Below are 115,343 nucleotides of genomic sequence, written 5' to 3'. Positions count from 1 at the left end.
GACCGAGAAGCGCCTGGTCGAGGCCGGCGTCTTCGAGGGCTGAGCCCTCTCCCTGCGCAACACCCAACCGCCCGTCGGGACATCCCGACGGGCGGTTTCGCGTCTCCACCCCACCCCGCCGCACCCGGCCCGGTTGATCCTGGCGGTGAGTTCGCTCTCCGAAACCCGCGTCAGCCTCATGACCGGCAGATGCGGGGCGCAGGCCGCGGGGATCTTTCCACCGCCAGGGTTGGCGTGGTGTCATGGCGGGTAGCCGGTGTTACCACCGGGTACGCCGGTGGGCGGATCCGGGCGGCCCGGGGAGGCGGCGATGCCGGAGCAGTCGCAGGTACGCCTGGCCGACGGAGTGCGCCTGCACGTCGAGGCGTCCGGCCCCGCCGACGCCGAGGTCACCATGATCCTGCTGCACGGCTGGACGCTGGACGCGCGGAGCTGGCACCGGCAACTCAGCGCGCTGAGCGAGACGGTCGGCACCGCGGTGCGACTGGTCGCGTACGACGCGCGGGGTCACGGACGCTCCAGCTGCATGCCACTGCGTACGGCCACCCTGGCCCAGCTCGGCGACGATCTCGCCGCAGTGATCGACGCGCTGGCCCCGACGGGCCGGATCATCCTGGTCGGGCACTCCCTGGGCGGAATGACGATCATGGAGTACGCGCACCGGCATCCCGAGCACTTCGCGGCACGTACGGCCGGCCTCGCCTTCGTCTCGACCACCGCCGAGGGGCATACGCACACCGCCTACGGGCTCTCCTCCCGCATCACCCGGCTGATCCGGCTCGCCGAGACCACCGGCGCCGGCGTGCTGGCCCGCTGCGGGTCGTGGCGGCCGCCGCTGGCGCTGCTACGCGCACTGCGCCCGAGCATCCGGTGGCTGCTCTTCGGCGACCGGTGCGACCCGGCCGACATCCGGCTGGTCACGTCGTCGGTGGCCCGCGCCTCGCTCCGCTCGATCGGCGGCTTCCGCGCCTCGATCGGGACGCAGCACCGCCTGGCGACCCTCGCCGAGCTGGCCCACCTACCGGCCGCCGCCCTCGTCGGCGACCAGGATCGGCTCACCCCGCCACCGTGCGCCGAGTCGATCGCCGCCGCGCTGCCGACCGCCGAGTTGACGGTCTGTCCCGGCGCTGGGCACATGCTCATGATGGAACGCCCCGACGAGGTGAACTCGGCCCTGCTCGGAGTGCTCCATCAGGTGCTCGGCCGGCCGCTGTCCGCCGGTCCGCTCACGCCGGCTTCACCGGCCTGACGAGGCGCTACGCCGTACCTGGCGAAGCGGTACCACCGGCCGGGGCCGTACTCTCGTTCGGTTGGCCCGGCGTGCGGCCCGCGGCGTACCGCGGTGCCCGCAGCCGGTGAGGGATCAGGAGCACGCGTGACCGACCAGACCACCCTGGAGCAGGAGATCGCCGTCGAGCAGCGGCATCTCGACCGGGTGTACTCCCGACTCGCCGAGCTGCGGCAGTCGGCGGTCCGCGCCGAACGGGACGGCTACCGGCTCGCCCGGGTCGGGAACTTCGGCGCGCTGGTCGAGCGGGACGCCATGGTCTTCCACGCGGCACAGCGGCGGCACACCCTGGACGCCGAGCACGAGGGGCTGGTCTTCGGCCGGCTCGACCTGCGCGACCGCCAGGTGCTGCACATCGGCCGGCTCGGCATCCGGGACGAGAACGCGATCAGTCTCGTGGTCGACTGGCGGGCGCCGGCCGCCGCCGCGTTCTACCAGGCGACTCCGGCCCAGCCGCTCGGCGTGGTACGCCGCCGGACCATCCAGTCGAGCCGGGAGCGGATCGTACGGATCGAGGACGACCTGCTCGACCCGGGTGCCGCTCCGCCGGACATGGCGGTGGTCGGCGACGGCGCGTTGCTCGCCACGCTCTCCCGCGCGACCGGGCGGGGCATGCGGGACATCGTGGCGACGATCCAGCGGGAACAGGACGAGGCGATCCGCTCCCCCGGCTCGGGCGTCACGATCGTCTCGGGCGGTCCCGGCACCGGCAAGACGGCCGTCGCCCTGCACCGGGCGGCGTACCTGCTCTACTCCGACCGCAGCCGGTACGCCGGCGGCGGCATCCTGGTGGTCGGCCCATCCTCGGTCTTCGTCGAGTACATCGCCTCGGTGCTGCCCTCCCTCGGCGAGGAGACCGCCACGCTGCACTCGCTGGGCACGTTGTTCCCGGGGATGAGCGCGACCCGGACCGACGCGCCCGAGGTCGCCGCGGTGAAGGGCTCCCTGCGTATGCGCCGGGTGCTGGAGCGCGCGGTCCGGGACGCGGTGCCGGACGGTCCGACGGAACTGCGCCTGCTCTACCGGGGCGAGCTGCTGCGGCTGGACCGGCGGGACCTGGACGGGATCCGGGATCGCGCGCTGCCGCGGGGCGCCCGCCGCAACGAGGTACGCCGAGCCGGCTTCGACGGCGTCTTCGCGGCGCTCTGGGCCCAGGCGCGCCGGTTGAACATCAGCCGGTTGCCGGAGCAGCGGGCCTTCGAGGACGAGATCGCCGACCGGCCGGAGTTCCGGGAGTTCCTCAAGGCGTGGTGGCCGAGGCTGCACCCCCGGCACGTGCTGGGTTGGCTGACGCGCCCCGAGCGGCTGCGCCGGTACGCGGGCGGCATCCTCTCCGGAGCGGAGATCCGGCTGCTGACGAGTGCGTACCGGACGCTGGACGGCGAGGGGCTGACGATCGCCGACATCGCGCTCCTCGACGAGCTCGACGCGCTGCTCGGCAAGCCGGTGCAGGCGGCTCGGCCGAAGCGGGATCCGTTCCAGCTGGCGGGTGGGGTACGCGAGCTGAGCACGTACGCGGATCGGCAACGGGCCGCCCGGGCGGCGGCCCGGGAGCGCCCGGCCGACTACCGGGAGTACGCGCACGTGGTGGTGGACGAGGCGCAGGACGTGTCGCCGATGCAGTGGCGGATGATCGGCCGCCGTGGCCGTCTGGCGTCCTGGACGGTGGTCGGCGATCCGGCGCAGACGGCGTGGACCGGTGATCCGGCGGAGTTGACGCGCGCCCGGGACCAGGCGCTGGGCCGGCGCCGCCGGCAGAACTTCACCCTCACCACCAACTACCGCAACTCCTCCGAGATCTTCGCGGTGGCGGCGGCCGAGATCCGCCGGCTCGACCCGGACCTGTCGCTGCCCACCGCGGTCCGTTCCACCGGGATCGATCCGGTCGAACTGGCGGTACCGCGGGCGGAGCTGGAGAGCGCGACCATGGCAGCCGCCGACGCCCTGCTGGGTGAGGTGGAGGGGACGGTCGGAGTGATCACGCCGGTGCCTCGCCGGGACGAGGTGGCGAGCTGGCTCGGCGCGCTGGGCGGGTCCCGTCTGCAGGTGGTGACCAGCCTGGAGGCGAAGGGTATGGAGTACGACGGGGTGGTGCTGGTCGCGCCGAGCGAGATCCGCGCGGATCCCGGCTCGGGCGTCCGGACGCTCTACGTGGCGCTCTCCCGGGCCACCCAGCGGCTCGCCACGATCGACCCGACCGACTGAGCGGTCCCCCGGCGGCCCCGCCTCGGCCTCCGGCGCGGCCGACAGTTGCACACATTGCGATGTGAGCATATGTTTGACCGGTCCGGACCGTCGGCGGAGGGTGGTCTCGTGGGCGCAGGTCATGGCCACGACGAGTCGGTGGTGAACGCCGCGCAGCACCACCGCGGCCGACTCTGGGCGGCGTTCGCCCTGCTCGCGGTCCTGATGCTGGTCGAGGCGGTCGCCGCCTTCCGGACCGGCTCGCTCGCCCTGCTGTCCGACGCCGGGCACATGTTCACCGACGTGCTCGGCATCGGCATGGCCCTCGCGGCGATCACCGCCACCCGGCGGGCCGGTCACGACCCGCAGCGCACCTTCGGCCTCTACCGTCTCGAGGTGCTCGCCGCGCTGGCGAACGCCGTACTGCTCTCCGGGGTCGCGGTCTACGTGCTGGTCGAGGCGGTCGGCCGGTTCGGCGACCCGCCGGAGGTGCTCGCCGGCCCGATGCTGGCGGTGGCCGTGCTGGGCCTGCTGGCCAACGTGGCCGCCTTCGCACTGCTGCGACCCGGGGCCCGGGAGAGCATCAACCTCCAGGGTGCCTACCTCGAGGTGCTCGGCGACCTGCTCGGCTCGCTCGGGGTGATCGCGGCGGCGCTGCTCATCACGTTCACCGGCTGGTGGTGGACGGACCCGTTGGTGGCGGTGGCGATCGGCGTGTTCATCCTGCCGCGCACCTGGCGGCTCGGGCGGGCCGCGGTCCGCATCCTGGTCCAGGCCGCCCCGGAACACCTTCAGGTGACCGCGGTGCACGACCGGCTGGCCGCGGTGCCCGGCGTGGCCGGCGTACACGACCTGCACGTATGGACGCTCACCTCGGGCATGGAGGTGGCTTCGGCGCACCTCACCATGGCGCCCGGCGCGGAGGTCGGCACCGTGCTCGCGGCGGCGCGGGAGGCGCTGCACGAGGACTTCCACATCGAGCACGCGACGTTGCAGATCGAGCCCGGTGCGGCCCCTGGCGCCTGCGGGGCCGTCGAGTGGTGATGTGAACAGGCGGGGTCTTTGAGCCGGATGGTGCGGTTGTGCCGCATTTTTCGGTTAGCTCGACGGCACAGGGAGTCACATCGGCTGCAGCAGCCCCACCGGCACCGGTAGGCTCGGTCCCGGTCTCCGCCAGGAGGCGCCCACCAGCGCCGGCGGCGACCGCCGCCTAATCGCCGACGTTCGGCGAACCGGGGAACCACGTTCCTGGGGTGCATCCGCGCGAGCGGTAGGGATCTTCCGTCCCGAACCCGTCAGCTAACCCGGTCGGCGGCTGACGGAAGGACATGTGCATGCCAGCAGTGGCACCCGTACGACGACGCGCCGCCCGGATGGCGGCCCTGATCGCCGCGACGCTCGCCCTCGCCCTCGTGGCCACCCCCGGCACCGGCACCGCGGCCACTCCCCCGGCGGCTCTGCCCGCCGCGGCCCCCAGCACCGACACCGAGGGCGGCACCCCCGCCCTGCGCGCCCAGTTGGAGGCGGCCAGCAAGGGCTGGCTCGACGCGAAGGCCGCCCTGGCACGCTCCGTGACACGGCAGCAGCAGCTCACCGACCGGCTCAAGAAGACCGACGCCGAGCTGGCGGAGCGCAGCGGCAAGGTCGGCGAGATCGCCGGGGTCGCCTACCGCACCGGCCGGCTCGGCACGGTCTCGGCACTGCTCAGCAGCAGCAGCCCGGAGGGCTTCATGGACCGCGCCGCCGCCCTGGAGGCCGTCGCCTCCAAGGAGGACCGGGCGCTGCGTGACCTGACGGCGACCCGGGACGAGGCGAACCGGACCCGCGCCGCGCTGGACGGTGAGATCAAGGAGCAGCGCAAGCAGGTCGCCGTGATGGCGAAGCGCAAGCAACAGGCCGAGCGAGCCCTCGAGGTGGCCAACGCGAACGCGGTCAACTCCTCCGCCGGCGGGTCCAACCGGGGCACCTCCACCGCGAACGCCGACCCGGCGCCGCGCAACCCGGACGGCTCCTGGCCCAAGGAGTCGTGCAGCGTCAACGACCCGACACCGGCGAGCGGCTGCATCACCCCGCGCGCGCTGCACGCGCTCAAGCAGGCCAAGGCGGCCGGCTTCACCCGCTACGTCTCGTGCCATCGCAACGGCGGATCCGGCGAGCATCCCAAGGGGCGGGCATGCGACTTCGCCGCCCAGAAGAACGGCTTCGGCGGTGACGCCACGGGCGGCGACAAGACGTACGGCAACAACCTGGCCGCGTACTTCATCCGCAACTCCGACCGGCTCGCGGTGCTCTACGTGATCTGGTACCGGCAGATCTGGCTGCCCAGCAGCGGATGGAAGTCGTACAGCGGGGCGGGCGGAGACCCGTCCAGCGACCACACCAACCACGTGCACCTCTCGGTGTACTGACGCCGCGCGGGCGGGTGGTCGCAGCGGCCACCCGCACCGCCCGGATACGTCGCGGGACGTAGCCACGATGTCGCCGGTCGGCGGACGATCCGGCCGGCCGGCACGGGCAGCATCGAGGACATGACCCGAACACCGCCGACCGTGCGTAAGGCTCTGCTCACGCTGCACCTGGTCACCTCGCTGGGCTGGCTCGGCGCGGACCTCGTACTGCTCGCGTTGGGCGTGGCGGTGCTGCGCGGCGCCGACGCGGACGTGGTCTATCCGGCCGCCGCGCTGATCGGCACGACGCTCTTCGCGCCGCTGGCCGTCGCCGTGTGGGTGGTCGGTGTGACCAGCGCCCTGCTGACCCCGTGGAAGCTGTTCCGCTACCGCTGGGTGCTGGCGAAACTGCTGATCACCACGGTGATGGTCGGGCTCGTGCTGTTCCTGCTCACGCCGAGCCTGCGCGCCGCCGGCGACCTCGGGGCTGCGCTGCCGGCGCGGGACCGGGCCGACCTGGTGATCGCGCCCGCCGTGTCGACCAGCTTGATGATCATCGCGACGGTGCTCTCCACGTACAAGCCGTGGGGGCGGATGCGGCCGGCCGGACCGGGCGCGCGGCGCGGGCGCCCGGCGGTGGCCGGGCGCGCGGGTGCCTGACCGCCGGCCGCTGTCGCGGCGCCGGTCAGGACGCGGCGGGTGGGCTCTCCCGGTGGCGTTCGAGCTCGGAGACGAGCCGGTTGGCCAGTGCCAGGTGCGCCGCGCGGGCCTGCCGGAAGGCGTACGCGAACAGCGGCGCCGGCGCGGCGAGGGTGATCTCGACGTCGATGCGCACCAGCCCGTCCGCCTCGGCGCACAGCAGGGTGTGATTGCGCACCATGGTCGCCGGCCACTGCCGAGCCACGGTCAAGATCTCGTCGTCCGCTCGGACCAGCACGTCGGCGCGGTACGTCACCGGGAACCGCAGCGACCCGGCGGCCAGCCGGTCGGTGATGGCGTAACTGGCCCTGGCGCCCGCTCGGGGCGGCAGGCGGCGGACCCGGACGACCAACGGGTGCAGCGCGCCCTGCCGGCCCAGGTCGCCGAGCAGCGCGGCGGCGTCGGCCAGGGCGCAGCGCGCCTGCACGGTGTAACTGAAGGAATCGCGCCTGAGCACACCGTCTCCCGCCGTCGCCGGTCGCCCGATCCTCGCCCACCGGAGACGGGGTGGCAACGGCTGAGCGGGCCGCGGAGCGCATGCCGTGGTTTGGGGTACCTGTCGCATGACGGGCGGCGCGGGCCGCGGGAGCCGGAACCAGGGCCGGGGCGACGCGTGCACGGGCATGCGTCCGCCCACTCCCCTGCCTACGGGTGACCGTGGACCTCACGGGCCTCGACGAGGCTCGCGCCGACCCGGACGAGAGGTGAGCGCGGCTCAGGCGCCGGGAAGCACCTCGGGCGTGGCGGTGCCGGCGTAGTAGGGCTCGGGAGCGCCGAACAGGCCGAGCAGGCCGGTCACCCAGAGCTGCCGGTGCACGAACCGGCTCGGCTCGGTGACGGCGAGCTTGACGCCGCTCACCTCGGCGGTCTGGAAGCCGGCCACCATTGCGCTGATGCCGACGGAGTCGATGAAGGTGACGAGGCGCATGTTGAGCTCGATGCGCGCCGGACGGCCCTTGGCCAGCACCTCGGCGATCGCCTCGCGCACCTCGTACGCGGTGTCTACGTCGATCTCGCCCCGTGGGGCGATCTCCACAACACCACCGGGAAGAACCGACTTCACGATCGACAGGCTCACGCGAGCACCTCCACCCGCCCGTCCCCCGGGCGTCTCATCAGTACGCGGGCCGCGACCGAGAGTATTCCTCCGATGGCCTCGGTCGCCACCCCCGGGGGATGAGCAATTCGCGGATCAGGGCACATTTCGTCACCCTTGTCCGGATTTTTCTCTTCGTCTGTTCGTTCAACGACCCGTCGCGGACCGACGCATCGCCGCCCAGGGTAACCGGTTAAGGCCAGCCGGGCCGAAACGACGCGGCCCGGGCCGGCTCCCGCACGTCATGATCGGGCATCGATCGGTCCCGCGCGAGCCCGATTCGCGCTTGCCTCTGCGGCCTAGCATCAGCCGGGAGTCCACCACAGAGGGGATGATCAATGATCAAGAGACTGGCCGCGCTGGCCGGCGTCGGTGCCCTGCTCGCCCTCGTACTGGCCTGCGGCTTCGGCGGTGGCGACGACGATGACGATGACGACGACTTCGCTCGTGGTGTCGCCGTGGTCCTGGCACGCTGACCGCGACAGCTCCTTCTCCCACCTGCCGGCCGCCCGACCGCGGCCGGCAGTTCGCCGTATTGGGCCGGGCACCGGGACGAGCCGGTGGATGGCCCGGGTGGGCGGTTCGCTGGGTTTGGGGTGCCGATGGCCGGGGCACTGCCGGGTAGGCCAATCGTGACGCGCCGGTCCGGACGGCCGATGCCGACCCGGCCGCCGCGGCCGGCACTCCGAGGAGGTAACCCGATGTTCGGAACGAACCTGCTGGACCGCCGCAGCAGACCCGAGCGGATCGCGGACCACGCATGGCAACACCTGGTCTCCACGGTCAACGCCGCCGGGGACACCGTCCGAGGCCCCGCCCGCTCCGCCCAGCGCGGCGGTCACCGCCTCGGCGACGGGGCGGGTGACCTGGTCGGCAACGCCGCCGACGAGGCCCGCCGCCGAGCCACCTTCGCGTTCGACGCGCTCGCCGGTCGCCGGCCGGCGCTGCCCTGGACCCTGCTGATCGGCGTGGCGCTGGTCGGTGCCGCGATCGGCTGGGCTGCCGGCACCGCCGCACGGGCTGCCGGTGGTCGCGAGGACCGCGCGGTCGACGACATCGACTTCGTGGACGTGGACCGTCCCAACTCCCCGGTCGACCTGGACACCTGACCCGAGCGGCCGCGACACCGACCGCGGATCCACCTCGGACGACCGATTCGCCGTCTCGCTGATGTCAGGGTGTCCGGCGTTCGACGACACCCCGACGTCAGCGAGGTCGAGCCGGTCCCGTCAGATCGCGTTGATCCGGTCCGGGGCACGTTCGGCGCGAGCCAGGGCGCGCAGCACGGCCGGCTGGCCGTGTCGGCGTACCGCCAGCCGGGCGAGCAGCGACAGCACCGGCTCGACGGCGTCGGCGGGCAGTTCCGGGGTGGCTACGCCGACGCTGACCGCCAGGTCGTCCGAGTGCACGGCCAACTCCATGAGCCGGGTGGTCAGGAAATCGTCCAGGGTGAGCGACCAGGGCCCCCGAGCCAGGTGCACCACGCGCTCCGCCGGCTCCCTGGTCAACGCCGCGGTGAGCCGTTCCACCGCCTCGGCCGTACGCGCGACCAACGCGTCCGGCCCCTCCTGCGCGAGGCCCTCCCCCACCCGGCGGATCCCCACGTTCACGTCGTCGTCGACGCTCGCGCCGAGCCAACTCCCCCGCGCGTAGTGCTCGAGCAGTTCGATCGGATCGCCCGGCGGGACCGGCTCGGCCAGCATCGTCTCGACCTGGAAGACCTGCGAGGCGAGGTGCCCCGCGAGGCCGGCGACACCGAACTCGGCGAGCGCACTCGGTCGTTCCCAGCGCTCGGCGACCGCCGGGTCGTCCAGCAGCCGCACCGCCGAGCGAGCAGCCGTGAGATAGGCCGTCCTGATCGAAGCCATGTCGTACCTCCCCTGTTCGGAACCACGGGGAGCCTAGACCGCACCGGCCACCACCAAGATCGTCGACGGCCATCACCCGGGTCGGGCGAGGGTGCTTCACCCGGACCGGCGGCAGCATCGCCTCCAGGCGGGCGTGCGTGCGGGAGCCGCCCGACGCGATGAGGAGGACGGAGCGAATGGCCACCGAGACCGTCACCCATACCGACCAGGAGATCCAGTCCGACGTCCTCGACGAGCTGACCTGGGAGCCGCGGGTCCGGCCACACGAGATCGGCGTGATCGTGTCCGAGGGCGTGGTCACACTCACCGGACGGGTCGACAGCTACGCGAAGAAGTGGGCCGCCGAGCGGGCGGCGCACCGGGTGCCCCGGGTCCGCGCGGTCGCGAACGACCTCACCGTGCAACTGCCCGGCGGGGCGGAGCGCGCCGATCCGGAGATCGCCGGGGCGGTCGGCCATGCCCTGGAATGGGACGCGTTCGTACCGATCGAGCAGTTGCAGGTGACCGTCTCGGACGGCTGGGTGACCCTGCACGGCGAGGTGGAGTGGGAGTACCAGCGCCGAGCCGCCGAACGGGCGGTCGGCCGGCTCACCGGCGTACGCGGGGTGAGCAGCGGAATCACCGTCCGCCCGGCGGTGCGCCCGGACGGTCACGAGCTGGCCGAGCGGATCGTCGATGCCCTCGCCCGCAGCCGCGCGACGGAGTCCGAGCACGTCACGGTACGGGTGCACGGCGACACCGTGCTGCTGGCCGGTCTGGTCCACTCGATGCCGGAACGTGCCGAGGTGGAGCGGGTGGCCTGGTCCGCGCCGGGTATCCGGGAAGTGCAGAACCACATCGCCGTCGCCCCGGTGCTGCGCTGAACCACCCGGGCCGGGTGAGCCGCGCTCACCCGGCCGGGGGCGAGCGTGGGAGCCATGACTGATCCGAACGGGCTGATCGGACCTGGGCGGCCGGCGCCCGACTTCACCCTGCCGGCCACCCCGGACGGGCGGCGCACCGGTCTTCGCGAGTTCCGCGACCGACCGGTGGTGCTCGCCTTCTACCCGGCCGACTGGAGTCCGGTCTGCGGCGACCAGATGGCGCTCTACCAGTCCGCCATGCCGGAGTTCGAGAGCTACCGGGCGGCGCTGCTCGGCATCTCCGTGGACAGCTTCTGGTCACACCGCGCGTTCGCGGAGAACCAGGGCATCGAGTTCCCACTGCTGGCCGACTTCGAGCCGAAGGGCGCAGTGGCCCGCTCGTACGGCGCGTACACCCGCGGCGGCGAGGCCGCCCGGGCGCTCGTGGTGATCGACCCCGACGGTGTGGTCGCCTGGCGCCAGCTCTACCCGCAGGAGGTCAACCCGGGTGCCGACGGCATCCTCGACGCGCTGGAGCGAATGCGGGTCGGCGGGGAGGTGAGGGTCGGATGACCACCCCGTTGCAGGTGACCGCCCGGCTCCGCACGCCGGTCAGCGGAGCCGACCACGTCCGGGGGGCGGCCGACGCCCCGGTGACCGTCGTCGAGTACGGCGACTTCCAGTGCCAGTACTGCGGCGCCGCGTACCCGAACCTGACCGAACTGCTCCGGCAGCGGGAGGGCACGGTACGGCTGGTCTACCGCTACTTCCCGATCGCCAACGTGCACCCCTACGCCGAGAGCGCCGCCGAGGCGGCCGAAGCGGCCGGCGTCCGCGGCCGGTTCTGGGAGATGCACGACTGGCTCTACGAGCACCAGGACCAGCTCGACCCGGTGCACCTCTCACTCGGCGTCGAGCAGCTCGGCATGCCGCCGGACGACATCGGCGCCGAGGTGGAACGGCACGCGCACGCCGACCGGGTGCGCCGGGACTTCGTGGGCGGGATCCGCAGCGGGGTGAACGGCACCCCGACGCTGTTCGTCAACGACGTCCGCCACGACGGCGGGTACGCCCTGCCGGACCTGCTCGCCGCCGTCGACGCCGCGGCCGACACTTGACCGCTCAGATCAGCCGCAGCTCACGCGCCCGCCGGACCGCCTCACGCCGGCGGGTCGCGTCGAGTTTGCGGTAGATGTTGCGCACGTGGGTCTTCACCGTGTTGACCGAGAGTGACAGCTCGCTGGCGATCTCCACGTTGGACAGGATGCTCTGCAGGTAACGCAGGATGGTCAGCTCCCGCTCGGTGAGCGGCTCGTCCAGCGTCGAGCCGGGCTCGACCGGCCCCCGCTCGGCCGGCTCGTCCGCACCCCGCACCAGGTCACTGACCATCGACCAGTGGGCGGTGCCGGTGTCCAGGTGCGCCGCGAGCAGGTCCCGCGCGGCCGGGTCGGCTCGGGTGAACACCCTTCGAACGCCCTCCGGGCCGGCGAGATCGAGCACCTGCTCCAGCAGCCGGCCGGCTCGGCGCTCGTCCCCACCCTGGCGTGCCAGCACCGCGTCGAGCAGGCCCGCCTCCAGGCGTACCGGCAGCGGCCACTGCTCCGCCGCCGGCGCAGTCCAGTCCGGCAGCACCCGACCGGCGGCCCGCGGGTCACCGGCTCTCAGCTCCACCCGGGCCAGCGCCACGGCGACCGGGGCGAGCGGCTCGACCTGGTCGTGCACCGGTCCGGCCAACAGGTCCCGGGCCGCCTCCAGGTCACCCCGGGCACCGAGCAGGTCGGCGTTCGCGGCGAGCAGCTGGTGCGCCAGTTCCACGGCGGCCGGCCGGTCCGCGATCCGGTGCCGAGCCTCGGCCAGCAGCCGGTGGCCGGCCGCCGCCTCGCCCCGGTCGTGCAGCAGCTGCGCCCGGCAGAGCGCGGCGACCGCCACGGCGGTGGTCTCCACGGCTGCGATCCCTGCCCCGGGCGTCGTCTCCGGCTGCCCCTCGCCGGTCGCGGGCCCGGCGAGAGCCAGGTTCGCGGCGGCCTCCTCGGGCTGGTTCCGGTGCAGAGCCACCACAGCCAGCGCCAGGTGGGCGTACGCGCAGTCGAGCCGGCAGGCCCAGCCCTGGCAGGGGGGCATGGCGAGGGCCTCCCGGGCGGACGCCTCGGCGGCCCGTAGTCTGCCGCGCAGGGCGAGCAGCAGCGCCGAGCGGCTGGCGCAGACCAGCTCGGTGCGGAGGCGACCCGCCTCCCGGGCCGCGTTCAGCGCCCGGGTGAACCGCGCCGCGGGCAACTGCCCCTCGGCCAGCTCCACGAGCCCGAGTGCGGTGCCGGCGAACGCACGAAGCTCGGCGTCCTCGGTGGCGCTGCCGCGCGGCCCGCCGGCCACGGGCGCGACCGGCGGTTCCGGGGCGCGCGCCCCGGCCACCGAAGGACTCGATCGTTGCGCGGAACCGGGGGCGCGCCCGCTGCCGGGGCCGATGGGCACGTCACGTGGTCCGGGCGCCATGGGGTGCGGCCGGATCAGGCGGGCGGCTGCGGCGCGTACCTCGGCGTGGTCGTCGGCGAGCCGGGCCAGCGTGAGCTCCACCGCGGTGGCCAGCCGGAGGAAGCGGTCCCGGCGCGGGGCGGGCAGGGCGTTCGCGTGCTCGGCCGCGAGGTGCAGGTGCGCCGTGGCCGCCGACACATCGCCGGCGTACGCCCGCTCGGCCGCGCAGGCGAGCGCCAGCTCCGGATCGCGGCGTACGGCCTCCGGTGGCGGGGGCGGCGGCGGCGAGCCCCCGAAGTCGGCCCGGTCGTACGGGGCCAGCTCCGGCCACTGCGCCACGAAGATCTCGGTCGCGAGGTCCCAGTTCCGGGCGGCGAGCGCGTGCCGCAGCCCCTCCACCGGCCGGCCGTTGTCGGCGTACCAGCCGGCCGCTCGAAGGTGCAGCTCACGAAGCTCGTCGGCGGGCAGCCGGGCCAGCTCCGCGCGGAGCAGATCGGTCAGTAGGGGCTGGCAGCGGTACCACGGTGGGCGGCTCTCGTCGCGGTGCAGCAGACCACCGTCGCCGGCCAGCTCGGCGAGCGTCCGCTCGGCGTCCGAGCCGTCGGTGAGAGCGTCGGCCAGGTCGGCGCAGACCGTCTCGGCGAGCGCGGTGCGGCGCAGCAGGTCGCGGGCCGCCGGGTCGACCGCGGCGAGCACCTCCTCGTGCAGGTAGCCGGCCACGTCCGGCTGGTCACCGCCGAACTGCTCGACCCAACGCGTCGGGTCGGGACGCCGGCGCAGCGCCAGCGCGGCGAACCGGAGTGCGGCGGGCCATCCACCGGTCCGCGCCCGCAGCCGGTGCAGGGCCACGCCGGGCAACGTCACCCCGTGCGCGGTGAGCAGGTCGGCCACCTCGTCGTCGGTGAAGGCCAGCTCGTCCGGGCCGATCTCGGTCAGCTCCCCGGCCAGCCGCAGCCGGTGCACGGCCAGCGGCAGCCCGGCCCGCGCCCCGACGACCAGGCGCAGCCGCTGCTCGGCGTGGCGGAGCAGGAAGTCCAGCCCGGTCAGTGCCGCCGGGTCGGTGACCCGGTGCAGGTCGTCGAGGATCAGCAGCATCGGCCGCTCCCTGGCGGCCAGCCCGGCGGCGAGCAACTCGAGCTGGTCGGGTCGGGGCGGCCGGGCCGGCATCGGCGCGGTCTCCTGTCCTGGGTCGGCGCTGGTTCGCAGCGCCGCCAGCAGGTACGACCAGAGCCGGTCACCGTCGTCGCCCGCCTCCACCGACACCCAGGCCGGTGCCGGCCGGCCCGCGTCGGCGACGCTGCCGTCCGGACGCACCTCGGCACCCTCCCCCGCGCTGCCGCCCGCGAGGCGGGCCCAGGCGGCGAGCAGGGTGGTCTTGCCCCAGCCGGCGGGTGCGCTGACCAGGGTGACCGGACCGGCGCCACCTTCATCGAGGCGGCGCAGCAACCGGGGCCGGGCCACCACCGGCTCGGGCAGCGCGGGTGGGGTCAGGCGGGACGCGAGCAGCGGCGGCCGCACGCCGTCCGCGGTATCCACCCGTGCGCCGCTTCGCTGCTCCGGCATCCGGCCCACCCCCACGGACGCGTTCCACCCCCGGTCGGCGGGCGGTTACCCGGCGGGCGGCCGTTCACCCCTTCGGGGCGAGCCCGGTCACCCCCGGGGCGGAGACTCGAAACGGACTTGTCCTAACCTTTCCGGCAGCCCTCTCTAACGGCACGACAGCGGGTGGCAGACTCGCGGAATGGCCGGCGAGCGGACGTACGACGTGGTGCTCTTCGGGGCGACCGGCTTCACCGGCGGGCTGACCGCCGAATACCTGGCCCGGCACGCGCCGGCGGGGCTGCGGTGGGCCCTCGCCGGACGAAACGCCGACCGGCTGGCGGCGGTGCGCGACCACCTCACCGAGATCGACCCGGCGCTGGCCGAGCTGACGCTGCTGACCGCCGACACGACGGACCCCGGGTCGCTGCGCACGCTGGCGGAGCGCACCCGGGTCGTCGCCAGTACCGTCGGACCGTTCATCCGACACGGGGAACCGCTGGTCGCCGCGTGTGCCGCGGCCGGCACCGACTACCTGGACATCACCGGCGAGCCGGAGTTCGTCGACCTGATGTACCTGCGCCACCACGCCGAGGCGGTACGCACCGGGGCGCGTCTCGTACACGCCTGCGGGTTCGACTCGCTCCCGCACGACCTGGGCGCCTGGTTCACCGTCCGGCGACTGCCCGCCGACGTGCCGATCACCGTCGACGGTTTCGTCCGGGTAGGCGGACGCTTCTCCGCCGGCACGTACCACTCGGCGCTCATCGCCCTCTCCCGTGCCGAGCAGGCCGGCCGGGTGGCTCGGGAGCGACGGTCCACGGAGCCACGGCCGGCGGGCCGCCGGGTCCGGGCGGTACGCGGCCGGCTCACCCGCCCGGCCGAACTGCACATGTGGGCGGTGCCGCTGCCCACCATCGACCCGCAGGTGGTGTGCCGCTCGGCTGCGGCCTGCCCCGAGTACGGCCCGGACTTCCGCTACCGGAACTTCGCCGCGGTGAAGCGGCTGCCCACGGTGCTGGCCGCGGGGGTTGGGCTGGGCGCCCTGGCGGGCCTGGTCCGGCTGGCGCCGGCCCGCCGCTGGCTGCTCGGGCGACTCACCTCCGGGCAGGGGCCGGCGCCGCACCAGCGGGCACGCTCGTGGTTCCGGGTCCGGTTCGTCGGCACGGGCGGTGGACGGCGCGTACGCACCGAGGTGGCCGGTGGCGACCCCGGCTACGACGAGACCGCGAAGATGCTCGCCGAGTCGGCGCTCTGCCTGGCACTGGACGACCTGCCGCCGGTGGCCGGCCAGGTCACCGCGGTCACCGCGATGGGCGAGCCACTGCTCGCCCGGCTCACCCGGGCCGGCATCACGTTCCGGGTGCTGGAGCAGACCGACGCCGGACCGGCTTGACCCTCGACCAGCTTGAGGCGGCAGGATCGGTCACCGTGGAGAGCGACCTGCGCAGCATCGGTGAGCTGGCCCGGGCCAGTGGGCTCACCGTCAGCGCCCTGCGGTTCTACGACTCGGCCGGAGTGCTGGTGCCGGCGCTGGTCGACCCGGTGACCGGCTACCGCTGGTACACCGACGAGCAGGTGGCTCCGGCCCGGCTGGTGGCCGGGCTGCGCCGGGTCGGCATGCCGGTCGCCGACATCGCCGCCGCGGTGCGGGCCGAGCCGGTCGCCGTGCACCGGCTGCTGGACGCGCACCTGCGCCGGCTGGAGGACGGCCTCGCCGACGCCCGCCGCGAACTCTGCCGGATCCGCGCCCTGATCAGTCCTGAGGAGCCCGCCATGGCCACCCGTCTCGTGCTGTCCCGGATCGAACTGGCGCAGGCCATCGACGCGGTCCGGTTCGCCGTCGGTACCGACCCGGAGCTGCCGGTGCTCACCGGCGTCCTGTTCGACGTGACGCCGGACGGCGTACGGCTGGTCGCGACCGACCGGCACCGGCTCGCGCTCGCCCGGGCCGGTGCCGGCCGGGCGGACGGACCGGCGGCGCGGGTGGTCGCCCCGGGCGGCTTCGTCGACGAGGTACGCGCCCTGCTCGACACCGGTGCCGGGGTCACCCCGGAGGTCCACCTGACCGTCGACGGCGCCGCGGTGTCGGTGTCGTTCGCCGGTCGGGTGGTGACCGCCGCCCCGCTGCCGTACGACTTTCCGGACTACCAGCGGCTGCTGCGGGTGGCCGCCGGCGACACCCCGGCGTACCGGATTCCGGTGGACGCCGCCGCGCTGCGCAGCGCGCTACGCCGTCCCGACGCACCCACGGTGGCCGTGGAACACGACGGCGCCCCGGTCGCGGTCGCCGTGCTCGGCGTCGACGACACGGGTTGGCTGCGCCTGCTCGAACCGGGCGAGGCCGCCCCGGGCGGCGGGCTGCGGGTCGGGGTGAACGGCGGCTACCTGCTCGACGCGCTGGACGCGGCCGTTGAGCCGCAGCTGGTGCTGGAGCTGGACGGACCGATCGCCCCGCTGGCCGTACGCCGCCCCGGCGACGACGACGCGTTCTCGATCCTGATGCCGATCCGTCTCTGACGCAGCCTCGCCCGGCCGCGCTCCCCGGCCCGGGAGCGGCGGGCTGCGACGGTAGCATCTGGGGGTCCACCCGACTGCCGGACGGAGGCGTACGGAGCAGCATGCTCGACATGGAGTTGATCCGGAAGGATCGCGAGGCGGTGGCGACCGCGCTGGCGAAGCGTCTGGATCCCGCCGAGGTCAATCGGGCGCTGGACGAGATCCAGCGGCTCGACCAGGAACGCCGCGCCCTGATCGGCGAGATCGACGCCGACCGGCAGCGCCGCAAGGCAGAGGCCCGGGCGTACGCGGAGGCGAAGCGGGCCGGCCGGGAGCCGGAGGTCGTCGCGCCCGAGGCCGGCCGCAAGCAGCTCTCCGAGCTGGAGTCCGAGCTGGACGAGGTGCAGGGCCGGCTGCGCACCGCGATGAGCGAGCTGCCCAACCTGCCCGCCGATGACGTGGTGGCGGGCGGCAAGGAGGCCAACCAGGTCGTCAAGACCTTCGGCACGGCACCGGTGATCGAAAAGGTCCGCGACCACGTGGAGCTGTCCCGGATGCTCGGCCTGGTCGACCACGAGCGGGGCGTGAAGCTCGGCGGTTCCGGCTTCTGGATGTACACCGGCATGGGCGCCCGGTTGGAGTGGGCCCTGCTGAACTTCCTCATCGACGAGAACGTCAAGGCCGGCTACGAGTTCCTGCTGCCGCCGCACCTGCTGCTCGACACGGCCGGCTTCGCCGCCGGGCAGTTCCCGAAGTTCTACGACGACGTCTACCACCTCGACCGGGAGAGCGCGCCCCGGGGCCAGTTCCTGCTGCCCACCTCGGAGACGGCGATCCTCGGCGCGTACCAGGACGAGATCCTGGACACCACGGCGCTGCCGCTGAAGCGGTTCGCGTACACGCCGTGCTACCGCCGGGAGGCGGCCGGTTCACACTCCGACGAGCGCGGCACCGTGCGGGGCCACCAGTTCAACAAGGTGGAGATCTTCCAGTTCACGCTGCCGGAGCAGGCGGACGCGGCGCTGGAGGAGATGGTCACCCACGCCGAGGGTCTGGTCGAGAAGCTGGGCCTGCACTACCAGCGCAGCCTGCTGTCGGCCGGCGACGCCAGCGCGTCCATGCGCAAGACCCTCGACATCGAGGTGTGGATGCCGAGCATGGACAAGTACAAGGAGGTGTCGTCGGTCTCCTGGGCCGGCGACTACCAGGCGCGCCGGGCGGCCATCCGCTATCGCGAGCCGGGCGGAAAGCAGACCCGGTTCGTGCACACGCTCAACGGGTCGTCGCTGGCCACCAGCCGCCTCTTCCCGGCCATCCTCGAGCAGTTCCAGCAGCCCGACGGCTCGGTGCTGGTGCCCGAGGTGCTGCGCGACCGTCTGGGCGTCGACCGCCTCACGCCGGGCCGCTGACCCACGCCGCTGTCGGCGGGAGCCGGGACCACCGGCTCCCGCCGACGCGCCCCACGCGGAGGTCGACCCGCCGGTCCCGGCGAGCCCGGGCTTCCGGACCCCGGGGGACCTCGAATTCAGATCGACCCACGAGTGGATCGTCCGGACGATGTCGGCGAGGGGGCACCCCGGAGCTTGATCGACTCGGGTTCCCTGGTGTCGGGCTGTCCGGGGCCTGCGGATGCCCCGACTTCATGGTTGTCGTGACCGGATCACCGGTTGCCGGAGAGAAACTCCGGCCCGGACCGGGTTCGGCCGGGGTGGTGTCGGCCGCGAGGACTCACATCGAGGTGTTCAGCAGATTTGAGGTATCCGACCTGGTGAGGGGTTAGTCACCGGTACAGTAACTTTGTGCCGTTTGACCGAATGATCTCCCCGGGGCGCCGCGGCTGGGTGGCCGCCGGTGTCGGCGTACCGGCGCTCCTGGTCACCGCCCTGCTCACCGGCCTGGCGCTGACCCCCGGAACGGAACCGGTGGCCAAGCAGGCCACGCCTGCACCGACCTCGACACCGAGCGAGGTCGACCAGAGCGCCGAGGCCAGCGTGCTTCCCGCCGCGCCGGCCCCGAAGGGACTACCGGTGGTGACGTACGACGCCGCGCCGGCCGGGTTCCCGGACGACCCCGACACCATGGACACGACACCGCTCACCGAGGGGCTGCGCCCGGCTCGGAAGATCGCCGCGTACGACGCGCCGGGCGGCCGGCCGATCGCCTTCCTCGCACCGACCATCAGCAGCGTCGACGTGACCATGCCGATCGCCGACCGGCAGTCGGGCTGGACGGCCGTCCTGCTTCCCTCGGCCAACCGGAAGCTCGCCTGGCTTCCACCCGGCGGCTACACCACCGTCCCGCTGCGGGACCAGATCGTGGTGGAGCGCGGCGTGCACCGGCTCACCTGGTACCGGGCCGGCAAGGCGGTACGCACCTGGGAGGTCAGCCTCGGCCAACGCGGTCAGGAGACGCCGCTGGGCCGGACCTTCATCCTCGGCCGCACGCCGCCGCCGCAGGACGTGTACGGCGGCGTCGACATCTACGCCCTCGGCTCGATCCCCGACGACCCGGACGCGGTGCCGGAAAGCCTGCGCAACGCGCACATCGGCCTGCACACCTGGTATCACGACGGCGAGCTGGGCGAGAACACCACCAACGGATGCATCCGGCTCACCCGCAGCGGCCAGCGCGAACTGCTCGCCGAGGTACTGCCCGGCAGCAGTGTGGTGGTGGTCGAGGAGCTGCCCGAACCGCCGGCCACCGCGTGATCCGGACACCGGCCCGACACCCGTACACCGCCTGAGCCGCCGGTCGGCGCTGGGCACGGCCGCCGCCTCAGTCGCCGAGCAGCCAACCGTTCTGCTCGGCGATGCGGACCGCCTCGGCCCGGTTGCGGGCGCCGGTCTTGCCGATGGCCGCGGAGAGGTGGTTGCGGACGGTCCCCTCGGACAGGTGCATTGCGCCGGCCAGATCCGCGACCGTCCCGCCGTCCCGCGCCGCCCGCAGCACGTCGGTCTCCCGCTCAGTGAGCGGGCTCGCCCCGGTGGCCAGCGTCTCGGCCGCCAGCGTCGGGTCGACCACCCGCAGCCCGGCGTGCACCCGACGGACCGCCTCGGCGAGCTGGCGCGCCGGCGTGTCCTTGACCACGAAGCCGTTCGCACCGGCCTCCATCGCCCGGCGCAGGTAACCGGGACGGCCGAAGGTGGTCACCACCAGCACCCGGCAGGCCGGCAGCGCCGCCCGCAGCGCCGCGGTGGCGGCGATCCCGTCCAGCCCGGGCATCTCCACGTCGAGCAGCGCCACGTCCGGGCCGGTCCGCCGCGCCTCGGCCACCACCTCGTCGCCTCGGCCCACCTCGGCGACCACGGTCAGGTCCGGTTCGAGGGAGAGCAGCGCCGCCAACGCCCCCCGTACCAGCGCCTGGTCGTCGGCGAGCAGCAGCTTTATCGGCTCGGTCACTGGGCAGCCGCCGCGAGTCCGACCCGGAGCACGAACCCGTGCCCCTGCGGGCGGCGGCCGACGCTCACGGTCGCGTCGAGCCGTTGAGCGCGCTCGCGCAGGCCGATCAGACCGTGCCCGCCTGCCGCGTCCCCCGACGTCGGTCCCCGCCCGTCGTCGCTGATCTCCACCGCGTCCGGGCTGATCCGGATCGTGCATCGGTGTGCTCCGCTGTGCCGCACCACGTTCGTCACTCCTTCCCGTACCGCCCACCCGAAGAGCTGGTCCCACTCGGCCGGCAGCTCCGGCAGGTCGGCCGGCAGGTCGGCGGCGATGCCCGCGGCGATCAGCGCCGACCGCGCGCCGGCCACCTCCTCGGCCAGCCGCACCCCGCGGTACGCCCCGACGGTCCGCCGTACGTCGGCGAGTGCGGCGCGGGCGAGTTGCTCCACCTCGGCGATCTCCGTCGCCGCCCGGGACGGGTCCGCCTCCACCAGCCGGCCGGCCAGCTCGGCCTTGATCGCCACCACGGTGAGCGAGTGACCGAGGATGTCGTGCAGGTCCCGCGCGGTCCGTGCCCGCTCCTCGGCCACCGCCAGGCGGCTGATCTCCTGCTGCGCCGCCCGCAGCTCGCCGTTGCGCTGGGCCAGCGCGGACACGCCGAACATGGCGAACGAGGCGAGCAGCACGGCGAAGAAGACCCCGCTCACGCCCGACCAGTCGGGCAGCAGATATCCCGCCACCAGCGGCGTCAGCGCGGCGAGGGCCACGACGACCAGCGCCCACGCCCCGGGGAGCAGGAAGACCGCCCCGGTGGCGACGAAGACCAGCGTGGTCATCCAGTCCCGCCCGGTGCCGGGAATGCTGACCAGGCCGAGGAGGAGCAGACCCAGCAGCAGGACGCCGGCCCGGCCGGGCGGGGTCGGTCGACCGGTCTGCCGGTGCGACCGCGCCCACTCGAAGAGCAGCACGTACGCCACGCCGAAGGCGGCCAACGAGCCGACCCCGAGCCACTTGCGCCACGGCTCCGCCTGCCCCAGTGCCGTACCCAGCGGCTGGTTGAGGAAGAAGAGCCAGACCGCGGCCAGCAACCAGCCGGTGAGCCGCCACTTGCGGCTCACCGGCAGGGGCTGGCCCTTCGGAACGTCCATCGGGCCCACGCTAGCGGTCGCTTTCCGTTCAGACGCGTGCGGTGTCCCGGCGGAACAGCCGGGTCGCGCCGAGCGCGAAGAGGACCGTCCACACGACCAGGTTGGCCAACGCCGCCAGGCTGACGCCGTCGCCGGTCAGCGGAGCGCGGGCGAGTTCACCGACGCCGTACACCGGGGTGAACCGCGCGACGTCCTGGAGCACCTCGGGCAGCACCTCGAGCGGGACGAAGAGCCCACCGAACATCGCCAGCACGGCGAGGATCGGGCCGATGAACTGCATGGCGTTCTCCGCCGGGAAGAGGTAGCCGACGAAGAGACCGAACGCGGCGAAAACCAGCGAGCCGAGCCACGCCCCGAGGCCGGTCAGCAGCCAGACGTCGGCCGAGAGCCGTACGCCGGAGGCCGCGCCGACGACGAACTCGACGCAGACCGCGATGAGGCCGAGGCCCATCGCGGTGACGACCTTGGTGGCGACGTACGCGGTCGGGCGCAGCGGGGTGAGCCGCAACTGGCGGCTCCAACCCAGCGCCCGCTCGGTGGCGACCGCGGCACCGATGCTGGTGGTCGCGACCATGGCGGCGTAGACGGCGAGGCTGACCATGATGTACGCGGTCACCGCGTAGCCGTTGGGAAGCTGCTGCCCACGCTGTGGCAGGCCGAAGATGAGGAAGAAGACGGCCGGCATGATCAGGGTGAACGCGAGGGTGCGGCGGTTGCGCAGCACCCGGCGCAGCTCGATGCGGAGCACAGCCGGGGAGAACCCGCCCAGGGCGGGGGGACGCCGGTCGGGGGTGACGCGGTCGGTGGTGGCGCTCAGCGAGGTGGTCATCGTCAGACTCCGGCCTGGTCGGTGGTGAGGGCGAGGAAGGCGTCTTCGAGGTTGCGGGAGGTGATCTCCACGTCCCGGGCCTCGGTCCGGGTGAGCAGGTGCCGGGCGACCAGGTCGGAGTCGGCGGTACGCACGAGCACGCTGTCGCCGCGCACCTCCACCGCGTCGACGCCGGGCAGCGCGGCGAGCGCGGCCTGGTCGGCGCCGGGGAGGGTGGCCCGCACGAGGCGACCGGCGGCCAGGTTCTTGATCTCGGCGGTGGTGCCGTCGGCCACGATCCGTCCCTGCCGGACCAGCACGATCCGGTCTGCGTACGCGTCGGCCTCGTCCAGGTAGTGGGTGGCGAAGATGACGGTCCGTCCGGACCGGGCGTCGCGCCGCAGCGCCTGCCAGAACTCGCGCCGCCCCTCGACGTCCATCCCGGTCGTCGGCTCGTCCAGCACCATCAGGTCCGGGTCGGGCAGCAGGGCGAGGGCGAAGCGGAGCCGCTGCTGCTGGCCGCCGGAGCACTTGCCCACCACCCGGTCGGCGATGTCGGTGATTCCGGCGCGCTCCAACACCTCCTCGGCGGGGCGGCTGTGCCGGTAGAGGTTGGCGGTCAGCCGTACCGTCTCGCCGACGGTCAGGTCCTTGAGCAGCCCGCCGGTCTGGAGCACCGCGGCGACCCGGCCGCACGCGATCGCGTCCGCCGGGCTGCCCCCGAGGATCCGCACCGAACCGGCGGTCGGACGGGCCAGGCCGAGCAGCATGTCGATGGTCGTGGTCTTGCCGGCGCCGTTCGGGCCGAGGAAGGCGACCACCTCGCCGGGGTCCACCCGCAGGCTCAGCCCGTCCACCGCGGTGACCGCGCCGAAGGTCTTGGTGAGGCCGCTCAGCTGCACGGCCGGTTCAGTGCTCGTCATGGCAACCATGCTCTTTCGACCGGGCGCTTCGTACCCCGAGCGCGCGTCACGTTCCCGCCGTGACATTTGTCAGGGGTGGGGGCGGCGGTGCGCCCCCACCGGTTGATCAGTGCTGTCCCGGTCCCGCGCCACGGGCCTGCCTGGGCAGCAGGAACGCGGCGACGACGGTGGCCGCGAGGAGCGCCGCCTCCACCCAGAGCGTGGCCCGGACCGCGGAGCCGGCGCCGCCGTCCGGCAGCTGGGCGAAGAAGACCGTGCCGAGCACCGCCACCCCCAGCGCGCCGCCGAGTTGCTGGACGGCGGTGAGCGTGCCGGAGGCCGAGCCGGTCTCGGCCGGCTCCACTCCCGAGAGCACGATGTCGAAGAACGGGGACATCACCAGGCCCATCCCGAATCCGATCACGAGCAGCGCCGGTACCAGCCGCCAGGGGGTGACCTCCGGACCGGCGAGCCGCAGGGTCAGCAGCATCCCGCCGACACCGGCCAGCACCACGACCAGGCCGGCGTGGATGAGCGTACGACCGAACCGGCGGGCCAGTCCGGCGCCCGCGATCACGAAGGCGGCCACCATGCCGAGCGCCTGCGGTACGGCGGCCAGCCCGGCCTTCAGCGGCGAGTACCCGATTCCGAGCTGGAGGTAGAGGCTGAACACCAGCGAGAACCCGGTGAGTGCGGTGAAGAAGGCCAGCCCGGCGACGAGACCACCGGTGAACGCGCGGCGGCGGAACAGCGTCGGCACCACGAGCGGATCCCGCCCGGCCCGCTGCCGGCGTACCTGGTAGCGGGCGAAGTAGGCGAAGACGGCGACGGCGGCGACGAGCATCGCGTACATCCAGCCCGGCCAGCCCTGTTCGCGGCCCTGCACCAGCGGGTAGACCAGCAGCACCGCGCCGATCGCCACCAGCCCGACGCCGGGCAGGTCGAGCCGGGACGCGTGCGCCGGACGGGATTCCGGCAGGAAGCGCAGCGCACCGAGCAGCGCGAGCAGGCCGAGCGGCACGTTGATCAGGAAGATGGCCCGCCAGCCGGTGCCCCAGAGATCGGCGTCGACCAGCCACCCCGCGAGGATCGGGCCGCCGACCGCGGAGATCCCCATGACCGGGCCGAACGCGCCGAACGCGGCGGCCAGCTCCCGGGGCGGGAAGACCTCCTTGATGATGCCGAGACCCTGCGGGAGGAGGACCGCGCCGAACAGGCCCTGCGCGACCCGGGAGCCGACCAGCATTCCGGGGGCGACGGAGAGGGCACAGAACGCCGAGGCGACGGTGAAGCCGGCCACCCCGACCAGGAACATCCGGCGCCGCCCGTAGAGGTCGCCGAGGCGTCCGCCGGTGATCAGGCCGATCGCCATGGCCAGGGTGTAGCCGGCGCCGAGCCACTGGATCAGGCTCGCCGAACCGCCCAGTTCGGCGCGGATCGCGGGCCCGGCGAGGTTGGTGACGAGAGCATCGAGGAGGTCCATGACCTCCGCGGCGAGGATGACGGCGAGGGCGAGCCAGCGCCAGCGGTACGGCTGGGGCTCGGCGACGGAGGGCGGGGCGGTGCCCGCCGCGTCGACGGTGGCCTGGGACATCAGAACTCCTCGGGCTGCTGCGAACGGCGTTCGTTAACGAACACCGTTCTACCAGCGAACGGAGTTCGTCGGCAAGTAGGATGTCCGAGTCCCGATCCGGAGGTGACCGTGAGCGATCTGCCCGACCCGCCCTGGCGTACGCCCGCCCGCAGCCGACCGGCGCGCCGGCCGTTGAGCCAGCAGGCCGTCGTGGACGCCGCCCTGGCAGTTCTCGGACGGGAGGGGCTGGGCGGGCTGAGCATGCGGCGGGTGGCGCAGGAGCTGGGCACCGGCCCGGCCTCGCTCTACGCGCACGTCTCCGGCAAGGACGAGCTGCTGGAGCTGATGCTGGACCGGGTGAGCGCCGCCATCACCATTCCCGAACCGGACCCGCAACACTGGCCGGACCAGATCAAGGAAGTGGCCTGGCAGGCGTACCGCGTCTACGCGGCCCACACCAACCTGGCGCTGGCCTCCCTGGCCACCATCCCCACGGGGCCGAACGCGCTGCGGGTGACCGAGGGGATGCTGGCCATCCTGCTCGCGGGCGGGGTGCCGCCCCAGCCGGCGGCCTGGTTCCTGGACCGGCTCTTCCTCTACATCGCGGGGGATGCGTACGAGGGGGCGCTCTTCGGCGAGAAGGTCCGCGCCTCCGGCAAGGACCTCGAGGGGTACTGGACGGGGATGCTCGGGCAGCTGCGCGAGTACTACCGGAGCCTGCCGGCCGACCGCTTCCCGCACACGCTCGCCCACCTCGACGAGCTGATGGCCGGCGGCGGGGACGAGCGCTTCGCGTTCGGTCTCGACCTGCTGGTGCAGGGCGTCGCCCGCTACGCCACCTCCCCCTGAGCGCGGGCTGCGGGCTGCGGGGCTACGCGGCGCCGGACCAGCTGGAGGAATCTCGGCGCGCCAACCGGGTAACCGCCGGGGTCCGCACGTCGCGACCGGGGAGGGACGCCGATGGGCAGCGCGCCACAGGGAAACGTGGACACCGTCGTACTGATTCACGGGCTGTGGATGACCTCACGGAGCTGGGAACAGTGGGTCGCGCGTTACGAGGCGCGCGGCCTGCGGGTACTCGCCCCCTCCTGGCCCGGCATGGAGGGGGAGGTCGAACAGCTACGCGACGACCCCACGCCGATCGCGAAGCAGCGGATCGCCGACATCGTCGACCACTACGAGCAGATCATCCGGGGCCTCCCCCGGCCACCGATCATCATCGGGCACTCGTTCGGTGGCCTGATCACCCAGATCCTCGTCGACCGGAAGCGCGGGGCGGCCGCGGTCGGCGTCCACCCCGCGCCCATCAAAGGCGTGGCCAAGCTGCCGCTCAGCACCCTGCGCTCCGGGTTCTCGATCCTGCGCAACCCGGCGAACCGGCACCGGGCCGTCCCGTTCACCCAGGACGACTTCCACTACGCGTTCGGCAACACCATGAACCGCGCCGACTCCGACCGCGCCTGGCAGCGCTACGCGGTCCCCGGCGCCGGGCACGTGCTCTTCGAGGGCGCCTTCGCCAACCTCGACCCGAACTCGGCCGCCGAGGTGTACACCCGCCGCGACGACCGGGCTCCCCTGCTGCTGATCGCCGGGGGCGCCGACCACGTCGTCCCGCCGGGAGTCGTACGCAGCAACGCCGCGCTCTACACGAAGTCCCGGGCGCTGACCGCGTACCACCCGTTTCCCGGCCGGTCGCACTTCACCGTGGGCCAGGACGGCTGGGAGGAGGTCGCCGACTACGCGCTGAACTGGGCGCTGGAGGCGGCCGCCATCCCCCGGGACGAGACCATCGCGAGCGAGAGCCCGCGCCGCTGAGGGCACTGTCGTCCGAGGGGACGCCGACCGGCCGGCGGCCACCGCTGCCCGGTCTGGGCGAGGAAGTCCGTCCAGGTCACCCCCGCGCGCTCACCGACCAGCGATCCGCTCCGGCTCGTCGGGTCGAGCCGGCTGCCGCGGTACGACGCCCTCCGGCCGCGGAGTCAGCCGCTGCCAGAGGAACTCGAACGCGAGCGCCCAGATGAACGCGTGCTGTCCGTTGTCGGCGCCGCCGCCGTGCCCACCCTCGATGTTCTCGTAGTAGGAGACGTCGTGGCCGCGCTCGCGCAGCCGGGCCGCCATCTTCCGGGCGTGCCCCGGATGCACCCGGTCGTCCCGAGTCGAGGTGACCAGCAGGACCGGCGGATACGCCGCCCCGCCGCGAATGTTGTGGTACGGCGAGAACGCCCGCAGGTAGGACCAGTCCTCCTCGCGGTCCGGGTCGCCGTACTCGGCCATCCACGAGGCGCCGGCGAGCAGCCGGTGATAGCGGCGCATGTCCAGCACGGGCACCTGAGCGACGACCGCACCGAAGAGCGCCGGGTAGCGGGTGAGCATCACACCCATCAGCAGGCCACCGTTGCTGCCGCCCTCGATGCCGAGCTGCGCCGGCGTGGTGATCCCCTGCGCGACCAGGTCGGACGCCACCGCCGCGAAGTCCTCGTACGCCCTCGGCCGGTTCTCCCGCATCGCGGCGTGATGCCATCGCGGGCCGTACTCGCCGCCGCCGCGGATGTTCGCCACCACATAGGTGCCGCCGCGGGCCAGCCAGCCCCGGCCGACGGCTCCGTCGTAGTCCGGCGTCAGGGGAATCTCGTATCCGCCGTAGCCGGTGAGGAGGGCCGGCCCGGGGGATGTGGGCTCGCGGCCCACCACGAAGTACGGCACCCGGGTGCCGTCGGCGGACGTGGCGAAGCACTGACGTACCGCCAGGTCTGCGGCGTTGAAGGACGCCGGCTCCCGCTTGAGTACCTCGACCGGGCCACCGACCCGACCGAGTCGCAGCGTCGCCGGCCGGAGGAACCCCTCCGAGGCGAGCAGATAGTCGTCGCCCAGGTCCGGGTCGGTCTCCACGAGCCGGCTGTGCTCATCTGCGGGCACTCCCGCGAGCGGCTCCCGCCGCCACCCGGTCTCACCGGGTGTCAGCACCGTCAACCGGCTCCGCACGTCCACGAGGGTGGCAATGATCAGATGGTTGCGGGTCCAGACGTGGTAACTCAGGGCGGTGCGTTCGTCGGGACGGAACAGTGTTGTCAGCTCCCGCTCGCCGGCGAGGAACGCGTCGAACCGGGTCGCCAGCAGGGCGCCGGCGGGATGGGGCACCGCACCGACCTGCCACGGCGAGCGGAGCCGGATCACCAACCACTCCCGGTGTACGTCCCACGAGGCGTCCTCCGGAACCGGAATCCGGACCCGCTCCCCCGCCTCCGTCAGCAGGAAGTTCTCCGTTCGGTAGAAGTCCAGGCTGCGGCCCACGAAGTCACGCACGAACCCCGGCGTCGGATCGTGCGAGGCGTAGACGGCGACGTCATCGGCCTGGGCCTCGTAGACGACCTCGGCCTCGGCCAGCGGCGTGCCCCGTCGCCAGCGTTTGACGACCCGCGGGTACCCGGAGGTGGTCAGCGAACCGGGCCCGAAGTCGGTGGCCACGTAGATGTGGTCCCTGTCGATCCAGCCGGCGTCATTCTTCGCCTCGGGAAGGGTGAAACCGCCGGGCACGAACTCGCGGCGGTCCAGATCGAACTCGCGGATCACCGTCGCGTCGGCGCCACCCCGGGACAGGCTGATCAGGCAGCGCTGGTATCCGGGCCGCAGCACCGTCACCCCGCCCCAGACCCAGCTCTCCCCCTCCTCGGCGGCCAACGCGTCGACGTCGAGCAGGACGTCCCACTCCGGCTTCCGCCGTCGGTACTGGTCGAGGGTGGTGCGACGCCAGAGCCCGCGCGGATGCGCGGCGTCCCGCCAGAAGGTGTAGTAGAAGCGATCGCCGCGCCAGCCCGGGTAGGGAATCCGGTCCTCGGCGTCGAGCACCTGCCGGATCTCGGCCCGCAGCGTGGCGAACCGCTCGGCACCGGTCAGCGTGGCGAGGGTCTCGGCGTTGCGATCCCGCACCCACCGGGCAGCTTCCGCCCCGTCGAGGTCCTCCAACCAGAGGTACGGGTCATCATCCTCATCGATCCGGGCCGTCATTACGCAACTATCCCCGACAGGCGAGCCGGCTCCGTCGCCGGTACCTGTTGGCATGACGACGCACGCGGTGCGCACCACAACCCGGGCGACTCGCCGCCCGCACGGCGACCCGGTCGGACGTGAACCGGAGCGCCCGGCCAGAAGCGGACCGCCTGGTCGTTCCGTAGCACGAGCCACACTGGCGCAGCCGACGGGACGATCTTCTCGATGCCGTTCAGGTGACGGGTTCGAGCAGTCACAGCGTCCAATCGGTGACTCCTGCCCCTGGCATGGCGGGACGCTGCACGGGTATCACTCGCCCATGAGGGCGAGTTTTCGGCTCGGGCGGGTCGCGGGCGTACCCATCGGGGTCAACTGGAGCGTCCTGGTCATCTTCGCGTTGATCTGGTGGGGCCTGGCGGCGAGCCAGTTCCCCCGCTCGTACCCCGACCGGCCGGTGATCCTGTACGTGCTGGCCGGGCTGGTCGCGGCGGTGGTGTTCTTCGTCGGACTGCTGGCCCACGAGGTCTCCCACGCGATCATCGCCAAACGCAACGGGCTGGAGGTAGGCGGCATCACGCTGTGGCTCTTCGGCGGGGTGGCCGAGCTGCGCGGCGAGGCGAAGGATCCGGGAGCGGAACTACGCATCGCCGGGATCGGCCCGCTGGTGAGCTTCTGCATCGGGCTCGTCTTCGGCGCGTTCGCCATCATCCTCGCCCAGGTCGGGTACCGCGGGCTCGCGCTCGGTGTGCTGGCCTGGCTGGCCGGCATCAACATCCTGCTGGCGGTCTTCAACGTGCTGCCGGCGGCTCCGCTCGACGGCGGACGGTTGCTGCGCGCGGGAGTCTGGCGGTGGACCGGCGACCGGACCAAGGCGACGGTGGTGGCCGCCCGCGCCGGCTGGGTGTTCGGAGCGCTGCTCATCGGCCTGGGCCTCTGGCAGTTCCTGGCCGGCGTCGGGTTCGGCGGGCTCTGGCTCGCGCTGATCGGCTGGTTCCTGATCGGTGCCGCCGCGATGGAGGAACGGCAGGCCCGGATGGGCAGTGCCCTGCAAGGGGTCCGGGTGGGCGACGTGATGACAGCGCAGCCGCAGACCGCGTCGGCGGACATGACGGTCGCCGATTTCGTCGACCGGTACCTCTTCGCGTACCGGCACTCGGCGCTACCGCTCACCGAGGACGGGGGGCGGCCGATCGGGCTGGTCACCCTGGACCGCGTACGCGGGATACCGCCGGAGCGCCGGTCGGCGACCACGCTGGCCGAGGTGGCCTGCCGGGAGGAGCAGCTGGTGCTCGCCAAGCCGGACGAGCAGTTGAACGAGCTGCTGCCCCGGCTCAACCAGTGCGCCGACGGACGCGCGCTGGTGGTGACCGAGGGTCAGCTGGTCGGCATCGTCTCGCCCAGCGACATCAGCCGGGCGGTGCAGCGGGGCAGCCTGCGCGACCAGATGGCCGGCGACCATCGGTGACCCGGGCCTGCGGCGGTGTCACCTTGCCGGGTCGGTAAGCAGCCCGCGCAGCGTCACCCCCAGTCCCGAACCCAGGAAGCCCAGGAGCGGGACCAACCGGACACGGCGAACACCGGACTCCACGGTCAGCGCGGGAAATACCTGTCGAGCAGCTCGGTGCGGAACACCCCACGCGGGTCCAGACGGGCCAGCAGGGCGGCGAAGTCCCTGTACCGCGGGTAGGCGGCGGCCACCTCGGCCGGGTCGATCGCGAAGACCTTGCCCCAGTGCGGTCGCGGCTGAAACGGTGCGAGCCGCTCCTCGACGGCGGCCACCACGGGCAGCACCACGGCGGGGTCGTCGACCCAGGTGAAGTGCACGGCGAGGCTGTCCCGGTCGTGGTTCGGGCTGAGCCAGAGCTGGTCGGCCGCCACCGTACGCAGTTCGCAGATCTGCAGCACCGGCGCGATCAGGTGCGCGATCGGGTCGAGCGCGGCGAGCGCCTCCGCCGCCGCGGCGCGGGGCAGGTGATACTCCGACTGCAACTCGTCGCCGCTGCTCGGGGTGAAGCCGAGCTGGAAGTGCGGCAGCCGCTCGTGCCACGGCCCGGGCACACCCAGCTGCGGCGTGCAGTTCTGCGCCGGCATGCCGGGCACCGGGTGCTGCGGCAGGTGGGCCGCCGTCGTACCGAGCCAGCCGGGCGGCGGTGCCGCCTCGTCGACCCGCTGTTTGCGCCACACCTGGTTGAGCCGCGGCGTTCGCCAGTCGGTGAAGAGGCTGACGCTGTACGCCGAGCCGAGCGCCGCGTCGACGTGCTCGCGCGCCAGGTCCAGCTGGACGTACTGGCGCACCTCGAAGGTGGGTAGCAGGTCGAGGGTGACCCGGGTGACGATGCCCAGCGCGCCGAGGCCGACGACCATGCCCGCGAAGGTGTCTCCGCCGGTTTCCCGGTCGACCCGGAGCAGGTCGCCGTCGGCGGTGACGAGTTCCAGCGCGGCGACCGACGTGCCCAGGTTGCCGTTGGCCTCGCCGGAGCCGTGGGTGCCGGTGGCGATCGCCCCGGCGACCGAGATGTGCGGCAGCGAGGCGAGATTGGCCAGCGCGTACCCCTCGGCGTGCAGTCGGGTGGCCACGTCGCCGTACCGCAGTGCGGCGGCGACCGTGACCTGCCGACGATCCCGGTCGATGGTGATCTCCGGCGACAGCCCGGAAAGGCTCACCAGGTCGCCTTCGGTGTCGCCGAGCCGGTTGAAGGAGTGCCCGGTGCCGGCCACGCGGACCCGCTCGGCGGCGGCCACCAGCCGACGCAACTGGTCGACGCTGGTCGGCCGGTGGAACCGGCGCGCCGAGTAACGCACGTTCCCGGCCCAGTTGCGGCGGGGCACGTCGGCACCGGCGCCGGTCGGCCCGGAGTCGTCCGACCCCGACCTGCCGGGCGATCCGGTCGGCCCGCCGGGTACGGCGGCGTTGGTCAGTTCGTCGGCGGTGGTCACGAGGTGGTCTCCCGATCGGTCGAACGGTTCTCGGCTAGGGCGGTGCTGAGCGCGAGCAGCGCCTCGTCGACCTGAAACGTGCTGTAGCCGCGCATGGCGACCGTCAGCCCGCCCGCCCGGCCGCGTTCGATCTCGGCGCGGGCGGACTCCCGTTCCGGCACCCCACCCCAGGCCAGCGCCTCCTGGCCCCGCCGGATGAGCTCGTCGACCCGGTCGGTCCGGTAGCCACGCAACCCGATCGTGAAGTCTTCGACGGCGAAGGCGGCACGGCGGCACGCCAGCGCGTCGGTGAAGCGACCACCGGCGTACCGGGTGAGCGCGGCGGACACCTCCTCGGGCTTCTCCCGCACCTGGCCCAGGTCGAGCAGCTCCACCGCGGCGCGGCCGTCCAACGGGTGCCGGGCGTTCTCCGGCAGGCCGAGCGGGTGGCCGGGGGCGGGCACCGCCAGCAGGCGGGGCGAGGCGGGAGTGCCCTCGACGGGCGGCGGTTCGTCGAGCACGAGCGCGTCGATCTCCGCCCACCTGATCATCCGACGCAGCCCGGGTCGCCGTACGGTCAGCCCCTCGGGGCCGATGCCGAACCGGAACGGCCGGAACGCGCCGAGCAGGGCCAGACCGCCCAGAGCGACGGCGCCGACGGCGACGAGGTTGCGCAGCAGGGCGCCCTCTCTGGGCACCACCAGCAGGGCCACACCGCCCAGCACGCAGACCACGGGTAGCACGAGTGATCCACGGATCCGCCGTAGTTCCACTTCCTGCCCCCGTTCTGACTGCGCTCGTCGGTGTGCGCATCCTCCGACAGCCCGGAACCGGTGGGCACCGGTCATTCAGCCACGATTGGCACCGGCGCCGAGGGGAACCCTACGCCCATGAACAGTCACCTCGATCCCGTCCCAGGCGGCGGCGTGTCCCGGCCGACGACGCACGACGTCAGCGGCGGCGGCCCGGACGCCTCGTCGCCCGGGCCGCGCCCGACGCCGGCTCCCCCGCCCGCGCCCACACCGGTGCCGACACCCGCGCCCCCGCCCCGCCGGGACGACCGGCGGGGCGACCCACGGGACGGTCGTCAGATCTTCGGCATCACCTCGGCCGCGACCAGCTCGATGTGGTCGAGGTCGGCGAGGTCGAGCACCTGGAGGTAGATCCGCTGGGCGCCGACCTCGGCGTACCGGCCGATCTTGTCGACGATCTCGGCGGGCGTACCGGCCAGACCGTTGGCGCGCAGCTCCTCGGGATCCCGGCCGATCGCCTCGGCCCGGCGGGCCACCTCGGCGTCGTCGCGCCCGCAGCAGAGCACCAGCGCGTTCGACCAGCACAGCTGGGCCGGGTCACGCCCGATCTCGGCGCACGCCGCCCGTACCCGGTCGAACTGGGCCGCCGAGTCCGCCACCGAGACGAAGGGCAGGTTGAACTCGTCGGCGTACCGGGCGGTGAGCTGCGGGGTCCGCTTCTTGCCCATGCCGCCGATCAGGATCGGCGGACGCGGCGCCTGCACCGGCTTCGGCAACGCGGGCGAGTCGGCCACCGGGTAGTAGCGCCCGTCGTAGCTGAACCTCTCGCCGCGCGGCGTGCTCCAGAGGCCGGTGATGACCGCTAGCTGCTCCTCCAGCCGGTCGAACCGCTCGGCCAGGGGCGGGAACGGGATGCCGTACGCGGTGTGTTCCTCGGCGAACCAGCCGGTGCCGATGCCCAGCTCGACCCGACCGCCGCTCATCTGGTCGACCTGCGCCACGGTGATCGCCAGCGGCCCGGGAAGCCGGAAGGTGGCGGCGGTCATCAGCGTGCCGAGCCGGATCCGGCTGGTGTCCCGGGCGAGGCCGGCCAGCGTGGTCCACGCGTCGGTGGGGCCGGGCTCACCGCTGGCGTCGCCCATCATGAGGTAGTGGTCGGAGCGGAAGAACGCGCCGTAGCCGGCGTCCTCGGTGCAGCGGGCCACGGCGAGCAGCTGGTCGTAGCTGGCGCCCTGCTGGGGTTCGGTGAAGATCCGCAGTTCCATACCCGGAGCATATGGAGCCGAACGGCGGCGATCGTGTCACCCCGTTAACCTCCGGGCCCGGCCACCGCGTTTGTCCGGGGGAGGTACGCATGACCGAAAGCCGGCATCCGCCGTCACCGGAGGGGTTCGCCGAGTTCGTGGCGGCCCGCTCCGGCGCTCTGCTGCGTTCGGCCTGGTTGCTGACCGGGGACGCCGGACGGGCCGAGGACCTGTTGCAGACCGTGCTCGCCACCGCTTGGCGTCGCTGGCCCCGGATCGCCCGGGGCGGGCATCCCGAGGCGTACCTGCGTCGGGCGCTGTTCACCACGTACGCCTCCTGGTGGCGACGCCGGTGGCGGGGCGAGATTCCCGCAGCGCGGACCCCGGAGGGCGGCGGCCCGGGCGACCTGGCCGGCGAGTCGGCCGACCGGGACGCGGTGCGCCGCGCGCTGGCCCGGCTCACCCGACAGCAGCGGGCGATCGTGGTGCTGCGGTACGCCGAAGACCTGTCCGTAGAGCGCACCGCGGAGGTGCTCGGCTGTTCGGCCGACACCGTCAAGGTCCAGTCCTCGCGTGCGCTGCGCCGCCTCCGTACCGACCCGGACCTGCGGCTCTTCACGAAAGAGGAGGTCGTGCCATGAGTCGTGACGACACCGATGTCCGGCGGATGCTCGCCGACGCCGTACCGCCGTTGAAGTCCCCGCCGGACCGGCTGGCCGCGGTCGGCGCCCGGGTACGCCGACGCCGCCGGCGGCTCGCCACCGGCTCGGCGGCGGTGCTGGTCCTCGCCGTGGCGCTGGCGGCCGGGGTGCCCCAACTGGTCGCCGGCCATCCGCGCGTCCCCAGGCCGGCGGCGGTCGCCACCGGTGGACCGGTGGGCGACGCCTCCTGCCCGGCCGATCTCGGGCAACGCCCCGAGCTGGAGGCGGTGCGCTACGACGACGGCGAGCCGCTGGTGCCGGCGGGCGCCATCGAGGTGACCGCCTGTCAGGTGCCACGAGGCAGCGGGTCGCCGGTCGGGGAGCGGATCGATCCGCGGGTGCTCACCATCGGGGTCGACCAGATCGTCCAGCTGCTCAACGCGCTCCCCCCGACGCAGACCGGCCCTGACGGTCGCCCGCGCCCGCCGGCCGACGACGGCCTGCTCTGCACGGCGAAGTGGGTGTCCGCCGAGACGGTGTTCGTACTGCGCTACCCGGACCGGGAGCCGGTGACCGTCTGGACCGACGAGAACTGCCGGGTCGCGGTCGCGGGCGACCGTGGCCGCGGACTGGACTTCCGCGTGTTCGGCACCTTCGACCGGTTCTACCGGGCACAGGGCAATCCACCCCGCTGACGACGACGGCGAGCCGTGGCGGCGCCCGGCCGGTCCGCCCGGCGCCGCCGGCTCCGGCTCAGACGTACGGACGGGTGGCGTAGGCGGCCTTCAGCGCCGACAGGCCGGTCGCCTTCGGGGAGAGTGTGCCCCAGCCGGAGTTGAAGTAGTTCGTCCGCACGATCCGCGGTCCCCGCTCGGCGTTGAGCTTGGCGATCGCGGCCGGCACGGTGGCGATCCAGGCGGCCTGGTTCGGGATCTCGGCCACCCGCACACCCCACTCGGCGATGATCACCGGTCGGGAGAGCGCGACCGGGCCGAGGTCGGCGACGGCCCAGTCCTTCGTACGCCGGAAGCGGTCGAGGGCGGTGTGGGTGGGGCTGGTCGCGTACACGTTCCACTGCAGGTAGTCGAGGCGCGCCATCAGTGACTCGGGGTGGGTGCGCTGGTAGCAGGCCCGGTCGAAGCCGCCGAGCCCGACGGAGAACGTGCTGCCCGCCGGGAGTGACCGCGCCTTGAACCAGTTCACGATGTATGTCACCGCCTGGACCGCGCGGGCGTCCGACTCGGCCCAGTTGTAGGCCTTGCCCGCCTCACTGGTGCCGAACTCGTGATCGGTGTCCAACTCGGAGGCGAGCTGGATGTTCACCGGAAATCCCAGCGTTCGGTACTGGGACAGGGCTCGGGCGAAGAGGCCGTCGCACTGCCCGGCGAGCACCTGGCCGTACCCGTACGCCTTGGGCCAGGTCGTTCCCGGACGCTGCTGGATGGTCATCGCGGGCGCCGGGACGGTGTAGGACGTTCCGTCCACGGTGAAGGTCTGCGGTCCGGCGTTCGGCGCCCCGTAGTGCTTCAGCTCCAGCACCATGTTGATCTTGATACCCGATTTGCCGAGTGTGGTCAGCCACGGCCGCTGGTACCCGGGGAAGATGTATCCGTCGGCGAAGCTGCGGTACTGCGTCAGCGAACGGAAGTTGCCGCCCGCGATGTCGGCCGTCGGGTCGGCGCCGCCGGAGAGGTAGTAACCGCCGAGCACCGGTGCGGCGATGAGGTAGCTGGCGGTGGCGATGGCGGTACGGCCGCCGGAATCGCGCACCGTGACTGTGACCTTGGGCATCACGCCACCGCCCGGTAGACGGCCACCGCGCCGTTGTCCGACAGCCGCGTCCAGCTGCGGCCGGAGTCGTCGGCGACGGTGACGGTGAGCGGGTCGATGACCGCGGCGACGCGTACCGGAGCGCTGCTGTTGCCCTGCGCGTCGGTGACCACGATCGTGACGGTCAGTGGTCTGGTGTCGGCGTCGCCGTAGGTGACGGTGAGGTTCATCTGCTCACCCGTCGAGTAGGTCGACGCGTTGAGGGAAGCGGACGCGGTGGGAGCGGCCATGCCGGCCCCTCCTTCCTTGTTCAGCACCGGACCGGCTCCTGGCCGGTGCGGGCGGGCTGTCGTCGGTTGCGGCAACGACCGGGGCCGCCGGGCGCGTCGGTGCTCCGGCGTGGGTTCCCCGGGTACGCACACCCCGTCGTGGGGGTCGGCGTGATCGCGCGTCGAGCCGTGCCGCGGCGCTGCGCCGGTCTCGGGTCGCGGTAGGTCGGTTCGCGTCGAGCGGACGCCGGCGCGCCGGACGTACGGCGGCGAGGGTGGGGACGTCGATGTCGGATGGCGGTCCCGGACGCCCGGGACGGGTGTCGACCGGACGCGATCTCGCCGATGCGTACGGGCCGGCGCTGCGCTACGCCGGAACCGCCGCGGCGGCGGGGCCGGACCCGGTGATCACGGCGCCGGCGGGACGCTGCTGTCGCCGCCGGGCCGGAGGAATCGGATGTGGCCCGCCATCCATACGCCTCTCACCTGCTACAACAGTGCGACGTGAACACCCCGGGTGTCCTGTCAGCTATCGGACAGCACCTCTCGAACGCCGAAAGTCGGGGTCGTGGACGCGTCAGTCGAGGTGTTCGGCCGGCGTGGTCTGCAACAGCCACGCGAGGGGCATCCGAGCGCGTTCCTCGTACGCGGCCCGCGGGCCGAGCCGGTGCAGGGTCACCGTCTGTGCGCCGTCCCGGTCGACCACCCAGTACTGGGGGATCCCCGCCGAGGCGCACTCGCGGACCTTCGTCACCGAGTCGATCGCCTCCGAGCCGGGCGAGACGATCTCGATCACCAGAGTGAGATCGTCGGCGGGCGACCAGACGGCACGCGCCGGTGGCTTGCGCCAGACGCTGAGATCGGGGATCCGACCGCCGACGCCGCTCGCCCCGGGGATACGGACACCGACGGCCTGGAGCACCTGCTCGGCCGGCCAACCCGCCACGACGAGCCAGGCGAGGAGGCGACTGGCGATCATGGCGTGTTCCGAGTCCGGCGGCGGCATGACCGACAGAACCCCCTCGGGGCTGGTCTCGTAGCGATGGCCGTTCGGATCGGCGGCGTTCATCGCCGCCAGGTCGTCGAGCGTCACGACGGCGGGCATGTGCATGCCGACAGCCTCAGCGCTCATGGTCGCCATTCTAGGCAGCTTCATCGCCGCGTCCGCCGAAGCAACTACGCAGTTGCGTAGCCGCTCCGCGTCATGGTTTAGCGCTCAGGTACGCGGGCAAGCGCCGCGGGGCGGGCTGCCCGCCGTACCTGACCGGCAACGCCGGCGGCCAGGAAGCGGGCCGATGCACGTCTCACCCTGGGACTGAGCCGAACGAATCTGTCGGAGGCAGCCATGAGCAACCCGTCTCGTCCCGGGGCGCACGCGGCCGAGGGGAGCGTGACCATCGAGCGCTCGGTCGCGGACGTCTACGACTTCTACCGCGACTTCGAGAACCTCCCCCGGTTCCTGGGGGACGTCAGGGCGATCGAACAGGTCGACCCCGCGACGTTCCGGTGGACGATAGTGGGCCCGCTCGGTATCGAGCTGAAATCCGCGATCCGGCTGACCGAGGAGCGTACGGGCGAGCTGATCCGCTACGAGACGACGGGACCGCCCGGTCTGCGAGCCCGCTGGACGGTGCGGTTCGCCGAGGTCGGTCCGGCCCGCACGGAGGTGCGCGAGGTGCTGGAGACGCCGTTGGGCAGGCTCGGCCACGCGGCCCTTGTCCTGATCGGCAAGCCTCCTGCCGCCGAGGTGGCAGCCAACCTGCACCGGTTGAAACAGCTCTTGGAGACGGGCGAGGTGACGGACACCGACCACGCGGTCAGGGGCAAGTTCGGCACGGCCGCGTAGCACCCGCCTGCGGCAGGGCCCCACGACCGACCCGGAACGACGCGAACGCCGCCGGTCACCCCCGCGTGGCCAGCCACGCCCCCAGCTCGCTGATGCACCGAGCGCGGCTCAGTCCTGGGCCGGCCGGCGGAAGGCGCCGTACCACTCGAGCAGGGCGATCTCCCGCGCCACGATCTCGTCCTGCTCCTCGGGGCCGGTCAGGACGTGGTTGGCCAGCACCTGGAACCCGCCCCAGGTGAACACCCGGGCCGCGGTTGCCGGCTCCAGGTCGAGTGCGGTGTGGCCGGCCTCCTGCTCGCTGCGCAGCCACGTCTCGGCCAGGTCGGTGAAGCGCTGCAACTGGTTGTTCCAGAACTCACGCACCACCGTGTCGTAACCGGACACCTCCAGCACCGCGGCCAGCAGGTGCCGCCGTTCCCGGTAGTAACGCATGTCCCGCACCATGGCCGCGACCAGGCCCTCCCGACCGGCCGCGGGCGGGGCCGATCCGATCAGGTTGAAGGCGCCGTCCGCGAGCGTGTCGATGAGCCTCAGCAGCAGCTCCGTCTTGTCGCGGAAGTGCAGGTAGAAGGTCGAGCGGACGACGCCGGCCTCGGCCGCGATGCGCTGCACACCAAGCTCGGTGAAGCTCGCGCCGCCGGCCAGCAGCCGCTCGGTCGCCTCCAGGATCTTGGCGTCCGCGGCGGCGCGGCGGTTTGGCCCGGGCGAGGTACGGCGGGTGACAGAGGCCATATCGCGATTTTAGATGCGAGCCCTACCCTGGATGCAAGACATCATGTCTCGACGACCTGTCCGACATCTCGGGGAGAGAAGCATCATGACCTCTACGCGGCCCACATTCGTCCTTGTTCCGGGCGCCTGGCACCTCCCGTCCACCTTTGACCTGCTACGCGGGGAACTGGATGCCCTCGGCTACGCCAGCCGCGCGGTGAAGCTGCCCACCACCGGCCCCGACCCGCGCGGCGGCCTGCAGGACGATGCCGCCGCGATCCGTGCCGCGATCGAGGCCATCGGCGGCCCGGTCGTCGTCGTCGCCCACTCGTACGGCGGCATCCCGGCCACCGAGGGTGTCGGGGGCCTGCCCAACGTCCGGCACCTCGTCTACCTGGCCGCCTACGTTCCCGACGTCAACGAGTCGATGTTCACCCTGCACGGCATGCCCGACCCCGACTCGTCGGAGGGCCTGTTCCCGATCGGCTCGGACCCGCGGGCCCAGCTCTACGCCGACGTCCCCAAGGCGGTGGCCGACCTGGCCATCAACCAGCTCGTCGACCAACGCCTCCAGCCGTGGGCCGACCGTGCGACCCGAGCCGCGTGGCACACCGTCCCGTCGACCTACGTGCTCAGCGAGAACGACGCCTCGCTCCCGGTCGAGCTGCAGGAGCGGATGGCTCCCCGCACCAACTCCGTCCACCGGATCCCCACCAGCCACTCCCCCCACCTGTCTCGCCCTGCCGAACTGGCCGCGATCCTCGACGAGATCGCCAAGAACTGACCGAATGGTCATCGGTCGTCGGGTCCGCCCTGAACAGGGGCAGGCCCGACACCCGGGGCTACCCGCTCAGCGGGTCAGTCCCCCGCCACACCGTCCGTGGTGAGGGCCGTCTCCTCGTCAGGCGAGGAGACGGCGGACGGCATCACGCTGCGATGCTCCATCTGGACAGCGCGAGTGCGGATCCGGGGCGACGTACCGTCCTGAACAAACGGTCGCAACTGAAGCATCGAGGCGGCACCGGGACGAGCCTCCGGCTCCGGCGAGAGCGGATCGCCGTGGAAGGATCAGCCGGTGCAGGTCGGGATGCTTGGATCATTCGAGGTTCGCACCAACGACGGCACCACGGCCGACGTGCCGGGCGCCCGGTTGCGCGCACTGCTGATCGCCCTCGCCCTCGAACCGGGCCGCACGGTCCCGAAGTCGATGCTCGTCGACTGGATCTGGGGTAAGAACCCACCGGCCGACGCGGCGAACGCCCTGCAACGCCTGGCCTCCCGGTTGCGCAAGGCCCTGCCGGGCGGCGTGATCGAGGGGCATGCGGGCGGCTACCGCTTGGCGGTGGAACCCGACGCTGTAGACGCCCTCCGGTTCGAGCGCCTCCTGGGCCGGGCTCGCCAGGAGGAGGGGCACGAGCGGGTTCGGCTGTTGCGCGAAGCTCTCGGCCTGTGGCGCGGTGCCGCCCTGCAGGATGTCGGGTTGGACGACAGCGAGACGTTCGACGCGGCGGTGACGCGGCTCGAGGGGCTGCGCGTGACCGCGATGGAAGATCGCTTCGCCGCGGAGGTCAGTCTCGGCCACGGCGCGGAGATGGTCGGGGAACTGACCGACGCGGTGGCCGCGCATCCGCTCCGGGAGCCGCTGGTCGCCGCGCTGATGCGGGCCCTGGTGGCAGCCGGCCGTGACTCCGAGGCCCTGCTCACCTACGAACGCACGAGAGAGGCGCTCTCCGACGCGCTGGGCGTCGACCCCTCACCCGAGCTGTCGGCACTGCACGTCGCGATCCTGCGGGGCGAACTGGGACGGCGGGAAGAGCACCGGAAGACCAACGTGCGTGCCGAGCTGACCAGCTTCGTCGGCCGGGACACCGATGTCGCTGCCGTCCGCGAACTCGTCGCGGAGCACCGGCTGACCACCCTGATCGGGCCCGGCGGTTCGGGCAAGACCAGGCTGGCCACGGAGACCGCACGCACACTCATCGACGAGCTGCCGGACGGGGTCTGGTTGGTGGAACTCGCCGCCATCGGCGCCGACGGCGACATCGCGCAGGCGACGCTCACCGGGCTCGGCCTCCGGGACACCCTGCTCGGCGCGGGTCCGAGCGCCGACCTGACGGACGGTCTCGTCGCCGCGATCCGCGAGCGGGCGGCGCTGCTGATCCTGGACAACTGTGAGCACGTGATCGAAGCGGCAGCGCGGTTCGCCGACCGGATGCTCGGGGAATGCCGCCGGCTGCGGATCCTGGCGACGAGCAGGGAACCGCTCGGCATCACCGGTGAAGCGCTTTGGCTGGTCGAGCCGCTGGCCGTGCCAACCGACGCCGGCCTCGCCGGGATCGCATCCTCGCCCGCCGTCCGCCTGCTGTGCGACCGGGCGGGCGCCGTACGCCGGGACCTCGGCGACGACGAGCACACGTTGTCGACGATGGCGCGTGTCTGCCGGGCACTGGACGGGATGCCGCTGGCCATCGAGCTGGCCGCAGCCCGGTTGCGCACCATGACCATCGAGCAACTCGCCAACCGGCTCGACGACCGTTTCCGGCTACTGACCAGCGGCAGCCGCACCGCTCTGCCTCGACACAAGACGCTGCGCGCGGTGGTCGACTGGAGTTGGGAGTTACTCACCGACGCCGAGCGGGCGGTCCTGCGCCGGCTGTCGGTGTTCTCCGGCGGCGCGAGCCTGGAGGCCGCCGAGCGGGTCTGCGCCGGCGACATCGTCGAGCAGGATCAGGTGCTGGAGCTGGTCACCTCGCTGGCAGAGAAGTCGCTGCTGGTGACCGAGGGTGACGGCGCCCCGCGCTACCGGATGCTCGGCACGATCAAGGAGTACGCCACCGATCGGCTCGACGAAGCAGGCGAATCGGATGTGGCTCGGCAGGCGCATCTCGCCTACTTCACCGAGCTCGCCGAGACCGCGGAGCCGCATCTGCGCCGCGCTGAGCAACTGGTCTGGCTCGCCACGCTCGCAGCCGAACACGACAACATCAGTGCCGCGCTGCGGCGGGCGATCGCGGCCGGCCACGCACAGTCGGCGATGCGGCTCGCGGCGGCCACCGGCTGGTACTGGTGGCTCGGCGGACGCCGGGCCGAAGGCCTCGAGCTGATGATCGCGGCCACCGGCATCCCGGGTGAGGTGACCGACGACGTCCGGGCCATGACCTACGGGATGGTGGTGCTCTTCGTGACCTCCGGGCGGGGAGACGAGCACCAGGGCGCCGAATGGATCCACAAGGCGTACCGGTTCAGTCAGCAGGGCCGGCACCGCAACCCGCTGCTGGGGTTGGTCACTGCGTTGGAACGCTTGCTGCGGGCGCCGGACACCGCAGTGTCCGCGTTCGAGTCGTTGCTGGACAGCGAAGACCCCTGGGTTCGCGCCCTGGCCCGTTGGCAGGCAGGCAAGATGCGGATCATGCTCGGCCGGGGCGGCCGGGAGGCGGAGGCCAATCTGGAGCTGGCGCTCGCCGAGTTCCGGACGCTCGGTGAACGGTTCGGCGTCTCCTTGGCCCTGTCCGAGCTGGCGGGCCAACTCGCGCTGCGCGGTGAGTTCGCCGGCGCGTGTGACTACTGCGAACAGGCGATCACGGTCGTCACCGAGGTCGGGGCCGTCGAGGATGTCATCCGGCTACGGACGCAGCAGGCCCTGCTGTACTGGCGGGACGGCGATCGGGACTCCAGCGCGGCAGCCATCGCCGAGGCCGAGCGGCACGCCGAAGGGGTCACCTGGCCGCATGCGCTGGTCGAGCTGGCGCTCGCCAAGGCGGAACTCGCACGCTGGGGCGGTGACGCCGCGGAGGCACGCCATCAGCTCGGCATCGCGACCGCCGTCCTGGGTGACGACGCGGAGCAGGCGCAGATCCGCGCGAGCATCCACGACCTGCTCGGCTACCTGGCCGACGACCTCCGTGAGGCTCGTTCGCACCGCATGGCGGCCTGGCAGGCGGCGTCCGAGGCGGGACACCCGTTCCTGACCGCCCAGATACTCGTCGGCGTCGCGGATCTGGCACTCCGGCACGACCGGTACGAGCAGGCGGCGCGACTGCTGGCAGCCAGCGTCGCTCTGCGCGGCCTGCCGGATCGTGCCCACCCCGACGCAGGCCGGATCGAACGGGACGCGCGGCGTCACCTCGGCGAAGCACGGTTCGCCGAGGTGACGCGGGAAGGTACGCAGGCGAGCGCGGCCCCGCTGGTCGAGGTCGCGCTCGCCCTGTGACGGTCAACGTGCCGTGCGCCGGATGACGACGTCACCGTGCCGCGTGCGGGCGTGAACCGAGACCTCGGTGTCCGCAGGGTCGGGGTTCCCCTGGGCGGAGACCGAGTCGCGCACCGCACCTCGTTCGCTTTTGACGTCGAGGTGGGCGCTAACGCCCTCGGCGATGCCGACCTCGATGTCTCCCGAGCCGTTCGTCAGCTTCGCCGTACCGCTCGTCATCCGGCCGATCCGGATGGCGCCGCTGGCCGTTCCGGCGGTGACGCTGCCGTGGGCGTGGTCGACGTCGAAGTCGCAGCTGGCACTACTGAGATCAAGGTCGGCGTGAGCGTGGCCGATCCAGACCCGCCCGCCCGAGTTGGAGAGCCGCATCGTGCCCTCGACGTCGCCGATCCGCAGCGTGAACGCCCCGCCGTCGACCTCGGCCCGCCCGGCGACGTGGCCGATCTCGACCTCACCGGAGGCGATGTTCGCCTGCCACGCCTCGACGTGGTCCAGGCGGGCCCGACCCGATGCCATGTGCAGGTCGCACGCGCCCAGCGCGCCGTCGGCGTGGACGTCCGAATGCGCCAGGTAGGCGGCCAGGCCCGAACCGGTGGGCAGGTCGATCGTGATGGCGACCGAACCGGCCCGGTCCCCGGAGACTGTCGTCTTGACCGACAGCTTCCCGTCCGAGAGGTCGACAGTGGTCCGCTCGGCGACCTTGATGTCCTTCCTGCTGGCCGCGTCGATCGGCTCGATCAGCACCACGGTGTCGGTCCGGTCGCTCGCGACGACCCGTACCTGGGCACCGGCGACTTCCACGACGGCGGCGACGGGCGCTGGTGTGGCGAAGGTAGGCATGGCTTCTCCTCTTGCTCGTACGTGGGCTGTTCGCGGGGGTGTTCGCGCCGGTCGGTCAGGCGCGCTTCTGGAAGGTGGAGAGCGACCACAGGTAGCCGACCAGGGCGATCCCGACGCACCAGATGACGGCGACGATCGCGCTGTCGGTGGCGGGTTCGCCGGCCAGCAGCCCGCGCACCGTTTCGATGATCGGCGTGAAGGGCTGGTACTCGGCGAACTGCCGCACACCGGGTCCCATCGTCTCGGCCGGCACGATCGCGCTGCTCAGGAAGGGCAGCATGATCAGTGGTACGGAGACCATCCCCGCCGATTCGGGGGTCTTGGCGGACAGCCCCAGGGCGACGGTGAGCCAGGTGGTCGCGAAGGAGACCAGCACCAGGAAACCGATCGCGCCGAGCCACTCGAGGGGACTCGCCGCCGGCCGGAATCCCATCGCCACGGCCACGCCGACGAGGGCGGCGATGGCGATCACGGTGCGGAGCATGCTTTCGGCGACATGAGCGCTCAGTACGGCGCTGCGCGGGATGTCCATCACCTTGAACCGGTTGATGATCCCCTTCGTCATGTCGGAGTTCACGGCCAGCGCGGTGGCGCTCAACCCGTAGCAGATCGTCAACACGATCATGCCCGGAGTCGCGTAGTCGACGTAGTTGCCGGGGATGTCGAAGGCGCCGCCGATGACGTAGACGAACATCAGCAGGAGGACGATCGGGAACAGGACCGCGTTGAAGACCGCTACCGGATTGCGGAGCGTGTGCTTGAAGTTGCGACCCAGCATGGTCGTCGCGTAGCGCATTATGCGTTCACCTTCGCGTTGGTACGGCCGGTCAGGGCGAGGAAGACGTCGTCGAGGTCCGGCGTGTGCACCGAGAACTCCTCGACCTCGATGGAGAGTTCGTCGAGTCGGGCGAGCAGGGCACGCAGCGAACTCGCTCCGCCGTCGCTGGGCACCCGCAGGATCAGGTCCTCGTCGTCGCGGGTGGAGTCGGGCAGGATCCGCGCCGCGGCGTCCAGTTCGAGGCCGCCCGCGAACCGGAGCCGGACGTGGCCGCCGGGGATCTGGCGTTTGAGCTCGGCGGGAGTGCCCTGGGCGACCAGCCTGCCCTGATCGAGCACCGCGATCCGGTCCGCGAGCCGGTCGGCTTCCTCCAGGTACTGGGTGGTGAGGAAGATGGTGACGCCCTCGGCCACCAACTGACGGATGATGTCCCACATCGTCCGGCGGCTACGCGGGTCGAGGCCTGTCGTCGGCTCGTCGAGGAAGATGACCCGGGGCCCGCCGACCAGGGTCATCGCCAGATCGAGCTTCCGGCGCATACCACCGGAGTAGGTCGACGCCATCTTCCGCGCCGACTCCGTCAGGTCGAACCGCTCCAGCAGGTCGGTGACGACCCGCTTACCCTCGCCCGCGCCCAACCGCTTGAGATCCGCCATCAACTGCAGGTTCTCCTGGCCCGTCAGCAGCTCGTCCACCGCCGCGAACTGGCCGGTGACCCCGATGGCCGCGCGTACGGCCCGGGTCTCGGTCGCCACGTCATGGCCGGCGACGCGTACCGTGCCGCCGTCGGCCTTCGTCAACGTGGTCAGCACGTTGACCGTCGTCGTCTTGCCCGCCCCGTTCGGGCCGAGCAGGGAGAAGATCGTGCCCTCCGCGACGTCGAGGTCGATGCCGTCGAGAACGACCTTGTCCTTGTACGCCTTCCGCAGCCCGGAGGCCGTGATCGCTGAACTCGTCATGCGACCACCATCGGCGTCCGGGCCGCCACGCCCCTGACACGCTCCTGACACGGCCGCTGACACGGTGGCCGGCCGCTCGACGGAGCCTGCTGGACGCCTTCGTCCGGTGGAAATCGCAGCCGGCCGACAGGGGGGCCGTCCGGCGGGTAGCCTCGGTCGATGTTCTCGCCCCACGGCCCGTCACTGCGTGAACTGTGTGTCCAGGCGCTCTCCTCGGTCGAGCGCGGCTACGACCTGCTGGCGCCGAAGTTCGACCACACGCCCTTCCGCACGCCGGAGAGCATCCTCGGCGCCACCGTCGAAGCGCTGTCCGCGCTCGGGCCGTTCGACCGGGGCCTGGACGTCTGCTGCGGTACCGGAGCGGGAATGCTCGTCCTCGAGCCGCTGTGCCGGGGGCAGATCACGGGGGTCGACTTCAGCTCCGGCATGCTCGCGCAGGCACGGCACACACACCCGGAAGCCACCTGGGTACGCGCCGACGCCCGCGCCCTGCCGTTCGCCGGGGACTTCGACCTCGTAGTCACCTTCGGCGCGCTCGGGCACTTCCTGCCCGCCGAACGCCCCGCGCTCTTCGACGGGATGTACCGCGCGCTACGGCCCGGCGGGCTACTCGCCTTCCCGATCGGCGCACCGCCGTCCCCGCTCTCGTTCTCGCACTGGGCCGTGCTCGGGTTCGACCTGGCCATGCGCGTCCGGAATGCCGTCTGGCGCCCGCCGTTCGTCATGTACTACCGCACCAGCCCGCTGCCCGCGATTCGCGACGACCTCACCGCGGCCGGCTTCGCCGTACGCGCCGTCCCGATGACCGCAATGGGTCGACGCCGGGACGGCAGCCCTGGATTCCAGCTCGTCCTCGCGCGCAAACCGAAGGGCGGGCCGTGATCGTCGACCACCTTGCCAGAGCCCTCGTCGCGGCGACGGCGATCCTGGTCGAGTTCGTAGAGTCGGCTGGGGACAGCCAGCGCGGTGCCTTGACCACGCTCGAAGAGATCGCGTACCTGCTCGGCCAGCTGGATCCCGACGAACGCCAGCAGTTTCGCGAGGCGCTGGAACGTATTGCGGCGGCGGAGCCCGGCCGGGCTGCCTTCATCCGCAGCCTGCCGGACACGCTGGGTCTGGGTGCTGAATCGTAGATCGATGTCCTCGTCGGGCAGTCGTGGGCCGTCCGGCCCCGCCTGTAGTGCGGCCGGCTGCCTTGCTGAAAACGACCACGCGTGAGCACGTCGCCGTGGACGGCCCTGACGGCGTGGAGCCGGCCGCCACTGACCGCGGCCGGACCCCGGGCTGGACACGCCACGAGTTGCGGACGCACTCGTACGCATACCAGCTACGGGGCCCGGCCGTGCTGTCACAGCATTACGGACCGTGGCTCCAGGAAGCCCTCAAGACCGAAGCTGCCGTATTCGCGGCCGAGGCCCGACTGCTTGAACCCTCCGAACGGGGACACCGGTTCGTAACCGCCGTTGACCGACACCCGGCCCGCCTCCAGCCGGGACGCGATGCGGCGTGCTCGTGCGGGATCGCCGGAGAACACGTAGGCGTGCAGGCCGTAGGTGGTGTCGTTGGCGATCTCGACGGCGTGGTCCTCGTCGCGGTAGGTGATCACCGACAGGACCGGTCCGAAGATCTCCTCGCGCGCGATCGTCATGTCGTTGGTGACGTCGGCGAAGACCGTCGGTCGCACGTAGTACCCGTCGGGAAGTTCGTCGGGTCGGCCCGGTCCGCCCACGACGACCCGAGCGCCTTCCTCGACACCTCGGTGGATGTAGGACTGGACACGGTCCCACTGCCGCTGGCTGACCATCGGGCCGACGGCGGTAGCCGGGTCGCGCGGGTCGCCGACGGGGTAGTCGCTCGCCACCTTCTTCGTGATGAGCGCGACGACGTCCTCCAGTTGGTTCTCCGGTACGAGGATGCGGGTGCCGGCGGTGCACGCCTGCCCGCTGTTGACGAATCCGACCCCGAGCGCGCCGGCCACGGCCTCCTCGAGGTTGGCGTCGTCGAGGATGATCGACGGCGACTTGCCGCCGAGTTCGAGTGTCAGGCTCTTCAGCGTGCCGGAGGCCTCACGCATGATGGTCCTGCCGACTTCGGTGGAGCCGGTGAAGGAGATCTTGGCGATGTCGGGGTGCCGGTTGATGGTGGTCCCGACGACGTCGCCACGCCCGGTGACGATGTTGAACACGCCCTTGGGCAGTCCGGCCGCGTGTAGTGCCTCGGTCATGACCTGGGTCTGGGTCGCGCTCATCTCGCTCGGCTTGATGACGGCGGTGCAGCCGGCGGCCAACGCGGTCGCGAGCTTGTCGGCGATGAAGAAGGCGTCGGAGTTCCACGGGCTGATCAGGCCGGCGACGCCGATCGGCGCCATCTCGACGACGGCGTTGCCGACCTGCCGGGTGAACTCGAAGTCCTCCAGCGTCTTGATCATGTGGGCGAACGCACCGAGGATCCCGTCGACCAGGAACGAGTTGCGCACCGGCCCGCCGTACTCCAGCACGACGGCTTCCCGGATGTCCTCCAGTCGCGCGGCGACCGCGTCGTGGAGTCGGCGCAGCGCGTCGATCCGCTCTTCTCGCGAAGTCGCGGACCACGCGGGCAGCGCCCGCTTCGCGGCTGCGACAGCCGCCTCGGCGTCCACCTCGTCGGCGAGCTGGACCTGCCCGATCACCTGCCCGGTGGCGGGATTGTGCAGATCGAACAGTTCCGTGCCGTGCGGGGTTACGAATTCACCGTCGATGTAGATCCTGCTGATTACGTTGTTCAGCATGGTAATTGTTTTCTCCATGGCTGTTCGCCGCCGGACCCAGTTGACCGGCGGGGTGGTTTGTGTTTTGCGGCGGACATTGCGCGACAAGGAGCGCACCGAGACTTCCGGCCCGCGCGGAAAGAAGGCCAGGCCCAGGCGGCGTCTATTCGGGCCGCGCCGAAGATGCCGCTCGCAACTGCTCGTCGTCGAAGACGACCTCGACCAGCGGGCTGTGCGCGAACCACACGTCGAAGCTCTGGCGCTGGCCGACCCGCGCCGCGATGTCGGGGCGGTTCTGCAGCTCGAGCACCGCGGTGATCACCCGCCGCCGTGTCTGCTCGTCGACCGGCACTGCGGTGGCGGGCAGGTCGGCCTTGACCCCGTGCTTCAGATGAACCATGAACCGCGGATGGGCTCGCAGGTTCGCGTACCAGCTGCGGGGAACAGGCATGCCGGTCAGGTACCAGCGGCCGTCGACGCGGTGCAACCAGATCTCGTTGCGGCGGGGTATACCGCTGCGTCGTCCCAATGTCGTGATCTCGATCGTGCGCTCGTCCCGGGAAGAATCCGGCCCGATACTGAGGGCGCGGACAACGGCGTCGTCCACGGTCATGGTCGACTCGATCGCGCTTCGCCAAGAGGCAGGTGGCCGTTCCTGATTCCTGGCTGCCGCAGCTTTCGATGCTTCACGTTCTCCCCCTTTGAGCGGTCGGCGAGCGTCGCCCGATCGGTACTCGGCCGTCATCACTCGCCTCTTTCTTCGTGACGGTGGTTCCGGAATCCGTAGCGCGTTCCGGCATCTCCAATACAAGCAACGCCGCTACCACGGGGCTAGCGCAATCGTCTTGCGTGGTTGCATAATCCTCTTCGCCGAGGCGACTGTCAGGGCAGTGCCGCAGGGGCGGGTGCCGCTCCACCACGCATACGGGCCGCGTCAACGCTGGGCGGAGCACCGAACTGGCGCCGATACTCCCGGCTGAACTGGGACGGATTGTCGTATCCGACCCGGTGACCGACACCGGTGACGTCATGCGGACGGCTCGCCAGCAGCAACCTCGCCGCCTGCAGCCGAAGCTTCTTCTGGAACTGGATGGGGGCCATCCCCGTTACCGCCTGGAAGTTCCGGTGGAAGGCGGGCACGCTCATCCCCGAAAGCCGTGCCACTTCCTCCACCCGGAACGGCCGGTTGTAGTTCTCCCGGATCCACTGCACGGCACGTCTGACATGCGCCAGGCTGCTGTCAGCCAGCCCGATCTGGCGGACGATGTCACCCTGTTCGCCGGTCATCAACCGCCAGAGGATCTCCCGCTTCGCCAGCGGTACCAGTACTCTCCGGTCCCCTGGCAGGTCGAGCAGACGCAGTAGCCGCACGATCGCGTCGAGCAGTTCGTCCGGCGCGTCGGTGACCGCGATTCCCGGCCGTACGGCGCCAGGTGCCCTCGGTAGATCGCCCGGCCCGGCCTGCAACAGCAGTTCCGCGATGGCGGCGGGATCCAGCGTCATCCCGAAAGCGAGTGCGGGACGGCCCGGAACGGCATCGACGAATTGTCCTGTCACCGGAAGGTCGACCGATGCGACGAGATACTGACCGGGGCCGTACTCGTAGACACGGTCTCCCACTGCCAGACGCTTGGTGCCCTGGGCGACGACCGCCAGCACCGTACCGGACATCGAGGATCCCGGCAGAACCGTATGGTCGGCCCTACAGATCCGGACACCATCGATGGCAGTGGTCAAATCCGGACGCGCATGCCGTTGCAGCAGTTCAACAAGCTCGTCTGCGGGCATGTCACCAGTGCAGCACAGGACCCGCGCCGGCCGCCCTGCGGCGAAAGGATCGTGCAAGGATCAGAGAGTTACGTGCAACGTGCAACGTGCGACGGACGGAACGGCGACCTACACCTGCTGCGAGGCCCAGGACGTCGACAGGCCGTACCAGCCCGGCCAGACCCTGACAGTGCGCTGGATCGTCGAGGCCCCGGATGAGCCGGGCGGAGCCCCACCGCAAGTCGAGCTGACGGCACGCCTGACGGGTCCGTTCGCCACCGTAGGCGACATCAAGGCCGCGACAGAAGCCACCCCGGACGCGCCAGGGCTGGTCACCTTCACGGCCGCACCGGTTCGACCGTCCGGCACGCCCGACGAACGCCCCGTCAGCACCATTGCGATCGGCCCCGAGGCCGAGCCGGGCTACTACAACCTCGTCACATCCGTGGCCGGCGACGACAACACGACGAGCGGCGGCAGCATCGTCCGGGTGGTGCCCAAGCCCTGAGTGGCCGGGTGCCGCGCATGGCCGTCTGGCGGCGACGCTTTCGGCATCGCTCATCGCTCCCCCGCCGCCCGTGGGCCTTTTGCGGACCGGATACGGGCCCGTCTCAGGGACTGTTCGCCGCGCACCGAATCGTCCCGCCCATACGATCCCGGCATGATCCGGACAACCGGTCACCTGACCATCCAGCCCAAGATCCTTTACTTCGGTACGCCCGTAGTGCTGTTGAGCACCGAAAACGAGGATGGGACGAGCAACCTCGCGCCCATGTCGTCGGCCTGGGCGCTCGGCCAGGTCGTGGTGCTCGGCCTCGGGTCGGAGGGGCAGACCGCCCGCAACCTGCGCGAGCGGCCTGACCTCGTGATCAACCTGCCGAGCGCGGAGCAGTGGCCGGCGGTGGAGCGGCTCGCCCCGCTCACGGGCCGCGACCCGGTTCCGGACCACAAGCGGGGCGCGTTCCAATACGAGCCGGCGAAGTTCGCCGCCGCCGGGCTGCGTCCAGAGCCGGCCGAGCTGGTACGACCGCCGAGGGTCGCAGAGTGCCCACTCCAACTGGAGGCGCGGGCCGTACGGATCAACCCCGACCTGCACGGCGACTTCCTGATCGTCGAGGCGCACGTGCTTCGCGTACACGCAGATCCCGCCATCGTCGTGCCCGGCACGGATCACGTCGCCCCCACCGCGTGGCGCCCGCTGATCTACAACTTCCGGCACTACTTCGGCCTCGGCACTGAACTCGGACACACCTTCCGATCGGAGACGCCGGTGGCCGGGATGGCAGGCGAACGGTAGGGCCCCGGATGTGGCCGGGGTGGAGCGTCTCGCCGCACGAGCATCAATGGCGGCCGCCAAGAGTCGGTGGTCTGCAACGGGGGCTACCGGCTGGTCCGCTCATCCCCATGGGCAGACCGATCTTGACCCTTGCCTATGCCTGACCGACGGCCTGTGCGATGGCGAGGGTGTGCTGATACTCGCGCCAGTGGGCCAGTTTGCCGTCCCGGGTCCGCAGCACCCCGATGAACGGCGCCGAGGCGGTTACCCCGGTCGCCAGGTGTGTGCCGACCAGTTCGTATTCGACCACGATCACCTCGGGGTCAGCGGTCTCGTGTACGACTACGTTGCGGCAGTCGTCGAACCGGACCGGGAACACCGCCCGGCCCGCTTGCGTGTACTCAAGGACCCGTTGCTTTCCCTGGGTACGCGTAGGGCGGCCGGGGGCGGCGAACGGTGTCTCGATCACCACGTCGTCGGCGAGCAAGTCTGCCTCGTAGGTGGACAGGTTCGCGAGCCACCGGGCGCGCATGCTGTCGAAGATCTCGCTTGGTGTCATGTCGTCCTCCTGGATAATGAGTCCTGACTCGACTTGTACGCCCCGAGAATAATGAGTGGAGACTCACTTTGGTAGAGGGGTCACCGCTGCGGGCCGACGCGCAGCGCAACCGGGCACGCATCCTGGACGCCGCCGAGGCGGTCTTCGCCGAGTTCGGCACCCGTGCCTCCACCGAGGAGGTGGCCCGGAGGGCCGGCGTTGCCATCGGCACTGTCTTCCGTCACTTCCCCACCAAGGACGACCTGCTCGCCGCGATCATGAAGCGACTGCTCGCGCAGCTTGTCGAGGAGGCCGGAAAACGTGACCTCTTCGGGTTCTTCACGCACCTGGTGGCGCTGGCCGCGGCGAAGAAGACCGTCGCCGACCTGCTCGCCGGGTCCGGGGTGGACATCCGGCTTCCGGACGCGCTAGGTCACTTGAAGGAAGCGGTGGGCAGGCTGCTGAAACAAGCCCAGGCAGCCGGAGCCGTGGCCCACACGGTACGGCTACCCGAGGTGATGGCGCTCCTTGCCAGCATGTGCCAGGGCGCCCTGCACGGTGGATGGGACAAGCAGCTGCAAGCACGTACGCTCGCGGTCATCTTCGCCGGTCTGAAGCGCGACTGACCGCCAGCTCCGTGGATCAGGCGTGCCCTGGCAGGCACCGATCAACGGGCGGGCGGTGTTCGGTACGCACCAGCGCTGGTCGGTGCCGCTCCCCCGGTTCCTGGTCGAACCGGTGGCCGCCCAGCTCGCCGGCCGTGCCGGTGACGGGCTGGTGTTCACGTCGCCGGCGAGGTGTTGCGAAACAACAACTTCCGTCGCCGGGGTTCGTCCGGGCCGTCGGCAGCATGCCTGACCAGAGAGAACGGCTGGTGGGGCGGGCGGGACTCGAACCCGCCACCGAGGGATTATGAGATCAAGACGAGCGACCCGGCGAGATGGGCGGTTGGGCTGCTAGCAGCGGAAACGGCTCTCGACATCTCTCACTGCTCCCCCGCTGTCCGTCGACCTCTTGCAGACTAGATGCGGACCGCGCCTACGGCTGGGCAGTCGTGCAGAGTGCGCACGTGTGCCGGCCGCCGACATACTCGGCGACGTAGTAGTCGATCGGCTGAGCCGTGCCTGTCTGGTGGCGCTGCCCCGTTTGCCGATCCACAAGAATCGGCGCGTTGCCGACCAAGGAGTCGAGGAATGAACCTGTCTCGATGTACCGCACAGACTGGTAGTACACGATCCAGCAGGCCTGGCGCTCCTCCACGTTCATGATCGCAAGCGAGGGCATACCGGGCACCGAGGACATGTCCTGCAGCACAGCTTCGGCCGCCCTTCTTGCCTCCTGCTCCGTGATCACCCGGAAATCGCACGGCAGTGACCTGGTTTAACCTGCGCCGTCGTACCGGCTGCGACGTCCAGGAGCTGACCATCGTTGACCCGCGAAGCTCAGCGGTTCATGAAGCCGGGGTAGGCGTCGACATCAAGCCAGCGATGGCATCAACAACGCGGACGGCTAGGGTTGCCGGCGTGGTGTCTCCGTCCGTGCGTGTCGCGGACCACCGACTTGTTTCTTCTGAGTTGTCCTCGCTCGATGAGGACAGTTTGGTCGAGTTGCTCGACGCCGCCACTCCGCTCACCACAGGGATCGGCGGCACCACCGCACGTCTCGAAGTTCGTGGCGTCCCTGTCTTCGTGAAGTGCGTGCCATTGACTGACCGGGAGCAGCTCCCGGAGCATCGAATGTCCACCGCGAACGTCTTCGACCTTCCCGCGTTCTACCACTACGGCGTGGGCTCCACGGGATTCGGGGCCTGGCGGGAGTGGGCTTCCCACCGGCTCGCGAACGCGTGGGTCCTCGGCGGCAGGTGCGAGAGCTTTCCACTGATGTACCACTGGCGGGAGCTCCCGGTGGCGCCGACTCCGCGCGTCCCCCCAGACGACATCGACAAGGCTGTGCGGTACTGGGCGGACTCACCGGCCGTCGCCAGGCGTCTCCACGAACTGGCGGCGTCTACCGCGAGTCTGGTGCTCTTCCTCGAGTTCGTGCCGCAGACGTGGAGCGACTGGCTCGTCGAGCGCCTCCGACAGGGGGCTCCGCCGCAGAGTATGCCGTCGAGATGGCGGCGACGGCCTGGCAAGAGGGTGTCGAGGGAATGCGGTTGCAGGGGATGGTGCATTTCGATGCGCATCCCCGCAACATCCTGACTGACGGTGGGCGTCTGTACTTCTCCGATTTCGGACTGGCCCTACATTCCCGCTTCGCCCTGTCCGAGTCCGAGCGGGAATTCCTCGATAGCCATCGGCACTTTGACCGGTACGACGTGGTGAAGTACCTGGTCAACTCGTTCGTGCACGCGCTATGTCCGGCCGAGGACCGCGACACCGTCATCCGAGCCGCTGCCGTCGGCGACCTTCAGGAGGGGCGGTTTCCAAGTTCGGCCGCCCGGTTCCTGCGACTTCATGCCGCCGTCGCCGAGCTGATGAACGGCTTCTACGCCGCGATTGTTGGCGGTCCGAAGACGACCCCGTACCCCGCCGCCGCCCTCGCTGAAGCATGGCATCGAGGAAGGGGCGTCACCAGCTGAGGCGCTGTAGATGAGCGAGCGCTGAGGCGGATCTCTGAGGAGGGCCGGGGTTCGGGGCGGAGCCCCGAGGTCTTCAGAGTCTTGTCGTTCGTCAGCGTGGCCGGCCGGCCCGGCCGATGCCGGCCGGAGGTCGCCAGCCGGCCGGGGCCGGGCCGGCGCGGCCCGCTTGCGGGCCGCCTTGATCTGATAGAGCGCAATTCGGCAACGTCATCCGGTGGGCTGATGTCGTGTCCCGGCTGATGCTTTACACCTGCGTCCCACCAGACGCTTGACATGATCGCCGTGGGCAGCGTTGGTCGGTAGGTGAGCTAAGCCGCCAGCGGCTTCCAGCGCTTGATGACAACCGGGTCAGTATGCGGGGCAGGCCATACCTGCAGTCGAAGTCGCTCCATGGTCGCCGGATCGTCGTCGGAATCAATGCCGAGACGTTCTGCTTCGGCCAGGTTGCTTCTCACGGCTCGTACGCGAACCGGTCCCGCCGCTATCCCGAACCGTGCGGCCTCCGGCTCGTAGTCGGTGCAGCCCATGACGACGAGTCGGCCCGAGGAAACTTGCAGGCTTGCCTCCACGACGTGGTCGAACTCCGCGCTGTCGTCTTCTGGCGCTGCCTCAAGCACCTCCACCGTCACGGCCACGTTGACGTTGACGGCGGTGCCGACCGCCATGGCGTCCGTGTCGACGGCAAGGTTGTCGAGCACCGCCTCATCGGTCCAGGCGTCCCCAAGATCGGTTACGGACCCGTCATCGAACAGGTGGACCTGGTAGTAGTCCGCGAAGAGTTCCAGCTCCGTCGAGATCAGGGCACCCTCCCAGTCTTCGTGCCCTGCGAAGTCTCGTCGCAGACCAAGGTCGACTGTCAAGCATCTGTTGGGACGTATTCGTCAAGCATGTGGTGGGACTAGACACATCCGGTGGGCTGAGGCGCGTCACGGCAGCCGGTGGCTGCGGTCCTGGGGCCGAACCTGGTCTCGCTGGTGGCCCGCCGCTTCATCGAGGTGCGCCACTTCGACGGCTGGATCACGCGGTTTCAGCCTCGATGGCGGCATGATATTCGGGGTCATTTGACCTCGGCAGAACCCTTGTCGGGCCGGCTGTCCACAGCTGTGTGTTTAGTGTGAAAGAGAGCAGTGGACGCCGCCGACGACGCCCGAACCGCTGCGCGAGCACCAATCCCTCAACCGTGGCGGTGTACGGCCCGTGCTTCAACTCTGACCGTTGGCCCTCCCACTGAAACTCAATGACCCGCCCGATCGCCTTGCGTCCTTCCACCGCGAACGGCATAGCGTAAGACGGCACTCGCCCGCGGTGAGTGGGTCGATCCGGCTCTAGCGCGGGTCACCGTGGGCGACTGGGCTGCTCGGTGGTTCGCCAATCAGGTGCAGCTCAAGCCGTCGACTCGCCAGCGGTACCGTAGTCTCCTGCGGCGGCAGGTGCTCCCGGTGTGGGAACGCGTCCCGCTTTCGGCAGTCACGCACGCCGACGTTGGCGAGTGGGTGCGCTGCATGAGGCAGGCCGGTCTTGCGCCGTCCACCGTTCGGCAAGCTCACCGGGTGTTCTCGCTGCTTCTGGCGCCGGCTGTTCGGGATGGTCGGCTGACTCGCAACGTCGCGGTGGGCGTGCGGCTGCCACGGGTCGGACGGGTCGGAGAAGGTGTTCCTGACCCACGGCCAGGTGGGCGAGCTGGCGGCAGCGGCGGAGCCGTATGGGCTGATCATTCGGGTGCTGGCCTACACGGGGCTGCGGTGGGGCGAGCTGGCGGCGCTTCGGGTTCGGCGGGTGGATCTGGTGAAGCGTCGGCTGCTGGTGGCGGAGTCGGTGACGGAGGTTAACGGTCGGGCGGTGTTCGGTACGCCGAAGACGCATCAACGCCGGTTGGCGCCGCTCCCCCGGTTCCTGGTCGAGCCGATCGCCGCGCAGATCGCCGGCCGTTCCGGTGACGAGCTGGTGTTCACGTCCCCGGCCGGCGAGGTGCTGGGCAACAACAACTTCCGTCGCCGCGTCTTCGATCGGGCTGCGGAGTCGATCGGGCTCGCCGGCCTGACCCCGCACGAGCTGCGGCACACGGCGGCCAGTCTCGCGGTGGCCGAGGGCGCCAACGTGAAGGCGGTGCAGCGGATGCTCGGGCACGCCTCGGCGGCCATGACGCTGGACGTGTACGCGGACCTCTTCGAGGACGACCTGGACCAGGTGGCGGACCGCCTCGACCGAGCGGCGGGTCGTGCGGCTGCGGACTCAGTGCGGACTGAGAGCGTTGGTCCGGACCTCGACGCGGTGAGTCCGGGTCGTCGGCAGCATGCCTGACCAGGGAAAACGGCTGGTGGGGCGGGCGGGACTCGAACCCGCGACCGAGGGATTATGAGTCCCCTGCTCTAACCGGCTGAGCTACCGCCCCGGCACCGCGCGGATCTTATCCTGGCCGGTCGATCATCGGCCAGGGGCGGAACCAGCGCCGTCGCTCATCGGCGTCGCCGGTGCAGCAGCACGATGGGCAACGCGAGGATAACAGCGCGCAGCCTGCCCGCCCGGGGCGACGCCCCATAACCGGTCCTCGTCGCTCCGGCCGCCCCCGGAACGAGCTGGGACGGCCGGAGCCGCGCGCTCATCCGGATCGGGCCAGGACCGGGCCGTCGACGCTCACGTCCCGCCGTCCCGGAGTTGCCTCAGCACCGCACCGGCGGCCCGCCAGCCGCTCGTCAGTGCCCCCTGAATGGACGGGCTGTCCCGGTGGTCTCCGGCCACGAAGAGCCCGTCTCCGAGCGCCACCGGCTTACGTAGCCGCCCTTGTGGCGGCGGCGCGGCGGGCAGCGCCTGGGGGACGGTGACCGTGCTCAGGTGCGTCCAGTCGGCTGTGGAGCGTCCGAAGAGCCGGTCCAGTTCGAGTCGTACGGCGGGCTCGGGTGGGGGCGTCGGGCCGACCACCGAGGTGGCCACCAGATGCCGCCCGGCTGGCGCGTACGTGGGCGCGGCCCGGCTCGCGACCACCGTGTTGGTGATCAACTCGCGGCGATCGCCGTCGAGGAGCAGGATCGGCTCGTCGACCGGGGGTTGGTCGGTGCTGTGGTAGTAGGTCGTGTAGCTGTGCATGCGTACCGCTCTCAGGGTCGGCAGCAGCGCGGCGACCGCCGGCGGGTCGACAGCGACCACGACGGCGCGGCAGCGGATGTCGCCGGCCTGGGTGCGGACCCGCCGGGGAGCAACCTCGGCGACCGGGGTGTCCAGGTCGATGAGGTCGGCGGGCAGCGGTGCGGCGACCGCCCGGGGCAGCGCGGCCATCCCCTCGGCGGGCAGAGCGTTGCGGCCGCGGGCGAACGAGCGGAGCACCATCGCGAAGACCCGGCTGGAGGTCTCCAGTTCCCGGTCGATGAGGACGCCGGAGAGGAACGGACGGATCAGCTCCTCGATGAACGCGTCGGAGAGCCCGGCGCGGCGCAGCGCGACCTCGGTGGTGGTCTCCGGCGCGTCGAGCAGCCGACCGGCGGGCAGGGTGGCGCAGCCGGCGGCCAGCCCCGCGAACCGGAGCCGGTCGAGCAACGTGCCGACCCCGGCGAACGCGGTGCCCGGCGCGGCGACCGGTTCGCGTAGCGGGTTGACGAGCCGGATGAGCCGGTCGCCCTTGCGGACCAGCACACCGGAGGTGAAGTACCCGAGTCGCAGGCTGTTCACGTCGAGCAGGGCGCCGAGCCGCGGGTAGGCGGTGTTGAGCACCTGGAAGCCGCGATCGAGCAGGTAGCCGTCGACCTCGTCGGTGGCGATCCGGCCGCCGAGCCGGCCGCCGGCCTCCAGCAGCCGCCAGGGCACGCCCGCACGGTGCAGTCGGCGGGCGGCCGCGAGGCCGGCCAGCCCGCCGCCGACGATGACCACGTCCGTCTCAGCCAGTGTCACGGCGTCCCTCCGCACGGCTCGTCCGGGCCAGCCGGCCCGGCCACCAGATGGTCGGCCCGATGTCGTACGCGAGCGCGGGCACCAGCAGCGAGCGCACGACGATGGTGTCGATGAGTACGCCGACGGCGACCGCGGTGCCCAGCTCGACCAGGACCACGAGGGGCAGCACGGTGAGCGCGGAGAACGTCGCGGCGAGCACGATGCCGGCGGAGGTGATCACGCCGCCGGTGACCGCGAGGCCGGCCAGGACGCCGGCTCGGGTGCCGCGCCGCACCGACTCCTCGCGGACCCGGCTCATCAGGAAGATGTTGTAGTCGATGCCGAGGGCGACCAGGAAGACGAAGGCGAAGAGCGGGAACGCGGCGTCCACGCCGGGGAAGTCGAAGACGTGGCGGAACAACACGCCGCAGAGCCCGAGGGTGGCCGTGAACGAGAGCAGCACCGTCGCGATCAGCAGCAGCGGGGCGAGCAGGGCGCGCAGCAGCAGGGCCAGGATGACGGCGATGACCGCCAGCACGACCGGGATGATCACGTTCTGGTCCCGTTCGGCGGCGGCGGTTATGTCCACGTTGGTGGCGGTGAACCCGCCGACCAGGGCGTCCGCGTCAGGTACCCGGTGCACCGTCGCGCGCAGGTCGCGGATGGTTCGCTCCGCGCCCGTGCTGTCCGGCGGGTCGGTGAGCGTCGCCTCGAGCTGGATCCTGCCGTCGACGACCAGCGGCGGGCCGGGTGGCCCGGAACCCGCCGTCTGCTCGCGGGTGACCGGTCGGACGTCGGCCACCCCGCGGGTGCCCTGGGCCGCCTCGGTGACCTGTTTCGCGGCGGCCTGGTTGGCGATGATCGTGGCCGGGCTGCCGGTACCGGCCGGATAGTGCCGGGCGATCACGTCCTGGCCGGCCACCGAGTCGGTGCGTTTGGTGAACAGGTCGGACTGGCCCAGCGTCGTCGTGCCGAGTTGGGTGAGACCGATCGCGAGCACGCCCAGCCCGACGGCGGTGATCAACCAGACCGGCCGGGCGCGGCGGGCCACGAAGCCGGCGATCCGGCTCCAGATGCCGTGCTCGATCTGCGCGGTGGCCGGGTCGTACCGGGGCCGGCGCGGCCAGAACGCCCACCGGCCGCCGAGCACCAGCAGCGCGGGCAGGAACGTGAGCATCACCAGCAGGGTCGCGGCGATGCCGACGGCGGCGACCGGGCCGAGCGCTCGGTTGGAGTTCAGGCTGGAGAGCAGGAGGCAGAGCAGACTCAGGATGACGGTGCCGCCGGAGGCGATCACGGCCGGGGCCGCGCCCCGCCACGCGGCGCGCATCGCGTCCCACGATCGCTCGTGCCGGTGCAGCTCCTCGCGGTAGCGGGCCACCAGCAGCAGCGCGTAGTCGGTGCCGGCGCCGAAGACCAGCACGGTGAGGATCCCCTGTGCCTGCCCGTTGAGGGTGACCAGGTCGGCGTCGGCGAGCAGATAGACGAAGAGCGACGCCAGGGCGTACGACATCCCGGCGGCGAGCAGCGGGAAGACCCAGAGCACCGGGCTGCGGTAGACCACGAGCAGGATCACCAGCACCACGCAGAGGGTGACCAGCAGAAGCGCCCCGTCGATGCCGGAGAAGACCTCGATCAGGTCGGCGAGCAGGCCGGCCGGGCCGGCGACGTCGACGGTCAGCCCGCCACCACCGTCACCGGTGATGTCGCGTAGTTGTTCGACGACCGTACCGATCCGTTCCCCCTCGGCGTCGTCGATCGGTACGACCACCTGCAACGCCTGCCCGTCCGCGCTGGGGATGGGCGGCGGCAGCGGCCCGACCACGCCGGGGACCTGGGCGAAGCGGGCGGCGTCGGCGCTCACCTTGTGTTTGTCCGCGTCGGTGAGGCCGGTGGTGCGTTCGTAGACGACGAGGGCGGGCGTGGTCTGCCGCTGGATGAATCCGCGGGAGAGCTCCTGGGCCTGGGTGGCTTCCGCGTCGGCGGGCAGGAACGCGGCGTTGTCGTTCGTCGCCACGTCGGAGAGCCGTCCCGAGTACGGGCCGGCGAGCCCGCCGACGACCAGCCACGCGAGCACGACGACGAGCGCGACCAGTGTGGCCCGGCCGCGACCCAGCGCTGCGGACATCCGCCCCCACCCGTGAGTCGACGTACCGACGGACGTAGGCGATTCCTGACGCCGGCACCGATCATCCTGCCCGGCCAACCGGGCATTTTCGGGCCAAACGGACTAAATGTCATGGCCGCCGGGCATCCTCGGGCAAGCCTGACGGCCGGGCGCGGAAAGGCTCGCCGCAGCGGCCGCACCTGCGAAGGGGCGCGGTCGCGGTCGGCCACGACGAGGAAACGGCAAACGCCCGCCGGCAGGACCGACGGGCGTTCCGAGTGGCTCCCCCGATTGGACTCGAACCAATAACCTGCCGGTTAACAGCCGGCTGCTCTGCCAATTGAGCTACAGGGGACTACCGTTGCCCGGTTCCGGATCTCTCCGGCACCGTGCGACGGAGACAAGAGTACAGGATTCCCGGGGGCATTGGTCCAGGGGGTTGCCGTCCCGAGTACGCCTGCGGCCGGCCGGGTGGCAGAATCGGCAAGTCGGACAAATCGCCATCAGGGCACAAGCAGGTATGAGCGCGGAGCAGTATGGGTAGTTAGCTGCGGACGACGGAACGCAGGCGCGAGATTGTCGTACCGCCGGGATGGAGCCCGGCGGGCGACGGCGCGTCAGGTACGGAAGGAGCCGCCATGCGCGGAAAACTGATGTTTCTTGGCGGGCTGGCTGCGGGATTCGTCCTGGGCGCCCGCGCCGGCCGGGAGAGGTACGAAGAGCTGATGGTCCGGGGTCGCAAGGTCCTCGACCACCCCACCGTGCAGGAGGCGGCGGGCGTGGCGCAGGCCCAGGCGACCCGGCTCTACAGCGAGGGCAAGGACAAGCTCGGCCAGACCAAGCTGGGCGAGAAGCTGACCGGCAACGGCAGCCGGCACGGCCTGACCGCTGCCGACGACGCCTTCGCCGGCTCGCCGGCCACCGCGGGCGCGAAGTCCGGCCCGAACTCGACCAGTGGCGGTACGGCCGCCGGGTCGAGCACGTCGAAGCCATCCGGTTCGGGCAGCACCCTCTGATCGCAGCACGTACAGACCCGGCCGCCGTTCCGGCGGTCGGGTCTGCGGCATGTCCACGCATGTCAGATGGTTCGGCCGCACCCTGACGACTTTCTCCGATTGAAGCGAAAGTTCGGCCTCAGACACGAAAACTTCTGGCGCTCGCCTCTTTTATTCAGTGGCGGGCACCAATATCGTCCTGCGTAGAACCTGGCCAGGCTCTCGGCACTCCCCGCGATCTCCCCAGCGGCGCCACGACGCTGGGGCGGACGCGCCCGACCAGAGCGAGGTTCGATGCGTAGACCCGTCGGCCGAAGAGCCACCACCTACCTGGGCCATCTCACCTCGTCCGCCCGACCCTCGTCGCGACCGAGCCGCACGGGCCCGTACGGCTCGACCAGCGGTCCCGGAGAACGGCACCGGGTCGAGTTCGCCGGTCAGGACATCGGCGTCACTCCGCCGTGGTCGTGGGGCTGGCGGCGGTCCCGCGACCACCGCCCGCCGTCCTCATCACCGGAAACCAGCACCGAGAGAGGCAGCAGATGAACCACAGTCAGCACGGAATGAGTCGTCGCCAGATGCTCGGCGCCCTCGCGGGTGTCGCCGGCGCGACCGCCGTCGGCGCCACCGGCCTGGGCACCCCGGCCTTCGCCGGCAACGGCCTGCTCGTCCCGCCCGGCAAGCGCGGCATCATCCTCTACAGCGTCCGGGACCGAATCAGCGCAGCTCCGGACGCCACCGGCGTGCCGTACGGCTTCGAGCGGGTGCTCGCCCGGCTCGCCGAGATCGGCTACAAGGAGGTCGAGTTCGCCGGCTACACCCAGCACGCCTCGATCCTCGGCCGACAGATCACGCCGGAGGAGATTCGCAAGGTCCTCGACGACAACGGGCTGCGCGCCAACGGCTCGCACGCCTCCGTCCCCAGCGCCGTCAACCCGGACACCATCGCCCAGTTCGAGCAGACCCTCGACACCGCCGAGATCCTCGGCATGACCCATATCGGCACGGGCGGCGACCCGACCGGCAGCAACTACAAGGCCGACTGGGACGCCGCCGTCGACAGGTGGAACACCTTCGGTGAGATGGCCGCCGCCCGCGGGCTCAAGCTGTACACGCACAACCACGACGCGGCGTACGACTTCCTGCGCGACAGCGGGCCGCTGGACGGCCAGGGTCGCCCGACCCGTTCCTCCGGCGTCCGCAAGCTGGAGTACTTCATCGCACGTACCAACCCCGAATGGGTCTGGTTCGAGATGGACATCTACTGGGCGCACGTGGCCCAGCACCGGTTCCGCAGCTACACCGACCCTGACGGCGTGACCCGGACCAACATCTTCGACCCGCTGGCCGTGGTCGCCGCGCAGACCATCCGGTTCCCGCTCTTCCACGCCAAGGACGGCACCTACGATCCGGGCAGCGCGGCCGGCTACGCGATGGTGCCGCTCGGCGAGGGCGACATCGACTACGGCAACTTCTTCGCGAACATGGGCGCTAAGGGTTACCACAACCCGATGTGGGAGCAGGACAACGCGCCGGGTGGCGCCACCGATCCGGGCCGCTCGCTGCGGTACGCGGAGATCAGCTACCAGCACATGTCGGGTCTGCGGGGCTGACCGACCCGGCAGGTGAACGCCAGGGGCCGCATCCGTGCACCGGATGCGGCCCCTGACCGCTGTGGAACCGGGCCCACGGCCCGTACGACCGATCGTCTCCGGCGGCGGGAGCGACGGTGGTCGCCCGTGGGCATCGGCGGATCAGTCCTTGCTGCTGAACGCCGCGTCGAACGCGGCGTCGGGCGCGTCGAAGGCGAGCCGGCGGACGAACTGGAGCGCCTCCGGGGCACCCACGAGCCGGTCCATGCCGGCGTCCTCCCACTCGATCGAGATCGGCCCGTCGTAGCCGATCGCGTTCAACGCCCGGAAGCAGTCCTCCCAGGGCACGTCGCCGTGGCCGGTGGAGACGAAGTCCCAGCCGCGGCGCATGTCCGCCCACGGCAGGTGCGAGGCGAGCCGGCCACGCCGGCCGTCACCGGTGCGCACCTTCGCGTCCTTGCAGTCGACGTGGTAGATCCGGTCGGCGAAGTCGAAGATGAAGTTGACCGGGTCCAACTCCTGCCAGACGAAGTGCGACGGATCCCAGTTGAGTCCGAACGCCTCGCGGTGGCCGATCGCCTCCAGGGTCCGCTTCGTCGTCCAGTAGTCGTACGCGATCTCGCTGGGGTGCACCTCGTGCGCGAAGCGCACGCCCACCTCGTCGAAGACGTCGAGGATCGGGTTCCACCGGTCGGCGAAGTCCTGGTAGCCGCGCTCGATCATCGACGGCGGCACCGGCGGGAACATCGCCAGCGTGTGCCAGATCGACGAGCCGGTGAAGCCGACGACCGTCTTCACGCCGAGCTTCGCTGCCGCCCGCGCGGTGTCCTTGATCTCCTCGGCGGCCCGCCGGCGTACCCCCTCGGGCTCTCCGTCGCCCCAGATCCGCGCGGGCAGGATGTCCTGGTGCCGCTCGTCGATGGGGTGGTCGCACACCGCCTGGCCGACCAGGTGGTTGGAGATCGTGTAGACCTTCAGGTTGTGCTTGGCGAGGGTCTCCCGCTTGCGCTCGACGTACGAGTCGTCGGCCAGCGCCTTGTCGACCTCGAAGTGGTCGCCCCAGCAGGCGATCTCGAGACCGTCGTACCCCCACTCGGAGGCGAGCCGGCACACTTCGTCGAACGGAAGGTCGGCCCACTGGCCGGTGAAGAGCGTGATTGGTCGCGCCATTGTCCTTCTCTCCCCTGTGGTGATGGGGATTCCGTACCTGCGGACCGGGGCGAGGGTGACCGGTGCTGCCCGGCGAGCGCGGCGATGCCGACGGGTACGCGTACGCACCTGGACCCGCCGGGTTGCGCCTCCCGCCGGGTCGCCGGCAACCTCCACGATCGCCGCCCCCACTCTATGGCCGCCGCCACCGCCACGGAAGGCCCCACCCGTGAGCGGCGACCGGCAGCGGGCGGAGGCGACGGGCAGCGGCCGACGGTGAGCTTCCCGGGGCCCTTCGGTGCGGGCGCACCTGGTGCCGGCGTGTCGTGATCCGGGTGGGAAGACCCGGCTGGGCCTGATGACTCAGAGGCATAGATATGCCTCTGAGTCATCAGGATCCAGAGGAGGTGCGACGGGCAGCGGTGACCTGTCGCCACACCTCACGGCAGCCTCAGGGCAGGGCAGGGCAGGGCAAGGTCAGGGCAGGGTCCACCGCTGGTTCGCCGCGCCCGTGCAGGTCCACAAATGCACCGGCGTGCTGTCCGCCGAGTTGTTGCCGGAGACGTCCAGGCACTTACCCGACTGCGGATTACGCAACGTCCCATCAGCCTGCGCCGACCAGTTCTGCGCACCCGTACCGTTACACGTCCACAACTGGACCTTCGTACCGTCCGCCGAACCACCACCCGACACGTCCAGACACTTACCCAGAGCCCGCACCGTCGAATTCGCCGTCACCGTCCAACTCTGCGCAGCACTGCCGTTGCACGTGTAGAGCTGCACCTGGGTGCCGTCGGCCGTGGCACCGCCCCGCACATCCAGACACTTACCGGCCAGACCCCGAACCGGCCCCGCACCGGACGTACCGCCACCGGCCCCCTTCACCAGGGTGAACTCGTCCACGTCGAACAGGCCGCCACCGGACCCGCTGAAGGTCAGGTAGAGGCTCTGCCCGCCCGACGGCACGCCGGCAAGCGTCGTCGTCACGTCGGCGAACGTGGTCCAACCGCCGGTGTTCGGCACCGCCACCGAGCCGAGCACCGGGCCCGTGGTCGAACCCGTACGGATCTGGATGGTGCCGCCCGGGCCGCCGGAGACGACCCGAGCCCGGAACGAGGTGACGCCGGTCAGGTCGACGCCGTCGTATGCCGCCCAGTCGCCCGGGTCGATGTAACCAAGCGTCTGACCGCCGTTCGCGCCGGGCTTGCTGAACGCGCTGACCCCGCCGGCCGAGCTGAACGCCTCCGCCTGGACGGTGGCGTTGCCGCCCGGCGGGGGCGTACCCCCGAGCTCCTTGATCCGGACGTTGCGGAACGAGACGTCGTCGCCGGTGCCGTGGTTCTGCAGGCCGATGTGCCCGGCGAGCGAGCGGGCCGGGTCGGTGTTCGTGAAATCGTTGATCTTGGTGCCGTTGAGGAAGACCTGGAGCCGCTCCCCCTCGACGAGCAGTTCGTAGGTGTTCCACTCCCCCGGCGGGTTCAGTGCCGCGTCGCGGGCCGCGAGGTCGGCGGACTTGAAGGTGTACACCGCGCCGGTGGTGCGGTCGGCCTCGTCGGTGGCGTCGATCTGCACCTCGTACCCGTTGTCCACCGCGGACCAGGGGTCGCTCGACGGTGGGGAGCCGATGAAGACACCGGAGTTGTCGTCGCCGGCCATCCGCCAGTCCAGCTTCAACGAGTAGTTGGTGAACTGCTCGGCGCTGTACCAGAGCAGGCCCATGCCACCGACCGAGGTGAGGGTGGCGTCGGTGTTGGTGAAGTTGCCCGGCCCGGCCTGCGACCAGCCGGTGGTCGAACCGTTGTAGAGGGCCGTGTAGCCGGTCTCGGGACGGCAGTCTGCCTTCGTCCGGCCGGCCGCGTACCGGATGCCGCCGAGCAGGTGGGCGCGGAACGCGGGCTCGGCGTACGACGCCTGTGTGTGGCCGCCGCCGGTGTAGAAGGCGCGGCCGCCGTTGTACGTCTTGCACCAGGAGTGCGGGTGGTCGGCGCCCATCCCGCCGCCCGAGTAGGACGACTCGTCGAGGGTGGTCAGCACCCGGGCCGTGGAGCGTGCGTTGGTCTGGTAGTTGTACCACTCGTCGGTGCGGGTCCAGGTCTGCGGCAGGTGCGCCGTGGCCGCGTGGCCCCGGTTCTCCACCTTGACGTTGGCCTGCTGGATGGCCGGGTGCGATGCGAAGTACGCGCCGACGAGATTGCCGTAGAAGGACCAGCCGTACTCGGTGTCGGCGGCCGCGTGCACCCCGACGTAGCCGCGTCCCGAACCGATGTACGACTCGAAGGCGGTCTGCTGGGCGGCGTTGAGCACGTCACCGGTGGTGTTGAGGAAGACCACCACCTCGTACTGGGCGAGATTGCCGGTGGTGAAGGCGGCGGCGTCCTCGGTCGCGGTGACCGTGAAGTTGTTCGCCGCGCCGAGGTCGCGGATGGCCTGGGTGCCGACCGCGATCGAGTCGTGCCGGAAACCGGCGGTCTTGGAGAAGACCAGCACGTCGTACGGGGCGTCGGCAGCGCTGGCCGGGGTTGCCGGGCTGGTGCAGGCGATGACGGCGAGGGCAGCGGTGGCCCCACCGAGGACGGATCGCAGAAGTCTGCGCATCTCAGCTCTCCTCAGACTGGTCTGGAGGGGCCCCTGCCCAACGATAGGCGTCGGCGAGGGGCCCTTCCGCTCAACTCAGGGCAGGATCCACTTCTGATTCGCTGCGCCCGTGCAGGTCCACAAATGCACCGGCGTGCTGTCCGCCGAGTTGTTGCCGGAGACGTCCAGGCACTTACCCGACTGCGGATTACGCAACGTCCCATCAGCCTGCGCCGACCAGTTCTGCGCACCCGTACCGTTACACGTCCACAACTGGACCTTCGTACCGTCCGCCGAACCACCACCCGACACGTCCAGACACTTACCCAGAGCCCGCACCGTCGAATTCGCCGTCACCGTCCAACTCTGCGCAGCACTGCCGTTGCACGTGTAGAGCTGCACCTGGGTGCCGTCGGCCGTGGCACCGCCCCGCACATCCAGACACTTACTCGCCAGACCCCGGATCGGCCCCGCACCGGACGTACCGCCGCCGGTGTTCAAGGTGAAGGTGTCCACGTCGTAGAGCGCCCCGGTGCCCGATCCGGCGAACGTCAGGTAGAGCGTCGTGGTGCCGGCGGGCGGACTGGTGACCGTGCCGGTGACCGTGGTGAAGGTTTCCCAGCCGCCGGTCACGGGCACGGAGGCCGAGCCGATCACGGTGCCGGTGGCCGAGCCGGTCCGCAGCTGGAGGGTGCCGCCGGCGCCGGCCGACGAGACCCGGGCGGTGAACGAGGTCACGTTGCCGACCTGGTAGGGCTCGAAGGCGATCCAGTCGCCGTTGTGGATGTCGCCGACCGTCTTGCCGCCCTCGGCCGCGGTCTTGTCGAAGGTGTTGATCCCCGACGAGGTCTTGAAGTGTTCGGCCTGGCGGTGCCGGGGCTGAAGGGTGTGCTGGGTGTGGGTGGTGAGGCCGCCCGCGTCGGTGTACTCGGCGTCGAAGATCGCGAAGATGTTCGCCGCGTAGTCGTGCTCACCGTCGACCGGAATCGCGATGGTGCCGGAGCAGCCGTTCTGCGAGGTGATCTGGTGCCCGTGCTGGTCGTGGCCGAGCACGTAGGTCATCTTGACCTTGGTGCAGTCGATCGTGCCGTCCTCCGGGTCGGTGACGGTGACGCCGAACGGCACCGAATCACCGAAGGAGAAGAGCTTGCCGTTCCCGGGGTTGGTGATGGTCACCGTGGGCGCGGTGTTACCGACGTTGATCACCACGTTGGCGCTGCCGGTGGCACCCTGCGGGTCACGCACGGTGAGGGTGGCCGGGTACGTGCCGTTGGCGGTGTAGGTCTTCGTCGGGTTGGCCGCCGTGGAGGTGGTGCCGTCGCCGAACGCCCACTGGTAGGTCAGCGCCCCGCCGTCCGGGTCCGACGAGCCCGCCGAGGAGAACGTGACGGTCAGCGGGGCGGCGCCGGAGGTCTTGTCGGCTGCCGCCCGGGCCGTGGGCGCCCGGTTGCCGCCGCCGATGTAGTCGAAGCGGTAGAGCGCCGAGTTCGCGTCCCCGTTGAAGTAACCGGTGCCGTAGTCGAGGACGTAGTACGCGCCGTCCGGGCCGAAGGCCGAGTCCATCACCTGTTTGCCGGTCCACGGGAAGGCATCGATGGTGCCCCGGGATCCGTCGGCGTTGACGTGGATCGGCTTGATCCAGCCACGGCCGAACTCGGTGGCGAAGAACTGACCGTCGAAGGACTGCGGGAACTTCGTGGTCGAGGGGTTGGCGGCGTCGTACCGGTAGACCGGACCGCCCATCGGGGACTCCGAGCCGCCACCGAAATCGGACGGGCTGCCCGCGTCACCGCCGTAGCGGATCCAGGCGGGCTGCGCCGGCGGCAGGGTGGACCGGCCGGTGTTGCGGAACGAGTTGTTCGTCGGGCCGCCAGCGCAGTTGAACTTCGGGCCGGTGGCGTTGGTGGCGAAGTTCCACTCGTTGTACGTCTCGGTGCTGGTGTTGGTGCCGGTGCAGTACGGCCAGCCGTAGTTGCCCGGCCCGGCGACCCGGTTGAACTCGACCTGACCCGACGGGCCGCGGGTGCTGCTGGTCGAGCCGGCGTCCGGTCCGTAGTCGCCCACGTAGACGATGCCGGTGGCCTTGTCCACGCTCATCCGGAACGGGTTGCGGAAGCCCATCGCGTAGATCTCGGGGCGGGTGCCCGACGTGCCGGGCGCGAAGAGGTTGCCCGATGGGATGGAGTACGTCCCGTTCGCGTTCATCTTGATCCGGAGGATCTTCCCGCGCAGGTCGTTGGTGTTGCCGGCGCTGCGTTGCGCGTCGAACCCGGGATTGCGGTTGGTGCGTTCGTCGATCGGGGCGTACCCGGCGGAGTCGAACGGGTTGGTGTCGTCCCCGGTGGAGAGGTAGAGGTTCCCGGCGGCGTCGAAGTCGATGTCGCCACCGACGTGGCAGCAGAGCCCCCGGTCGGCGGGCACGTCGAGCACGTCGACCTTGCTGGCCTGGTTGAGCGTGAAGTCGGCGTTCAGGGTGAAGCGGGACAGCCGGTTGACGCCCTGCCAGGCGGAGAAGTCGGTGCCGGTGGCCGGAGCGTCGCCGGCCGGGGTGGACAGCGGCGGCGCGTAGTAGAGGAAGATGTGCCGGTTGCTGGCGAAGTTTGGGTCCACCCCGACGCCCTGCAGTCCCTCCTCGTCGTGGGTGTAGACGGGGATGGTGCCGGCCACGGTGGTGGTGCCGTTCACGTCGGTGCGACGCAGCGTGCCGTTGCGCGCGGTGTGCAGCACCGAGCGGTCCGGCAGCACGGCCAACGACATCGGTTCGCCCAGTTCGGCGACGCCGCGGGCGAGCTCCACCTGCTGGAAGTCGGTGGCGTTGATCGGATGGGCCTGAGCCGGAGCCGGGCCGCCGAGGGCGGTCGGGCCCGCGCCGAGGGAGACCGTGCCGGCCGCGACGACCAGCAGCAGGGCCGCACCGGCGGTGAGCCGACGTCGGGTCCGGTGGTGGGTGCTGTCCGATCTGGACATCGTGAGGCTGTCCCTTCCTGACGATTGACTGCCAGGCGGGCGCGCGCCGACGCGCCGGGGCCGTAGCGGGGGGTTGCGGTGTGGCCACCCGGGGTGCCGATCCGGCCGGCCGTGAGCACTCCGGCGCTGGAGCCACCCGCGCGGAGGTCACCAGTCGATGGGTTACCGCGCCGCCGGCTCGCCTCGACGAAACAGTGTGGTATTGGTCACGACATTAAGTTACGTACTTCGATGTGTCTATACCTTCTGCCGGCCCGAGCCGGACTTCCGCTCGACCGGTCGAAAGTCGTGGGGCAGCCGCCGGTCAGGAGCGGCGGTCGATCGCCTGCCCGGCGAGGCCGACCAGGGCCACGCGGGTCGCCGTGTCCACCGGCGCACGTTCGAGCGCCGCCAGCGCCTGCTCGGTACGCACCCGGATCATCTGCTCGATCCGGGTCCGCGCGCCGGTCCCCTCGATGATCATGCGCAGTTCGGCCGCACCATCGGCATCCAGCTCGGGATTGCCGAAGAGTTCGCGCAGCCGGGCCGTCTGCGTCCGGTCGGCGGCGCTGCGGGCCAGCGCCATCATCACCGTCGGCTTGCCCTCACGCAGGTCGTCCAGGATCGACTTGCCGGTGACCGCCGGGTCGCCGAAGACGCCGAGCACGTCGTCGCGGAGCTGGAACGCGTCGCCCAACGGATCACCGAACTCGGCCAACCCCTCGATGAGCTCCGGCGGTCCACCGGCCAGTGCCGCGCCGATCTGCAACGGCCGGGTGACCGTGTAACGGGCGGCCTTCATCCGGATCACGGTCAGCGCGCTGGCCACCGAGCCGTCCCCGACCCCGGAGACGAGATCCAGGTACTCCCCCGCGATCACCTCCGTGCGCATCAGGGCGAACACGGCGTACCCCCGGTGCACCTGCTCGGTGGGCAGGCCGCACTCATGGAACATCTGATCCGACCAGGCGGCGCAGAGGTCCCCGCAGAGCAGCGCCGTGTTCCGCCCGTACGCCTCCGGGTCGCCCCGCCACGACGAACGCGCGTGCAGATCGGCGAAGAGCCGGTGCACCGACGGTTCCCCCCGACGGCGGTCACTACCGTCGAGGATGTCGTCGTGGATCAGGGCGAACGCGTGGAACAGTTCCAGGGCGGCCGAGGCCACCACGATGGGTGCCCCGTCCTCACCACCGGCACCGCGCCAGCCCCAGTAGCAGAAGAGCGGACGCAGTCGCTTCCCACCGGCCAGCACGAACCGCTGCAACGCGGTGAACACACCGCGCGGCGCGCCGTCCGGCCAGTCCGGCCCCTGACGGTCGAGAAACGCGGCCAGCTCGGCGTCGAAGCGCGCCCGCAAGCCGCTCGCGTCGGTCGGCGCAACCGTGACCGTCACCGGGTGTCCTCCTTCGTGGCCGCGCCAAGCCCGGCGAGCTCCAACAGCAGGGACTTCACGTCCGTCGCCGCGAGGCGCTCCCGGGCCGCGGCCGGGTCCGAGCAGAGCAGCACCGGCCCGTCCGCCGGGTCGGCCGGCAGCCGTCCGTGCGAACCACGTACCGCCCGCGCGCCCGCGTCCAGCCCGACCACACTCATCAGGTAACGCATGCCGAGCTTCTTGCGGGCCAACGCCACCGCCGCCCGACGCTTGGCCGCCGCGGGAGCGGCCGGGTCGAAGAAGAGCTCGGCCGGGTCGTACCCGGGCTTGCGGTGGATCTCCACGAGCCGGGCGAAGTCCGGCGCCCGGTCGTCGTCCAGCCAGTAGTAGTAGGTGAACCAGGAATCCGGCTCCGCCACGAGCACCAGCTCGCCGGCCCGCTCGTGGTCCAGCCCGTACGCGGCCTTGCCGTCGGCGTCCAGCACCTCGGCCACCCCGGGCAGGCCGGCGCAGAGCTTCGCCACCGCGGGCACGTCCGCAGGGTCCCGCACATACACGTGCGCCACCTGGTGGTCGGCGACCGCGAACGCCCGCGACGTCCACGGATCCAGGTACTCCATGCCGGCCTGGGTGTGCACCTGCAGCAGCCCCTCCGCACGCAGCAACCGGTTGACGTCGACCGGGCGGGACACGTCGGTGATGCCGTACTCCGACAGCACCACCACCGTCGCGTCCCGGGCCTCGGCGGCGTCGAGCAGCGGGCCGAGCACCACGTCCAACTCGGCCGCGGCGGCTGCGGCCCGGGGCGAGGAGGCGCCGTGCCGTTGCAGGTCGTAGTCCAGGTGCGGCACGTAGACCAGGGTCAGGTCCGGCGCCTGGTCGGCGAGGATCTGCTCGGCCGCCCGGCAGATCCAGGCGGAGGAGGCCAGCCCGGCGCCCGGACCCCAGTAGCTGAAGAGCGGAAAGGTGCCGAGCCGCCCGGTGAGCGCCTCGTGCAGCTGCGGTGGGTCGGTGTAGCAGTCCGGGTCCTTACGCCCGTCGGCGTGGTAGATCGGCCGGGGCGTGACCGTCCAGTCGACGTCCGCGCCCATCGCGTACCACCAGCAGACGTTGGCCACCGTGTAGCCGGGCTCGACCCGCCGGGCCGCCTGCCAGAGCTTCTCTCCGCCGACGAGGGCGTTGTGCTGCCGCCAGAGCAGCACGTCGCCGAGCTCCCGGAAGTACCACCCGTTGCCCACGATGCCGTGCCCGGCGGGCGGCTCCCCGGTGAGGAACGTGGACTGTACCGAGCAGGTCACCGCCGGCAACACGGTGCCGAGCTCGGCCTGGAAGCCACGCTCGGCGACCGCCCGCAGCCGCGGCATGTGTGCCAGCAGCCGGGGGGTCAGCCCGACCACGTCCAGCACCACCAGACGACGACTCATGCCGGCACCTCGCTCCACTCGTCACCGCTGCGCGGCGATCCCTGATCCGGCACGCCCGCCGGGCCGACGGGCGCGAGGCCGAGCGCGGTCAGCTCGGCCCGGGCGAAGGCAAGCTCGGCGGCGATCCCCGAGGCCAGCTCCGCATCGGTGCGGGGGCGCCGCGCCTCCGGCAGCACCCCCCAGGTGTACGTCTCGACGTCGAGGTGGTCGCAGCCCGCGTCCGGACCGCTGAACAGCTCGGTCAACGCGGCGCGCAACACCGGGACGGTGGACTCCAACGGCGCCTCGGGCGGAGCGTGCAACGGCACGTGGTAGTGCACCCGCCACCGCCCCGGCAGCCGCGCGTCGAGCGCGGCGTCGAGGTCGTCCGCCGCGTACGCCGGATCGGCCGGGTCGTCGCCGCCCGCGCACCCGGCGGCCCGGGTCTGGTGCAGGAAGCGCGGCTCGACCCAACGTCGGAGCGCCTCGGCGGAGCCGACCGGGTCGGCTGCCTCCAAGGCGGCCGAGACCTGCACCTTCACCACGGGCAGGCCGGCGGCGCGCAGCCGGGTCAGCGCCTCGGCCGGTTCCTCCCAGGCGCAGGCGAGGTGCGCGAGGTCGACGCACACGCCGAGTCGATCGGTGTCCATCGCGGACAGCATGGCAGCGGATTGTTTCGTGCTCTCCACCAAACAGCCGGGTTCCGGCTCGAACCCGACCCGGATCCGTCGACCGGTGTCCCGCTCCACCTCGGCCAGCCCGGCGGCGAGCTGGTCCAGTCGCGCGTGGGCGGCCGCAGCCCGGCCGCCGTCCCACGGATCCCGCCACGCCAGCGGCAGGGTGGAGATGGAGCCGCGGGCCGCGTCGTCGGGAAGCAGGTCGGCGAGGATCCGGGCCAGGTTCAGGGTGTAGTCGAGCCGGTCGGGCGTGGTCCAGTCCGGGTGGTAGACGTCGCCCTTGACCACTGGGGCCTGGAAGGCCGCGTACGGGAAGCCGTTGAGGGTGACCACCTCCAGGCCCCGGGCGGTCAGCTCGGCACGCAGCCGGAGGCGGGCGGCCGGCTCGGCGGCAAGCGCCGCCGCGACCGGGGCGGCCAGCCAGAGCCCGAGCCCGAGCAGGTCGGAGCCGAGCTGCTGCCGAACCGGGACGGCGTAGGTGTCCAGTTGCGCGATGATGCCGGCGAGGTCCTCGGCCGGATGCACGTTGGTGCAGTAGCCGAGGTGCACGAGTTCGCCGGACGCGTGCCGCAGCCGCATCAGCTCCCCCCGCGCAGGATCGAGTTGCCGGCGAAGGTGGCGGGCGGCGGGTCGAGGTCGGTGACCTCCACGTCGGTCAGGTCGAGCCGCTTGGACTGGCCGTAGAACTCCACCGGGTTGCGCCACAGCACCTGGTCGACGTCGTCGGCGGTGAACCCAGCCGCCAGCATCGCCTCGGCGGTGGCCCGGGTGAGCAGCGGGTCCGAACGGCCCCAGTCGGCGGCCGAGTTGACCAGCATCCGCTCGGTGCCGTGCTCCCGCAGGATCTCCACCATCCGGGGCGGTGACATCTTCGTGTCCGGGTAGATGGAGAAGGCGAGCCAGCAGCCGGTGTCCCGAACGAGCTTCACGGTGACCTCGTTGAGGTGGTCGAGCACCACTCTGCCGGGTTCGATACCGGACTCGCGGACCACCGCGAGGCTGCGCTCCACGCCCCGGGCCTTGTCACGGTGCGGGGTGTGCACCAACGCGGGCAGGTCGTGCGCCACGGCGAGCGCGAGCTGCGCGGCGAACGCCTCGTCCTCCTGCGGGGTCATCGAGTCGTACCCGATCTCCCCGACCGCCACCACGCCGTCCTTCTCCAGGTAGTTCGGCAGCAGGTCGAGCACCGGTCGGCAGCGCGGGTCGTTGGCCTCCTTCGGGTTCAGCGCGATGGTGGCGTAGTGCCGTACGCCGAACTGCCCGGCCCGGAACGGTTCCCAGCCGACCAGCGAGTCGAAGTAGTCGCTGAACGAGGCGGGGCTGGTACGCGGCTGCCCGAGCCAGAACGCCGGCTCCACCACCGCGCGTACTCCGGCCGCCGCCATCCGCTCGTAGTCGTCGGTGGTGCGCGAGGTCATGTGGATGTGCGGGTCGAAGATGCGCATCACGCCTCCATGGCGGTGGGTCGGCCGGAGCCGGCGGTGAGCCGGCCGAGCAGGTCGGTGGCGTCCGCGGGCATGTTCCGCCCGGCGGCGTGCCGTTCGTCGGCGAGACCGGCGAGCATCACGGCCAGCTCGCCGTCGGCGCGGGCGTCGAGGTCGGCCACGGCGGCCAGCGGCACCCCGGTGAAGACGCACTTCAGGACCGCCTGCCGCCACGCGGCGACGTCGAGGTGCCGGGCGTACGGGCCGAGCGCGGCGGCGAGCAGCCGCGTGTCGTTGGTCCGGATCGCGTCGTGCAGCAGGGGCACCGCCGCCGCGCCGATCGGCAGCAGGGTCAGGGCCTTGAGCACGGCCCGCTTCTCGGCCGCGTCGCCCCGCCGGTAGAGGGTGTCCGCGTATTCGGCGTGGTCGGCGGGCAGGGCGGTGAGCAGTAGTGCGCGGGCGGCCTCGTCAGCGGTCCAGCCGGGTGTGTCGGGCAGCGCGGCTCGACCGCAGCGCCGGCCGGCGGCCGGGAAGAACCTGGTGATCGTGGCCGGGTCGACCGCCACCTGCCGCAGCGCCTCGTCCAGCCAGTCCGGGTCGGGTACGCCCCGCAGGGCCACCCGGAGATGATCCACTGTCATCGTGCCTCCCCTCGGCGCCGCTCCGGATCGCGGAGCCGGCGCGTATCGCCGTGGGTGCCCGAGCGTCGCCTCCCCGGCCGCGGCCGGAAGCCCGCGCCGGTGGCCGTGGCCCGGTCGCGACGCCGCGACCGCATCGCCGTGTGCCGTGCCGCGGCCGGAGCCGCGACGTGCTCGCGACGAAGGCCGCGGTACCGGCGTGGGTACGCCTCGGACCCCCTCTGCTCTGCACCTACATACGCACCGGGGCCGTTCCGGTCGACGACGCGTCGGTGGGTGCAGAGCGGAGGGGCGCGGTGGCGTCCGGCTGGGCCGGCACGGCGGGCTGGGCCACCCGCGCAGGTGGTGCCGGCGCGTCCGGCAGGAAGCCAGCCCGCGCCGCGGCGGCGTGCAGGAACTCCAGTGAGCGGGCGGCGACGGCGGGAGCGGCGTGCGAGTGCCGGGGCAGTTCCACGGCGACGAGCCCGTGGTAGCCGGCGTCGTCCAACGCGCGCAGCACCGGCGGAAAGTCGATCTCACCCTCACCGAACTCGAGGTGCTCGTGGACGCCCCGGCGCATGTCGTCGATCTGGACGTTGACCAGGTGTTCGGCGACCTCGTGGACGCAGCGGTCCACGGGCTGCGGCTCCAGGCAGCGGCAGTGTCCGATGTCGAGAGTTATGCCGAAGCCGGGCGGTCCGTCGAGCGCGGCGCGCAGCCGTCGCCAGCCGGCGATGTCCTCGACCAGCATGCCCGGCTCCGGCTCGAAGCCCAGCCGCACTCCCGCCCGGTCGGCGGTGTCGACCACCGTCGCGCAACCGGCGACAAGCCGGTCCCAGGCCGCCCGCGGCGGGACGTGCTCGGGACGTACGCCGGCCCAGAACGACACCGCCTCCGCGCCCAGGTCGGCGCCGATCCGTACGGCCCGGCGCAGGAACTCGACGCGGCGGGTCGGATCGTCGTGCAGCAGCGTCGGCGCGTGCTTGTGCCACGGGTCGAGCAGGTAGCGTGCACCGGTCTCGATCATCACGGCGAGGCCGAGGTCGTCCAGCCGCCGCCGGAGGGCGGTCACCCGGCGGGCCAGTCCCGGCGCGAACGGGTCGAGGTGGTCGTGGTCGAGGGTGAGCGCCACCCCCTCGTAGCCCAGGTCGGCCAGCACGGCGAGCGCGTCGTCGAGACGGTGGTTCGCGAAGCCGTTCGTGCCGTACCCGAAACGCGGGCCCATGCCCCCGGGGCGCTCGGCCGAGGCGGTCCGGCCGGGCGCCGGATCGGTCGCGGTGCTCATGTCGGGGAGACCAGCCGGGCCAGTCGCCGCCCCAGCGGCGCCGCGGCCGCGACCGCCAGGCCCAGCAGGCCGGCTCCGCTCCGCGCGGTGAGCGCACCCTGCAGCGCGGGCAGCCCGGTGATACCCGCGCCGACCGCTGCCCGGACGCGACCGGCGCTGGGCTCGGCCACCACCCGGGCCTGCGCGGCGCCGTAGCCGACGGCGTACCAGGCGGCGAGCGCCGCCGGCACCACGGCGGCGAGCGTACCGCGCAGTGACCCCGCTCTCGCGTCCCCGGAACCGCGCCGCGCGCTCAGGCGCGCCCGGATCCGATCGGTCCGGCGCGACGTGGCGTGGGCGCCGCACCGCGGGGCGTCCGCACGGGACGAGCCGACGGGTTGCGCGTCCGGGCCACGCCCGGCCGGGTCGTCGCCGGTCCGGCCGAAGAGGTCGCGGCCAGGGACGCCACGACCGGGGACTTCGCCGTCGGAGGTGAGCCGGGCAGCCCGCGCGGCGGCCGCCGCGACGACGGCGGTGCCGGCCAGCGTGCCGAGCGGCAGGGCCGGGTCGGCGCCGGTGACCTCCCGGCGGGAGAGCGCCGTGACCGTCCAGGTGTGCGCGGCCACGGTGAGCGCCGCGGGCAGCGCGCGGGCCAGCCGCCCGGCGCTCGCGCCCAGCAGCACGTCCAGACCCCGGCAGGCGGCCATCACGGCCGGACCCGCGGGGGTGTTCTTCGCGCGCAGGTCGTAGCCCCAGACGGTGACGGCCAGCGGCACCGCGACCGCAGCGGCGCGCCGGCCGCCGGCGGCAGCGGCCAGGGCGACCCCGGCGGTGGTCAGGCCCGCCGCGAGGCCAACCGCCGTACCCGGGCGGACCCGGCCGCTGGGGATGGGCCGTTCCGGCCGTTCGACGGCGTCCAACCGCCGGTCCGCCCAGTCGTTGGCGGCCATCCCGGCCCAGTAGAGCAGCACCGACGCGCCGGCCAGTGCGGGCGTACGCCGGTCGAGCACCCCGGCCGCGGCGGCACCGGCGACGACGTCCCCGGGAACCGACAGGGCGGCCGGCGCGCGGACCAGCTCGACCAGGTCAGCCAGCGTGGCCATCAGCGCTCTCCTGCCCGGCGTGCAAGCTCCGCGTGAAGTTCACGAGCCGGACCCACTGCTCGGTGAGCGAATGGGACGGCGAGCCGAGCGGGTCCTTGAAGAAGAAGCCCAACTCGGTCAGCGGGCCGACCTCGCCGGCCGCGTGCGCGGCCGCGGTGAGCCGGGCCAGATCGAGCACCAGCGGCGCGGCGAGCGCGGAGTCGCAGCCGTGCCAGGTGAACTCCATCCGCATCCGGGTGTCGAGGAACCCGGAGAACGTGATGAGGTCCCAGGCGGTCTTGAAGTCCCCCAGCTCCTCCACGAAGTCGATCCGGGTCTCGCCCTGCGGGACGTAGCCCAGTGTCTCGCCGAGCACCCGCTGCTTGCTCTCCACCTTCGCCGCGTTGGCGCCCGGGTCGACCAGGTTGGCGCCGTCACCGCCACCGAGCAGGTTCAGCCCGGACCAGGAGCGCACCCGCAGGTGCCGCATCGCGAACATCGGGGCGAGCACCGACTTCACCAGGGTCTCCCCCGTCTTGCCGTCGTGCCCGGCGTACGGCAGTCCGCGCTCGACGGCCAGCGCGTGCAGGGCGGGCAGCCGTGCCCCGGTCGACGGGGTGAAGTCGACGTACGGGCAGCCGGCCTCCAGGGCCGCGTACGCGTAGAGAGAGCTGGCGGGCAGCACCTCCTGCGGGCCGGCCAGCGCGGCGCGCAGGGCGGCCGGGTCGGCGTGCCCGGGATGGGGGTGGGCGGACGGCTCGGTGGCCGAGACGTTGACCACGACCAGCCGGTCCAGCTCGTGCCGGTCGCGGAAGCCGATCAGATCCCGGGCGGCGGCGACGGCTCGCACCGCTTGGGTGACGCCGGTCGGTGCGGGCCGCAGCTCGTCCTCGACCGCGGCAAGCTCGTCCGGGAGCGCGGCGACCAGTCGGCCCGGCAGCACACCGGCGGCGGCCAGCGCCTCGGCGCGCTTGGCCAGTGGGGTGGTGACCACGTCGTGGCCCCCGAAGACCAGGTCGGCGAAGGCGGGAAGGGCGGGCCCGCGTAGTTCGGGAAGTTCGGTGACGCAGCCGGTCGGCCCGGCGAGGCCGGCCCGCAGCGCGAGCCCTCCGACGATGCTCGTGGTCGCGACCGATCCGCGTGCTCCCACCAGCCAGACACCTGTACGCATGGCGCTCCTTCCCCGATCAGGAGGACCGTTGTGTATCGAATTACATTGATATCAGAAGTTGCCTCGGAAAACTATGGGTCTGAGCGGATGAACCCCGTCCGTCCGTCCACCGGGACGGTCCGGCGTCGAAGTCGGCGGCAACGCCGCCGGCCGACCCCGGTTCGGGTGCGGACGGACGGGGTGGCAGGCAGGGCCGGTCGGCGTCTCGACCCTGCCTCCCCCGCATCCGCGTCGGGGCGGTGGCCCGCCGCCCCGGCCGGACGTCTCAATGGCCGACGTGCACCTCGGCTCGGCGGGAACGCTCGATGACGGTCTCGCGAGAGGTGGACGGTGCCATTTGCTCCTCCGGATCGTCGGGATAGTGGCGGTCCTCCGGTGCGGCCGGGGAATCCCGGTCCGGCCGCACCGGACGGCCGTCCTGCGTGTGCCACCGGGCGCCGGCCCGGTGCACGCCCTCCGGGCTCGACCTCGTCCCGGCCACGGGGCGCAACCGCGGCCGGCCCTCGCCGGTCGGTCCGGAGGTACTCATCGGGCGGGAGCGGCGTCGCCGCCCCCGCGGGCGGATCGGGACTGTGCGGCCCGGTCGGAGGGTGCCCGGCCGGGCCGGAGGACGTCAGACGGACACCGCGGTGAGCGCGGGTTCCACCTCCGTCCACGACGAACTCTGCTCCGCCGAGCGGGCCACCGCGTCCAGCACCAGCTGGACCTGCAACGCGTCGGCGAAGGAGGGCGCCGGGTCGGCGCCGGTGGCGATCGCCTCGATGAAGTCGCGCATCTGGTGCGTGAACGAGTGCTCGTAGCCGATGATGTGTCCCGGCGGCCACCAGGCCGACATGTACGGATGCTCACCCTCGGTCACCAGGATGCGACTGAAGCCCTGCTCGACCGTGGGTCGCGTGGCGTCGTAGAACTCCAGCTCGTTGAGGCGTTCCAGGTCGAACACCACGCTGCCCAGCGAGCCGTTGATCTCCACCCGCAGGGCGTTCTTGCGGCCGGTGGCGAAACGGCTCGCCTCGTACGTGGCGAGCGCACCGCCGTCGAGCCGGGCCACGAAGAGCGCGGCGTCGTCCACGGTCACCGCCCCGGTCGCCGGACCGGCCCCGTCGGCGACCTGGCCGTCGGCACCGTTCGCCGAGGCGGCCAGCCCACTCGATTCGGCGGACAGCGGCCGCTCCTTGACGAACGTCTCGGTCACCGCGCTCACCCCGGTGATCCGCTGGCCGGTCACGTACTGGGTCAGGTCGATGATGTGCGCGCCGATGTCCCCGAGCGCGCCCGACCCCGCCCTGTCCTTCTGCAGCCGCCACACCAGCGGGAACTGCGGGTCCACGATCCAGTCCTGCAGGTACACCGCCCGGACGTGCCGGATCACTCCGAGCCGTCCGTCGGCGACCAGCTGGCGCATCATCGTGACCGCGGGCACCCGGCGGTAGTTGAACCCGCACATCGAACGCACGCCGGCGGCCTGGGCCGTGGCCGCCGCGGCGGCCATCTCCCTCGCCTCCTGCACCGTGTTGGCCAGCGGCTTCTCGCACAGCACGTGCTTACCGGCGGCCAACGCGGCGAGTGCGATCTCGGCATGACTGTCGCCCGGCGTACAGACGTCGACCACGTCGATGTCGTCCCGGCTGACCAGGTCACGCCAGTCGGTGGTGTACGCCTCCCAACCGAGCCGGTCGGCGGCGTCGGCCACCTTCCCGGAATCCCGGCCGCAGATCAACGCCATCCGGGCCCGCGCCGGCAGGTCGTACACCCGGTTCACGGTGCGCCACGCCTGCGAGTGCGCGGCGCCCATGAACGCGTAGCCGACCATGCCGACCCGCAGTTGCTTACCTGTAGTGGACAAGGTGGGTCTCCCCCCAATGTGTCAGAACCCGAGCTTGAGGTAGTTGCTCGCGTTCTCCTTCGTGATCGTCTCGGAGGCGAGGATGATCTCCTTCGGCACCTGGAGCTCGACCAGGTCGGACATGCCCTTGCCCTGGGCGATCAGCCGCGCCAGCGAGATGGCCGAGGACGCCATCGACGGGCTGTAGGTGACGGTCGCCTTGAGCACGGTGTTGTCCGCCTGGATGTCCTCCATGGCCTTCTTCGAGCCGGCGCCACCGACCATGAAGAACTCCTTGCGGTTGGCCTGGTTGACCGCGGCCAGCACTCCGATGCCCTGGTCGTCGTCGTGGTTCCAGATCGCGTCGATCTTCGGCAACGCCTGGAACAGGCTGGTGGCGGCCTGCTGGCCGGAGTCGGCGGTGAACTCGGCCGGCCGGCGGTTGCTCACCTTCAGCCCGTTCTGGGCAAGGGTGTCGGCGAAACCCTTGGAACGTTCCTGGGTCAGCTCCAGGGAGTCGGTGCCGGCGATCTCACCGATGATCGGGTTGCTGACGCCCTTGGCCTTGAGCTGGTCGATGATGAAGTGGGCGGCGGCCACACCCATGCCGTAGTTGTCGCCCTTGATCTGGAGGCGGTAGGCCAGCGCGTCAGGGAAGGCCCGGTCCAGGTTCACCACGGGGATACCGGCCTTCATCGCCTCCAGGCCGGCGGCGTTGAGCTCCTTGCCGTCGTGCGGCAGCATCACGATGACGTTCGGCTTCTGCGAGATCAGCGTGGAGATGGCGGCCCGCTGGGCGGCCGCGTCCGCGCCGGCCTCGACCGTCTTGAACTCCAAATCGGAGTACGCGGCGGCCTGCGCCTTGGCGTTGGTCGTGATCGCGGCGAGCCAGCCGTGGTCGGCGGCCGGGGCGGAGAAGCCGATGACCACCTTCTGGCCGGGCGCCGCGTTGCCACTGGCCGCCGCGTCGGCGCCCTTGGTCTGCGCCGCAATGGGCTCGGTCTCGTTGCTGGTGCAACCGGCGAGCAGCACGCCGGCGCCGACGGCAGCCCCGCCGAAGAGCAGGCGGCGGCGGGACAGGTCGCGACTGTGCTCGGTCATGACGACCTCCTGAATTCGCGGTGGTGGGAGTGGGAAAAGGGTGTGCGGGGCCCGGTCACCGTCGCCTGCACGGTGACCGGGTGTGCGGCGGTGGGTCAGGTGGTGGTGAGTCGGTTACGTCCGAGGAACTGGGTGAGGCTGCGGAACTGCAACTGCTGGACCAGGACGGCCGCGACGATGATGCCGCCCTTGACCATGTTCTGGGCCTCGGTGGTGAGGCCGTTGATCGCGAAGAGATTCGTGATCGTCGAGAAGATGATCACCCCGAGCAGGGAACCGATGATGGTGCCCCGCCCGCCGCTGAGCAGCGTGCCGCCGATGATCACAGCGGCGATCGCGTCCAGCTCGTAGAGGTTCGCCATCGCCGCCTGGGCCGAGGTGGCCTGGGCGGTGAGCATGATCGCGGCGATGCCGCAGCACAGACCGGAGAGCGCGTAGAGCATCAGCGTGTGCCGCTTCACGTCGATGCCGGCCAGTCGGGCCGCCTCCGGGTTGCCGCCCACCGCCACGGTGCGCCGCCCGAAAGTGGTGCGGTTGAGCAGCACCCACCCGGCGATCACCACCGCGGCGAGGATGTAGACCAGCAGCGGGATCCCGAGCAGGTTCGTGCTGGCGATGTCGTTGATGGTGGCGTTGTTCGAGACCTGGGTCTGCTTGTCGGAGAGCTCGGCGGCCAGGCCGCGGGCGGCCACCAGCATCGCCAGCGTGGCGATGAACGGCACCAGCCGGCCGTACGAGATCAGCAGTCCGTTGACCAGACCGACCCCGAGACCGACGGTCAACGCGCAGAAGATCATGCCGCCGGCGCCGTAGCTCTGGGTTGCCACCGTGGTCGCCCAGACCCCGGACAGCGCGACGATCGCGCCGACCGAGAGGTCGATGCCACCACCGATGATCACGAAGGTCATCCCCACGCTGACCACACCGACCACGGAGGCCAGCTTGAGGATGACGAGGATGTTGCTCCACACCCAGCTGGAGTTCCCGTAGAGGTCGGGTCGGGTGACGACGCCGATGACGATCAGCGCCACCAGCACCCCGATCAACCAGAGGTTACGGCGGGCGCCCTCACCGCCCTCACCGCGCCACCAGGAGAGCCGGCCCGCGGCCCGCTGCTCCGCCGCCGCGGTCTCCGCCGGGTCCACCGGCGGAGACTGCGCCGGTAGTTGCGCCGGCCGCTCCGGGGTGGAGGTATCGGTCACGTCGCTCATGCCGCCGCGCCTTCCATCAGGGACCCCGCCATGACGAGGTCGAGGACGGTGTTCTCGTCAAGTTCGCCGGCCGCTGCCTCACGGACGACCCGCCCCTCCCGCATCACCAGCACCCGGTCGGCCAGACCGAGCACCTCGGGGACCTCGCTGGAGACCAGCAACACCCCGACGCCCTGCTCGGCGAGGGAACGGATGACCTGGTAAAGCTCCGCCCGCGCGCCGACGTCGACTCCCCGGGTGGGCTCGTCCAGCAACAGCAGCTTCGTGTCGCCGAGCAGCCAGCGCCCGACCACCACCTTCTGCTGGTTGCCGCCGGAGAGGGTGCGCACCGGGCGACGCACGTCGCGCGGGCGCAGCTCCAGCCTGTCCGCGATCCGGGCCGCCTCCGCGCGCTCGCGGCCCACATCGGTGAAACCGGCCCGGGCGTACCGGGCGAAGGTGGCCAGGGTGACGTTGCGGTAGATCGGTTCGCCGAGCAGCAGCGCTTGGCTCTTACGCTCCTCCGGCGCCATGCCCATCCCGGCCCGCACCGCCGCGCCGACGTTGCCCGCGCGCAGCACCCGGCCGGCCATTCGCACCGTACCGGCCTCGGCCCGGCGAGCGCCGTAGATGGTTTCCAGCAGCTCCGAGCGGCCGGACCCGACCAGCCCGGCGATACCGACGACCTCACCGGGCCGTACCCGCAGCGAGACATCGGCGAACTCGCCGGCCCGGGTGAGCCCCTCCACCACGAGCAGGTCGGCCTCCGCCGGGCTCGCGCCGGACGGACGCTCCGGGAAGACGTACTCGATCGTGCGGCCGGTCATCCGGTTGACCAGGTCACGGGTCGGGGTGTCACGGGCCGGCAGGTTGGCGGCGGTGGTCCCGCCGTCCTTGAGGACGGTCACCCGGTCACCGATCTCGCGGATCTCCTCCAGCCGGTGCGAGATGTAGATGACCGCGATGCCCTGCGCGGTCAGCTCACGGATGATGCGGAACAGGTTGCCGACCTCGTCATGGGCGAGCACCGCGCTCGGCTCGTCCATGACGATCAGTCGCGCCTCGTAGGAGAGCGCGCGGGCCATGCTGACGACCTGCTTGCCGGCGGCCGGCAGCGAGCGGACCATCCGGTTCGGCGGGATCTCGGCGTGACCGAGCCGACCGAGGATCTGCCGGGTACGCGAAGCAATCTGACCGCGGCGCACGAAGCCGAACCGGCGCGGCTCGTGGCCGAGGAAGGTGTTCTCCGCGACCGAGAGATCCTCGACGAGATCCAGCTCCTGGTAGATCGTGGCGATCCCGGCGCGCATCGCGGCCTGCGGATTGACGAAGGTCACCGGCTCACCGCGCCACTCGACCTGACCGGAGTCGGGTTGGTGCACCCCGGAGAGCACCTTGATCAGCGTCGACTTGCCGGCGCCGTTCTGGCCGAGCAGGCAGTGCACCTCGCCGGCCCGGACCTCCAACTGCACGCCGTCGAGAGCGCGTACGCCCGGAAAGGTCTTGACCACGTTGGTGAGGCGCAGCACCACCTCGCCCGCGACGGTGTCGGCCGGCGCCTCGAGCAGTGGCGCGTCCACGGACCCGCCCTGCGCACCGCCGCCCGCCGGACTCGCTTCCCGTTCGGTCACCACGCCCTCCTCCCGGTCGGTCACACCCACTCCACCTATGGTTGCCGGGCTCGCAGACCCGGCTCACTCCTCGCGCTCACAGCACCACCCCGGCTCGCGACTGCGGGGCTCGCAGACCCGGCTCACTCCTCGCGCTCACAGCACCACCCCGGCTCGCGACTGCGGGGCTCGCAGACCCGGCTCACTCCTCGCGCTCACGATGCCTCCCCGAACGCGACGTCGCTGGCGAGCACCGCAGCGCCGGCGACCCCGGCCCGCGGGCCGAGCTCGGAGAGAACGACGGGCAGGTTGCCGGTGGCCAGCGGCAGCGACCGGCGGTAGACCACGCTGCGGATCTCGGCGAGCAGGATGTGACCGAGCTGGGCGAGGCCGCCGCCGATCACGATCATGGACGGATTGGCGAAGCTCACCAGTCCGGCCAGCACGCCGCCGACCCGCCGCCCCCCGTCGCGGATCAACTGGATGCAGGCCACGTCGCCCTCGACGGCGCCCTCGGCCACGTCGAGGGCGGTCACCGTGCCGTTGGCGGCCAGCCGCTCGGCGAGCGCCGCCGAGGTCCCGTTGCGAGCGGCGGCCGCGGCGTCCTTGGCCAGCGCGGCACCGCTGAAGAGCGCCTCCAGGCAGCCGACGTTGCCGCACGAGCACATCGGCCCGTGCGAGTCGACCTGGATGTGCCCGATGTCGCCGGCGCAGCCGTCAGTACCCCGGTAGACCTCGCCACTGAGGTAGATGCCGCAGCCGATACCCGTACCGATCTTGACGAAGAGGAAGTCGTCGACCGAGTGGGCGACCCCACCGTGCCGCTCGCCGATCGCCATGATGTTGACGTCGTTGTCGACCACCGCGGGGCAGCCGTGCTCACGGGTGAGCAGCTCGCGCACGGGAAAGCGATCCCACCCGGGCATGATCGGCGGCGACACCGGTAACCCGTCACGGAAGCTGACCGGGCCGGGTACCCCGACACCGACCGCGTCCAGCCGCTCGTACGCGCCGTCCACCTTGGCCTTGTGCAGCAACTCGTTGACCCGCTGGAGGATCACCTTCGGGCCGGACCGGATATCGGACGCCTCGCCGTACGCCGCGACAGGTTCGAGCCGCCCGTTGACCACCTCGACGTCGATCGACGAGGCGCCGAGGTCGACGGCCGCGAAACGCAGCCGCGGATTCAGTTCGACCAGGGTGGACCGACGGCCGCCGCGAGAGGCCGCCAGCCCGGCCTCGGCGACGTAGCCGAGCTTGACGAGCCGCTCCAGTTCCGCCAGGAGTCGGGGGCGTGGCATCTGCAACCGGTCGCCGAGTTCGGCCCGGGAGACCGCTCCCTCGTCGCGAAGCAAGCGCAGGAGGCGTACGTGCAGGGGGTCGTCGGTCCGCACCGGGCTCACCTCCACATCGGCATCCTTCACATCGACGAACTGTCTATGCGTTGTGTTCGACACAGTAGGAGTCTTCCGAGCCGCATGTCCAGAGCTTCGGCTGATCCGTCGCTAACTTTTGCTCATTCGGACAGAAGTTTTGGTAGGGAGGGGTGTCACGGAGACCGTCGTCGGCGCTTGGATCACCAACCGTACGGACGACGCCGCGCACGGCGAGGCGGCCGACGGGCGCCGACTCAACCGGATTCGGCCCCGCGGCGGCACGGGCACCAAACGTGGCGGTGGCTGCGGCGCCATCGCTCGACTGTCATCCGGCAACGTTCTGCGCCGGGCCCGGGACGACGCCTGATATGGGGGGTGAGCCCGCCGTGACCTCGTATGCGCCGCGAGCTGGCTCGACGGCCGCTGGTGCGGACATCCCCCCGCTCGAGAACCCGCCTGCAAGCATCTTCTGCCGTGAGCCGAAGGGCCGACCCGGCCGCACCGCGAGGACCTGCGCCAACCGTCTCGAATACGAGGAGCGACGGTCCCCGGAGGGCGGGGCGCTTTCAAGGTCGCGACTCTGGTGTGAGTGGCGTATCGCGGTCCAGACACACTGGCGAGTCGGGTGGACTGCTGGAACGAAGCTCCGGTAGAACGAACTCTTCTCACGGATCTTGTTCTTCACGGCGTCTGGTCGTGGTGGTACCTGCCATGCCGTGCGTCGCAGCGGACCATCGACTCGCGGCCAGAGGTCGAAGCTCGGGGTCGGCTTCCAGGCTTGTCGGTACGCCAGGGCGGCAGAACCGCGTGCGGAGCCGTGGACACCGACGGGGACCAGCTACGTCTGGTCGAGATGGGCCATGGAAGCCTCAAATATGATCTTGGCGCTTTCACTGGCCCTCCTCGGCGGCATCCGCCGACTTGCGGGGCCTCCGACCACCAAGGTGTCTCCCTCACGCCAGTTTGAACGCCCACCGGCCGTGGCTGGACCTGCGCCGCCCCGTGATTTCGAAATACTTGTTCCTGTTTCCACGAGCCAAACACCTTCCGCTGGAGGTGACCCCAGACAGATCAGGGCGGCGACCTCGCCAACGCACGGAGACCCCGGCCCGCTGGCTGGCCCGAGGTCTCTCGTGTTTTGACTTGCTACCAACTGGAGCCGCTGCCGCCACAGCCGCTGCACACACCGTCACCGCCGCACTTCGGGCACTTGCGCTCCATGGGGAAGCCGTCGACCTTGCCTCTTCCGTGGCAGGTGCGGCATTCACCCCTCTTGTCAGGACACGCCTTGCATCGGGGCATTTGGCTACCTCTTTACTGACGTGGGCCGGCCGGCCGCAGCCAACCGACCCGGCGAGTCTGGCTACTGGCAAATGCGGATCGAGCGGTTCGTGGTCAATGCGCGCTGGACCGATCACGAGCAGCAGCACTAGTACCACTGCTCGAACCCAGCCGCACGACTTCTGCGCGCACCTCCTCCTTGAACATCGGATTCCTATATGATCGTTAATCTTTAACGACCACTTAGATTATGGGCATCGATGGGGAGGGTTGGCAACTATCGACGGCAGACGATCAGCCGGCCCGGGCCTGTTAGAACAGGACGTGGTGGCCGGCACGCCAGGCGGACTCAGGTGGTGTCGCGTTGCGACGGGAACGGCGAGAGCGCAGTGGGGAGATGAGGCGCCGTCGGCGTCCCGTATCGGCGAAGTCCCGCTGCTGGGAGTTCGCCGCGATGACCCTCGACGTGAGGTCGAAATTCTTGCTTACCGAAGAGCTCGGAGAAGCACCAACCTTCAGGTGCTCCGCACCCTGCTGAGGCCAGGTAAACCGGGGAAGGGAGGGTGAGCCGAGTGGCCACACAAGGGCGTCGTGAGCGGATGCGAGCGCAGATGTCTGCGGACGTCAGGTCCGCCGCCCGCCACATCATCACGCACGGGGGCGTTGAGGGCCTGACCCTTGCCGAAATCGCGCGACGGGTCGAAGTGACACCGGCTGCCCTCTATCACCACTTCGAGGGAGGCCTCCCAGAGATCGTGTATCGGGTCGCGGAAGACATCATCGAAGAGCTCGTACAGATCCTTCAATCCGCAGCTGCGTCTCACCCCGCAGAGAATTTTGCGATGCGGATGATCGAACCAACGCGCGCACTACGAAGGTGGGCAATAACCCATCAACCCGAATTCAACCTGCTGTTCGGCACACCGTCCACAGCCGCCGGCAACGCCCATCGAGACATGACCAGTGCCTGGGTACGGCGTCTTGCCGCCGTCTGGGGTCCCATCTTCGTGCAAGCGTGGGCTGAGCGGCCGTTTCCCGTCCTCGCCGAAGACGAGATGGATCCGCGTCTGCGACAGCAGATGCAGGACTACCGGCAAGACACCGGCGTCAACCTTCCTCCTGGAGCGATGGTGGTGATGCTCAGCTGCTGGCGATCGCTCTACGGTCAGATCGCGCTTGAGGTCTTTGGGCACTTCGCACCGCTCTTTACTGACCAAGAGCCAATGTTCGAGCTGCTGATGCGGGAGCTCATGCATGGTATGGGACTCGAAGACCAGTACCAGCCGCCGACCCGGTAGGCAGGCCGGTATCCCGGCGAGGATCCGCCGTTCCCGCAAAGCGACACCTGCCATCGCGGAGATCGCAACCGCATGCGCACCCGTTTCGGACCCTGCATCCTGGTTTCGCCACGCAACCTCCCCATCAGCGCCCTACGCCTGGCTGTACGCAGCGGCATCGCCGAAGCCACCCGATGGACCGGCCGCCTTATGAGCACGCCATTCATCATCCTCGGACTCACGTCATGATTTCGAAACGGCCGTACCCCCCTCCCGCCGCCGAAGGCACGCCACCGGTTCCGTTTCCGGTAGCCGTCACGAATTCGGGACACCGGCGAATTCCGGCGCGGTCGGTGGCACGCAGTTCTCCGGCCAGGACGGATGCGCCGGCTCGTCACTCCGGGTGTCGGCGCGGCGCCTTACGGAGCTTGCGGTCGTCGCGCAGCTCCACGTACGGCTCCTCGTCGGCGGCGTGACCGGCCGAGATCGCGCGCCCGCGCTCCAGCTCGGCCTGGAACTCCGCGCCGAGCAGGATCGCGATGTTGGTCAGCCAGAGCCAGACCAGGAAGATGATCACGCCGGCGAGGGTCCCGTACGTCTTGTTGTACGAGCCGAAGTTGCTGACGTACGCGGCGAACAGTCCGGACACCACCAGCCAGATCGCCACGGCCAGCGCCCCGCCCGGGCTGACCCAGCGGAAGCCGCCGTGCCGGGCGTTCGGCGAGGCCCAGTAGAGGATGGCGAACATCAGGCTGACCAGGATCAGCAGGACCGGCCACTTGGCGATGTTCCAGACCGTCACGCCCGTGGAGCCCAGCCCGATCGCCTCGCCGGCCGCCCGGGCGAGGCGGCCGGTGAAGACGACGATCACCGCGCATATCAGCAGCATCACGCCGATCACGGCGGTCACCCCGATCCGGGTGGGCAGTGTCTTCCAGATCGGCCGCCCCTCCGGCACGTCGTAGATGGCGTTCGAGGCGCGCATGAAGGCCGCGATGTAGCCGGACGCGGACCAGAAGGCAACGAGCAGACCGAGCACCGCGCCGGCGCTGGCCAGCCCCCCGGACTTCTGTGCCTGCTCGATCGCCCGTTCGAGGATCTGCTGGATGTTGCCCTGCGGGATGGCCTGACCAACGGTGTCCTTGACGCCTTCGGTGGCCCCCGACCCGAGCAGGCCGACGATGGAGATCAGCACGAGCAGGCCGGGGAAGATGGAGAGCACGCCGTAGTAGGTCAGGGCGGCGGCCCAGTCGGTCAGGTTGTCGTCGCGGAACTCCCGCACCGTCCGGCGCAGCGCCGCGAGCCACCCGGTGCCCGGAAGTTGGGCGGGGCTCTCCGGGCCCGCCTCCGGCCCGACCGGGTTCCGGCTCTCCCCGCTGCGGTCGGTGGCCGCCCGCGCCGCGTCGTCGTCACGGTCGGGTCGGGCGGACTCGTCGGCGGCCATTCGCCCCTCCTCGTCATCACAGGCCTTGCGGACATGCCCCGACGAAGCGGCGGGTAACCACCTGGGGCCTGTTTCATCAGGCTCGCTCGTGGCGCCCGCGCGGCGGACCGGTTGAGGCATGCTCACCCGCGGCGCCGGCGGTTGAGCGACCGTCCCGTCCGCCGCGTGGCCACCAGAAGCCCCACCGAGACCATCACGAGCAGGTAGCGCACGCGTCGAGCAGGCACGACCAGCGCGCAGCCGTGATTCCGTATCCACTGGAGGCGCTTAATCTACATAGGTAGCCTGAATGCGTGGAGCCACTCGGACGTATCGGCAGCGCGACGGTCGACGTACTTCGCGTGCTGGTGGACAGCGACCGGCCCCGATGGGGTTTGGAGATCATCAAGCTGACCGGGCGTCCCTCGGGCAGCGTCTACCCCCTGCTGGAGCGGCTGGAGCGCAACGGCTGGGTCACGTCGCACTGGGAGGAGACCGAGCGCCGCGGTCCCCGGCGGCGGATGTACGAACTGACCGCTGAGGGCACCCTGGCGGCGCGGCGGGTGTGCGCACAGGCCGCGACGCGGGGGGCACGGCAGCGTCCCGCACGGCTACGGGAGGCGCGATGACACCGTCCACCCGCGTCGCGCTCGTCGTCCTGCGCTGCGCGGCGGCGCTGCTTCCGCGTGACCTGCATGGCCGCTACCGCGAGCAGTGGGAAGCCGACGTACGCGGCGCTACGGACCTGGGCATGTCTCCACTCCGGCTCGCCGCCGGCACGCTCGGCGCCGCGGCCCTGATCGCCTACGCCAACCGGAAGGAAACTCGGACCACGCAGCCCATCGGCCCTCTCGCCCTCGCCCTGCGCCTCGCGGGCGACGCCAACGCCCGCCGGCGCGCCGCCGCTCTCGCCGCCGTGCTCACGTTGACCCTACTGGCCGGTGTCGGCCTGCTCATCGTCGGCTGACGCGCATCCGCGCCGGACCGCGATGCGCCGCGCGGGCCGGTGCGATGACCGACGGTGGCACGAGCCCGCGGATTCAGCGGCGAACGCTGCGCACCAGCGACCGGAGGGCGTAGCCGAGCAGCAGAGCTCCGGCGCCGGTGCCCGTGACGACGCCGGCCGACACTCCCGTCATCAGCCCCGTCAGCAGGCCGGCCACCGCCACCGCGCACGTCGCGACGCCGAGGTGGCGCAGTAGCGGGCTGCGCAGCAGCGGGGCGAGCGGGAAGAAGTGCAGCCCCACCACGGTGCAGACCAGCACGGGGATGTACTCCGACCAGTCGGCGACGGCCAGTGCCGCAGCGCCGAGCCCGGCGAGGGCGAACTCGGCCACGACGATCAGGAGGTAACGACGGCCGCCCGCCCGGTCACGCGGACCGGCCGCCGCGCCCCGGGACCGTGCCGTGACGACACCGCCGGCGACCGCGGTGAGCAGCGCCGCCACGCTGCCGGCCACCAACAGGCCGCGCAGTGGCTGCTCCGCCGCCGGGACGCTGAACCAGACGGTCGCGAAGATGCCGAGGTAGAGAGCGCCCAGCCCTTCCTGCCGCCGCCAGTGGACAGCCACACCGGACACTGTTTGTCCTCCCTCGTGGGTTCGCCAGGAACCGCGCAGTTGATCTTAGGGGCGCCGCCCCCGCGCCGCCGCCCCGATTCCGCGCGAGTGCGGCCAGTGAGATGCGGGAAGATGCCCTCCGGGCCGCGGCGAGGTCGCCGAACCTGCTCATCGCAGTCGATGCACCCGCCAACCATCAATCGACGTGTATCGTCCGGTTGTGGCGCCCACCCGCTCCTCTGACGGTTCGCCGCCGACGCCCCGGCGCCCCGCCTCGGCGGAGGCCCTGAACGGCCCGGCCCAGGCCGCGAACGTTCCGGCCGAGACCGGCCCGGGCCCGGCCCGCGCGCCCGGCGACTCCGACCCGCCGGGCGGCACCGTCCACCCCGGCCCGGACGCCATCGCGGACGAACAGCACGGTGGGAAGGCGCGGCGCGATCCGGACGGGTTGCCCGACCTGGCCGCACAGTTCGAGGACGAGAAGCCCGGCCGGGTACTCACCGGCTCGGCCAACCTGCTCGTCGGCGCGGCGGCGGTGGCCGTCGGCGTACTCGCCCTCTGGCAGGTCTTCCGGCCGTTGCCCCAGGGCAGCAAGTACTACCTCATCATCTTCCTGGCGGGTGTCCTGCCGCTGGTCTTCCTCGCCTACCCCTCGGGCCTGCGGCTCCGGCCGGGCCGCGGCGGTACGGCGGCAACCCGGTCACGGCCCACCGCGGCGGACTGGTCACTCGCCGCGCTCGCGCTGGTCGCCTGCCTCTACCCGGTGCTGCCGGTCCCGTTCGGCTCGGGCGGCGGCGGCTACGACGCCTTCCTCGACCGGCAGGGGCTGCTCGCCCCGGCCGACCTGGTGATGGGCACCGGGCTGCTGGTGCTGCTGCTCGAAGCATGCCGGCGCACCACCGGGTGGATCCTTCCCGCGGTTTGTCTGCTCTTCCTCGGCTACGGCTACTACGGGGGCCTGCTTCCCCAGTCCTGGCCGGTGGCCCACGCCGGGCTCGACTTCGGCCAGATCGTCGACGCCTTCTACAACTCCGACAGCGGGTTCTACGGCACTCCGCTGGACGTCGCCGCGTCGTACATCGTGCTCTTCACCATCTACGGCGCGGTGCTGGACCTCTCCGGCGCGGGCCGGTTCTTCGTCGACCTGTCCACCGCGGCGTTCCGCCGGTCCCGTACGGCCGCCGGGCGGACGGCGGTCGCGTCCGGTTTCCTGCTCGGCACCGTCTCCGGTTCGGGCGCGGCGACGACGGTCAGCATCGGGGCCGTGACCTGGCCGATCCTGCGGCGGGCCGGCTACCCGGCGGAACGGGCCGGCGGCATGCTGGCGGCCGCCGGAGTGGGTGCGATCCTCTCCCCGCCCACGCTCGGCGCGGCGGCGTTCATCATCGCCGAGTACCTCGGCGTCTCGTACCTGCAGGTGCTCGGCTGGGCGACCGTGCCGACCGTCCTCTACTACCTCGGCATCCTGCTCTCCGTGGAGATCGACGCCCGCCGCTCGGGCGTACGTGCGGTGTCCGTCGACGCGGCCTCCCCGTGGCGGCTGCTCGGTCGATTCGGCTACCACTTCGCGTCCCTGATCGTCATCATCGTGCTGCTCGCCGTGGGCATGTCGGCCACCCGGGCGGTGGTGCTCGCGACGGTGCTGGCCGCCGCACTCTCCTTCCTGGACCGGGGCCACCGGCTCACCCCGCGCCGGCTGGCGGGCGCCCTCGCCGGGGGCGTACGCGGAGTGCTGGCCGTCACCGCCGTCTGTGCCGCCGCGGGGATCATCACGGCGACCACCACGAAGACGGGACTCGGTCCGCAGGCGGCGGCGCTGCTGGTGGACGGCGCTCAGGCAGTCACCGACGACCCGGCCGTGGTGCTGGTGCTCACCGCGATACTCGCCGCGCTCGCGCTCACCCTGCTGGGGCTCGCCGTGCCGGTCACCGCCTCCTTCGTGATCGGCTGGGTGATCATCGGGCCGGCCCTGCTCAACCTGGGGGTGGCCGCACCGGCCGCGGCGATGTTCGTCTTCTACTTCGCGGTGCTCTCCGAGGCGTCCCCGCCGACCGCGCTCGCCGCCGTCGCCGCGGCCGCGGTCACCGGCGGCCGGCTGGTGCCGACCATGTGGCAGACCCTGCGCTACGCGCTTCCGGCGTACCTCATTCCGATCGCCTTCGTGATCACGCCCGCGGGGCTCGGGCTGCTCGGCATCGGCGGGCCGCGACAGATCCTGACGGCCGCCGTGGTCCTCGCCCTCAGCGTCGCGGTACTCGCCGTAGCGGCCGGCGGATGGCTGCCCGGGGTGGGACCGGCCGGTGCCCCGGAACGTGTGCTCGCCGCGCTGGCCGGGGTGATCCTGCTCCGGCTGGAGCCGGTGTCGGTGGCGATCGGTGTCGGACTGTCCGCCGCGGCGATCGCGGGGGTGCTCGTACGACGCGGATCCGCCGGTCGGTCCGGCGGGCAGGCCGGGACACCGGCTGAGCTGAGGGAGGTAACACAGTGAGCGGGAGAAGCGTTCGGCTCCTCGCGGGCGTGAGTGTGCTCGCCGTCGCGAGCGCGGGAGTGGCGGGTTGCGGCGGCCGGCAGGGCGGGGCGGCCCAGGACGACACCGCCAGTGAGGTCACCTGCGAGGTGGCCCGGGACACCCGGGTCGGCATCGCGACCGGGAACTCGACAGGCGTCTACTACGTGGTCGGCAACGCTCTCGCCGGTCAGCTTCCCGCTGCCACCGGCGGCCGGCTGACCGGCACCGCCGCCGAGACGGGCGCCTCGGTGCAGAACATCGAACAACTCGTCGCCGGGCAGTACGACGTCGCCTTCTCGCTCTTCGACACGGCGGTCAACGCCGTCCAGGGCAAGGAGAGCTTCACCTCGGCGCAGCCGGTGCAGGCGCTGGCCCGGATCTACGACAACTACACCCAGGTCGTCGTACGCCACGACGCCGGCATCTCCTCGGTCGCCGACATGCGGGGCAAGCGAATCTCCACCGGCTCGCCGAAGTCCGGCACCGAGGTGATCGCCCACCGGCTGCTCCAGGCGGCGGGCCTCGATCCGGCGAAGGACGTCCAGGCGCAGCGACTCGACCTGACCAAGACCGTCGAGGGGATGAAGGACGGCAGCATCGACGCCTTCTTCTGGTCCGGCGGGCTGCCCACCAGCGGGTTGACCGACCTGTTCACCACCGCCGGTGACAAGGTGCGGTTCCTCGACATCACCCCGCTGCTGCCGAAGATGGCCGAGCTGAACCCGGCCTACCAGGCCGGCACCATCGGCCGGGACGCGTACCGGACGGCGGCGGACACTCCGACGATCGTGGTGCCGAACGTGCTGCTGGTGCGCACGAATCTGGACGCGAACGTCGCCTGTGCCATCACCCGGACCCTGTTCGAACGCAAGGACGCGTTGGTCCAGGCGAACCAGGCCGCGAAGGGGATCTCGTTGGAGAACGCGCGGCGGACCGATCCGGTGCCGCTGCACCGGGGCGCGGAGAAGGCACTGCAGGACCTGGGCGCGCGCTGACCCGTGGCCGTCGGTCGCTCCCGCCGGATCAGACGTCGGCGGGAGCGGTCGCGCCTCGGGCCGCCACCACCAGCCGGTCGGTCTCGGCGGTCACCTCGGCGTCGTCGGGCGGGGTCCCCGGGTCGTACCGGACGGTCCAGGTCAGACCGTCGACACCGGGGGCCCGGCGGGCGGCGATCCGGCCGGCGCCGCCGGTCATCCGGTGGTGCTGGGTGTACGCGACGGATCGGGTGACCCGCGCCCGCACCTGATGCGGCACGTCGCCCGGGTCGAGCAGCAGGTACGTCTGCGGGGCGGCGTCGGCGACCACCAGGTAGCCGTCCCGCTCGGCGACCAGTTCGGCCGGCGTGACTGTCAGCTCCCGGCCGGACCAGCCCGCCTTGATCAGTTCGTGCCAGCCCAACCGCTCCGGCCGGCCGGGCAGCCAGAGCCCGAGGTTGGTGGCGACCAGGACGCCGCCGTCCACACCGTCTCCGGCCGCGGCCCAGGCGAGCACCCGCTCGTCGGGTTCGAGTGGTGGCCGGTCGGCCGGGCGCAACTTGGGCCGACGGTTGAACAGTCCCATCTACAGTCCTCCCGCGGCCTGTTCCCGCAGCGCCCGCGCGTGCTGCTCCAGCGAGAGCAGCTCACCGAAGAGCGCGAAGTACTCGTCCTTGTTGCTGATCGGGTTGATCCGTTGGATCCGGGACTTGAGGTCCTTGATCCGGGCGGTCACCGATCCCCACTGCAACCTGGCCACGGTCACCGAGACGTACCGGGGGTCCGGCTCGCCGTCGATCCGCAGCGGCTCGACGGCGAGTTCCGCGACGAGCGCCTGGCCGCCGAGGTCGGCGCAGGCGTCCCGGACCGACTCGATCCACACCGCCCCGCCGGGCGCGGCCGCCGCCCCGCCGGCCGCCGCGATCGCCTCGCGTACCGCCACGTGGACGGGGTGCCGGTATTCGGGGGCCTCCACTGCGTCGAACATCGGCCCGGCGAGCACCGGCTGCTGGAGGGCGAGCTTCAACGCCTCCCGCTCGACCATCGACTGCGGACTGTCCGCCGCAGGCCCGGCGGCGGGCCGGGGTGCCCGGGTGCTCGTCTCCCGACCGTCCGCGCCCGATGCCGCGGTCTGCACGGCCCGCTGCACCGGCTCGATCTCCATGCCCAGGTCGCCGGCGAGCTTACGGATGTACTCGGGCCGCTTCTCCCGGTCCTTGATCTTGGCGACCAGCGGCGCGGCCCGACGCATCGCCTCCACCCGCCCGTCGACGGTGTCGAGGTCGTAGCGGCTGATGACGTGCCGCAGCGCGAAGTCGACCAGCGGCTCGCGGCGCGCGACCAGGTCACGTACGGCCAGGTCGCCCTTGGCCAGGCGCAGCTCGCACGGGTCCATGTTGTCGGGGCTGACCGCGATGAAGGTACGGCCGACGAAGCGCTGGTCGTCGTCGAACGCGCGCAGGGCGGCCTTCTGCCCGGCGGCGTCACCGTCGAAGGTGAAGATGATCTCGCCGGCGACGGCGTCGGTGTCGAGCAGGAGCCGGCGCAGCACGCCGATGTGGTCGGCGCCGAACGCGGTGCCGCAGGTGGCCACGGCAGTGGTGACGCCGGCCAGGTGACAGGCCATCACGTCGGTGTAGCCCTCCACGACGACCACTTTGCCCTGCTTGGCGATCTCCCGTTTGGCCTGGTCGATGCCGTAGAGGACGTGCGACTTCTTGTAGAGCGGCGTCTCGGGGGTGTTCAGGTACTTCGGGCCGTCGTCATCGTCGAAGAGTTTGCGCGCGCCGAAGCCGATCACGTCTCCGCTGAGGTCCCGGATCGGCCAGAGCAGCCGGCGGCGGAAGCGGTCGATGAGCGAACCCGACCGGGCCGGACGGGACAGCCCGGCGGTGACCAGCTCGTCAGCGGTGAAGCCACGCTGGCGCAGATGCTTGGTGAGCTGGTCCCAGGCGTCCGGGGCGAAGCCGCAGGCGTACCGCTCGGCGGCCGCGCGGTCGAAGCCGCGCGAGGCCAGGAACTCGCGGGCCGGTCGGGCGGCGGCGGTGGTGAGCTGGGACTGGTAGAACTCGACCGCAGCGGCGTGCGCGGCGACCAGCCGCTGCCGCTGCCCCTGTTGTGGCCGGCTCCGCGACGGGCCCGAGTCGGTCTCGAGATACCGCAGCTGGATCCCGGCGCGGCCGGCGAGCCGCTCGACCGCCTCGACGAAGCTGAGATGGTCGGCATCCATCAGGAACTTGATCGCGTCGCCGCCCGCGCCGCAGCCGAAGCAGTACCACACGTTGCGTGCCGGCGACACGTTGAACGAGGGGCTCTTCTCGTCGTGGAACGGGCACAGCCCCTTGAGATTGCCGCCGCCTGCGGACCGGAGCGTCACCGTCTCGGAGATGATCTCCTCGATCGAGGTGCGTTCCCGGACCAGCGCGATGTCCTCGTCCCGGATCCGCCCCGCCATCGTTGCACCCCCTTCGGCCCTCCATCCTGCCTTGTACCGGCGGCAGTTCCGGCCCCGGGTGGCCGTCGCCACTCCGGGGCCTCGGCCCCGTCAGTGAGGTGCCGGTTGAATTGTCCTGGATCGTGACGCTTTCACTGCTCCGGCCGTCTCACGCCAGGGCCGTGCACACCGCCCTCACCTCCGCAGCGAGGTTGGGGTCGCCGCAGTCGACGCCGGCTGAGGTGCGGGCGACGACCTTCCAGACCCGCTGATCCGACCGGAGGAACACCTGGTTGCCGCCGGGGATCTCGGTCGACGCTCCCGCCCTGGCGAGCAGTCGGGCGAAGCCGTCGCGGCAGCCCACCACCTCGACCTGCGTCACCGTCGGCGCCTTCAGGGCGGCGGCGGTGGCCTCGAGCAGGACAGGTGTGCGGCACATCGGATCGGAATCCACAGCCGGCGGCATGGCTGCTATGCGCGTCGGCGCGGGGGCGGACGCCGGCGGTACCGGAACCGCGCCGCGACCCGTGTCCGTTACCGGCGGCGCGGCAGCGGGCGCGTCGGGGGACGTCGGAACCGGTTCGGCAGCGGTCGACGCCGCCCCGCCCGGCGCGGATGCCACCGCGGCGGCAGGTGATGCGGGTGCCGGGTTCGCCGTGACGCGTTCCGGCTGCCCACATCCGCTCGCCGTCATCGTCAGGGTGACCGCCAGGACCAGGTACGTGCTGCTACGTCGGAGCGTCATGATCGCCTACCCATTCTCGCGAGGACTGCCCGCCGGGCGCGTGCCCGGCGTTCCCCTCGACGCTAGGAAGGCGGTCTGCTCGAGATCTGAACCAAATCTTGAAACGCAGGCCACCGCCGGTCAGATCGGGCCGGCGGCCGAGAGCGGGCGGCCCGCCGACGAGCCGCTGGACGCACAACCGCAGCCCCAGCGCCGGTGCCAGCCGGACACCTCGGCCGCCTCACGGGTACCCAGGCGACGGAACGTCGCCGAGGCGAAATCCCAGGCCTCGTGCGCTGCCGCGACATCGCCCAGGGCCGCGTGCGCCGCGCCGAGGTCACGCAACGTCCGCGCCGTACCGAGATCGTGCCCCATCTCGACCCACCACTCGCGCGCCAGTCGCAGCGCCTCGACCGCCGCCGTGGGCCGTCCGGCGGCCAGGTGCAGCTCACCGAGTGTCCGCTGGATCAGTGCCGCGCCGAACCGGTCGTGCAGCCGACGACAGGTCGCGAGGCCGTGCTCGAGCAGGGCGCGCGGCCGAACCACGTCGCCTCGGCGGAACCAAACCTTCGCCAACGCCTGCTCCGTGTAGCAGACCATGTGCTCGTCACCGTGCTCGGTGACCAGATCCTGTGCCCGCACGAACCAGCGCTCCGCCTCGTCCAGGTCGCCGCACGCACGGTGCACCAGGCCGATCCCGCGGACAGCGATGACCTCGCCCCGGAAATGGCGCAGCGACCGGTAGCTGTCGATCGCGCGGTCGAGCCAGACCAACGCCCCGGCGTCGTCACCGAGTTCCCGCAGACTGTGCCCCATGCCGTAGGTGGCATCGGCCGCACCGGTGTGGTCGCCCAGCCGGTTGAGCGTCTCGGCCGCCGCGGTCAGCAGCGGAATCGCCTCCCGGTGCCGCCCGAACTCACGCAACACCGAGCCGAGACCGTTACGGCCCGTGGCCGCGCCTCGCTCGTGACCAGCCGCCTCGAAGAGTTCCACGGCAGTACGGAAGTTGCGCTCAGCGTCGGCGAACCGGTCCTCCTTGTACCGGAGCAGGGCGATGCCGCACTCGATCACCGCCTCGCCGACGGCGTTACCGGCCGCCCTGGCTGCGGCCAACGCCGCCGCATGGGTACGGCCCCAACCGACGAAATCGTTCCGGAGCGCGAAGGAGGCATGCACCAACGCGTCGGCCAGAGCACACGCGGCCACGTCCATCCCGAGATCGGCGGCCCGTTCCACCGCGGCGATCAGGGCGGGCGACTCGACCTCCAACCACCCGGGTCGGAGATGATCCGCCGCGAGCACGGATGGCTCCAGACCGACCGGCATCGACTCCTGACGGTAGAGGGGCGGGACGGCGTACGGCAGACGCTGGCCGAGCCGCTCCGCGATCTCGGTGGCAGCCAGCAGCACTCTGGAGACGGCCGAGCGCAGCGCCGCGTCGGCGTCCTCCTCTCGGGCGCGCTCCCAGGCGAAGAGCCTGACCAGGTCGTGCATCTGGTACCTGAGCAGCCCGTGGGTCGGGTCGGGCACCGCCATCACCAGTCGCGCGTCCGTCAACTGTTCCAGCAGCTCTTCAGCCTCGTCCACGGAACCGTCGATGAGCGCCGCCACCAGCCAGTCGGCGAAGCTGGGCACCCCCATGAAGCCGAGTAGCCGGAACGCCCGCCGGGCCGACAAGCCCAGGGCGCGGTAGCTGATTCCGACGCTGACCCGTACGGCCAGCCCGTCCGCCGCCATCTCGTCCAGCCGGGCCCGTTCGTCGCGCATCCGGTCTGCGAACCGGGCCATCCGGCGATGCGGACGGGCCGCGATCCGGGCGCCGACGATGCGCAGGGCAAGCGGCATGCCCGCGCACACCTCGACGAGCGCGTCCGCCGCCTCCGGCTCGGACAGCACCCGGTCCGGTCCGACGATGCGCTGGAGCAGCTTGATGGAATCGGCCCGGTTCAGCAGTGGCACCTCGATGTGCTCGGCGCCGGGAATGGTGGTGAGCATGGCCCGGCTGGAGACGATCAGGGCACTGCCCGGTCCGCCGGGGACCAGCGGGCGGACCTCCTCCGCGCTGACCGCCGAGTCGAGCACGATGAGAAAACGCCGTCCGCTCAACATCGACCGGTACTGGCCGAGCTTGTCCTCGATCGTGCGCAGCTGCTGCAGGTTGGTGGCACCGAGCGCCCGCAGCACCCGGTCCAACGCGTCGCCCGAGTCGCCCGAACGGCTACTCAGACTCACGAAGATCTGCCCGTCCGGATACGAGTCACGCAGCAGGTACGCGAGCCGCACGCTGAGCGACGTCTTCCCCACCCCGCCGGGGCCGGAGAGGATGACCACCGGCCCGGCGGTTCCATGGGTACGACTGCCGGTGGGCTGGAGCACGCTCAACGCGCAGGAGATCTCCGGTTCACAGCCCACGTGATCGGGCAGATCGGCCGGAAGCTGACAGCCGGGGCCGTCAGCCGGTGGCTGGGCCGGCGGCGGCTCCGGTGCCGGGGTGAGGATCACGGTCGCGGCCGGCGCGGATGGCTCCGCCGGCGCGGTGGCGACCGCCGGTGGCCGCAGGGTGCCCCGGAGGATCTCCCGGTGCACGTCCTGGAGCTCCGCGCCCGGATCGACGCCGAGTTCGTCGGCCAGCAAAGAGCGTGTCCGGGCGTACAGGTCGAGCGCCTCCGGCCGGCGCCCGTTGAAGTACAACGCCCGCATCAGGCAGACCACCAGTGGCTCGATGAGCGGGCTGCGGTCGACCGCCAGGGTCAGTCGGTCGGCGACCGGCCCTGGCCGGCCCTGACCCAGCTCGCTGTCGGCCCAGTCCAGCAACACCCGGACGAGTTGCTGGCGCAGCCCTTCGCGGACCCGGGCCGCCCAGCCGCCGGGCAGGCCGTCGAGCGGGTCGCCGCGCCATAGCTCGATCGCTTCCCGCAGCAGCGCCGGCCGGTCCGGGTGATCAGCCGGGAGACCTTGGGCCCGCTCGGCGAGGCGGCGCAGCCGGTGCAGGTCGACGTGGTCCGGATCGGCGGCCAGGAGATACCCGGACTGGTTGCGGGTCACGGTGACCGGCGCCGCTTCGGACCCGGCCGCAGCGAGTATCCGGCGGATGCGGGTGAGGTAGGTGTAGAGGACGCCGCGGGCGTCAGCCGGCGGGGCGTCGTCCCACACCCGGTCGACGAGCGCCTCGATCGGCACGCCGCGGCCCGCGTCGACGGCGAGGGCCGCGAACACCAGACGCTGTTTCGGTGGGCCCAGCTCCAACGGCCGACCGTCCACCAGGACCTGCAGTTCCCCAAGCATGCGTAGTTCCACGGCCCAGCCCCCGCGTCCGTAGTAACCGCCACGGCCTGCGACCAGGCCGTTTGAAATTGTCAAGGATTTGTTCAGGTTCGCTACCGGGTCCCACCGCGAAGGTCTTCCCCAGGAACAGCCCGGACCGAAGGCACCACACACCGGCGCCGTTTCTCTCCCATACCTCCGACAGAAAGGGGTCGTGCACCCAAAACCGCACAGCGAGACACCACTCGGGACCAGCCACAATGGCTGGCCCCACGGTAGACCTCGCGCCGCGGACTTTACCGGCCCTGTGTGCTCCGGCCAATACCCGCCGTGCACACCGGGCCAGGGTGCGACCCGCTGGTCCTACACAGGAAGGAACAACCCGTGCAGCACGCCTCGCGCCCCTTCCGGGGTCGCCGACAGCTCGCCGCCATCGGGGCCCTGGCGATCGTCGCCGGCGGCTTGGTCGGCCTGTCGCTCGCCGCCCCCGCCCAGGCCTCCACGATCGAGGGCCCCATCGGGCGTAGCGAGATGCTCTCCCGCACCCAGAACTGGGTCGATCGGGGCATCACCTACACCCAGACCGGCACCTGGGCCAGCGACATCGACGGAGACAAGACCTACCGCCGGGACTGCTCCGGCCTGGTCTCGATGGCCTGGCACCTGAACACCAGCTACATCACCGACGACTTCCAGGGCAGCAACTCGCGCTGGAAGACCCTCGGCAGCATCGACGACTTCCAGCCGGGCGACGCGATGGTGCGCTCGGGCCACATGGAGCTGTTCGCGCACTGGGCCGACCGGTCCGACCACAGCAAGGGCGCCTACGTCTACTCCTTCAACAGCGACGGCCAGACGGTCCAGAACCCGTACGCGAAGAACAACGAGGGCAATCTGGGCTTCAACAGTGCCGCCGACCTGCGCACCTACAAGCCGATTCGGCGAACCGGGATCATCGACGGCCCGGCAGGCCGGAAGGGGCCGGCGCTCGCGCACGACGACGGCGACGGCACCATGACCATCCACCGCTGGAACTCGACCGGCAGCAGCTTCACCCACACCACCGACTACAAGGGCGAGGGCTCCTTCGCCCTGTCCAACGTCGGCGACCGGGTCGCCGCCGGCGACGTCGACGGGGACGGCAACGACGACATCGTCATGGCGTACCAGATCAGCGACGGCACCTTCGGCTTCTACGTATTCGACGAGGGCCTGCGCAGTCGTGGTCGTTGGTACACCTCCGGTCCCTACAACCTCGGCCCGGTCGACGGACGCCTGGTCGTGGCCGACTTCACCGGAGACGGCAAGGCCGAACCCGCACTCGTACACGACGACGGCGACGGCACCATGACCATCCACCGCTGGACCTCCACCGGCAGCAGCTTCACCCACACCACCGACTACAAGGGCGACGGCTCATTCGCCCTGTCCAACGTCGGCGACCGCGTCGCCGCCGGCGACGTCACCGGCGACGGCAAGGCCGACATCGTCATGGCCTACCAGATCAGCGACGGCACCTTCGCCTACTACGTCTGGAGCGGCGGCCTCACCAGCCTCGGCCGCTGGTACACCTCCGGCCCCTACAACCTCGGCCCGGTCGACGGACGCCTGGTCGTGGCCGACTTCACCGGAGACGGCAAGGCCGAACCCGCACTCGTACACGACGACGGCGACGGCACCATGACCATCCACCGCTGGACCTCCACCGGCAGCAGCTTCACCCACACCACCGACTACAAGGGCGACGGCTCATTCGCCCTGTCCAACGTCGGCGACCGCGTCGCCGCCGGCGACGTCACCGGCGACGGCAAGGCCGACATCGTCATGGCCTACCAGATCAGCGACGGCACCTTCGCCTACTACGTCTGGAGCGGCGGCCTCACCAGCCTCGGCCGCTGGTACACCTCCGGCCCCTACAACCTCGGCCCGGTCGACGGACGCCTCGTCCTCGGCAACTGGTGACGCAAGCCGCGAGAACCGGGGGCGAGGGTAGGCCGGCAGCGAGCCGGTGACCCTCGCCCCTTTTCGTCCCTGGCGTCCCTGGCGTCCCTGGCGTGGAGATCATGGCGAGGTGCGGACGGTACGACCCGGAGATGGCCCGCGGTGACGCTGGTTGACCGAGCGGCCGGGTGAGCCGGATCGCGAGCAGCTTGTCCATTCCGTCCCAGGTACCGACCCGGTGCGGCGAGCATGGGCAGATGAGGAGGTGGCAGGAGCGGGCAGCAGAATGGGGCCGGCGGGCCATAGGCCGGCCGTTGGCCAGCGTCGACGAGACCGGCCACCGGCACGCCACCTGGTTCGAACTCTTCTTCGACGTGATCTTCGTCTTCGCCCTGGCGGCCGTGGTGGACCGGCTCGGCGAGGACAGCACCCCTCGGCTGAGCAGCGTGATCACCGTGTTCGGGCTCTTCCTGGTGGTGCAGTGGGCTTGGGTGGGGCACGCCTACTACGCCACCCGGTACGAAGCGGATGATCTGCCGCACCGTTTGCTGCTGCTGCTCGCGCTGCTCGGCGCCGGGGCGATCACCGTCGGGGTGGATGAGGTGCCCGACGGCGAGATGCTGCCGGTCGGCTACCTGATCGTCCGTGGCGTACTGCTCCTGCTCTACTTCCGGGGCCGCCCGACCACCGAGGTGGCCCGGGCGGGCACCCTCGTCTACCTGATCGGCTTCGGACTCGGCTGGCTGATCTGGCTGGCCTCGCTGGCCGTGCCCGGGCACCTGCGGCCGGCGTTCTGGATCACCGGCACGCTGGTCGAGCTCGCCACGCCCTGGGCCGGCTACCGCTGGCTCAGCCGGTGGCCGGTGGACGTCCGGCACCTCCCGGAACGGGTCGGCCAGTTCATCATCATCGTGCTCGGCAGCACGGTGGCCAACCTGCTCGCCACGGTGCCGAACCACCCCGACCAGAAGATGGCCCTCACCGCGGCGCTGGCCTTCACCGTGCCGGCGGCGATCTGGTGGATCTACGCCACCTTCGTCACCAGTGGCATCCCCATGCACCGGCTGCGCGGCGGTCAGCCCTACGCCTACCTGCACTACCTGCTCGGTGGCGGCCTGCTGCTGCTCGGCTGGGCACTCGGGCAGGTGGTCCGGACGGTCCACCGCGACGAGACCCTGACCACGGAGGTACGCCTGCTGCTCGCCGGCTCGACCACCCTCTGGCTCCTCTGCGGGCTGGGCCTCTACTGGCTGTCGATCCGGGTCGCGCTCGGTGTCACCGTGCTCGCCGCGTGCGGGATCGGCTCGGCCTGGGCGATCACCTTGATGGCCTTCTCGCCGTTCCTGGTGCTGGTGTTGCTCAGCGCGGCGATCGTCGGGTACGCGGTGCTGTTCACCTTCGTGCTGGGCAGGGAACGGATCGCTCCGGGAACGGAGCTCACCGCCACCGACTGACCCGGCGTCCGCTCGGGTCGCCGCGCCCCGGCGACGACGCCACCGTCGAGGCGCTCGCCCGCGCTGAAGCGGTACGGTAAGCGGCCGCCGGTCATGCCGAGCGGCCGGCCTCCGCGGGGGCGTCGCCGATGCGGGGGAACGGTTCGATCGAGAAGGCCACCTCGACCGGCACCTCGAAGTACGCGGCTATCCGCAGCGCCAGGTGCAGGCTGGGCCGGAACTCGCCCCGCTCCAGGTAGCCGACCGTCTGGTAGTGCACACCCAACGCGTCGGCGAGCTGCCGCCGGGAGATGCCCCGCTCGGCCCGCAGCACCGCGATGCGGTTGTGCACGGTCTCGCTCATCGACGTCCTCTCAGATGACCTGCTGCATGGCCCGCTCCCGGCGTGCGGCCACCCGGGAGCCGGATTCGCGGCGGGCCATCCGCCGCAGTACGACGGGGGCCAGCACGAGCCCGAGCACCGCCCACGCGCCGAGCACGCCGAACGTCTCCAGGTGCCGCCACGACCCGCCGATCTCGACCGCGGCCAGCGCGTCCGGCAGCAGCGCCGAGCGCATGCCCAACCCTAGCCAGTAGACCGGGAAGGCCTGGGCGACGGCCTGGAGCCAGCCCGGGTAGCCGTTGATCGGGTAGAAGATGCCGGAGAGCGCGATCAGCCCCATCATCGGCAGCATGATCAGCCCGAGGTTGCGCGGGTTCTCGATCAGCGACCCGATGACCGCGCCGAGGGGCAGGGTGGCCACCAGGCCGAGCACCGCCACCCAGAGCAGGGTGAGCCAGGCCGGTGCGCTGGTCAGGCGGAGCCCGTCCACAAGGAACAGCGACGGGACGAGCTGGATGAGCATGCTCACCAGCGCGACGGTCGACATCAGGGTGAGCTTGCCGACGAGGTAGCCGAGCATGCCGTTCGGAGTGGCCTTGGCCCGCAGCAGCGTGCCGTCCTCGCGCTCGACGACGAGCTGTTGGGCAAGCGTGATCAGGCCACCGAAGGCCAGCCCCATGCCGAGGACGCTGGGCAGCGTACGGGCGCCGAGGGAGAAGTCCGTGCCGGGAACCGTGGCTCCACGCATGAAGAAGACGGTGACCAGCAGGACCAGGGTCGGGAAGAGGTAGCCCCACAGGTCCTGCGCGTTGGTGAAGGTGTTGCGCAGCTCGATCAAGCCGCGCTGGTATCCGGCCCGGACGGCCGCCGAGGTCGGGTTCATCAGTGCCTCCCCTGCTGCCAAGCCCCGGCCGCCGTGCTGCCTCGGGCCCCGGACTCCTGCTCGTAGACCAGTGCCATGTACGCGTCCTCCAGGTTGGGCCGGCGGACCTCCAGCTCCTGCACGTCGTCGCCGTACTGCCGGAACAGGTCACGGAGGAAGGCCGTGGCGTCGGCTGCGGAGTGGACGAAGCGCTCGCCGTCCCGGGTCCAGCGGATCTCCGCGTTCCCGGCGACCCGGCGGGACAGCTCGTCCGGCGAACCGTCGGCGATGATGCGGCCGCCGGCCAGGATGAGGATCCGCTCGGCGAGCTTCTCCGCCTCGTCCAGGTCGTGCGTGGTGAGCAGGATCGTGGTGTCGTCCAGGTCGGCCAGCCGGTGCACCAGCTCGTGGAACTCGCGGCGAGCGGCCGGGTCGAACCCGACCGTCGGCTCGTCCAGGAAGAGCAGCTCGGGGCGGCCCACGATGCCTACCGCCACGTCGAGCCGACGCCGTTGACCCCCGGAGAGCTGGCTGACCCGCTTGCGGGCGTGCTCGGCGAGACCGACGGTGTCCAGCAGCTCGTCGACCGGCCACGGTCGGCGGATCCGGCCGGTGGAGTAGGGGGCGTAGAAGGCGCCCAGGTGCGCCAGCAGCTCCCGGACCCGCCACTTGCCGTGGTCACGCCAGGACTGGAGCACCACCCCCATCCGGGCGCGCCAACGCTCGTCGCCCCGGCTCGGGTCGACGCCGAGGACCCGGACATCTCCGGCGGAGCGCATCCGGAAGCCTTCGAGGATCTCGATGGTGGTGGTCTTGCCGGCACCGTTCGGGCCGAGCAGCGCGAGCACCTCGCCGCGCCGGGCGGTGAGGTCGACGCCGTGCAGCACGTCGACGGTGCCGTAGCGCATGCGCAGATCGCGGACGTCGAGTACGAGGTCCCCGTCGGGCGGGTGCGGAGCGGCAACGGTTCCTGGGAGCTCGACGGCGGTCATGACCCCTCCCTGGCTGATGAACTACTGCGCCAAAATGTAGCATCCCTACTACACATCGGCGTAGACACACTGCTGCCCGCGAGTTCGCCACTTCGGGGCCGGAGACGCCAGTGGGGTGGGAGCATGCCCCCACCCCACGATGCGTACCGTCAGCTCAGGCGGCCAGCGCCTCCTCGGCCTCGGCCTGCCGCCGCCACTCGGGCTTGCAGGCCCGCCAACTCTCGTCGTCCATGCCCCGTCGCCAGTAGCCGGAGATGGAGCACATCTCCCGGGGCACGCCCCGCTCGACGCGCAGCAGCCGACGCAGTTCCTTCACGAACGCCGCCTCGCCATGCACGAACGCGTGCACGGCGCCGGGCGGGAAGTCGAGCGTCCGTACGGCGTCCACGAGCACCTCGCCCACCGGCCGGGCGGCCCGGTGCAGCCAGTAGAGCTCGACCTCTCCCCGGCAGATCCGGCAGCTCGTCGGCCGGGCCGTCGACCTCGACGAAGACCTTCGCCGGCGCGCCGGACGGCAGCCGCTCCAGCGACGCGGCGATCGCCGGCAGGGCGCTCTCGTCCCCGACCAGCAAGTGCCAGTCCGCCGCCGGGCTCGGGGCGTACGCCCCACCGGGGCCGACGAAGTACACCGGATCGCCGGGGCGCAGGCCGGCCGCCCAGGGTCCGGCGAGCCCCTCGTCGCCGTGGTACACCACCTCGACGGTGAGCTCCCCGGCTCGCGCGTCCCACGCCCGCACGGTGTACGTCCGCAGGCGTGGCCAGTGCGAGCGCGGCAGGTCGCGGCGGACGGCCTCCAGGTCGTACGGCGACGGGTGGGCGACGTGCGGCTGGGGGAAGACCACCTTGATGTAGTGGTCGGTGAACTCGCCCACCGGCAGGCCGGTCAGCTCCTCACCACCGAGAACCAGCCGGATCAGGCGCGGGGCGGGCCGCTCGACACGCACTACCTCAGCCCTGGTGACCTTCGTACGGCGCTCCGTCATATTGGTTAGGTTACCCTAACCTTCACCGGCGGTGGGGCGGGGTCCACCATCCCTGGCCAGGCGAGCGTGCCAGGCGACCGCAGCGGGGTCGGTCAGCGAGGCGACCTGGTCGATCACCACACGCAGCCGCGCGCCGTCGTCCGGGGCCGCCCGCCACAGCGGCGCGAAGACCGGGTCGAGCCCCTCCGGCGCCCGGGCCACCAGAGCGGCGACCAACTCGGCGAGCACCTGCCGCTGCCACTCGTATCGGGCGCGCGCGCCGGGGCGACGCATCACGTAGCGCAACGCGATCCCCTTGAGCAGCGCGCAGCGGGCCCGCACCTCCCGGGGCACCACCAGGTCCGCCGCGTACCGGCGGTGCGGGCCGGGGCCGAAGCGGTCCTGTGTCGCGGAGACCGCGGCGGAGACGAAGCGGCCGGTCAGCACGCTGGTGGTGGCCTTGAGCGCGGCCTGCGCACCGTGGCTGCCGTCGTACCCGGCGAGCGGGGCGAGCGCCGGATCGGCGAGAAGCTCCACCAGCACCTCACCGAGGTCGGCCGGCGACTCGCGGGAGTAGATCGCCGCCACGTCTGCGCAGAGCGCGGCACGTTCGTCGGCGTCGTCGAGCAGGGGACGCAGCGACACGTACCCACTGTGGATGCCGTCCTCGACGTCGTGTACCGAGTACGCCACGTCGTCCGCCCAGTCCATCACCTGCGCCTCCAGGCAGCGCCGCTCCCCCGGCGGCGCGCCGGCCCGGATCCAGCCGAACACGTCGGCGTCGTCGGCGTACACCCCGAACTTGCGGCGGCCGGGGCGGCGCGGCCAGGGGTACTTGCCGACCGCGTCGAGCGAGGCGCGGGTGAGGTTCAGACCGGCGGAGGAGCCGTCGGGGGCGAACACCTTCGCCTCCAACCGGATCAGCACCCGCAGCGTCTGCGCGTTGCCCTCGAAGCCGCCGCAGTCGCCGGCCAGCAGGTCCAGCGCGGCCTCGCCGTTGTGCCCGAACGGCGGGTGCCCGAGGTCGTGGGCGAGCCCGGCGACGTCCACCACGTCCGGGTCACAGCCCAGCCGGGCGCCCATCTCCCGGGCGATCTGCGCGACCTCCAGCGAGTGGGTCAGCCGGGTACGCAGAAAGTCGTCGGTGCCCGCCGTGTGCACCTGGGTCTTCGCGGCCAACCGCCGGAACGCCGCCGAGTGCAGCACCCGTGCGCGGTCCCGCTCGTACGGGGACCGGCCGTGCCCGGTGTCCTTGGGCGCTTCCGTGACCCGCCGCCGCGTGTCCGGCGCGTCGAACGGCTGCCCGCTCAACCGGTCGTCCCAGCCCTAGTCACGTTGCCGGAGCACGCAGAATTCGTTGCCCTCCGGGTCGGCGAGCACCGTCCAGTCGACACCGGCCTGCCCGACGTCGACGTGCCGGGCACCCATGTCGACCAGCCGCTCGACCTCTGCCTCGCGGTCGTCGGGGCGCAGGTCGAGGTGGAGCCGGTTCTTGGTCTCCTTGCCCTCGGTGACCGGCACGAAGACGATGCCGGGGAGCCGCTCCGGCGACTGCCGGATCTCCACCTCGTCGGGCTTCTCGGTGACTACCTGATAGCCGAGGGCCTCGGCCCACCACCGGGCCAGCCGGGGCGGATCGTGGGCGTCGACGGTCAGGCTCTCCCAGACGCTGGTCATGCAGCCACCCTTCCGCAACGACGGAGTACGAGCGAGCCAAGGTTACGCCCGCGACCGCCGTGCGGCCTGCCGGCGAACCCGCTCGCGGGATGACAGTTCCCGGACCGGGGCCGGGTGAATCCGCCACGGCAACCCGGATCCGGCTCGCCCGACACCACCGGCGGCGGGACGGTCATCCGGCCCGCCGCCGGTCCGGTCAGCGGCTGTCCGAGCCGGTCGTCTCCACGACGGCTCGACCCGCCTCCAGCCGCGCCACCGGCACCCGGAACGGCGAGCAGGAGACGTAGTCCAATCCGACGGAGTGGAAGAAGTGCACCGAGTCGGGGTCGCCGCCGTGCTCGCCGCAGACGCCGAGCTTCAGTCCGGGCCGGGCGGCCCGGCCCTCCTCGGCGGCGATCCGGACCAGCCGGCCCACTCCCTCGGTGTCGATCGACTCGAACGGTGAGATGCCGAAGATGCCCAGCTCCAGGTAGCGCCAGAAGAACGCGGCCTCCACGTCGTCGCGGGAGAATCCCCAACCCATCTGGGTCAGGTCGTTGGTGCCGAAGGAGAAGAACTCCGCCGCCTCGGCGATCTGCCCGGCGGTCAGCGCCGCCCGCGGCACCTCGATCATCGTGCCGATCAGCACCTCGACGCCGCTCTCCCCGACCACCTCCGCGATGATCTTCTCGGCCTCGGCGCGTACCGTCTCCAGCTCCTGCACCGCGCCGACCAGCGGGACCATGATCTCCGGGCAGGCCGACCCGCCGTCACGCACGACCGCGACGGCGGCCTCGACGATCGCGCGGACCTGCATCGCGAACAGGCCGGGGATGACCAGGCCGAGGCGTACGCCGCGCAGGCCGAGCATCGGGTTCTCCTCGTGCATCCGCCGCACGGCGGCGAGCAGCGCCTCCTCCTTGGCCACGTCCTCACCGCGCTCCTGGGCCACCGCCACGTTGACCGCGAGCTGCTCCAGCGGCGGCAGGAACTCGTGCAGCGGTGGGTCGATCAGCCGGACGGTGACCGGCAGGCCGTCCATCGCCTTGAATATCTCCACGAAGTCGGTCCGCTGCAACGGCAGCAGGGCGGCGAGGGCGTTCTCGCGTTCGTCGTCGGTGCGGGCCAGGATCAGCCGCTCGACCAGCTCCCGGCGGTCGCCGAGGAACATGTGCTCGGTCCGGCACAGCCCGATGCCGCCGGCGCCGAAGCGCCGGGCCCGGGCCGCGTCGTCGGCCGTGTCGGCGTTCGCGCGTACGGTCAGCCGCCGCAGCTGGTCGGCGTGCGTCATGATCCGGTGTACGGCCCGGACGAGCGGGTTGTCACGCTGCTCGGCGTCGAGCGTGCCCTCGAAGTACTGCACCACCTCGGAGGGCATGACGGGCACCTCGCCCAGGTAGACCTTTCCGGTCGTGCCGTCGACCGAGATGACGTCGCCCTCTCCGACGGTGTGCCCGCCCACGGTGAACCTCCGCTGCGGGATGTTCACGTCCAGCTCGTCGGCACCGGAGACGCAGGTCTTGCCCATCCCCCGGGCCACGACGGCCGCGTGGCTGGTCTTGCCGCCCCGCGAGGTGAGAATGCCCTTGCTCGCGATCATGCCGTTCAGGTCGTCCGGGTTGGTCTCGCGGCGGACCAGGATCACCGACTCACCCTGGGCGGCCAGTTCGACGGCGCGGTCGGAGCTGAAGACCGCCTTGCCCGACGCCGCGCCCGGCGAGGCTCCGACGCCCTTCGCCACCGGGTCGAACTCGTGGTCGAGCCGGAACCGCGGGAACATCAGCTGGGCCAACTGCGCGCCGTTGACGCGGTGCAACGCCTCGTTCAGGTCGATGAGACCCTCGTCGACGAGCTGGCCGGCGATGACGAAGGCCGCGGCCGCCGTACGTTTTCCGACCCGGGTCTGCAGCATCCAGAGTTTGCCGCGCTCGATGGTGAACTCGATGTCGCAGAGGTCCCGGTAGTGCTCCTCCAGCCGGGCCATGTAGCCGAGCAGCTCGTCGTAGGACTTCTTGTCGATCCGCTCCAGCTCCTGCAGCGGCACGGTGTTGCGGATGCCGGCGACCACGTCCTCGCCCTGGGCGTTGGCGAGGTAGTCGCCGTAGATGCCCTGGGCGCCACTGGCCGGGTCGCGGGTGAACGACACACCGGTGCCGGAGTCCGGACCCAGGTTGCCGAAGACCATCGCCACCACGTTGACCGCCGTGCCCAGGTCGGCTGGGATGCGCTCCTGCCGGCGGTACACCACCGCGCGCTCGGCGTTCCACGACTCGAAGACCGCCCGGATGGCCAGGTCGAGCTGTTCCCGCGGCTCCTGCGGGAACTCCCGCCCGGTGTGCTTGACGAAGATCTTCTTGTACGCGTCGACCAGCCCGCGCAGGTCGTCGGCGGCCAGGTCGAGATCGTCCGTGGTGCCCCTGGCGCGCTTGGCCTCCTCCAACGCGTGCTCGAACTCCTCGCCCGGCACGTCGCAGACGGTCTTGCCGAACATCTGGATCAACCGGCGGTACGAGTCCCAGGCGAAGCGGTCGTTCTGCCCCGCCTGCGCGCTGAGGCCGACCACGCTGCGGTCGTTGAGGCCCACGTTGAGGACGGTCTCCATCATTCCCGGCATGGAGAACTTCGCGCCGGAGCGGACGGAGACGAGCAGCGGGTCGTCCGGGTCGCCGAGGCGACGGCCCATCTCCCGTTCGAGGGCCTCCAGGTGCGCCTCGATCTGGTCGGCGAGCCCGGCCGGTTCCGCGCCCGTGGCGAGGTACGCCTTGCAGGCCTCGGTGGTGATCGTGAAACCGGGCGGCACCGGCAGGCCGAGGTTGGTCATCTCGGCCAGGTTGGCGCCCTTGCCGCCGAGCAGGTCCTTGAGGTCCTTGTTGCCCTCGGCGAAGTCGTAGACGTACTTGTGATCGACCGTTTCTTGCGCTGCCACCAGAGCCTCCCGCGCGCCATCGACACTTAACGAAGGTTCAGTTCGGAACTACCCCGGGCGCGAGCGCCGTTAATCACGGCGTCGTCAGCGATCGGTGGGCGAAGGTTAAGCGAACATCGGGTGGCCTGGGGCCGTTCGGTGACAATAGGCACAGCCATCACCACTATCCGCGTTCGTACCGGCTTTTGGGAACGGTCCCACGCGCATGATCACGCAGGGACCACTGCCCGCCGTACCCTTGACGGCACGCATTTCGGTGAACGTCATATTTGCCACAACCGACGCGAATACACCCCGGAGCCGCCGCCGTGTCGTCCCTCCCCTCCGCCGCCGACCGCGAGCAGATGTCGCTGCGTACCCCCGCCGCCGGTGACCTCGCCCGGACCGCCGCCCAGGTCGCCGGCGACCTGCTGACCCCCACCGCCCCGGTACGGCTCACCGACGTCGTACCCAGGCCCGAAGAGGTACGTCCGGAACCGGCCGACGACCACCAGCTGACCGCCGACACGGTGATCCGGGTCAGCGCCGGCACCGCCGCGCCGGCCGTCGCCGAGCACCTCGCCGAACTGCTGCGGCCGGCCACCGGCTACCCGCTGCCGGTGACCGACACGGACGACCCGGAAACGGACAGCGGGATAGTTCTCGCGCTCACCGGGGACGACGCGCTCGGCGCCGAGGGCTACCGGCTCGCCGTGACCCGCACCGTCGTACGGATCACGGCAGCGTCCCCGGCCGGCCTCTCCCACGGCGTACAAACCCTCCGTCAGCTCCTACCGCCGGCCATCGAGAGCCGCACGCCGGTCACCGGACCCTGGGTGCTGCCCGGCGGATCGATCGTCGACCGGCCGCGGTACCCGTACCGGGGCGCGATGCTCGACGTGGCCCGGCACTTCTTCCCGGTCGCCGGCGTACTCCGGGTCATCGACCACCTGGCCCGGTACAAGCTCAACCGCCTGCACCTGCACCTCACCGACGACCAGGGCTGGCGGATCTCGGTACCCGGCTGGCCCCGCCTCACCACCGTCGGAGCCGCGACCGAGGTCGGCGACGGCCCGGGCGGCTACTACACCACCGCCGACTACCAGCGCATCGTCGAGTACGCCGCGGCCCGGCACATCACCGTCGTACCCGAGATCGATCTGCCCGGACACACCAACTCCGCGCTGGCCGCGTACGGCGAACTGGCCCCGGACGGCGTCACGCCACCGCCGTACACCGGCACCGAAGTGGGCTTCAGCTACGTCGACCCGACGAGCGAACGGACCTACCAGTTCATCGCCGACGTGCTCGGCGAGGCGGCCGCGCACACCCCCGGCCCGTACCTGCACATCGGCGGCGACGAGGCGTTCAAGGTGAAGGGCGCCACGTACACCGGCTTCGTCGAGCGAGTGCAGCGCATCGTCGCCGACACCGGCAAGACCGTGGTCGGCTGGCACCAGATAGCCCCGGCCGCGCACATCGAAGGACGGATCCTCCAGTGGTGGGGCACGAACGGCGACGACCCCGCCACAGCCGAGGCGGTACGCCGGGGAGCACGGCTCATCCTCTCCCCCGGCAACCACGCCTACCTGGACATGAAGTACGCACCCGACACCCCGCTCGGACACGACTGGGCCGGACTGATCGACGTACGCCGGGCGTACGACTGGGACCCGGGCAGCCACGTCGCCGACGTACCGGCCGAGGCGATACTCGGCGTGGAGGCCCCGCTCTGGACCGAGTCGGTGACCTCGCTGCCGGAGATCGAGTTCATGCTCTTCCCCCGGCTACCCGCTCTCGCGGAACTGGGCTGGTCACCGCGGTCGGCGCACAGTTGGGCCGGGTTCCGGCAGCGGCTGGCCGGGCACGGCGCACGCTGGGCGACCGCCGGGATCACGTACCACCCGTCCCCGGAGATCCCCTGGCCGGCAACCCCTGCCGAAGCCACCGATCCGGCGACCACACCGCCCGCCGGCGCCCCGACGCCGCCAACCGCCGACCCAGTGACGACACGACCCGCCAGCGCCCCGACGCCGCCAACCGCCGACCCAGTGACGACACGACCCGCCAGCGCCCCGACGCCGCCAACCACCGACCCAGTGACGACACGACCCGCCAGCACCGCAACGACGCCAACCACCGACCTGGTGACACCGCCCGCCAGCGCTCCGACGACGCCAGCCACTCGTCCAGTGGCGGATACCGCGCCGATTCCCACCCAGACAACGCCGGAAACCGCGACCGACCCGGCCTGAGGCGGCGAAGGCGGCGGGCGAGGCAGCGACCTGCGACCCAAAACGACACGCGGACCGACGACCGAGGCCGGCGCGACGGCGCAGCGCCCGACCGAGGCGATCGAGGCGACCGGCGCGATCCGCGACCGGTTGATCGGGGCGAACCGCGCGATCAGGGCGATCGGCGGGGTGATCGACTCGGGTTCATTGATGTCGGGGTGTCCCGGGCCTCGGGTTACCGCGACTTCAATAAAGGCGAGTCGATCATGTCGCCGGCCGGCCTAACCGGGCTGGTTTGTCCGGCTCGGTGGGCGACTGGTCGCGTCGAATGTCCGTTATCGGGGTGGGCGTCCCGTGTCCGGGGCCACCCCGGCGGTGGAATCATGCCGAGGGCCGGGTCGTTGAACATGACGTGCCGCGCGACCCCGGTCGCCGGCCCCGCGGCGCAGAACCTCGGCCGGGAACACCACCACCCCCGGGCTCGTTGAAACCCCCGAGCCGCCGCAGCTCCACCACGCGGCCACCCCCGGCCCCCGGCGGAATGCCGCACCGGCCCCCACCGTTACACCCCCAAGCCGCCGAAGTACTGGCAGCATCCCCGGGAAGCCGGGCCCCAGGCGGAACACCCCGCCGGCCCCCACCGTTACACCCCGGACCGCCCGAGCAGGCCACGCCGCCGGGCACACTCCCCCTCGACTTCACCCGTGCGACACCCCCATG

The 115,343-nt window shown here is 71.5% G+C and carries 96 protein-coding genes, 2 tRNA genes, 3 pseudogenes and 1 riboswitch (1 of these 102 running past the window's edge); of the genes and pseudogenes, 42 read left to right on the top strand and 59 right to left on the bottom strand.

The annotated features are described in order from the left end of the window. The 6 genes from ABZS42_RS09440 to ABZS42_RS09415 form a co-directional block, all read left to right on the top strand. Positions 1 to 43: the 3' end of a hypothetical protein gene (locus ABZS42_RS09440; protein WP_355143467.1), read on the top strand. Its footprint begins 287 nt before the window's first position; only the last 43 of its 330 coding nucleotides appear in the window; its start codon lies beyond the left edge, outside the window; it ends in the stop codon at positions 41 to 43. A gap of 267 nt (positions 44 to 310) precedes the next feature. After that, positions 311 to 1,249 (top strand): alpha/beta hydrolase, encoded by a 939-nt coding sequence (locus tag ABZS42_RS09435; RefSeq protein ID WP_355143466.1) that lies wholly within the window; start codon positions 311 to 313, stop codon positions 1,247 to 1,249. A 126-nt stretch (positions 1,250 to 1,375) separates the two neighbouring features. Beyond that, positions 1,376 to 3,493 carry an AAA family ATPase gene (locus ABZS42_RS09430; protein ID WP_355143465.1) on the top strand — a complete coding sequence of 706 codons (2,118 nt, stop codon included), beginning with the start codon at positions 1,376 to 1,378 and terminating at the stop codon, positions 3,491 to 3,493. A 108-nt stretch (positions 3,494 to 3,601) separates the two neighbouring features. Beyond that, positions 3,602 to 4,516, top strand: a complete 915-nt coding sequence (locus ABZS42_RS09425; protein WP_355143464.1) for a cation diffusion facilitator family transporter — start codon at positions 3,602 to 3,604, stop codon at positions 4,514 to 4,516. A gap of 153 nt (positions 4,517 to 4,669) precedes the next feature. Further along, a riboswitch (cyclic di-AMP (ydaO/yuaA leader) is annotated at positions 4,670 to 4,802 on the top strand. A 4-nt stretch (positions 4,803 to 4,806) separates the two neighbouring features. Continuing rightward, positions 4,807 to 5,880, top strand: coding sequence for a hypothetical protein (locus ABZS42_RS09420; RefSeq protein ID WP_355143463.1), 1,074 nt, complete (start codon positions 4,807 to 4,809; stop codon positions 5,878 to 5,880). A gap of 120 nt (positions 5,881 to 6,000) precedes the next feature. After that, complete coding sequence (locus ABZS42_RS09415; protein ID WP_355143462.1) at positions 6,001 to 6,519, top strand: hypothetical protein; 519 nt, start codon at positions 6,001 to 6,003, stop codon at positions 6,517 to 6,519. Between the two features lie 25 nt (positions 6,520 to 6,544). On the opposite strand, the gene ABZS42_RS09410 is transcribed toward ABZS42_RS09415, so the two are convergent. Next, positions 6,545 to 7,015 (bottom strand): SRPBCC family protein, encoded by a 471-nt coding sequence (locus ABZS42_RS09410; RefSeq protein WP_355143461.1) that lies wholly within the window; start codon positions 7,013 to 7,015, stop codon positions 6,545 to 6,547. A gap of 258 nt (positions 7,016 to 7,273) precedes the next feature. Beyond that, complete coding sequence (locus tag ABZS42_RS09405) at positions 7,274 to 7,636, bottom strand: STAS domain-containing protein (RefSeq protein WP_355143460.1); 363 nt, start codon at positions 7,634 to 7,636, stop codon at positions 7,274 to 7,276. A 356-nt stretch (positions 7,637 to 7,992) separates the two neighbouring features. On the opposite strand from ABZS42_RS09405, the gene ABZS42_RS09400 reads away from it, so the two are divergent. Beyond that, positions 7,993 to 8,130: a hypothetical protein gene (locus ABZS42_RS09400; RefSeq protein ID WP_175649341.1), complete on the top strand. Its 138-nt coding sequence runs from the start codon at positions 7,993 to 7,995 to the stop codon at positions 8,128 to 8,130. 225 nt (positions 8,131 to 8,355) lie between these two features. Then, positions 8,356 to 8,763 carry a hypothetical protein gene (locus ABZS42_RS09395; RefSeq protein ID WP_355143459.1) on the top strand — a complete coding sequence of 136 codons (408 nt, stop codon included), beginning with the start codon at positions 8,356 to 8,358 and terminating at the stop codon, positions 8,761 to 8,763. Between the two features lie 120 nt (positions 8,764 to 8,883). Here ABZS42_RS09395 and ABZS42_RS09390 read toward each other — a convergent pair whose 3' ends face one another. Continuing rightward, entirely contained in the window at positions 8,884 to 9,522 is a 639-nt protein-coding gene (locus tag ABZS42_RS09390; RefSeq protein ID WP_355143458.1) for a maleylpyruvate isomerase N-terminal domain-containing protein, read from the bottom strand. 176 nt (positions 9,523 to 9,698) lie between these two features. Between ABZS42_RS09390 and ABZS42_RS09385 the strand changes: the two genes are divergently transcribed. Genes ABZS42_RS09385 through ABZS42_RS09375 form a run of 3 tightly spaced genes read left to right on the top strand, consistent with a single transcriptional unit; the run spans position 9,699 to position 11,482 of the window. Beyond that, entirely contained in the window at positions 9,699 to 10,385 is a 687-nt protein-coding gene (locus ABZS42_RS09385; RefSeq protein WP_355143457.1) for a BON domain-containing protein, read from the top strand. A 54-nt stretch (positions 10,386 to 10,439) separates the two neighbouring features. Further along, positions 10,440 to 10,937: a redoxin domain-containing protein gene (locus ABZS42_RS09380; protein WP_355143456.1), complete on the top strand. Its 498-nt coding sequence runs from the start codon at positions 10,440 to 10,442 to the stop codon at positions 10,935 to 10,937. Beyond that, complete coding sequence (locus tag ABZS42_RS09375) at positions 10,934 to 11,482, top strand: DsbA family protein (protein WP_355143455.1); 549 nt, start codon at positions 10,934 to 10,936, stop codon at positions 11,480 to 11,482. Before ABZS42_RS09380 ends, ABZS42_RS09375 begins: the two co-directional genes overlap by 4 nt. Before the next feature lie 4 nt (positions 11,483 to 11,486). Here ABZS42_RS09375 and ABZS42_RS09370 read toward each other — a convergent pair whose 3' ends face one another. Further along, on the bottom strand, positions 11,487 to 14,396 hold the full coding sequence (locus ABZS42_RS09370; RefSeq protein ID WP_355143454.1) for a LuxR C-terminal-related transcriptional regulator: 2,910 nt from the start codon (positions 14,394 to 14,396) through the stop codon (positions 11,487 to 11,489). 178 nt (positions 14,397 to 14,574) lie between these two features. Between ABZS42_RS09370 and ABZS42_RS09365 the strand changes: the two genes are divergently transcribed. The 4 genes from ABZS42_RS09365 (at position 14,575) to ABZS42_RS09350 (ending at position 19,579) form a co-directional block, all read left to right on the top strand. Further along, entirely contained in the window at positions 14,575 to 15,768 is a 1,194-nt protein-coding gene (locus tag ABZS42_RS09365) for a saccharopine dehydrogenase NADP-binding domain-containing protein (RefSeq protein WP_355143453.1), read from the top strand. Between the two features lie 47 nt (positions 15,769 to 15,815). Then, positions 15,816 to 16,892, top strand: coding sequence for a MerR family transcriptional regulator (locus ABZS42_RS09360; protein WP_355143516.1), 1,077 nt, complete (start codon positions 15,816 to 15,818; stop codon positions 16,890 to 16,892). 101 nt (positions 16,893 to 16,993) lie between these two features. Continuing rightward, positions 16,994 to 18,280 (top strand): serine--tRNA ligase, encoded by a 1,287-nt coding sequence (gene serS, locus ABZS42_RS09355; protein WP_355143452.1) that lies wholly within the window; start codon positions 16,994 to 16,996, stop codon positions 18,278 to 18,280. A gap of 390 nt (positions 18,281 to 18,670) precedes the next feature. After that, positions 18,671 to 19,579: a L,D-transpeptidase gene (locus ABZS42_RS09350; RefSeq protein ID WP_355143451.1), complete on the top strand. Its 909-nt coding sequence runs from the start codon at positions 18,671 to 18,673 to the stop codon at positions 19,577 to 19,579. A gap of 67 nt (positions 19,580 to 19,646) precedes the next feature. On the opposite strand, the gene ABZS42_RS09345 is transcribed toward ABZS42_RS09350, so the two are convergent. From ABZS42_RS09345 to ABZS42_RS09325, 5 genes are all read right to left on the bottom strand, one after another. After that, entirely contained in the window at positions 19,647 to 20,270 is a 624-nt protein-coding gene (locus ABZS42_RS09345) for a response regulator transcription factor (protein ID WP_355143450.1), read from the bottom strand. Next, positions 20,267 to 21,400 carry a sensor histidine kinase gene (locus ABZS42_RS09340; protein ID WP_355143449.1) on the bottom strand — a complete coding sequence of 378 codons (1,134 nt, stop codon included), beginning with the start codon at positions 21,398 to 21,400 and terminating at the stop codon, positions 20,267 to 20,269. Before ABZS42_RS09340 ends, ABZS42_RS09345 begins: the two co-directional genes overlap by 4 nt. Before the next feature lie 28 nt (positions 21,401 to 21,428). Next, a complete protein-coding gene (locus ABZS42_RS09335) occupies positions 21,429 to 22,229 on the bottom strand; it encodes an ABC transporter permease (RefSeq protein WP_355143448.1) in 801 nt (266 codons plus the stop codon). Between the two features lie 2 nt (positions 22,230 to 22,231). Continuing rightward, positions 22,232 to 23,131, bottom strand: a complete 900-nt coding sequence (locus ABZS42_RS09330) for an ABC transporter ATP-binding protein (RefSeq protein ID WP_355143447.1) — start codon at positions 23,129 to 23,131, stop codon at positions 22,232 to 22,234. A gap of 106 nt (positions 23,132 to 23,237) precedes the next feature. After that, positions 23,238 to 24,704 (bottom strand): MFS transporter, encoded by a 1,467-nt coding sequence (locus ABZS42_RS09325; protein WP_355143446.1) that lies wholly within the window; start codon positions 24,702 to 24,704, stop codon positions 23,238 to 23,240. A gap of 108 nt (positions 24,705 to 24,812) precedes the next feature. Between ABZS42_RS09325 and ABZS42_RS09320 the strand changes: the two genes are divergently transcribed. After that, positions 24,813 to 25,532, top strand: a complete 720-nt coding sequence (locus tag ABZS42_RS09320; RefSeq protein ID WP_355143445.1) for a TetR/AcrR family transcriptional regulator — start codon at positions 24,813 to 24,815, stop codon at positions 25,530 to 25,532. 111 nt (positions 25,533 to 25,643) lie between these two features. Then, positions 25,644 to 26,498: an alpha/beta fold hydrolase gene (locus ABZS42_RS09315; protein ID WP_355143444.1), complete on the top strand. Its 855-nt coding sequence runs from the start codon at positions 25,644 to 25,646 to the stop codon at positions 26,496 to 26,498. Positions 26,499 to 26,588: 90 nt separating this feature from the next. On the opposite strand, the gene ABZS42_RS09310 is transcribed toward ABZS42_RS09315, so the two are convergent. Then, positions 26,589 to 28,688, bottom strand: coding sequence for a prolyl oligopeptidase family serine peptidase (locus ABZS42_RS09310; protein WP_355143443.1), 2,100 nt, complete (start codon positions 28,686 to 28,688; stop codon positions 26,589 to 26,591). A gap of 301 nt (positions 28,689 to 28,989) precedes the next feature. Between ABZS42_RS09310 and ABZS42_RS09305 the strand changes: the two genes are divergently transcribed. Beyond that, the gene (locus ABZS42_RS09305; protein ID WP_355143442.1) at positions 28,990 to 30,135 is read left to right on the top strand and encodes a site-2 protease family protein; all 1,146 of its coding nucleotides are present in this window, start codon (positions 28,990 to 28,992) and stop codon (positions 30,133 to 30,135) included. Positions 30,136 to 30,260: 125 nt separating this feature from the next. Here ABZS42_RS09305 and ABZS42_RS09300 read toward each other — a convergent pair whose 3' ends face one another. The 3 genes from ABZS42_RS09300 to ABZS42_RS09290 all read right to left on the bottom strand — a co-directional run bounded on the left by ABZS42_RS09300 (position 30,261) and on the right by ABZS42_RS09290 (position 33,603). Further along, positions 30,261 to 31,499: an FAD-binding protein gene (locus ABZS42_RS09300; protein WP_355143515.1), complete on the bottom strand. Its 1,239-nt coding sequence runs from the start codon at positions 31,497 to 31,499 to the stop codon at positions 30,261 to 30,263. 104 nt (positions 31,500 to 31,603) lie between these two features. Then, entirely contained in the window at positions 31,604 to 32,329 is a 726-nt protein-coding gene (locus ABZS42_RS09295) for a hypothetical protein (protein ID WP_355143441.1), read from the bottom strand. A gap of 344 nt (positions 32,330 to 32,673) precedes the next feature. Beyond that, positions 32,674 to 33,603, bottom strand: coding sequence for an LLM class F420-dependent oxidoreductase (locus ABZS42_RS09290; RefSeq protein WP_355143440.1), 930 nt, complete (start codon positions 33,601 to 33,603; stop codon positions 32,674 to 32,676). 89 nt (positions 33,604 to 33,692) lie between these two features. Here ABZS42_RS09290 and ABZS42_RS09285 point away from each other — a divergent pair, with 89 nt between their 5' ends. Next, positions 33,693 to 34,223: a SigE family RNA polymerase sigma factor gene (locus ABZS42_RS09285; RefSeq protein WP_355143439.1), complete on the top strand. Its 531-nt coding sequence runs from the start codon at positions 33,693 to 33,695 to the stop codon at positions 34,221 to 34,223. Beyond that, complete coding sequence (locus ABZS42_RS09280) at positions 34,220 to 34,918, top strand: hypothetical protein (RefSeq protein WP_355143438.1); 699 nt, start codon at positions 34,220 to 34,222, stop codon at positions 34,916 to 34,918. The genes ABZS42_RS09285 and ABZS42_RS09280 overlap by 4 nt, the downstream gene beginning before the upstream one ends. Before the next feature lie 58 nt (positions 34,919 to 34,976). Here ABZS42_RS09280 and ABZS42_RS09275 read toward each other — a convergent pair whose 3' ends face one another. From ABZS42_RS09275 to ABZS42_RS09265, 3 genes are all read right to left on the bottom strand, one after another. After that, complete coding sequence (locus ABZS42_RS09275) at positions 34,977 to 36,014, bottom strand: hypothetical protein (protein WP_355143437.1); 1,038 nt, start codon at positions 36,012 to 36,014, stop codon at positions 34,977 to 34,979. Continuing rightward, positions 36,014 to 36,283 carry a hypothetical protein gene (locus ABZS42_RS09270; protein ID WP_355143436.1) on the bottom strand — a complete coding sequence of 90 codons (270 nt, stop codon included), beginning with the start codon at positions 36,281 to 36,283 and terminating at the stop codon, positions 36,014 to 36,016. The genes ABZS42_RS09275 and ABZS42_RS09270 overlap by 1 nt, the downstream gene beginning before the upstream one ends. Before the next feature lie 556 nt (positions 36,284 to 36,839). Further along, positions 36,840 to 37,394, bottom strand: coding sequence for a Uma2 family endonuclease (locus tag ABZS42_RS09265; RefSeq protein ID WP_355143435.1), 555 nt, complete (start codon positions 37,392 to 37,394; stop codon positions 36,840 to 36,842). Between the two features lie 213 nt (positions 37,395 to 37,607). Between ABZS42_RS09265 and ABZS42_RS09260 the strand changes: the two genes are divergently transcribed. Then, positions 37,608 to 38,108, top strand: coding sequence for an SRPBCC family protein (locus ABZS42_RS09260; RefSeq protein ID WP_355143434.1), 501 nt, complete (start codon positions 37,608 to 37,610; stop codon positions 38,106 to 38,108). Between the two features lie 108 nt (positions 38,109 to 38,216). Here ABZS42_RS09260 and ABZS42_RS09255 read toward each other — a convergent pair whose 3' ends face one another. Further along, positions 38,217 to 38,840, bottom strand: coding sequence for a helix-turn-helix domain-containing protein (locus ABZS42_RS09255; protein WP_355143433.1), 624 nt, complete (start codon positions 38,838 to 38,840; stop codon positions 38,217 to 38,219). A gap of 85 nt (positions 38,841 to 38,925) precedes the next feature. Between ABZS42_RS09255 and ABZS42_RS09250 the strand changes: the two genes are divergently transcribed. Next, positions 38,926 to 39,603 carry an alpha/beta hydrolase gene (locus ABZS42_RS09250; RefSeq protein ID WP_355143432.1) on the top strand — a complete coding sequence of 226 codons (678 nt, stop codon included), beginning with the start codon at positions 38,926 to 38,928 and terminating at the stop codon, positions 39,601 to 39,603. A gap of 291 nt (positions 39,604 to 39,894) precedes the next feature. After that, positions 39,895 to 43,029: a BTAD domain-containing putative transcriptional regulator gene (locus ABZS42_RS09245; RefSeq protein WP_355143431.1), complete on the top strand. Its 3,135-nt coding sequence runs from the start codon at positions 39,895 to 39,897 to the stop codon at positions 43,027 to 43,029. 3 nt (positions 43,030 to 43,032) lie between these two features. Here ABZS42_RS09245 and ABZS42_RS09240 read toward each other — a convergent pair whose 3' ends face one another. The 3 genes from ABZS42_RS09240 to ABZS42_RS09230 are packed head-to-tail and all read right to left on the bottom strand — an operon-like array spanning position 43,033 to position 45,606. Beyond that, a complete protein-coding gene (locus ABZS42_RS09240; protein ID WP_355143430.1) occupies positions 43,033 to 43,869 on the bottom strand; it encodes a DUF4097 family beta strand repeat-containing protein in 837 nt (278 codons plus the stop codon). 55 nt (positions 43,870 to 43,924) lie between these two features. Further along, on the bottom strand, positions 43,925 to 44,665 hold the full coding sequence (locus ABZS42_RS09235; protein ID WP_355143429.1) for an ABC transporter permease: 741 nt from the start codon (positions 44,663 to 44,665) through the stop codon (positions 43,925 to 43,927). Next, positions 44,665 to 45,606 (bottom strand): ATP-binding cassette domain-containing protein, encoded by a 942-nt coding sequence (locus tag ABZS42_RS09230; protein ID WP_355143428.1) that lies wholly within the window; start codon positions 45,604 to 45,606, stop codon positions 44,665 to 44,667. Before ABZS42_RS09230 ends, ABZS42_RS09235 begins: the two co-directional genes overlap by 1 nt. Before the next feature lie 159 nt (positions 45,607 to 45,765). On the opposite strand from ABZS42_RS09230, the gene ABZS42_RS09225 reads away from it, so the two are divergent. Together ABZS42_RS09225 and ABZS42_RS09220 are read left to right on the top strand one after the other, a co-directional pair. After that, the gene (locus ABZS42_RS09225; RefSeq protein ID WP_355143427.1) at positions 45,766 to 46,488 is read left to right on the top strand and encodes a methyltransferase domain-containing protein; all 723 of its coding nucleotides are present in this window, start codon (positions 45,766 to 45,768) and stop codon (positions 46,486 to 46,488) included. Next, the gene (locus ABZS42_RS09220) at positions 46,485 to 46,739 is read left to right on the top strand and encodes a hypothetical protein (RefSeq protein WP_355143426.1); all 255 of its coding nucleotides are present in this window, start codon (positions 46,485 to 46,487) and stop codon (positions 46,737 to 46,739) included. Before ABZS42_RS09225 ends, ABZS42_RS09220 begins: the two co-directional genes overlap by 4 nt. Positions 46,740 to 46,954: 215 nt before the next feature. On the opposite strand, the gene ABZS42_RS09215 is transcribed toward ABZS42_RS09220, so the two are convergent. From ABZS42_RS09215 to ABZS42_RS09205, 3 genes are all read right to left on the bottom strand, one after another. Then, entirely contained in the window at positions 46,955 to 48,373 is a 1,419-nt protein-coding gene (locus ABZS42_RS09215; protein ID WP_355143425.1) for an aldehyde dehydrogenase family protein, read from the bottom strand. 142 nt (positions 48,374 to 48,515) lie between these two features. Beyond that, positions 48,516 to 49,097 (bottom strand): nitroreductase/quinone reductase family protein, encoded by a 582-nt coding sequence (locus ABZS42_RS09210; protein ID WP_355143424.1) that lies wholly within the window; start codon positions 49,095 to 49,097, stop codon positions 48,516 to 48,518. Positions 49,098 to 49,234: 137 nt separating this feature from the next. After that, entirely contained in the window at positions 49,235 to 50,140 is a 906-nt protein-coding gene (locus tag ABZS42_RS09205) for an AraC family transcriptional regulator (protein WP_355143423.1), read from the bottom strand. Between the two features lie 169 nt (positions 50,141 to 50,309). On the opposite strand from ABZS42_RS09205, the gene ABZS42_RS09200 reads away from it, so the two are divergent. Both ABZS42_RS09200 and ABZS42_RS09195 read left to right on the top strand, forming a co-directional pair. After that, positions 50,310 to 50,627 carry a hypothetical protein gene (locus ABZS42_RS09200; protein ID WP_355143422.1) on the top strand — a complete coding sequence of 106 codons (318 nt, stop codon included), beginning with the start codon at positions 50,310 to 50,312 and terminating at the stop codon, positions 50,625 to 50,627. Between the two features lie 153 nt (positions 50,628 to 50,780). Next, positions 50,781 to 51,416, top strand: coding sequence for a flavin reductase family protein (locus ABZS42_RS09195; RefSeq protein WP_355143421.1), 636 nt, complete (start codon positions 50,781 to 50,783; stop codon positions 51,414 to 51,416). Positions 51,417 to 51,549: 133 nt separating this feature from the next. Here ABZS42_RS09195 and ABZS42_RS09190 read toward each other — a convergent pair whose 3' ends face one another. Further along, a complete protein-coding gene (locus ABZS42_RS09190; RefSeq protein WP_355143420.1) occupies positions 51,550 to 51,954 on the bottom strand; it encodes a nuclear transport factor 2 family protein in 405 nt (134 codons plus the stop codon). Positions 51,955 to 52,022: 68 nt separating this feature from the next. Between ABZS42_RS09190 and ABZS42_RS09185 the strand changes: the two genes are divergently transcribed. Then, positions 52,023 to 52,559, top strand: coding sequence for a helix-turn-helix domain-containing protein (locus ABZS42_RS09185; protein ID WP_355143419.1), 537 nt, complete (start codon positions 52,023 to 52,025; stop codon positions 52,557 to 52,559). 412 nt (positions 52,560 to 52,971) lie between these two features. On the opposite strand, the gene ABZS42_RS09180 is transcribed toward ABZS42_RS09185, so the two are convergent. Next, positions 52,972 to 53,286, bottom strand: a complete 315-nt coding sequence (locus ABZS42_RS09180; RefSeq protein WP_355143418.1) for a YrhB domain-containing protein — start codon at positions 53,284 to 53,286, stop codon at positions 52,972 to 52,974. A 17-nt stretch (positions 53,287 to 53,303) separates the two neighbouring features. On the opposite strand from ABZS42_RS09180, the gene ABZS42_RS09175 reads away from it, so the two are divergent. After that, positions 53,304 to 54,134, top strand: coding sequence for a hypothetical protein (locus tag ABZS42_RS09175; protein ID WP_355143417.1), 831 nt, complete (start codon positions 53,304 to 53,306; stop codon positions 54,132 to 54,134). Continuing rightward, positions 54,098 to 54,514: a hypothetical protein gene (locus ABZS42_RS09170; protein WP_355143416.1), complete on the top strand. Its 417-nt coding sequence runs from the start codon at positions 54,098 to 54,100 to the stop codon at positions 54,512 to 54,514. Before ABZS42_RS09175 ends, ABZS42_RS09170 begins: the two co-directional genes overlap by 37 nt. Before the next feature lie 308 nt (positions 54,515 to 54,822). Here the strand turns inward: ABZS42_RS09170 and ABZS42_RS09165 are convergent, their stop codons facing one another. Continuing rightward, positions 54,823 to 55,374 (bottom strand): hypothetical protein, encoded by a 552-nt coding sequence (locus tag ABZS42_RS09165; protein WP_355143415.1) that lies wholly within the window; start codon positions 55,372 to 55,374, stop codon positions 54,823 to 54,825. A gap of 480 nt (positions 55,375 to 55,854) precedes the next feature. Between ABZS42_RS09165 and ABZS42_RS09160 the strand changes: the two are divergent. Both ABZS42_RS09160 and ABZS42_RS09155 read left to right on the top strand, forming a co-directional pair. Beyond that, a pseudogene (locus tag ABZS42_RS09160) lies at positions 55,855 to 55,998 on the top strand (hypothetical protein); the annotation flags it as partial. Positions 55,999 to 56,164: 166 nt separating this feature from the next. Next, a complete protein-coding gene (locus tag ABZS42_RS09155) occupies positions 56,165 to 56,815 on the top strand; it encodes a site-specific integrase (protein ID WP_355143414.1) in 651 nt (216 codons plus the stop codon). 14 nt (positions 56,816 to 56,829) lie between these two features. On the opposite strand, the gene ABZS42_RS09150 is transcribed toward ABZS42_RS09155, so the two are convergent. The 4 genes from ABZS42_RS09150 to ABZS42_RS09135 form a co-directional block, all read right to left on the bottom strand. Then, positions 56,830 to 56,906: transfer RNA gene (locus ABZS42_RS09150), tRNA-Ile, on the bottom strand. A gap of 242 nt (positions 56,907 to 57,148) precedes the next feature. Then, positions 57,149 to 58,390 carry an FAD-dependent oxidoreductase gene (locus tag ABZS42_RS09145; RefSeq protein WP_355143514.1) on the bottom strand — a complete coding sequence of 414 codons (1,242 nt, stop codon included), beginning with the start codon at positions 58,388 to 58,390 and terminating at the stop codon, positions 57,149 to 57,151. After that, complete coding sequence (locus ABZS42_RS09140) at positions 58,383 to 60,503, bottom strand: MMPL family transporter (protein ID WP_355143413.1); 2,121 nt, start codon at positions 60,501 to 60,503, stop codon at positions 58,383 to 58,385. The genes ABZS42_RS09145 and ABZS42_RS09140 overlap by 8 nt, the downstream gene beginning before the upstream one ends. A gap of 258 nt (positions 60,504 to 60,761) precedes the next feature. Then, a tRNA-Asn gene (locus tag ABZS42_RS09135) sits at positions 60,762 to 60,837 on the bottom strand. 283 nt (positions 60,838 to 61,120) lie between these two features. Between ABZS42_RS09135 and ABZS42_RS09130 the strand changes: the two genes are divergently transcribed. Further along, a complete protein-coding gene (locus ABZS42_RS09130; protein ID WP_355143412.1) occupies positions 61,121 to 61,498 on the top strand; it encodes a hypothetical protein in 378 nt (125 codons plus the stop codon). Between the two features lie 542 nt (positions 61,499 to 62,040). Continuing rightward, entirely contained in the window at positions 62,041 to 63,090 is a 1,050-nt protein-coding gene (locus ABZS42_RS09125) for a sugar phosphate isomerase/epimerase family protein (RefSeq protein ID WP_355143411.1), read from the top strand. A 141-nt stretch (positions 63,091 to 63,231) separates the two neighbouring features. On the opposite strand, the gene ABZS42_RS09120 is transcribed toward ABZS42_RS09125, so the two are convergent. The 16 genes from ABZS42_RS09120 to ABZS42_RS09045 all read right to left on the bottom strand — a co-directional run bounded on the left by ABZS42_RS09120 (position 63,232) and on the right by ABZS42_RS09045 (position 85,868). Continuing rightward, positions 63,232 to 64,239: a sugar phosphate isomerase/epimerase family protein gene (locus tag ABZS42_RS09120; RefSeq protein ID WP_355143410.1), complete on the bottom strand. Its 1,008-nt coding sequence runs from the start codon at positions 64,237 to 64,239 to the stop codon at positions 63,232 to 63,234. 456 nt (positions 64,240 to 64,695) lie between these two features. Beyond that, a complete protein-coding gene (locus tag ABZS42_RS09115) occupies positions 64,696 to 66,813 on the bottom strand; it encodes a lectin (RefSeq protein ID WP_355143409.1) in 2,118 nt (705 codons plus the stop codon). A 75-nt stretch (positions 66,814 to 66,888) separates the two neighbouring features. Further along, the gene (locus ABZS42_RS09110; protein WP_355143408.1) at positions 66,889 to 69,759 is read right to left on the bottom strand and encodes a ricin-type beta-trefoil lectin domain protein; all 2,871 of its coding nucleotides are present in this window, start codon (positions 69,757 to 69,759) and stop codon (positions 66,889 to 66,891) included. A gap of 304 nt (positions 69,760 to 70,063) precedes the next feature. Further along, a complete protein-coding gene (locus ABZS42_RS09105) occupies positions 70,064 to 71,131 on the bottom strand; it encodes a polyprenyl synthetase family protein (RefSeq protein ID WP_355143407.1) in 1,068 nt (355 codons plus the stop codon). Beyond that, on the bottom strand, positions 71,128 to 72,534 hold the full coding sequence (locus tag ABZS42_RS09100) for a nucleotide pyrophosphatase/phosphodiesterase family protein (protein WP_355143406.1): 1,407 nt from the start codon (positions 72,532 to 72,534) through the stop codon (positions 71,128 to 71,130). Before ABZS42_RS09100 ends, ABZS42_RS09105 begins: the two co-directional genes overlap by 4 nt. Further along, the gene (eboE, locus tag ABZS42_RS09095) at positions 72,531 to 73,769 is read right to left on the bottom strand and encodes a metabolite traffic protein EboE (protein ID WP_355143405.1); all 1,239 of its coding nucleotides are present in this window, start codon (positions 73,767 to 73,769) and stop codon (positions 72,531 to 72,533) included. Before eboE ends, ABZS42_RS09100 begins: the two co-directional genes overlap by 4 nt. Then, positions 73,769 to 74,635, bottom strand: a complete 867-nt coding sequence (locus ABZS42_RS09090) for a TatD family hydrolase (RefSeq protein ID WP_355143404.1) — start codon at positions 74,633 to 74,635, stop codon at positions 73,769 to 73,771. Before ABZS42_RS09090 ends, eboE begins: the two co-directional genes overlap by 1 nt. Continuing rightward, positions 74,635 to 75,255, bottom strand: a complete 621-nt coding sequence (locus ABZS42_RS09085) for an EboA domain-containing protein (protein ID WP_355143403.1) — start codon at positions 75,253 to 75,255, stop codon at positions 74,635 to 74,637. The genes ABZS42_RS09090 and ABZS42_RS09085 overlap by 1 nt, the downstream gene beginning before the upstream one ends. A gap of 229 nt (positions 75,256 to 75,484) precedes the next feature. Then, on the bottom strand, positions 75,485 to 76,516 hold the full coding sequence (locus tag ABZS42_RS09080) for a TIM barrel protein (RefSeq protein WP_355143402.1): 1,032 nt from the start codon (positions 76,514 to 76,516) through the stop codon (positions 75,485 to 75,487). Continuing rightward, positions 76,513 to 77,598 (bottom strand): SCO3242 family prenyltransferase, encoded by a 1,086-nt coding sequence (locus ABZS42_RS09075; protein ID WP_355143401.1) that lies wholly within the window; start codon positions 77,596 to 77,598, stop codon positions 76,513 to 76,515. The genes ABZS42_RS09080 and ABZS42_RS09075 overlap by 4 nt, the downstream gene beginning before the upstream one ends. Next, positions 77,582 to 78,748: an inositol-3-phosphate synthase gene (locus ABZS42_RS09070; protein WP_355143400.1), complete on the bottom strand. Its 1,167-nt coding sequence runs from the start codon at positions 78,746 to 78,748 to the stop codon at positions 77,582 to 77,584. The genes ABZS42_RS09075 and ABZS42_RS09070 overlap by 17 nt, the downstream gene beginning before the upstream one ends. 613 nt (positions 78,749 to 79,361) lie before the next feature. Further along, a complete protein-coding gene (locus ABZS42_RS09065; protein ID WP_355143513.1) occupies positions 79,362 to 80,561 on the bottom strand; it encodes a Gfo/Idh/MocA family oxidoreductase in 1,200 nt (399 codons plus the stop codon). Positions 80,562 to 80,615: 54 nt separating this feature from the next. Beyond that, positions 80,616 to 81,674: a substrate-binding domain-containing protein gene (locus ABZS42_RS09060; RefSeq protein WP_355143399.1), complete on the bottom strand. Its 1,059-nt coding sequence runs from the start codon at positions 81,672 to 81,674 to the stop codon at positions 80,616 to 80,618. A gap of 95 nt (positions 81,675 to 81,769) precedes the next feature. Then, positions 81,770 to 82,885 (bottom strand): ABC transporter permease, encoded by a 1,116-nt coding sequence (locus ABZS42_RS09055; protein WP_355143398.1) that lies wholly within the window; start codon positions 82,883 to 82,885, stop codon positions 81,770 to 81,772. Next, positions 82,882 to 84,396, bottom strand: a complete 1,515-nt coding sequence (locus tag ABZS42_RS09050) for a sugar ABC transporter ATP-binding protein (RefSeq protein ID WP_355143512.1) — start codon at positions 84,394 to 84,396, stop codon at positions 82,882 to 82,884. Before ABZS42_RS09050 ends, ABZS42_RS09055 begins: the two co-directional genes overlap by 4 nt. A 293-nt stretch (positions 84,397 to 84,689) precedes the next feature. Further along, entirely contained in the window at positions 84,690 to 85,868 is a 1,179-nt protein-coding gene (locus ABZS42_RS09045; RefSeq protein ID WP_355143397.1) for an ROK family protein, read from the bottom strand. 1,874 nt (positions 85,869 to 87,742) lie between these two features. Between ABZS42_RS09045 and ABZS42_RS09040 the strand changes: the two genes are divergently transcribed. After that, entirely contained in the window at positions 87,743 to 88,429 is a 687-nt protein-coding gene (locus ABZS42_RS09040) for a TetR/AcrR family transcriptional regulator (protein WP_355143396.1), read from the top strand. 373 nt (positions 88,430 to 88,802) lie between these two features. Here ABZS42_RS09040 and ABZS42_RS09035 read toward each other — a convergent pair whose 3' ends face one another. Next, the gene (locus ABZS42_RS09035) at positions 88,803 to 89,852 is read right to left on the bottom strand and encodes a YihY/virulence factor BrkB family protein (protein WP_355143395.1); all 1,050 of its coding nucleotides are present in this window, start codon (positions 89,850 to 89,852) and stop codon (positions 88,803 to 88,805) included. Between the two features lie 293 nt (positions 89,853 to 90,145). On the opposite strand from ABZS42_RS09035, the gene ABZS42_RS09030 reads away from it, so the two are divergent. Then, the gene (locus ABZS42_RS09030) at positions 90,146 to 90,460 is read left to right on the top strand and encodes a PadR family transcriptional regulator (protein ID WP_355143394.1); all 315 of its coding nucleotides are present in this window, start codon (positions 90,146 to 90,148) and stop codon (positions 90,458 to 90,460) included. Further along, positions 90,457 to 90,798 carry a hypothetical protein gene (locus tag ABZS42_RS09025; RefSeq protein WP_355143393.1) on the top strand — a complete coding sequence of 114 codons (342 nt, stop codon included), beginning with the start codon at positions 90,457 to 90,459 and terminating at the stop codon, positions 90,796 to 90,798. Before ABZS42_RS09030 ends, ABZS42_RS09025 begins: the two co-directional genes overlap by 4 nt. A gap of 73 nt (positions 90,799 to 90,871) precedes the next feature. Here ABZS42_RS09025 and ABZS42_RS09020 read toward each other — a convergent pair whose 3' ends face one another. Then, the gene (locus tag ABZS42_RS09020) at positions 90,872 to 91,402 is read right to left on the bottom strand and encodes a hypothetical protein (protein ID WP_355143392.1); all 531 of its coding nucleotides are present in this window, start codon (positions 91,400 to 91,402) and stop codon (positions 90,872 to 90,874) included. A 193-nt stretch (positions 91,403 to 91,595) separates the two neighbouring features. Between ABZS42_RS09020 and ABZS42_RS09015 the strand changes: the two genes are divergently transcribed. Together ABZS42_RS09015 and ABZS42_RS09010 are read left to right on the top strand one after the other, a co-directional pair. After that, a complete protein-coding gene (locus ABZS42_RS09015) occupies positions 91,596 to 93,878 on the top strand; it encodes a TRAP transporter fused permease subunit (RefSeq protein ID WP_355143391.1) in 2,283 nt (760 codons plus the stop codon). Further along, entirely contained in the window at positions 93,875 to 94,894 is a 1,020-nt protein-coding gene (locus ABZS42_RS09010; protein WP_355143390.1) for a TAXI family TRAP transporter solute-binding subunit, read from the top strand. Before ABZS42_RS09015 ends, ABZS42_RS09010 begins: the two co-directional genes overlap by 4 nt. 28 nt (positions 94,895 to 94,922) lie before the next feature. Here ABZS42_RS09010 and ABZS42_RS09005 read toward each other — a convergent pair whose 3' ends face one another. From ABZS42_RS09005 to ABZS42_RS08990, 4 genes are all read right to left on the bottom strand, one after another. Continuing rightward, positions 94,923 to 95,459 carry a hypothetical protein gene (locus ABZS42_RS09005; protein ID WP_355143389.1) on the bottom strand — a complete coding sequence of 179 codons (537 nt, stop codon included), beginning with the start codon at positions 95,457 to 95,459 and terminating at the stop codon, positions 94,923 to 94,925. Then, positions 95,460 to 97,328 carry a DNA primase gene (gene dnaG, locus ABZS42_RS09000; protein WP_355143388.1) on the bottom strand — a complete coding sequence of 623 codons (1,869 nt, stop codon included), beginning with the start codon at positions 97,326 to 97,328 and terminating at the stop codon, positions 95,460 to 95,462. A gap of 148 nt (positions 97,329 to 97,476) precedes the next feature. Beyond that, entirely contained in the window at positions 97,477 to 97,746 is a 270-nt protein-coding gene (locus ABZS42_RS08995; RefSeq protein ID WP_355143387.1) for a hypothetical protein, read from the bottom strand. A 426-nt stretch (positions 97,747 to 98,172) separates the two neighbouring features. Next, positions 98,173 to 101,316: a BTAD domain-containing putative transcriptional regulator gene (locus ABZS42_RS08990; RefSeq protein WP_355143386.1), complete on the bottom strand. Its 3,144-nt coding sequence runs from the start codon at positions 101,314 to 101,316 to the stop codon at positions 98,173 to 98,175. Between the two features lie 363 nt (positions 101,317 to 101,679). On the opposite strand from ABZS42_RS08990, the gene ABZS42_RS08985 reads away from it, so the two are divergent. Then, positions 101,680 to 103,257: a VCBS repeat-containing protein gene (locus tag ABZS42_RS08985; RefSeq protein WP_355143385.1), complete on the top strand. Its 1,578-nt coding sequence runs from the start codon at positions 101,680 to 101,682 to the stop codon at positions 103,255 to 103,257. Between the two features lie 236 nt (positions 103,258 to 103,493). Further along, complete coding sequence (locus ABZS42_RS08980) at positions 103,494 to 104,690, top strand: low temperature requirement protein A (RefSeq protein WP_355143384.1); 1,197 nt, start codon at positions 103,494 to 103,496, stop codon at positions 104,688 to 104,690. 91 nt (positions 104,691 to 104,781) lie between these two features. Here the strand turns inward: ABZS42_RS08980 and ABZS42_RS08975 are convergent, their stop codons facing one another. The 7 genes and pseudogenes from ABZS42_RS08975 to ppdK form a co-directional block, all read right to left on the bottom strand. Beyond that, positions 104,782 to 105,033, bottom strand: coding sequence for a helix-turn-helix transcriptional regulator (locus ABZS42_RS08975; RefSeq protein WP_355143383.1), 252 nt, complete (start codon positions 105,031 to 105,033; stop codon positions 104,782 to 104,784). Between the two features lie 10 nt (positions 105,034 to 105,043). After that, positions 105,044 to 105,895 carry an ABC transporter permease gene (locus tag ABZS42_RS08970; protein ID WP_355143382.1) on the bottom strand — a complete coding sequence of 284 codons (852 nt, stop codon included), beginning with the start codon at positions 105,893 to 105,895 and terminating at the stop codon, positions 105,044 to 105,046. Beyond that, positions 105,895 to 106,866, bottom strand: a complete 972-nt coding sequence (locus ABZS42_RS08965; RefSeq protein WP_355143381.1) for an ABC transporter ATP-binding protein — start codon at positions 106,864 to 106,866, stop codon at positions 105,895 to 105,897. Before ABZS42_RS08965 ends, ABZS42_RS08970 begins: the two co-directional genes overlap by 1 nt. A gap of 154 nt (positions 106,867 to 107,020) precedes the next feature. Then, positions 107,021 to 107,849: pseudogene (locus ABZS42_RS08960) on the bottom strand (siderophore-interacting protein). 15 nt (positions 107,850 to 107,864) lie between these two features. Further along, entirely contained in the window at positions 107,865 to 109,139 is a 1,275-nt protein-coding gene (locus tag ABZS42_RS08955) for a deoxyguanosinetriphosphate triphosphohydrolase (RefSeq protein WP_355143380.1), read from the bottom strand. Positions 109,140 to 109,154: 15 nt separating this feature from the next. After that, positions 109,155 to 109,505, bottom strand: a complete 351-nt coding sequence (locus ABZS42_RS08950) for a VOC family protein (RefSeq protein WP_355143379.1) — start codon at positions 109,503 to 109,505, stop codon at positions 109,155 to 109,157. Positions 109,506 to 109,701: 196 nt separating this feature from the next. After that, positions 109,702 to 112,410 (bottom strand): pyruvate, phosphate dikinase, encoded by a 2,709-nt coding sequence (gene ppdK / locus ABZS42_RS08945; protein WP_355143378.1) that lies wholly within the window; start codon positions 112,408 to 112,410, stop codon positions 109,702 to 109,704. Between the two features lie 308 nt (positions 112,411 to 112,718). On the opposite strand from ppdK, the pseudogene ABZS42_RS08940 reads away from it, so the two are divergent. Then, a pseudogene (locus ABZS42_RS08940) lies at positions 112,719 to 114,332 on the top strand (beta-N-acetylhexosaminidase); the annotation flags it as partial. Positions 114,333 to 115,343 lie beyond the last annotated feature (1,011 nt).

It is taken from the genome of Micromonospora sp. NPDC005367, from assembly GCF_040606825.1.
In the GTDB taxonomy this organism is placed as follows: domain Bacteria; phylum Actinomycetota; class Actinomycetes; order Mycobacteriales; family Micromonosporaceae; genus Micromonospora.
This window is presented reverse-complemented; position numbering and strand designations above follow the sequence as displayed.

Coding starts and splice junctions, on each gene's coding strand:
- ABZS42_RS09365 (WP_355143453.1), top strand. CDS start 14,575: ATGGCCGGCGAGCGGACGTACGACGTGGTGCTCTTCGGGGCGACCGGC.
- ABZS42_RS09415 (WP_355143462.1), top strand. CDS start 6,001: ATGACCCGAACACCGCCGACCGTGCGTAAGGCTCTGCTCACGCTGCAC.
- ABZS42_RS09120 (WP_355143410.1), bottom strand. CDS start 64,239: ATGGCGCGACCAATCACGCTCTTCACCGGCCAGTGGGCCGACCTTCCG.
- ABZS42_RS09250 (WP_355143432.1), top strand. CDS start 38,926: ATGACCTCTACGCGGCCCACATTCGTCCTTGTTCCGGGCGCCTGGCAC.
- ABZS42_RS09085 (WP_355143403.1), bottom strand. CDS start 75,255: ATGACAGTGGATCATCTCCGGGTGGCCCTGCGGGGCGTACCCGACCCG.
- ABZS42_RS09260 (WP_355143434.1), top strand. CDS start 37,608: ATGAGCAACCCGTCTCGTCCCGGGGCGCACGCGGCCGAGGGGAGCGTG.
- ABZS42_RS09100 (WP_355143406.1), bottom strand. CDS start 72,534: ATGAGTCGTCGTCTGGTGGTGCTGGACGTGGTCGGGCTGACCCCCCGG.
- ABZS42_RS09090 (WP_355143404.1), bottom strand. CDS start 74,635: ATGCGCATCTTCGACCCGCACATCCACATGACCTCGCGCACCACCGAC.
- ABZS42_RS09290 (WP_355143440.1), bottom strand. CDS start 33,603: ATGGAACTGCGGATCTTCACCGAACCCCAGCAGGGCGCCAGCTACGAC.
- ABZS42_RS09035 (WP_355143395.1), bottom strand. CDS start 89,852: ATGGCCGCCGACGAGTCCGCCCGACCCGACCGTGACGACGACGCGGCG.
- ABZS42_RS09140 (WP_355143413.1), bottom strand. CDS start 60,503: ATGTCCGCAGCGCTGGGTCGCGGCCGGGCCACACTGGTCGCGCTCGTC.
- ABZS42_RS09170 (WP_355143416.1), top strand. CDS start 54,098: ATGGTGCATTTCGATGCGCATCCCCGCAACATCCTGACTGACGGTGGG.
- ABZS42_RS09380 (WP_355143456.1), top strand. CDS start 10,440: ATGACTGATCCGAACGGGCTGATCGGACCTGGGCGGCCGGCGCCCGAC.
- ABZS42_RS09125 (WP_355143411.1), top strand. CDS start 62,041: ATGAGTCGTCGCCAGATGCTCGGCGCCCTCGCGGGTGTCGCCGGCGCG.
- ABZS42_RS09195 (WP_355143421.1), top strand. CDS start 50,781: ATGATCCGGACAACCGGTCACCTGACCATCCAGCCCAAGATCCTTTAC.
- ABZS42_RS09370 (WP_355143454.1), bottom strand. CDS start 14,396: ATGCCGGAGCAGCGAAGCGGCGCACGGGTGGATACCGCGGACGGCGTG.
- ABZS42_RS09400 (WP_175649341.1), top strand. CDS start 7,993: ATGATCAAGAGACTGGCCGCGCTGGCCGGCGTCGGTGCCCTGCTCGCC.
- ABZS42_RS08995 (WP_355143387.1), bottom strand. CDS start 97,746: ATGTGCCGCACACCTGTCCTGCTCGAGGCCACCGCCGCCGCCCTGAAG.
- ABZS42_RS08970 (WP_355143382.1), bottom strand. CDS start 105,895: ATGAACCCGACCTCGGCGGCCGTCCGGGCCGGATACCAGCGCGGCTTG.
- ABZS42_RS09190 (WP_355143420.1), bottom strand. CDS start 51,954: ATGACACCAAGCGAGATCTTCGACAGCATGCGCGCCCGGTGGCTCGCG.
- ABZS42_RS09305 (WP_355143442.1), top strand. CDS start 28,990: ATGAGGGCGAGTTTTCGGCTCGGGCGGGTCGCGGGCGTACCCATCGGG.
- ABZS42_RS09215 (WP_355143425.1), bottom strand. CDS start 48,373: ATGCTGAACAACGTAATCAGCAGGATCTACATCGACGGTGAATTCGTA.
- ABZS42_RS09255 (WP_355143433.1), bottom strand. CDS start 38,840: ATGGCCTCTGTCACCCGCCGTACCTCGCCCGGGCCAAACCGCCGCGCC.
- ABZS42_RS09075 (WP_355143401.1), bottom strand. CDS start 77,598: ATGGCCACGCTGGCTGACCTGGTCGAGCTGGTCCGCGCGCCGGCCGCC.
- ABZS42_RS09325 (WP_355143446.1), bottom strand. CDS start 24,704: ATGTCCCAGGCCACCGTCGACGCGGCGGGCACCGCCCCGCCCTCCGTC.
- ABZS42_RS09285 (WP_355143439.1), top strand. CDS start 33,693: ATGACCGAAAGCCGGCATCCGCCGTCACCGGAGGGGTTCGCCGAGTTC.
- ABZS42_RS09130 (WP_355143412.1), top strand. CDS start 61,121: ATGCGCGGAAAACTGATGTTTCTTGGCGGGCTGGCTGCGGGATTCGTC.
- ABZS42_RS09110 (WP_355143408.1), bottom strand. CDS start 69,759: ATGTCCAGATCGGACAGCACCCACCACCGGACCCGACGTCGGCTCACC.
- ABZS42_RS09435 (WP_355143466.1), top strand. CDS start 311: ATGCCGGAGCAGTCGCAGGTACGCCTGGCCGACGGAGTGCGCCTGCAC.
- ABZS42_RS09040 (WP_355143396.1), top strand. CDS start 87,743: ATGTCTGCGGACGTCAGGTCCGCCGCCCGCCACATCATCACGCACGGG.
- ABZS42_RS09395 (WP_355143459.1), top strand. CDS start 8,356: ATGTTCGGAACGAACCTGCTGGACCGCCGCAGCAGACCCGAGCGGATC.
- serS (WP_355143452.1), top strand. CDS start 16,994: ATGCTCGACATGGAGTTGATCCGGAAGGATCGCGAGGCGGTGGCGACC.
- ABZS42_RS08965 (WP_355143381.1), bottom strand. CDS start 106,866: ATGACCGCCGTCGAGCTCCCAGGAACCGTTGCCGCTCCGCACCCGCCC.
- ABZS42_RS09115 (WP_355143409.1), bottom strand. CDS start 66,813: ATGCGCAGACTTCTGCGATCCGTCCTCGGTGGGGCCACCGCTGCCCTC.
- ABZS42_RS09390 (WP_355143458.1), bottom strand. CDS start 9,522: ATGGCTTCGATCAGGACGGCCTATCTCACGGCTGCTCGCTCGGCGGTG.
- ABZS42_RS09330 (WP_355143447.1), bottom strand. CDS start 23,131: ATGACGAGCACTGAACCGGCCGTGCAGCTGAGCGGCCTCACCAAGACC.
- ABZS42_RS09235 (WP_355143429.1), bottom strand. CDS start 44,665: ATGCGCTACGCGACGACCATGCTGGGTCGCAACTTCAAGCACACGCTC.
- ABZS42_RS09005 (WP_355143389.1), bottom strand. CDS start 95,459: ATGGGACTGTTCAACCGTCGGCCCAAGTTGCGCCCGGCCGACCGGCCA.
- ABZS42_RS08975 (WP_355143383.1), bottom strand. CDS start 105,033: ATGAGCGAGACCGTGCACAACCGCATCGCGGTGCTGCGGGCCGAGCGG.
- eboE (WP_355143405.1), bottom strand. CDS start 73,769: ATGCGGCTGCGGCACGCGTCCGGCGAACTCGTGCACCTCGGCTACTGC.
- ABZS42_RS09335 (WP_355143448.1), bottom strand. CDS start 22,229: ATGACCACCTCGCTGAGCGCCACCACCGACCGCGTCACCCCCGACCGG.
- ABZS42_RS08950 (WP_355143379.1), bottom strand. CDS start 109,505: ATGACCAGCGTCTGGGAGAGCCTGACCGTCGACGCCCACGATCCGCCC.
- ABZS42_RS09060 (WP_355143399.1), bottom strand. CDS start 81,674: ATGACCGAGCACAGTCGCGACCTGTCCCGCCGCCGCCTGCTCTTCGGC.
- ABZS42_RS09420 (WP_355143463.1), top strand. CDS start 4,807: ATGCCAGCAGTGGCACCCGTACGACGACGCGCCGCCCGGATGGCGGCC.
- ABZS42_RS09210 (WP_355143424.1), bottom strand. CDS start 49,097: ATGACGGCCGAGTACCGATCGGGCGACGCTCGCCGACCGCTCAAAGGG.
- ABZS42_RS09070 (WP_355143400.1), bottom strand. CDS start 78,748: ATGCGTACAGGTGTCTGGCTGGTGGGAGCACGCGGATCGGTCGCGACC.
- ABZS42_RS09280 (WP_355143438.1), top strand. CDS start 34,220: ATGAGTCGTGACGACACCGATGTCCGGCGGATGCTCGCCGACGCCGTA.
- ABZS42_RS09065 (WP_355143513.1), bottom strand. CDS start 80,561: ATGGTCGGCTACGCGTTCATGGGCGCCGCGCACTCGCAGGCGTGGCGC.
- ABZS42_RS09310 (WP_355143443.1), bottom strand. CDS start 28,688: ATGACGGCCCGGATCGATGAGGATGATGACCCGTACCTCTGGTTGGAG.
- ABZS42_RS09340 (WP_355143449.1), bottom strand. CDS start 21,400: ATGGACGTTCCGAAGGGCCAGCCCCTGCCGGTGAGCCGCAAGTGGCGG.
- dnaG (WP_355143388.1), bottom strand. CDS start 97,328: ATGGCGGGGCGGATCCGGGACGAGGACATCGCGCTGGTCCGGGAACGC.
- ABZS42_RS09275 (WP_355143437.1), bottom strand. CDS start 36,014: ATGCCCAAGGTCACAGTCACGGTGCGCGATTCCGGCGGCCGTACCGCC.
- ABZS42_RS09225 (WP_355143427.1), top strand. CDS start 45,766: ATGTTCTCGCCCCACGGCCCGTCACTGCGTGAACTGTGTGTCCAGGCG.
- ABZS42_RS08990 (WP_355143386.1), bottom strand. CDS start 101,316: ATGCTTGGGGAACTGCAGGTCCTGGTGGACGGTCGGCCGTTGGAGCTG.
- ABZS42_RS09265 (WP_355143435.1), bottom strand. CDS start 37,394: ATGAGCGCTGAGGCTGTCGGCATGCACATGCCCGCCGTCGTGACGCTC.
- ABZS42_RS09270 (WP_355143436.1), bottom strand. CDS start 36,283: ATGGCCGCTCCCACCGCGTCCGCTTCCCTCAACGCGTCGACCTACTCG.
- ABZS42_RS09375 (WP_355143455.1), top strand. CDS start 10,934: ATGACCACCCCGTTGCAGGTGACCGCCCGGCTCCGCACGCCGGTCAGC.
- ABZS42_RS08980 (WP_355143384.1), top strand. CDS start 103,494: ATGAGGAGGTGGCAGGAGCGGGCAGCAGAATGGGGCCGGCGGGCCATA.
- ABZS42_RS09055 (WP_355143398.1), bottom strand. CDS start 82,885: ATGAGCGACGTGACCGATACCTCCACCCCGGAGCGGCCGGCGCAACTA.
- ABZS42_RS09080 (WP_355143402.1), bottom strand. CDS start 76,516: ATGAGCACCGCGACCGATCCGGCGCCCGGCCGGACCGCCTCGGCCGAG.
- ABZS42_RS09025 (WP_355143393.1), top strand. CDS start 90,457: ATGACACCGTCCACCCGCGTCGCGCTCGTCGTCCTGCGCTGCGCGGCG.
- ABZS42_RS09385 (WP_355143457.1), top strand. CDS start 9,699: ATGGCCACCGAGACCGTCACCCATACCGACCAGGAGATCCAGTCCGAC.
- ABZS42_RS09230 (WP_355143428.1), bottom strand. CDS start 45,606: ATGACGAGTTCAGCGATCACGGCCTCCGGGCTGCGGAAGGCGTACAAG.
- ABZS42_RS09205 (WP_355143423.1), bottom strand. CDS start 50,140: ATGCCCGCAGACGAGCTTGTTGAACTGCTGCAACGGCATGCGCGTCCG.
- ABZS42_RS09315 (WP_355143444.1), top strand. CDS start 25,644: ATGGGCAGCGCGCCACAGGGAAACGTGGACACCGTCGTACTGATTCAC.
- ABZS42_RS09240 (WP_355143430.1), bottom strand. CDS start 43,869: ATGCCTACCTTCGCCACACCAGCGCCCGTCGCCGCCGTCGTGGAAGTC.